The sequence below is a fragment of the Klebsiella sp. JN_Kp122 genome, from assembly GCF_040062085.1.
In the GTDB taxonomy this organism is placed as follows: domain Bacteria; phylum Pseudomonadota; class Gammaproteobacteria; order Enterobacterales; family Enterobacteriaceae; genus Klebsiella; species Klebsiella aerogenes.
The window spans coordinates 1-109,463 of the sequence record NZ_JBEAHW010000043.1 but is presented as its reverse complement, the minus strand read 5'-3'; the positions used below and the strand labels follow the sequence as shown (position 1 = coordinate 109,463).

Annotated in this window: 99 protein-coding genes, 1 tRNA gene, 2 pseudogenes and 1 riboswitch; of the genes and pseudogenes, 53 read left to right on the top strand and 49 right to left on the bottom strand. The window is 54.6% G+C overall.

Going from position 1 to position 109,463, the window contains the following annotated elements; genetic code table 11:
- Nucleotides 1-122 (top strand): hypothetical protein (locus ABLU78_RS18425; RefSeq protein ID WP_240325678.1); only part of this gene is annotated, 122 nt, incomplete at its 5' end.
- Nucleotides 123-185: 63 nt separating this feature from the next.
- On the opposite strand, the gene fbaB is transcribed toward ABLU78_RS18425, so the two are convergent.
- The 5 genes from fbaB to ABLU78_RS18400 all read right to left on the bottom strand — a co-directional run bounded on the left by fbaB (nucleotide 186) and on the right by ABLU78_RS18400 (nucleotide 3,974).
- Nucleotides 186-1,238, bottom strand: a complete 1,053-nt coding sequence (gene fbaB, locus ABLU78_RS18420; protein ID WP_015365768.1) for a class I fructose-bisphosphate aldolase — start codon at nucleotides 1,236-1,238, stop codon at nucleotides 186-188.
- A gap of 148 nt (nucleotides 1,239-1,386) precedes the next feature.
- Nucleotides 1,387-2,187 carry a bifunctional hydroxymethylpyrimidine kinase/phosphomethylpyrimidine kinase gene (gene thiD / locus ABLU78_RS18415; RefSeq protein WP_015365767.1) on the bottom strand — a complete coding sequence of 267 codons (801 nt, stop codon included), beginning with the start codon at nucleotides 2,185-2,187 and terminating at the stop codon, nucleotides 1,387-1,389.
- Nucleotides 2,184-2,957 carry a hydroxyethylthiazole kinase gene (gene thiM / locus ABLU78_RS18410; RefSeq protein WP_045389802.1) on the bottom strand — a complete coding sequence of 258 codons (774 nt, stop codon included), beginning with the start codon at nucleotides 2,955-2,957 and terminating at the stop codon, nucleotides 2,184-2,186. The genes thiD and thiM overlap by 4 nt, the downstream gene beginning before the upstream one ends.
- Before the next feature lie 34 nt (nucleotides 2,958-2,991).
- A riboswitch (TPP riboswitch) is annotated at nucleotides 2,992-3,088 on the bottom strand.
- 104 nt (nucleotides 3,089-3,192) lie between these two features.
- A complete protein-coding gene (locus tag ABLU78_RS18405; RefSeq protein WP_032714951.1) occupies nucleotides 3,193-3,522 on the bottom strand; it encodes a DUF1493 family protein in 330 nt (109 codons plus the stop codon).
- A complete protein-coding gene (locus ABLU78_RS18400; protein ID WP_045389806.1) occupies nucleotides 3,516-3,974 on the bottom strand; it encodes an STM2901 family protein in 459 nt (152 codons plus the stop codon). The genes ABLU78_RS18405 and ABLU78_RS18400 overlap by 7 nt, the downstream gene beginning before the upstream one ends.
- Before the next feature lie 309 nt (nucleotides 3,975-4,283).
- Between ABLU78_RS18400 and ABLU78_RS18395 the strand changes: the two genes are divergently transcribed.
- Together ABLU78_RS18395 and ABLU78_RS18390 are read left to right on the top strand one after the other, a co-directional pair.
- Nucleotides 4,284-4,709 (top strand): lipoprotein precursor-like protein, encoded by a 426-nt coding sequence (locus ABLU78_RS18395; protein ID WP_032706050.1) that lies wholly within the window; start codon nucleotides 4,284-4,286, stop codon nucleotides 4,707-4,709.
- A 283-nt stretch (nucleotides 4,710-4,992) separates the two neighbouring features.
- The gene (locus ABLU78_RS18390) at nucleotides 4,993-6,969 is read left to right on the top strand and encodes an alkyl sulfatase dimerization domain-containing protein (RefSeq protein WP_032712021.1); all 1,977 of its coding nucleotides are present in this window, start codon (nucleotides 4,993-4,995) and stop codon (nucleotides 6,967-6,969) included.
- 45 nt (nucleotides 6,970-7,014) lie between these two features.
- Here the strand turns inward: ABLU78_RS18390 and ABLU78_RS18385 are convergent, their stop codons facing one another.
- Nucleotides 7,015-7,650, bottom strand: a complete 636-nt coding sequence (locus ABLU78_RS18385; RefSeq protein ID WP_021464500.1) for a helix-turn-helix domain-containing protein — start codon at nucleotides 7,648-7,650, stop codon at nucleotides 7,015-7,017.
- Between the two features lie 215 nt (nucleotides 7,651-7,865).
- Between ABLU78_RS18385 and ABLU78_RS18380 the strand changes: the two genes are divergently transcribed.
- A complete protein-coding gene (locus ABLU78_RS18380; RefSeq protein WP_015365759.1) occupies nucleotides 7,866-9,842 on the top strand; it encodes an alkyl sulfatase dimerization domain-containing protein in 1,977 nt (658 codons plus the stop codon).
- A gap of 141 nt (nucleotides 9,843-9,983) precedes the next feature.
- Entirely contained in the window at nucleotides 9,984-10,406 is a 423-nt protein-coding gene (locus ABLU78_RS18375; protein WP_015365758.1) for a universal stress protein, read from the top strand.
- Here the strand turns inward: ABLU78_RS18375 and ABLU78_RS18370 are convergent.
- Nucleotides 10,403-11,314, bottom strand: coding sequence for a LysR family transcriptional regulator (locus tag ABLU78_RS18370; RefSeq protein ID WP_015365757.1), 912 nt, complete (start codon nucleotides 11,312-11,314; stop codon nucleotides 10,403-10,405). The two genes, ABLU78_RS18375 and ABLU78_RS18370, sit on opposite strands and share 4 nt — an antisense overlap.
- A 124-nt stretch (nucleotides 11,315-11,438) precedes the next feature.
- Between ABLU78_RS18370 and ABLU78_RS18365 the strand changes: the two genes are divergently transcribed.
- Nucleotides 11,439-13,250 carry an adenine deaminase C-terminal domain-containing protein gene (locus ABLU78_RS18365; RefSeq protein ID WP_048229066.1) on the top strand — a complete coding sequence of 604 codons (1,812 nt, stop codon included), beginning with the start codon at nucleotides 11,439-11,441 and terminating at the stop codon, nucleotides 13,248-13,250.
- A gap of 2 nt (nucleotides 13,251-13,252) precedes the next feature.
- Nucleotides 13,253-14,596 carry an NCS2 family permease gene (locus ABLU78_RS18360; protein ID WP_015365755.1) on the top strand — a complete coding sequence of 448 codons (1,344 nt, stop codon included), beginning with the start codon at nucleotides 13,253-13,255 and terminating at the stop codon, nucleotides 14,594-14,596.
- Here ABLU78_RS18360 and ABLU78_RS18355 read toward each other — a convergent pair.
- Complete coding sequence (locus ABLU78_RS18355; protein WP_015365754.1) at nucleotides 14,586-15,485, bottom strand: LysR family transcriptional regulator; 900 nt, start codon at nucleotides 15,483-15,485, stop codon at nucleotides 14,586-14,588. The two genes, ABLU78_RS18360 and ABLU78_RS18355, sit on opposite strands and share 11 nt — an antisense overlap.
- A 183-nt stretch (nucleotides 15,486-15,668) precedes the next feature.
- Here ABLU78_RS18355 and ABLU78_RS18350 point away from each other — a divergent pair, with 183 nt between their 5' ends.
- Nucleotides 15,669-15,986 carry an RcnB family protein gene (locus ABLU78_RS18350; RefSeq protein ID WP_015365753.1) on the top strand — a complete coding sequence of 106 codons (318 nt, stop codon included), beginning with the start codon at nucleotides 15,669-15,671 and terminating at the stop codon, nucleotides 15,984-15,986.
- Nucleotides 15,979-16,431, top strand: a complete 453-nt coding sequence (locus ABLU78_RS18345) for a GNAT family N-acetyltransferase (RefSeq protein WP_032715595.1) — start codon at nucleotides 15,979-15,981, stop codon at nucleotides 16,429-16,431. Before ABLU78_RS18350 ends, ABLU78_RS18345 begins: the two co-directional genes overlap by 8 nt.
- Here ABLU78_RS18345 and apbC read toward each other — a convergent pair.
- Nucleotides 16,428-17,537, bottom strand: coding sequence for an iron-sulfur cluster carrier protein ApbC (apbC, locus tag ABLU78_RS18340; protein WP_015365751.1), 1,110 nt, complete (start codon nucleotides 17,535-17,537; stop codon nucleotides 16,428-16,430). The genes ABLU78_RS18345 and apbC overlap by 4 nt on opposite strands.
- 151 nt (nucleotides 17,538-17,688) lie before the next feature.
- On the opposite strand from apbC, the gene metG reads away from it, so the two are divergent.
- Together metG and ABLU78_RS18330 are read left to right on the top strand one after the other, a co-directional pair.
- Nucleotides 17,689-19,722, top strand: a complete 2,034-nt coding sequence (gene metG, locus ABLU78_RS18335; protein ID WP_045386237.1) for a methionine--tRNA ligase — start codon at nucleotides 17,689-17,691, stop codon at nucleotides 19,720-19,722.
- Between the two features lie 138 nt (nucleotides 19,723-19,860).
- A complete protein-coding gene (locus tag ABLU78_RS18330) occupies nucleotides 19,861-20,325 on the top strand; it encodes a YehR family lipoprotein (RefSeq protein WP_015365748.1) in 465 nt (154 codons plus the stop codon).
- 43 nt (nucleotides 20,326-20,368) lie between these two features.
- Here the strand turns inward: ABLU78_RS18330 and ABLU78_RS18325 are convergent, their stop codons facing one another.
- From ABLU78_RS18325 to ABLU78_RS18315, 3 genes are read right to left on the bottom strand one after another with little or no spacing between them, the layout of a single operon-like run.
- Complete coding sequence (locus ABLU78_RS18325; protein ID WP_015365747.1) at nucleotides 20,369-20,836, bottom strand: DUF1456 family protein; 468 nt, start codon at nucleotides 20,834-20,836, stop codon at nucleotides 20,369-20,371.
- A gap of 53 nt (nucleotides 20,837-20,889) precedes the next feature.
- Nucleotides 20,890-21,609: a two-component system response regulator BtsR gene (gene btsR / locus ABLU78_RS18320; RefSeq protein WP_015365746.1), complete on the bottom strand. Its 720-nt coding sequence runs from the start codon at nucleotides 21,607-21,609 to the stop codon at nucleotides 20,890-20,892.
- Nucleotides 21,603-23,291: a sensor histidine kinase gene (locus tag ABLU78_RS18315; protein WP_015365745.1), complete on the bottom strand. Its 1,689-nt coding sequence runs from the start codon at nucleotides 23,289-23,291 to the stop codon at nucleotides 21,603-21,605. The genes btsR and ABLU78_RS18315 overlap by 7 nt, the downstream gene beginning before the upstream one ends.
- Nucleotides 23,292-23,490: 199 nt before the next feature.
- Between ABLU78_RS18315 and ABLU78_RS18310 the strand changes: the two genes are divergently transcribed.
- Together ABLU78_RS18310 and ABLU78_RS18305 are read left to right on the top strand one after the other, a co-directional pair.
- Complete coding sequence (locus ABLU78_RS18310; RefSeq protein WP_015365744.1) at nucleotides 23,491-24,222, top strand: MerR family transcriptional regulator; 732 nt, start codon at nucleotides 23,491-23,493, stop codon at nucleotides 24,220-24,222.
- A gap of 59 nt (nucleotides 24,223-24,281) precedes the next feature.
- Entirely contained in the window at nucleotides 24,282-24,395 is a 114-nt protein-coding gene (locus ABLU78_RS18305) for a protein YohO (RefSeq protein WP_015365743.1), read from the top strand.
- Here the strand turns inward: ABLU78_RS18305 and ABLU78_RS18300 are convergent.
- From ABLU78_RS18300 to bglX, 5 genes and pseudogenes are all read right to left on the bottom strand, one after another.
- Nucleotides 24,370-25,107 carry an ABC transporter permease gene (locus ABLU78_RS18300; RefSeq protein WP_015706090.1) on the bottom strand — a complete coding sequence of 246 codons (738 nt, stop codon included), beginning with the start codon at nucleotides 25,105-25,107 and terminating at the stop codon, nucleotides 24,370-24,372. The two genes, ABLU78_RS18305 and ABLU78_RS18300, sit on opposite strands and share 26 nt — an antisense overlap.
- A pseudogene (locus tag ABLU78_RS18295) lies at nucleotides 25,094-26,039 on the bottom strand (ABC transporter ATP-binding protein); the annotation flags it as partial. The pseudogene ABLU78_RS18295 and the gene ABLU78_RS18300, both read right to left, overlap by 14 nt.
- Nucleotides 26,032-27,189, bottom strand: coding sequence for an ABC transporter permease (locus ABLU78_RS18290; protein WP_048229069.1), 1,158 nt, complete (start codon nucleotides 27,187-27,189; stop codon nucleotides 26,032-26,034). The gene ABLU78_RS18290 and the pseudogene ABLU78_RS18295, both read right to left, overlap by 8 nt.
- A 6-nt stretch (nucleotides 27,190-27,195) precedes the next feature.
- Complete coding sequence (locus ABLU78_RS18285; RefSeq protein WP_015365739.1) at nucleotides 27,196-28,110, bottom strand: ABC transporter substrate-binding protein; 915 nt, start codon at nucleotides 28,108-28,110, stop codon at nucleotides 27,196-27,198.
- A gap of 146 nt (nucleotides 28,111-28,256) precedes the next feature.
- On the bottom strand, nucleotides 28,257-30,554 hold the full coding sequence (gene bglX / locus ABLU78_RS18280; protein WP_020078300.1) for a beta-glucosidase BglX: 2,298 nt from the start codon (nucleotides 30,552-30,554) through the stop codon (nucleotides 28,257-28,259).
- Between the two features lie 201 nt (nucleotides 30,555-30,755).
- Here bglX and dld point away from each other — a divergent pair, with 201 nt between their 5' ends.
- Both dld and ABLU78_RS18270 read left to right on the top strand, forming a co-directional pair.
- Complete coding sequence (gene dld / locus ABLU78_RS18275) at nucleotides 30,756-32,489, top strand: D-lactate dehydrogenase (RefSeq protein ID WP_020078299.1); 1,734 nt, start codon at nucleotides 30,756-30,758, stop codon at nucleotides 32,487-32,489.
- A gap of 92 nt (nucleotides 32,490-32,581) precedes the next feature.
- The gene (locus tag ABLU78_RS18270; protein ID WP_015365736.1) at nucleotides 32,582-33,136 is read left to right on the top strand and encodes a GNAT family N-acetyltransferase; all 555 of its coding nucleotides are present in this window, start codon (nucleotides 32,582-32,584) and stop codon (nucleotides 33,134-33,136) included.
- A 44-nt stretch (nucleotides 33,137-33,180) separates the two neighbouring features.
- On the opposite strand, the gene pbpG is transcribed toward ABLU78_RS18270, so the two are convergent.
- Together pbpG and ABLU78_RS18260 are read right to left on the bottom strand one after the other, a co-directional pair.
- Nucleotides 33,181-34,131: a D-alanyl-D-alanine endopeptidase gene (gene pbpG / locus ABLU78_RS18265; protein ID WP_161798740.1), complete on the bottom strand. Its 951-nt coding sequence runs from the start codon at nucleotides 34,129-34,131 to the stop codon at nucleotides 33,181-33,183.
- 174 nt (nucleotides 34,132-34,305) lie between these two features.
- Nucleotides 34,306-34,893, bottom strand: a complete 588-nt coding sequence (locus tag ABLU78_RS18260) for a Yip1 family protein (RefSeq protein ID WP_015365733.1) — start codon at nucleotides 34,891-34,893, stop codon at nucleotides 34,306-34,308.
- Between the two features lie 154 nt (nucleotides 34,894-35,047).
- Here ABLU78_RS18260 and ABLU78_RS18255 point away from each other — a divergent pair, with 154 nt between their 5' ends.
- Nucleotides 35,048-35,641 carry a DedA family protein gene (locus ABLU78_RS18255; protein WP_045376730.1) on the top strand — a complete coding sequence of 198 codons (594 nt, stop codon included), beginning with the start codon at nucleotides 35,048-35,050 and terminating at the stop codon, nucleotides 35,639-35,641.
- A gap of 27 nt (nucleotides 35,642-35,668) precedes the next feature.
- Here the strand turns inward: ABLU78_RS18255 and mdtQ are convergent, their stop codons facing one another.
- The gene (gene mdtQ, locus ABLU78_RS18250; RefSeq protein WP_032714965.1) at nucleotides 35,669-37,108 is read right to left on the bottom strand and encodes a multidrug resistance outer membrane protein MdtQ; all 1,440 of its coding nucleotides are present in this window, start codon (nucleotides 37,106-37,108) and stop codon (nucleotides 35,669-35,671) included.
- Between the two features lie 124 nt (nucleotides 37,109-37,232).
- Between mdtQ and ABLU78_RS18245 the strand changes: the two genes are divergently transcribed.
- The gene (locus ABLU78_RS18245; RefSeq protein WP_032714967.1) at nucleotides 37,233-37,967 is read left to right on the top strand and encodes a class I SAM-dependent methyltransferase; all 735 of its coding nucleotides are present in this window, start codon (nucleotides 37,233-37,235) and stop codon (nucleotides 37,965-37,967) included.
- Between the two features lie 38 nt (nucleotides 37,968-38,005).
- Here ABLU78_RS18245 and ascB read toward each other — a convergent pair whose 3' ends face one another.
- The 9 genes from ascB to ABLU78_RS18200 all read right to left on the bottom strand — a co-directional run bounded on the left by ascB (nucleotide 38,006) and on the right by ABLU78_RS18200 (nucleotide 48,448).
- Nucleotides 38,006-39,400 carry a 6-phospho-beta-glucosidase gene (gene ascB / locus ABLU78_RS18240; RefSeq protein WP_045359629.1) on the bottom strand — a complete coding sequence of 465 codons (1,395 nt, stop codon included), beginning with the start codon at nucleotides 39,398-39,400 and terminating at the stop codon, nucleotides 38,006-38,008.
- A gap of 15 nt (nucleotides 39,401-39,415) precedes the next feature.
- The gene (gene bglF / locus ABLU78_RS18235; protein WP_162866939.1) at nucleotides 39,416-41,383 is read right to left on the bottom strand and encodes a PTS beta-glucoside transporter subunit IIABC; all 1,968 of its coding nucleotides are present in this window, start codon (nucleotides 41,381-41,383) and stop codon (nucleotides 39,416-39,418) included.
- 28 nt (nucleotides 41,384-41,411) lie between these two features.
- On the bottom strand, nucleotides 41,412-42,245 hold the full coding sequence (bglG, locus tag ABLU78_RS18230; RefSeq protein ID WP_015365726.1) for a transcriptional antiterminator BglG: 834 nt from the start codon (nucleotides 42,243-42,245) through the stop codon (nucleotides 41,412-41,414).
- A gap of 210 nt (nucleotides 42,246-42,455) precedes the next feature.
- Complete coding sequence (gene dusC / locus ABLU78_RS18225) at nucleotides 42,456-43,388, bottom strand: tRNA dihydrouridine(16) synthase DusC (protein WP_032712036.1); 933 nt, start codon at nucleotides 43,386-43,388, stop codon at nucleotides 42,456-42,458.
- A 74-nt stretch (nucleotides 43,389-43,462) separates the two neighbouring features.
- Complete coding sequence (locus tag ABLU78_RS18220; protein WP_015365724.1) at nucleotides 43,463-44,656, bottom strand: 3-hydroxybenzoate 6-monooxygenase; 1,194 nt, start codon at nucleotides 44,654-44,656, stop codon at nucleotides 43,463-43,465.
- 12 nt (nucleotides 44,657-44,668) lie between these two features.
- A complete protein-coding gene (gene maiA / locus ABLU78_RS18215; protein ID WP_015706104.1) occupies nucleotides 44,669-45,313 on the bottom strand; it encodes a maleylacetoacetate isomerase in 645 nt (214 codons plus the stop codon).
- Nucleotides 45,314-45,321: 8 nt separating this feature from the next.
- Nucleotides 45,322-46,023 carry a fumarylacetoacetate hydrolase family protein gene (locus ABLU78_RS18210; RefSeq protein ID WP_048229075.1) on the bottom strand — a complete coding sequence of 234 codons (702 nt, stop codon included), beginning with the start codon at nucleotides 46,021-46,023 and terminating at the stop codon, nucleotides 45,322-45,324.
- A gap of 17 nt (nucleotides 46,024-46,040) precedes the next feature.
- Nucleotides 46,041-47,078: a gentisate 1,2-dioxygenase gene (gene gtdA, locus ABLU78_RS18205; RefSeq protein ID WP_015365721.1), complete on the bottom strand. Its 1,038-nt coding sequence runs from the start codon at nucleotides 47,076-47,078 to the stop codon at nucleotides 46,041-46,043.
- An 11-nt stretch (nucleotides 47,079-47,089) separates the two neighbouring features.
- The gene (locus tag ABLU78_RS18200) at nucleotides 47,090-48,448 is read right to left on the bottom strand and encodes an aromatic acid/H+ symport family MFS transporter (protein ID WP_020078293.1); all 1,359 of its coding nucleotides are present in this window, start codon (nucleotides 48,446-48,448) and stop codon (nucleotides 47,090-47,092) included.
- A gap of 127 nt (nucleotides 48,449-48,575) precedes the next feature.
- Here ABLU78_RS18200 and ABLU78_RS18195 point away from each other — a divergent pair, with 127 nt between their 5' ends.
- From ABLU78_RS18195 to sanA, 5 genes are all read left to right on the top strand, one after another.
- On the top strand, nucleotides 48,576-49,481 hold the full coding sequence (locus ABLU78_RS18195) for a LysR family transcriptional regulator (protein ID WP_323806363.1): 906 nt from the start codon (nucleotides 48,576-48,578) through the stop codon (nucleotides 49,479-49,481).
- 112 nt (nucleotides 49,482-49,593) lie between these two features.
- Nucleotides 49,594-49,992 (top strand): CidA/LrgA family protein, encoded by a 399-nt coding sequence (locus tag ABLU78_RS18190; RefSeq protein WP_020078292.1) that lies wholly within the window; start codon nucleotides 49,594-49,596, stop codon nucleotides 49,990-49,992.
- Complete coding sequence (locus ABLU78_RS18185; RefSeq protein WP_015365717.1) at nucleotides 49,989-50,684, top strand: CidB/LrgB family autolysis modulator; 696 nt, start codon at nucleotides 49,989-49,991, stop codon at nucleotides 50,682-50,684. Before ABLU78_RS18190 ends, ABLU78_RS18185 begins: the two co-directional genes overlap by 4 nt.
- 127 nt (nucleotides 50,685-50,811) lie before the next feature.
- Complete coding sequence (gene cdd, locus ABLU78_RS18180; protein ID WP_015365716.1) at nucleotides 50,812-51,696, top strand: cytidine deaminase; 885 nt, start codon at nucleotides 50,812-50,814, stop codon at nucleotides 51,694-51,696.
- Nucleotides 51,697-51,865: 169 nt separating this feature from the next.
- Nucleotides 51,866-52,582 (top strand): outer membrane permeability protein SanA, encoded by a 717-nt coding sequence (gene sanA, locus ABLU78_RS18175; protein WP_015365714.1) that lies wholly within the window; start codon nucleotides 51,866-51,868, stop codon nucleotides 52,580-52,582.
- 70 nt (nucleotides 52,583-52,652) lie between these two features.
- Here the strand turns inward: sanA and mglC are convergent, their stop codons facing one another.
- From mglC to folE, 6 genes are all read right to left on the bottom strand, one after another.
- Nucleotides 52,653-53,663 (bottom strand): galactose/methyl galactoside ABC transporter permease MglC, encoded by a 1,011-nt coding sequence (gene mglC / locus ABLU78_RS18170; protein ID WP_015365713.1) that lies wholly within the window; start codon nucleotides 53,661-53,663, stop codon nucleotides 52,653-52,655.
- Between the two features lie 15 nt (nucleotides 53,664-53,678).
- A complete protein-coding gene (gene mglA, locus ABLU78_RS18165) occupies nucleotides 53,679-55,199 on the bottom strand; it encodes a galactose/methyl galactoside ABC transporter ATP-binding protein MglA (RefSeq protein WP_045412265.1) in 1,521 nt (506 codons plus the stop codon).
- 115 nt (nucleotides 55,200-55,314) lie between these two features.
- On the bottom strand, nucleotides 55,315-56,313 hold the full coding sequence (gene mglB, locus ABLU78_RS18160; RefSeq protein ID WP_015365711.1) for a galactose/glucose ABC transporter substrate-binding protein MglB: 999 nt from the start codon (nucleotides 56,311-56,313) through the stop codon (nucleotides 55,315-55,317).
- Between the two features lie 298 nt (nucleotides 56,314-56,611).
- Nucleotides 56,612-57,634 (bottom strand): HTH-type transcriptional regulator GalS, encoded by a 1,023-nt coding sequence (gene galS, locus ABLU78_RS18155; protein ID WP_015365710.1) that lies wholly within the window; start codon nucleotides 57,632-57,634, stop codon nucleotides 56,612-56,614.
- A gap of 155 nt (nucleotides 57,635-57,789) precedes the next feature.
- On the bottom strand, nucleotides 57,790-58,947 hold the full coding sequence (yeiB, locus tag ABLU78_RS18150; RefSeq protein ID WP_047054144.1) for a DUF418 domain-containing protein YeiB: 1,158 nt from the start codon (nucleotides 58,945-58,947) through the stop codon (nucleotides 57,790-57,792).
- 15 nt (nucleotides 58,948-58,962) lie between these two features.
- Nucleotides 58,963-59,631, bottom strand: a complete 669-nt coding sequence (gene folE / locus ABLU78_RS18145; RefSeq protein WP_015365708.1) for a GTP cyclohydrolase I FolE — start codon at nucleotides 59,629-59,631, stop codon at nucleotides 58,963-58,965.
- A 343-nt stretch (nucleotides 59,632-59,974) separates the two neighbouring features.
- Between folE and fghA the strand changes: the two genes are divergently transcribed.
- The 4 genes from fghA to arsC all read left to right on the top strand — a co-directional run bounded on the left by fghA (nucleotide 59,975) and on the right by arsC (nucleotide 63,055).
- Nucleotides 59,975-60,811, top strand: a complete 837-nt coding sequence (gene fghA / locus ABLU78_RS18140) for an S-formylglutathione hydrolase (protein ID WP_048229080.1) — start codon at nucleotides 59,975-59,977, stop codon at nucleotides 60,809-60,811.
- Nucleotides 60,812-60,961: 150 nt separating this feature from the next.
- Entirely contained in the window at nucleotides 60,962-61,282 is a 321-nt protein-coding gene (locus tag ABLU78_RS18135) for a metalloregulator ArsR/SmtB family transcription factor (protein ID WP_045376776.1), read from the top strand.
- Nucleotides 61,283-61,318: 36 nt separating this feature from the next.
- The gene (locus tag ABLU78_RS18130) at nucleotides 61,319-62,608 is read left to right on the top strand and encodes an arsenic transporter (protein WP_047044902.1); all 1,290 of its coding nucleotides are present in this window, start codon (nucleotides 61,319-61,321) and stop codon (nucleotides 62,606-62,608) included.
- 12 nt (nucleotides 62,609-62,620) lie between these two features.
- Nucleotides 62,621-63,055: a glutaredoxin-dependent arsenate reductase gene (arsC, locus tag ABLU78_RS18125; protein ID WP_020078288.1), complete on the top strand. Its 435-nt coding sequence runs from the start codon at nucleotides 62,621-62,623 to the stop codon at nucleotides 63,053-63,055.
- Nucleotides 63,056-63,124: 69 nt separating this feature from the next.
- Here the strand turns inward: arsC and cirA are convergent, their stop codons facing one another.
- From cirA to yieE, 3 genes are all read right to left on the bottom strand, one after another.
- The gene (gene cirA / locus ABLU78_RS18120; protein WP_048229082.1) at nucleotides 63,125-65,098 is read right to left on the bottom strand and encodes a catecholate siderophore receptor CirA; all 1,974 of its coding nucleotides are present in this window, start codon (nucleotides 65,096-65,098) and stop codon (nucleotides 63,125-63,127) included.
- A gap of 303 nt (nucleotides 65,099-65,401) precedes the next feature.
- Entirely contained in the window at nucleotides 65,402-66,871 is a 1,470-nt protein-coding gene (locus ABLU78_RS18115) for an amino acid permease (protein WP_048229083.1), read from the bottom strand.
- Nucleotides 66,872-67,054: 183 nt separating this feature from the next.
- Nucleotides 67,055-67,921, bottom strand: coding sequence for a DNA-binding transcriptional regulator YeiE (yieE, locus tag ABLU78_RS18110; protein WP_015365699.1), 867 nt, complete (start codon nucleotides 67,919-67,921; stop codon nucleotides 67,055-67,057).
- A gap of 303 nt (nucleotides 67,922-68,224) precedes the next feature.
- On the opposite strand from yieE, the gene ABLU78_RS18105 reads away from it, so the two are divergent.
- Complete coding sequence (locus ABLU78_RS18105) at nucleotides 68,225-69,274, top strand: YeiH family protein (RefSeq protein ID WP_020078285.1); 1,050 nt, start codon at nucleotides 68,225-68,227, stop codon at nucleotides 69,272-69,274.
- A 97-nt stretch (nucleotides 69,275-69,371) separates the two neighbouring features.
- A complete protein-coding gene (gene nfo, locus ABLU78_RS18100) occupies nucleotides 69,372-70,226 on the top strand; it encodes a deoxyribonuclease IV (RefSeq protein WP_048229085.1) in 855 nt (284 codons plus the stop codon).
- A gap of 53 nt (nucleotides 70,227-70,279) precedes the next feature.
- On the opposite strand, the gene fruA is transcribed toward nfo, so the two are convergent.
- Genes fruA through fruB form a run of 3 tightly spaced genes read right to left on the bottom strand, consistent with a single transcriptional unit; the run spans nucleotide 70,280 to nucleotide 74,060 of the window.
- Nucleotides 70,280-71,974, bottom strand: coding sequence for a PTS fructose transporter subunit IIBC (fruA, locus tag ABLU78_RS18095; protein ID WP_015365696.1), 1,695 nt, complete (start codon nucleotides 71,972-71,974; stop codon nucleotides 70,280-70,282).
- Between the two features lie 16 nt (nucleotides 71,975-71,990).
- Nucleotides 71,991-72,929 carry a 1-phosphofructokinase gene (gene fruK, locus ABLU78_RS18090; RefSeq protein ID WP_015365695.1) on the bottom strand — a complete coding sequence of 313 codons (939 nt, stop codon included), beginning with the start codon at nucleotides 72,927-72,929 and terminating at the stop codon, nucleotides 71,991-71,993.
- On the bottom strand, nucleotides 72,930-74,060 hold the full coding sequence (gene fruB / locus ABLU78_RS18085; RefSeq protein WP_045412276.1) for a fused PTS fructose transporter subunit IIA/HPr protein: 1,131 nt from the start codon (nucleotides 74,058-74,060) through the stop codon (nucleotides 72,930-72,932).
- Between the two features lie 330 nt (nucleotides 74,061-74,390).
- On the opposite strand from fruB, the gene setB reads away from it, so the two are divergent.
- Nucleotides 74,391-75,572, top strand: coding sequence for a sugar efflux transporter SetB (gene setB / locus ABLU78_RS18080; protein WP_048229086.1), 1,182 nt, complete (start codon nucleotides 74,391-74,393; stop codon nucleotides 75,570-75,572).
- On the opposite strand, the gene ABLU78_RS18075 is transcribed toward setB, so the two are convergent.
- Nucleotides 75,569-75,823: a YkgJ family cysteine cluster protein gene (locus tag ABLU78_RS18075; protein ID WP_015365691.1), complete on the bottom strand. Its 255-nt coding sequence runs from the start codon at nucleotides 75,821-75,823 to the stop codon at nucleotides 75,569-75,571. The genes setB and ABLU78_RS18075 overlap by 4 nt on opposite strands.
- Nucleotides 75,824-76,028: 205 nt before the next feature.
- On the opposite strand from ABLU78_RS18075, the gene yeiP reads away from it, so the two are divergent.
- Nucleotides 76,029-76,601: an elongation factor P-like protein YeiP gene (yeiP, locus tag ABLU78_RS18070; RefSeq protein ID WP_015365690.1), complete on the top strand. Its 573-nt coding sequence runs from the start codon at nucleotides 76,029-76,031 to the stop codon at nucleotides 76,599-76,601.
- A 155-nt stretch (nucleotides 76,602-76,756) separates the two neighbouring features.
- On the opposite strand, the gene uxuA is transcribed toward yeiP, so the two are convergent.
- Nucleotides 76,757-77,947 (bottom strand): mannonate dehydratase, encoded by a 1,191-nt coding sequence (gene uxuA, locus ABLU78_RS18065; RefSeq protein ID WP_015365689.1) that lies wholly within the window; start codon nucleotides 77,945-77,947, stop codon nucleotides 76,757-76,759.
- Nucleotides 77,948-78,153: 206 nt separating this feature from the next.
- On the opposite strand from uxuA, the gene ABLU78_RS18060 reads away from it, so the two are divergent.
- From ABLU78_RS18060 to yejF, 9 genes are all read left to right on the top strand, one after another.
- Nucleotides 78,154-79,620 carry a fructuronate reductase gene (locus tag ABLU78_RS18060; protein ID WP_048229088.1) on the top strand — a complete coding sequence of 489 codons (1,467 nt, stop codon included), beginning with the start codon at nucleotides 78,154-78,156 and terminating at the stop codon, nucleotides 79,618-79,620.
- Nucleotides 79,621-79,741: 121 nt separating this feature from the next.
- The gene (locus ABLU78_RS18055; RefSeq protein ID WP_048229090.1) at nucleotides 79,742-80,719 is read left to right on the top strand and encodes a GTP-binding protein; all 978 of its coding nucleotides are present in this window, start codon (nucleotides 79,742-79,744) and stop codon (nucleotides 80,717-80,719) included.
- Between the two features lie 42 nt (nucleotides 80,720-80,761).
- On the top strand, nucleotides 80,762-81,469 hold the full coding sequence (locus ABLU78_RS18050; protein WP_047041596.1) for a phosphatase PAP2 family protein: 708 nt from the start codon (nucleotides 80,762-80,764) through the stop codon (nucleotides 81,467-81,469).
- A 426-nt stretch (nucleotides 81,470-81,895) separates the two neighbouring features.
- Nucleotides 81,896-82,465, top strand: a complete 570-nt coding sequence (mepS, locus tag ABLU78_RS18045) for a bifunctional murein DD-endopeptidase/murein LD-carboxypeptidase (protein WP_015706124.1) — start codon at nucleotides 81,896-81,898, stop codon at nucleotides 82,463-82,465.
- A gap of 205 nt (nucleotides 82,466-82,670) precedes the next feature.
- On the top strand, nucleotides 82,671-84,233 hold the full coding sequence (locus ABLU78_RS18040) for a cyclic di-GMP phosphodiesterase (RefSeq protein ID WP_015365683.1): 1,563 nt from the start codon (nucleotides 82,671-82,673) through the stop codon (nucleotides 84,231-84,233).
- Between the two features lie 57 nt (nucleotides 84,234-84,290).
- On the top strand, nucleotides 84,291-86,096 hold the full coding sequence (locus ABLU78_RS18035) for an extracellular solute-binding protein (protein ID WP_059444509.1): 1,806 nt from the start codon (nucleotides 84,291-84,293) through the stop codon (nucleotides 86,094-86,096).
- Nucleotides 86,097-86,105: 9 nt separating this feature from the next.
- The gene (locus ABLU78_RS18030; RefSeq protein WP_045364302.1) at nucleotides 86,106-87,200 is read left to right on the top strand and encodes a microcin C ABC transporter permease YejB; all 1,095 of its coding nucleotides are present in this window, start codon (nucleotides 86,106-86,108) and stop codon (nucleotides 87,198-87,200) included.
- The gene (locus tag ABLU78_RS18025) at nucleotides 87,200-88,225 is read left to right on the top strand and encodes a microcin C ABC transporter permease (protein WP_045364306.1); all 1,026 of its coding nucleotides are present in this window, start codon (nucleotides 87,200-87,202) and stop codon (nucleotides 88,223-88,225) included. Before ABLU78_RS18030 ends, ABLU78_RS18025 begins: the two co-directional genes overlap by 1 nt.
- A gap of 1 nt (nucleotide 88,226) precedes the next feature.
- Entirely contained in the window at nucleotides 88,227-89,816 is a 1,590-nt protein-coding gene (gene yejF / locus ABLU78_RS18020; protein WP_045364309.1) for a microcin C ABC transporter ATP-binding protein YejF, read from the top strand.
- Between the two features lie 3 nt (nucleotides 89,817-89,819).
- On the opposite strand, the gene ABLU78_RS18015 is transcribed toward yejF, so the two are convergent.
- The 3 genes from ABLU78_RS18015 to rsuA form a co-directional block, all read right to left on the bottom strand.
- Complete coding sequence (locus ABLU78_RS18015) at nucleotides 89,820-90,164, bottom strand: YejG family protein (protein ID WP_020078273.1); 345 nt, start codon at nucleotides 90,162-90,164, stop codon at nucleotides 89,820-89,822.
- A 331-nt stretch (nucleotides 90,165-90,495) separates the two neighbouring features.
- Nucleotides 90,496-91,692, bottom strand: coding sequence for a Bcr/CflA family multidrug efflux MFS transporter (locus ABLU78_RS18010; protein ID WP_015365677.1), 1,197 nt, complete (start codon nucleotides 91,690-91,692; stop codon nucleotides 90,496-90,498).
- A complete protein-coding gene (gene rsuA / locus ABLU78_RS18005; protein WP_015365676.1) occupies nucleotides 91,689-92,408 on the bottom strand; it encodes a 16S rRNA pseudouridine(516) synthase RsuA in 720 nt (239 codons plus the stop codon). The genes ABLU78_RS18010 and rsuA overlap by 4 nt, the downstream gene beginning before the upstream one ends.
- Nucleotides 92,409-92,555: 147 nt before the next feature.
- Between rsuA and ABLU78_RS18000 the strand changes: the two genes are divergently transcribed.
- Together ABLU78_RS18000 and rplY are read left to right on the top strand one after the other, a co-directional pair.
- Nucleotides 92,556-94,313, top strand: coding sequence for a DEAD/DEAH box helicase (locus ABLU78_RS18000; RefSeq protein ID WP_032712059.1), 1,758 nt, complete (start codon nucleotides 92,556-92,558; stop codon nucleotides 94,311-94,313).
- A gap of 136 nt (nucleotides 94,314-94,449) precedes the next feature.
- Complete coding sequence (rplY, locus tag ABLU78_RS17995; protein ID WP_015365674.1) at nucleotides 94,450-94,734, top strand: 50S ribosomal protein L25; 285 nt, start codon at nucleotides 94,450-94,452, stop codon at nucleotides 94,732-94,734.
- Between the two features lie 58 nt (nucleotides 94,735-94,792).
- Here rplY and ABLU78_RS17990 read toward each other — a convergent pair whose 3' ends face one another.
- Nucleotides 94,793-95,680 (bottom strand): LysR family transcriptional regulator, encoded by an 888-nt coding sequence (locus tag ABLU78_RS17990; RefSeq protein ID WP_032712060.1) that lies wholly within the window; start codon nucleotides 95,678-95,680, stop codon nucleotides 94,793-94,795.
- 103 nt (nucleotides 95,681-95,783) lie between these two features.
- Here ABLU78_RS17990 and ABLU78_RS17985 point away from each other — a divergent pair, with 103 nt between their 5' ends.
- Nucleotides 95,784-97,070, top strand: a complete 1,287-nt coding sequence (locus ABLU78_RS17985) for a serine hydrolase (protein WP_020078269.1) — start codon at nucleotides 95,784-95,786, stop codon at nucleotides 97,068-97,070.
- Nucleotides 97,071-97,090: 20 nt separating this feature from the next.
- On the opposite strand, the gene ABLU78_RS17980 is transcribed toward ABLU78_RS17985, so the two are convergent.
- A complete protein-coding gene (locus ABLU78_RS17980; RefSeq protein ID WP_015365671.1) occupies nucleotides 97,091-97,687 on the bottom strand; it encodes an NUDIX domain-containing protein in 597 nt (198 codons plus the stop codon).
- An 82-nt stretch (nucleotides 97,688-97,769) separates the two neighbouring features.
- On the opposite strand from ABLU78_RS17980, the gene ABLU78_RS17975 reads away from it, so the two are divergent.
- Entirely contained in the window at nucleotides 97,770-98,531 is a 762-nt protein-coding gene (locus ABLU78_RS17975; RefSeq protein WP_048229095.1) for a DeoR/GlpR family DNA-binding transcription regulator, read from the top strand.
- Between the two features lie 39 nt (nucleotides 98,532-98,570).
- Here ABLU78_RS17975 and yejK read toward each other — a convergent pair whose 3' ends face one another.
- The gene (gene yejK / locus ABLU78_RS17970) at nucleotides 98,571-99,578 is read right to left on the bottom strand and encodes a nucleoid-associated protein YejK (RefSeq protein WP_015365669.1); all 1,008 of its coding nucleotides are present in this window, start codon (nucleotides 99,576-99,578) and stop codon (nucleotides 98,571-98,573) included.
- Between the two features lie 188 nt (nucleotides 99,579-99,766).
- Between yejK and ABLU78_RS17965 the strand changes: the two genes are divergently transcribed.
- From ABLU78_RS17965 to ABLU78_RS17920, 10 genes and pseudogenes are all read left to right on the top strand, one after another.
- The gene (locus ABLU78_RS17965; protein ID WP_015365667.1) at nucleotides 99,767-99,994 is read left to right on the top strand and encodes a YejL family protein; all 228 of its coding nucleotides are present in this window, start codon (nucleotides 99,767-99,769) and stop codon (nucleotides 99,992-99,994) included.
- A gap of 19 nt (nucleotides 99,995-100,013) precedes the next feature.
- Entirely contained in the window at nucleotides 100,014-101,774 is a 1,761-nt protein-coding gene (gene yejM / locus ABLU78_RS17960; protein WP_048229096.1) for an LPS biosynthesis-modulating metalloenzyme YejM, read from the top strand.
- Between the two features lie 76 nt (nucleotides 101,775-101,850).
- Nucleotides 101,851-101,927: transfer RNA gene (locus tag ABLU78_RS17955), tRNA-Pro, on the top strand.
- Nucleotides 101,928-102,133: 206 nt separating this feature from the next.
- On the top strand, nucleotides 102,134-103,363 hold the full coding sequence (locus ABLU78_RS17950; protein ID WP_048229097.1) for an integrase domain-containing protein: 1,230 nt from the start codon (nucleotides 102,134-102,136) through the stop codon (nucleotides 103,361-103,363).
- A 53-nt stretch (nucleotides 103,364-103,416) separates the two neighbouring features.
- On the top strand, nucleotides 103,417-104,019 hold the full coding sequence (locus ABLU78_RS17945) for a hypothetical protein (RefSeq protein ID WP_048229100.1): 603 nt from the start codon (nucleotides 103,417-103,419) through the stop codon (nucleotides 104,017-104,019).
- Nucleotides 104,020-104,724: 705 nt separating this feature from the next.
- Entirely contained in the window at nucleotides 104,725-105,369 is a 645-nt protein-coding gene (locus tag ABLU78_RS17940; RefSeq protein ID WP_048229101.1) for a hypothetical protein, read from the top strand.
- Nucleotides 105,370-105,913: 544 nt separating this feature from the next.
- Nucleotides 105,914-107,599 (top strand): hypothetical protein, encoded by a 1,686-nt coding sequence (locus tag ABLU78_RS17935; protein WP_048229106.1) that lies wholly within the window; start codon nucleotides 105,914-105,916, stop codon nucleotides 107,597-107,599.
- 206 nt (nucleotides 107,600-107,805) lie between these two features.
- Entirely contained in the window at nucleotides 107,806-108,483 is a 678-nt protein-coding gene (locus ABLU78_RS17930; RefSeq protein ID WP_048229108.1) for a hypothetical protein, read from the top strand.
- An 86-nt stretch (nucleotides 108,484-108,569) separates the two neighbouring features.
- Nucleotides 108,570-109,010 carry a hypothetical protein gene (locus ABLU78_RS17925; protein WP_072060201.1) on the top strand — a complete coding sequence of 147 codons (441 nt, stop codon included), beginning with the start codon at nucleotides 108,570-108,572 and terminating at the stop codon, nucleotides 109,008-109,010.
- Nucleotides 108,979-109,407 (top strand): annotated as a pseudogene (locus tag ABLU78_RS17920) (relaxase/mobilization nuclease domain-containing protein); the annotation flags it as partial. The gene ABLU78_RS17925 and the pseudogene ABLU78_RS17920, both read left to right, overlap by 32 nt.
- Nucleotides 109,408-109,463: the final 56 nt, after the last annotated feature.

The following is a 109,463-nucleotide window of genomic DNA, read 5'->3' as shown; positions in this document are numbered from 1 at the left end:
TGGCCTATACCGCGCTCTATCTGCTGGCGTTTTGTCTGTGCCCGTTTATTCGCGTTGAGCAGCCCGGTTTTGCTACCAGCGAAGCGGCTGAACAGCTGAACGTCAGCACAGTAAAATCATAAAAAAACCCCGGAGACCGGGGTAAGTAAAATAGTCAATCCGGGCCTCGCGCCCGGATTTTTGCCTTACGCGATGGTGACTTTGCCGTCCAGATAGACATCCTGCACCGCGTTGATCAGCTTCACGCCTTCGCTCATCGATTTCTTAAAGGCTTTACGACCGAGGATCAGCCCCATGCCGCCGGCGCGTTTATTGATTACCGCCGTGCGCACCGCATCGGCAAGATCGGTTTCGCCGCCCGCCGCCCCGCCGGAGTTAATCAACCCGGCGCGGCCCATATAGCAGTTCGCCAGCTGATAGCGCACCAGATCGATCGGGTTATCGCTGGTCAGCTTGCTGTAGACGCGATCGTCGGTATAACCGAAGTTCACCGCCTTATAGCCGCCGTTATTCTCGGCCATTTTCTGCTTCACGATATCAGCGCCAATGGTGGCGGCCAGATGGTTGGCCTGGCCGGTCAGGTCAGCGGAAACGTGGTAATCGACGCCATCTTTTTTGAATGCCGGGTTGCGCAGATAGGCCCACAGCACGGTGACCAGGCCGAGCTCGTGCGCGCGTTCAAAGGCGGCGGATATCTCTTCAATCTGCCGACGCGACTGTTCGGAGCCGAAATAGATCGTCGCGCCAACCGCAACCGCGCCCATGTTGAACGCCTGTTCGACGCTGGCGTACAGGGTCTGGTCATACTCGGTCGGGTAGCTCAACGTTTCGTTATGGTTGAGCTTAACGAGGAATGGAATGCGGTGCGCGTAGCGGCGCGATACCGAGGCCAGTACGCCATAGGTAGAAGCCACGCAGTTACAGCCGGCTTCGATGGCGAGTTCCACGATATTCTTCGGATCGAAGTAGAGCGGGTTGGCGGCGAACGACGCGCCCGCCGAGTGCTCTACGCCCTGGTCGACCGGCAGAATGGACAGGTACCCCGTTCCCGCCAGACGCCCGGTGTTGTAGAGGGTCTGCATATTACGCAGCACCGCAGGCGGGCGGTTGTTATCCACCATCACCCGGTCGACGTAATCCGCTCCCGGTAAATAGAGTTGATCGGCTGGAATAGTCATACAACGGTGCTGTAAAAGGCTGTCGGCATCTTTGCCAAGCAACTGCGTAATATCAGTCATAGCTATCTCCCGTAAGTGCTGGCCGCAGCCAGCATGTTTTATCCCAACCCAAAAATTTTGGGCAGGTTAAGCCTGGTACCGAGTTAGCATATTTTCCAGCCGGGAGCGCGTTTTTTCAGTAGATTCTGCTGTCTCGTTTCACTGCCATTTACCACCAGGCGTGGAAATGATGTACCGGGCCGATACCGTGCCCCACTTCCAGCGAATCGGCCTGCGCCAGCGCCGCCGACAGCCAGCCTTTCGCTTCGGCGACCGTTTGTCCCCAATCGGCATAGCGCGGACGCAGCGCCGCCAGCGCGGCAGATAACGTACAGCCGGTACCGTGGGTATTTTTGGTCTGCACGCGCGGCGCGGTAAAGCGCTGTTCGCCTTCGCGGGTAAACAGCCAGTCCGGGCTTTCGGCGTCGTCCAGATGTCCGCCCTTCATTAATACCGCCCCGCAGCCTAGCGCCAACAGCGCCCTGCCCTGTTCCAGCATCTCGCGCTCGCTTTGCGCATGCGGCGCATCGAGCAGCGCCGCGGCCTCCGGCAAATTCGGGGTGATCAGTGAAACGTGCGGCAGCAGGCGCTGGCGCAGCGTCGCAATGGCGGAAGGGGATAACAGCGGATCGCCGCTTTTCGCCAGCATTACGGTATCCAGCACCACGTTGGCAATTTGATAGCGGGCAAGACGTTCCGCCACCGCTTCAACGATATCGGTTTCCGCCAGCATGCCGATTTTCGTAGTATCGATTCGCACGTCGCTAAACACCGAATCCAGCTGCGCCGCCACGAAGTCCGGCTCAATGCGGTATACCGACTGCACGCCGCGGGTATTCTGCGCCACCAGCGCGGTGATCACCGAGCAGCCGTAAGCGCCGAGTGCGGAGAATGTTTTGAGGTCGGCCTGGATCCCGGCGCCGCCGCTGGGATCGGTGCCGGCGATGGTTAAGGCGTTAATCCGCTTCATGCCGGCACCTCCGAGTATAACGCGTCGAGGAATGCCGGGATAAAACTGCCGGGGCCGCCGTGTCGCGCCGCTTCACCTCCCGCCATTTTCATCAGGCCGCAGGCGGCTGCCACGTTTTGCAGCCGATCGCCGGGCATCGCGGCGCTTGCCGCCACCACCGCGGATAACGCGCAGCCGGTCCCGACCACCCGCGTCATCAGGACATCACCGCCGCTCACGGCAAGCGTGCGCTCACCATCGCTGATGTAATCCACCTCGCCCGTCACCGCGACCACGGTATTGAGCTTGCGCGCCAGCGCCTGGGCTGCGGGTAACGCCGCAGCTACGCTATCGGTCGTGTCCACGCCGCGCCCGCCGCCGCTGCTCCCCGCCAGCGCCATGATTTCCGAGGCGTTGCCGCGAATCGCCGCAGGCCGCAGTTCCAGTAATTCGCGACAAAAATCAGTGCGTAGCGTCAGCGCGCCGATGGCAACCGGATCCAGCGTCCAGGGTTTTCCCGCCTGGCGGGCGCTCTGCGCCGCCGCTCGCATCGCGTTGGCGCGCTCAGTGGTTAAGGTCCCGACATTAATCAATAGCGCATCGGCAATGGCGGCAAACTGCGCGGCTTCCGTAGGATCAATCACCATCGCCGGCGAGGCGCCAATAGCCAGCAGGACGTTAGCGGTGAAAGTCTGGACCACATCGTTGGTCATACAGTGAACAAGCGGCGAAGAGGTGCGGAAAAGCTGTTGTAGGTGCGCGATATGCGCCGGATTTAGCGGTTGATGCATGGTTTGCTCCCGCCAGATGAGGAAGCAGCGCAGACCATGCGGTCTCTGACTTCCCTACGCTGGCATTATCCAGATCAGGTGGTACGGGTATTTCTCAGCCTTCACAAAGAAGGGCACCCCGAGTCATTTGGTACAAAATGGCGACTAACGTTCCGTTAATCTTTAATCAGGATAGTAATGCCAGCGATAAGTCTTGTAAACGGTAAAAGCGGTAGATCTACTGGCGATATGTCCCTTAATCGTACAACCATCTCCCGGCTTTGGCAGACTGGATAAACATATCAATGGTGAACTCTGGAACATCTACTGGTTCAGGCTTTTTAAATGGATTCCATGAAAAATTGACTTCGGGATAGTACGTTTCAAGATGGAAATTCGACATGTCGACGTTGAACTCTTTTGCATAGTCTTCAACCAACTCTTCAACGTCATCTTGATCTAACTGGACATCAAAATGAATACTCGAGTCTGCCGTGTATGTAGCGTATTTCTTGTTCCTGAGGATATAGGTCCCACTACGAATAGTGAACAACTTGATGACGCGTTTTTCGATATCTTCTACCATAGCTTATCGTTGCCCCGCGCGATGGTATTGTATTCAATGATCGTGTTGTAAATGATCTGCGATACATCAGCCACAATGATCACTTCACCAATGAGGGGAATAGTCCGTCCCACCCACGTTCCAATTTTCCTCACCATCCTCCTTTTTGCAGTCCATGGAGTATAACCGCCAATCCATGTAGGCATTTTTAACCCAAATGGGAACATTCTATTGCCAAATACTCGTCTGGCACCTTTCGATAGTCTGGATGTTCCAGGAATTGCCGTTCCGGGTTTAGCCCGTGTCGCCTGATCATTTATACCCGCATACAGTGCATATACAGAGGCAACATCTTTGATACCAAATTGATCAGCAGTATTGAAGACAAAGACCATGAAAAATAGTTCTGAGGCGGTAAGGTTTGAACGCCCCGCAAAAAAGTATGTTCCATTTATTTCCTCAACAGTATCCACTTCATAATCCCTTATGATCCTTGTAGAAAGCGCCATCATAATGGCTGATTTGCATACCGTCATTACGCGTCGTTGTATCATCCTTGTACGTTTGCCACAGAGACGCCACTTTTTCCTGCGCCATGTAAGCGATTACACAAAATTTTAGCTATCCGTGCGGCGGTTGATTTAGATCACAATTCACTTAATAACCATAAGACATAGTTACTACGCGTTACTAACTAAGCGAACACAGTAACCGCAGTAGTCGCCGCTGCCGTTAGTTTGCATAACATGTTAAAAATAATTTCGACACTAAGGTCGTTAATGATGAAAGTGAAACACGTTTCTATGCTGCTGCTGGCACTCAGCGCAGCCATCGCGATTGGTTGCAGTTCACCAGCGCAGCGTATGGCCGAGTGCGAAGCACAGGGGATCAGTAAAGATGCCTGTTATATTGCGGAACAAAACAAACAGGCTACGGTGAACGCCGCAGCGGAGAAACAGGCGCTGGAAAATGCACAGGCTTTATATCCCGTGCAGAAAGCGCAATCCAGCAAAAAAGTCAAGATCTTCAATGGTATGAAGCTTGTCACAAACTCAACCGGGCTGACAGTTGATGGCAAACCCGCGGCCTTAGACGAAAGCAATGCTGACGCGAAAACCTATTCGCAGGGTTTATACGTTTTTATTGTCTACCAATCCGGAAAAATTGCCGTCATGCAGGACGGTAAATTTTTAGGCTACGCCAAATAGCGTCTCTTCCTTGTTAATTTAAAAGCGGCCTAAGGGCTGCTTTTTCCCCCTTCCCCGCAGTAGCCGACACGTCAAACGCCGCGCTAAATAAGCGGCATTAATCCCATTGGATAAATCTCATTTTACCTACGAGAGAGTAGTTTTTTAATTAATGTATTTTTTTTGTAACCACAAACTTGCTCAATGTAAACAAATGGTTATAGTTCAAGAAAGCGTTACAAGTTGTAACACCACGTCAGATCGGAATTAACGAGTGAATCGCCATTAAGGTAAGAGGATTCCAATGAAATTGACCCCCATAGTGAAAGGATTAGCCATTGCCGGCTTGCTGTCATCGATCAGCTTGTCAGCATGGGCGGAAGTCGCCGCAAAAGAAGCGACCGCTGCCACCAAACAAGCCAACGACGCTCTCTATAACCAACTCCCCTTCTCTGATAACACCGATTTCACCAACGCCCATAAAGGGTTTATTGCCGCCCTGCCCACCGAGATCATTAAAGGAGAACAAGGTAACGTAGTATGGGATCCGCAACAGTACTCTTTCATCAAAGAAGGTGAAAAAGCCCCGGATTCCGTCAACCCGAGCCTGTGGCGGCAGTCGCAGCTGATTAACATCAGCGGCCTGTTTGAGGTGACCGACGGCGTCTACCAGATCCGCAATCTGGATCTTTCCAACATGACCATCATCGAAGGTAAAGAAGGCATTACCGTCGTGGATCCGCTGGTGTCGGCAGAAACCGCCAAAGTGGGCATGGATCTGTATTACAAAAACCGCGGTAAGAAACCGGTCGTCGCCGTTATCTACACCCACAGCCACGTTGACCACTACGGCGGCGTGCGCGGCGTGGTTGATGAAGCGGATGTGAAATCCGGCAAAGTAAAAATTTACGCACCGTCCGGCTTTATGGAAGCGGCGGTGGCTGAAAACATTATGGCCGGTAACGTCATGAGCCGCCGCGCCAGCTACATGTACGGCAACCTGCTGAAACCATCGGCCACCGGACAGGTCGGCGCCGGTCTGGGCACCACCACCTCGGCGGGTACCGTTACCCTGATTGCCCCAACTAATATCATTGAAAAAGACGGTCAGAAAGAAGTTATTGACGGTCTGACCTATGACTTTATGCTGGCGCCAGGTTCAGAAGCGCCATCGGAAATGCTGTGGTTCATCGAAGAGAAAAAACTGATTGAATCCGCGGAAGACGTAACACACACCCTGCACAACACCTATTCGCTGCGCGGCGCGAAAATCCGCGAACCGCTGCCGTGGTCGAAGTACATCAACGAAGCGATTGTACGCTGGGGCGACAAGGCTGAGATTATTATGGCTCAGCACCACTGGCCGACCTGGGGCAACGAAAACGTGGTCAACCTGCTGAAGAGCCAGCGTGACCTGTACCGTTACATTAACGACCAGACCCTGCGTATGGCTAACGAAGGGCTGACTCGCGATGAAATTGCCGCTAAATTCAAACTGCCGGATAGCCTTGCCAACACCTGGGCTAACCGCGGTTACTACGGCTCTGTTAGCCACGACGTGAAAGCCACCTACGTGCTGTATCTCGGCTGGTTCGACGGCAACCCGGCCACCCTCGACGAACTGCCGCCGGAAGAAGCGGCGAAGAAATTCGTCGATTACATGGGCGGCGCCGATGCCATCATGAAGAAAGCGAAAGAGGATTACGACCAGGGTAACTATCGTTGGGTAGCTCAGGTGGTCAGTAAAATCGTCTTCGCCGATCCGAAAAACCAGGATGCGCGTAATCTGGAAGCAGATGCCCTTGAACAGTTAGGCTATCAGGCGGAATCCGGCCCGTGGCGTAACTTCTACCTCACCGGCGCGCAGGAGTTGCGTAACGGCGTGGTGAAAGGACCAACCCCGAACACCGCCAGCCCGGATACCGTGCGCGCAATGACACCAGAAATGTTCTTCGACTATCTGGCGGTGCACATCAACGGCGAGAAAGCGGGTAACGCGAAATCGGTCTTTAATATCGATCTCGGCAGCGACGGCGGCAAGTATAAGCTGGAGCTGGAAAACGGCGTACTGAACCATACCGCTAATGCGGAAGCGAAAGATGCCGATACCACTATCGCCCTCAACCGCGCCACCCTGAATAAGATCATCCTCAAAGAGGAGACGCTGAAGCAGGCCGTTGATAACGGCGATGCGAAAATCACCGGTAACGCCGATAAGCTCAATGAAATGCTGGGCTATATGGACAAGTTCGAATTCTGGTTCGACATCGTTACGCCATAATGTCCTGCTCCCGCGGCGCCCGGTCGCGGGAGTTTTCCCTCTCTGCTAGTAGGCTTCCGGCAATGGTCGGTCGATAGAAACCAGTTTGCCGCGCTTCATCGTGATATAGCCCCCGGCTTTCAGATCCGCCAGCACCCGAAAAACATGCGTGCGCGACAGATTAGTGCGCTTAATAATAAACAGCGCCAGGCCTTCGTTTTCCCCCTGATGGGTACTCTGGCGATAAAGATAACGAAACAGCATCGGCCTGATGGTCTGATAGCTGGTCATCTGCCGGCGTTCGTTATGAAGATCGATAGTAAAAATCGACATATAGGTCAGAATGATCGCCAGCTCCTGCACGCGTTCAGGGCCGCCGTGTAAAAAGATTTGGTCAAAGACATCATAAGTGACTTTAACCAGCTTCACCGCCGCGCTGCTGATATATTCAAACTTCGCCAGCGGGCAGTACCTTTCCATAAGCCCTATCGGCATATACTCAATGGAATTACCAATATGAAGGCCATTATCCGGCATTAATATTGACAGCGAACCTTCAGTGCAAAAATAAATATATCCTGGCTGAATTGCTAATTTTTTATTAGCCGCAACCGTCAGGGCTTCCCCTTGCGCAATTATTTGCGGAAAAAAGGCATCAATGTTGAGTTGCTGATAATAGCTATGGATATCCTGAAAATTCACGCTATGCCCCTTGCTGCGCAGTCTGCTGTGGTATCGAGTATAGCAGCGAAGTGATAGCAGATTCGAGGGTGATTATTTCTTTGATAATGACCAGTCCCATATGGGACTATCAACGCAAAGTATTCGCTTTAAAATGGCCAGTAATTAGTCCGCATTTGAATTATCCGCTGATATTAAACATTGATAGCGGAACAAATAATCTAAGAGGCCATGCAATGAAATTAAATCAGATCGCTAAACATCTGGCTCTGGCCGGTGTTTTAACTTCGCTGTCGCTTTCCGCCTTCGCTGCCGCCCAGCAGCAGGACGCCACCCCGGCAACTCAGCAGGCAAATAACGCGCTGTACAACAAACTGCCGTTTGCCGATAAAACTGATTTCGATAACGCGCATAAAGGTTTTATCGCCGCGCTGCCGCAGACCATGATTAAAGGCGAGCAAGGCAACGTTATCTGGAACCCGGCAAAATATGACTTCGTCAAAGAAGGTGAAAAAGCCCCGGATACCGTTAACCCGAGCTTGTGGCGCCAGTCACAGCTGATTAATATCGGCGGCCTGTTTAAAGTCACCGACGGTGTTTATCAGATCCGTAATCTCGATCTCTCCAACATGACCATCATTGAAGGCGAGAAAGGGATCACCGTTATCGACCCGCTGCTGAGCGCCGAGCCGGCGAAAGAAGCGATGGATCTCTACTACGCCAACCGCGGTAAAAAGCCGGTTGTCGCCGTCCTGTTCACCCACAGCCATGTTGACCACTACGGCGGCATCCGCGGCGTGGTTGATGAAGCCGACGTGAAGGCTGGCAAAGTAAAAATCTACGCCCCGGCCGGATTCATGGAAGAAGCGGTTTCCGAGAACATTATGGCCGGTACCGCGATGAGTCGTCGCGCCAGCTATATGTACGGCAACCTGCTGAAGCCTGACGCCAAAGGCCAGGTCGGCGCTGGTCTTGGCACCACCACCTCTGCGGGTACCGTGACGCTGCTCCAGCCGACCAACTACATCACTAAAACCGGCCAGCAGGAAGTGATTGATGGCCTGACCTACGACTTCATGATGGCGCCAGGTTCCGAAGCACCGTCGGAAATGCTGTGGTATGTCAAAGAGAAGAAAATGATTGAAGCGGCAGAGGATGTTACCCATACCCTGCACAACACTTACTCGCTACGCGGCGCGAAGATCCGCGATCCGCTGGCCTGGTCAAAATATATTAACGCCGCTATCGACCGCTGGGGCAACGATGCTGAAGTCATTATCGCTCAGCACCACTGGCCAACCTGGGGTAATGACAACATTATCAAGCTGATGAAAGGTCAGCGCGACATGTATCGCTACATCAACGACCAGACCCTGCGTATGGCCAACGAAGGCCTGACCCGCGATGAAATCGCCGCTAACTTCAAGCTACCGGAATCGCTGGAAAAACAGTGGTCGAGCCGCGGTTATTACGGCTCCGTCAGCCACGATGTGAAAGCGACGTACGTTTACTACCTCGGCTGGTTCGATGGCAACCCGGCGACCCTCGACGAGCTGCCGCCGCAACAGGCTGCGAAGAAGTTCGTTGAATACATGGGCGGCGCCGATGCCATCATGCAGAAAGCCAAAGCCGACTATCAGCAGGGGAACTACCGCTGGGTGGCGCAGGTGACCAGTAAAATCGTCTTCGCCGACCCGCAGAATGCCGATGCGCGTAACCTCGAAGCGGATGCCCTGGAGCAGTTAGGCTACCAGGCGGAAGCCGGTACCTGGCGCAACTTCTACCTGACCGGCGCGCAGGAACTGCGTAACGGCGTACAGAAGCTCCCGACGCCTAACACCGCCAGCCCGGATACCGTTCGTGCAATGACTCCGGAGATGTTCTTCGACTACCTGGGCGTACATATCAACGGCCAGAAAGCCGGCGCGGCAAAAGCGGTCTTCAACATCGATCTTGGTAAAGATGGCGGTAAGTACAAGCTGGAACTGGAAAATGGCGTGCTTAACCACACCGCTAATGCGGTAGCAGACAACGCTGACGCCAGTATTACTCTGAACCGCGATACCCTGAACAAGATCATTTTGAAACAGGAAACGCTGAAGCAGGCTGAAGATAAGGGCGACGTCAAGATTAGCGGCAATGGCGCTAAGCTCGATGAAATGCTGAGCTACATGGACAAATTTGAATTCTGGTTCAACATTGTCACCCCGTAAGCGATAATCGCTGAATCTCCCTCGCGCCCTTTCTGGCCGCGGGGGATTTTTTTATCCATTCGCCTCGCATGTTCTGATTTGCGTTCCCCTCGCCGCAGGCCCAAAATGAGTTCAGGACTGTTTTATTGCGCGGAGGTATATATGACCGTTTATCACCATGCGCTGGTACTGATTAATAGCAGCCTTGATGGTGTTCCGTTGCTACAACACGCCGCCAGGATGGCGCAGGAAAACGGGATGCGGATTACCATCGCCCACATCAGCACCGACTACCGGGCGCTTAATTACGTGTCCGACAGCCTGCAGAATGATGAAGTATCGCAAGAGGTCATTCAGGCCAAAGCCCTACTCAACGAGCTGGCGACGACCGTCGCCCTGCCGGTACAGACGCTATCGCTGGTGACGACCCGCCGTTTTGCTGATGTCGAAGAGTGCGTACAACAACGCCATATCGATTTAATTATCGCCGGACACCATAACCGGCTACTGGGGGTGCTCTCCTCGCACTCGCTGGAGTACATCAACCATTTGACGGTGGACGTACTGATAAAACACCTGCCCTAGCGCAATGCGGACTGTAACAGAGAAAAACACTCTTCGATTAACGGTGCAAGCGCCTGCGGCCCACGCATCAGGGCCACCGTCCGCGTGAGCGCCGGCTGCTGCAGTTGCGCCACCTTTAACGCCGGATCGTGCAGATAGGTCGTATACAGCGCCGGGAGAATGGCCACCGCCAGCCGCGAACGTACCAGCCCATAAAGGGTTTCGATATAGTCTACCTGGTAACGCGTCGTTAAGGTCAAACGCTGGCTTTCCACCAGCGCCGCCACCAGCCGCTGAATATTCCCCTTTGAGAAAACGGCAATATCACGGCCTACCAACTGCTTCCACGGTAAATTTGGCTGCGCAGCGAGCGGATCGTCGCGGTGCAGTACCACCACGAACGGATCCTCGCGTAGCGGATAAACCAGTAGCTCAGCTGGTAGCGAACTGTCGATCGCGCCGATACCAAAATCAATCTCACCGCTTTGCAGCGCCCGCATTAACGCATCGTTGGTCTGGTCATGAAATTCGATGCGCAGACGCGGAAAGGCCTGCGCCAGGGTTTGCGGCAGCAGCGGAAACAGCAGTGAGCTCACCGACGGCACCAGCCCGATACGCACCGTGCCATCGCCGCCCGCTTCCACGATCTGTTGCATATCAAAAAAAGATGCCTGGGCCACGCTCAGTATCCGCTGGGCATGGGGTAAAATCGCCGCCCCCAGTTCCGTCAGAGTCACCGCCGAGGCGGTACGATTGACCAGCTTGCCGCCGATCACACTTTCAATCTGCCGTAGCGCACTGCTGAGCGCCGGTTGGCTAATCGCCAGCCGATTGGCGGTATCGGTAAAATGGCGCAACTGAGCCAGGGTCACAAAATACTGCAGTTGTTTCAGTGAGAGCGCGGGCAGACGTTGCCAGGGTTCGTTCATTGTCAGGTTCGCTACCAATGGTCATACAGAATAACCCGAGCTTATCGGGCGATAAATTTATTCATCTGGGCAAACGTTTGCTGTGCCCATAGAGTATCCGCATTATCCTTGTGGTGGAGTTGTTATGTCCAGCAATGCTGAAGTCCGTCGTCGCGCCGTGCAGGCCGCACGCGGCGAATCCCCGTTTGATCTGTTGCTCGTCGATGCGCAGATCGTCGATATGGCCACTGGCGAAATCCGCGACGCTGACGTCGGCATCGTTGGGGAAATGATTGCCAGCGTGCATCCGCGCGGCAGCCGCACCGACGCCCATGAAGTGCGCTCGCTGCAGGGCGGCTATCTGTCGCCTGGCTTGATGGACACCCACGTACACCTTGAAAGTTCGCATCTTCCGCCCGAGCGCTACGCCGAAATCGTCCTGACGCAGGGTACCACCGCGGTGTTCTGGGACCCACATGAACTGGCCAACGTGCTCGGCGTCGATGGCGTGCGCTACGCGGTTGATGCCAGCCGCCACCTGCCGCTACAGGTGATGGTGGCCGCGCCATCCAGCGTCCCCTCTACGCCAGGTCTCGAAATGTCCGGCGCTGATTTCGCCGGCGCTGAAATGGAAACTATGCTTGGCTGGCCGGAAGTACGCGGCGTAGCGGAAGTGATGGACATGCATGGCGTGCTGAACGGCAGCGAACGGATGCAGGAGATTGTCCAGGCCGGACTTAACAGCGGCAAACTGATTGAGGGCCATGCCCGTGGGCTCAGCGGCGCCGATTTACAGGCGTATCTCGCCGCCGGCGTCACCTCCGATCACGAACTGACTTCAGCGGCCGATGCGCTGGAAAAACTGCGCGCCGGGCTGACTATCGAAATTCGCGGCTCGCACCCCTATCTACTGCCCGATATCGTTGCGGCGTTAAAAACGCTGCCGCATCTCTCCTCGCAAATCACCGTCTGCACCGATGACGTACCGCCGGATATGCTGCTGGAGAAAGGCGGCATTATCGCCCTGCTCAACCTGCTGATTGCACACGGTTTGCCAACGGTCGATGTGCTGCGTTTCGCCACCCTCAATGCCGCTATTCGCCTGCAGCGCAACGATCTTGGGCTAATTGCCGCGGGGCGACGCGCGGATTTGGTGGTGTTTGATTCGCTGGAGAAACTCGAGGCTCAGGAGGTCTATGTCGGCGGCAAACTTATCGCTCGTAACGGCCGCCTGCTAACCCCCATTGCCGCCGCGCCCGGCGTGACGCCACCGCGTGATACCTTGCAGTTAGCCCCCCTCGATGCAGAAGATTTTGTTCTGCGAATTAAGGGCATTCGCCATGGCGTCGCCCGCCTGCGCCACATCAGCGGCGCGCGCTTCACGAAATGGGGTGAAGTAGAAGTACAGATCCGCGACGGCGAAGTACAACTGCCCGCGGGCTTTAGCCTGATTTGGGTGAAACACCGCCATGGCCGCCATCAGGCATCGCCGCAAATCGCCCTGCTCGAAGGCTGGGGCGAGCTGCGCGGCGCCATTGCCACCAGCTACTCGCATGACTCACATAACCTGGTGGTGCTCGGGCGCGCTGCGAATGATATGGCGCTGGCGGCAAATCAGTTGATCGCTTCCGGCGGCGGAATGGCGCTGGCGCAACAGGGCGAGATCCTGGCCCATGTGGCGATGCCGATTGCCGGCATGCTCTCCGATCTTCCCGCCGCCGAGCTGGCGCGGCAGTTCCGCGAGCTGCGAGATTTAAGCAGTAAAGTCGCCGACTGGGAGCCGCCATACCGGGTATTTAAAGCGATTGAAGGCACCTGCCTCGCCTGTAATGCCGGGCCGCATCTAACCGATTTGGGTCTCACCGACGGCGGCAGTCGCCAGATAGTTGACCCGTTGATAGCCTGCCGGGAGACTCCGGCGCCCACTCATCACAACAATAATCCTCAGGGAGCCTGAGCATGGCCGATAACACACTTCATACTTCTGCCCGTAGCCACTGGCTGGAGCGCCGCTTTGCGCTGCACTCACGGGGCGGTTCGCTACGCACCGAATGCCTGGCCGGGATCACCGGCTTTCTCGCCGCCGCCTATTTACTGGTGGTCATTCCAGGGCTGCTGGCGATTGGCGGAATGGATAAAGGCGCCGCCACCACCGGCACCATCCTGGTCTTTGTCGCTGGTTCGTTATTAATGGCGTTTTATGCCAACCTGCCGTTTATCGTCGGTCCGGGCATTGGCGGCTCGGTACTGGTGGGGGTGACGCTGGCGGGCAGCGAAGGTATCGGCTGGCAGATTGGCCTCGGGATTGCCTGCTGGTCGGGGATCCTCTTCTTCCTGTTGACCCAATTCGGCCTGCGCGAAGTGGTCACCCGCTCGGTACCGCAATCAATTAAGCTGGGGCTGACGGCCTCGATCGGGTTATTCGTCGCGGTTCTCGGCTTTCGCAATGCCGGGCTGGTGCTGGCGAATGCCAAAACCAACGCCCTGATGCTCGGTGATTTTCTTGCCCCCGGCGCGCTGGTGGCGCTGTGCGGCCTGTTTCTGGCAATAGCGCTACAGGCGCGTAAAGTGCCAGGCGCGATATTGTGGGCTATTCTTTTCGCCACCCTGGTGGGTATTCCATTCGGCGTGACAAAGCTACCGGACAGCTTTATTGATGTTCCTCACTCGCTGGCTCCGGTGTTCGGGCAAATCGATCTGTTGGGGGCATTAAATATCGCCTTCCTGCCGTTCCTGTTCGTCTTTTTCGCGTCCGAGTTTTTCTCGACCATGGGTACGACCCTGGCGGTCGGCGGCGAGGCGGGCTTACTGGATGAAGAAGGCAACATGCCGCAGATTAATCGCCCGTTTATGGTCGATTCGATTGCCGCCGCGCTGGGCCCGTGGGTCGGTATTCCGGCGGCTACGGCGCTGATTGAATCATCCGCGGCAGCGGAAGCCGGCGGCAAGACCGGCCTCACCGCGCTGGCGGCGGCGGTGATGTTCCTGCTGATGTTGCTGTTTACGCCGGTGGCGCTCATGATCCCTAAAGAGGCCACCGCGCCGGCGTTAATTTTGATAGGCCTGAACATGTTTAGCGGCCTGCGCAAAGTCGATCTGGGGAACTTTACCGACGGACTGCCGGTGTTAATGATGGTGATGATTACGCTAATCGCCAACAGCTTCGGCACCGGTATTGCCGGCGGACTGCTGTTTTACATTGTCATCAAAGCGATCGCCGGCAAGTGGCGTGAAATTCCGATTGGCCTGTGGGTGCTGGCGATCCCGCTAATCTATTACTTCGCGACCTTAGTTAAGCACTAAGCGCTTCACAATGTGATTTCACCTCTTGATATAACAAACGCACCGCGGCAGAGAGCTGTTTGCGGTGCGGACAAATCATGTTCAGCGGCGTTAAATCGCCCTGAAAGTCCGGCAGCAACCGCACCAGACGCCCTTCCCGCAGGTCGTCGCTGACATCAAGAAACGATTTATAAGCGATCCCCTCCCCGGCTACCGCCAGCCGACGGATCACCTCCGCATCATCGCTCATAATCGCGCCGTTCATCTCCACGGTATGCACTTCATTACCTGAAATCAGCGGCCAGCGGTCAAAAGGGCGGCCGCGTAATACGTACAACAGCGCGCTGTGCCGGGATAACTCCTCCAGACTACTGATTTGACCGTGGCGGGCAACCCACTGCGGTGAAGCCACCAACACCCGACGGTTTTCCGGCGCGACGGGCAGCGAGATAAACGAAGCGTCTTCGTGGTAGCCGTAGCGAAAAGCGACATCCACCGGATCTTTAAACACGTCGGTCAGATGATCGGAAAAGTGCAGCCGCAGGCGCAACGCCGGGTGACGTTCGCGAAAAGCGCAAAACACCTTGAGCAGCAGGTTACGTCCAAGATCGGATGGCACGGCGATTTGCAGCGTGCCGCGGACTTCATCCCCCGGCGCCTGAATTTTCTGTAACCCGGCCTGTAGGGTATCAAGCATCTGGGTGGCGTAGGGCAGCCAGGTTTCGCCCTCCGGGGTCAGGCGCAGGCTACGGGTCGAACGAGCAAAAAGGCGAATGTTGAGCGTCGTCTCCAGGCGTTTTATCGCCGCGCTGACCTGCGCTGGCTGCTGCCCCGCTTCTCGTGCCGCCTCGCTAAAACTGCCTAACGCCGCCGCGCGGACAAATAAGGTCAGATCTTCCAGCCTGAACATGCCAAGTCTCCCCTGCTTCAGAATGCTCCCAAAATAGCGATTTACCGCCTAACAACGCAAGCGGGACAAGACTTCAGCCGTGTTTTGCTTACACTTTTTAAAAAACCAGTGCTTGCCATTTCAGCAGCGCTTCAGGAATGATACGAGGCTGCTATTTTGAGTCCAGGTAATATTGAGGAAAATATGCGTAAAACAAAAATGATGCTTCTGGGCGTACTTCTTGCCAGCGCCAGCGCAAGCTGGGCGGCGCCGGCCTCCGGGATTGAACAGTATGCGATGAAAGAATTCACCGCTGATTTTACCCAATTTCATATTGGCGATACCGTGCCGGCGATGTACCTCACTCCAGAGTACAACATCAAACAGTGGCAATTGCGTAACCTGCCCGCGCCGGATGCCGGCAGTCACTGGACCTATATGGGCGGCAACTACGTTCTGATCACCGACACCGAAGGCAAGATCCTGAAAGTGTATGACGGCGAGATCTTCTATCATCGCTAAGTCCTCGACGCAGGCGCAATTGCGCATTCGCCCCGGTCGCGCCAGCGACTACCCTCGCCTGCGTCAGCTGTTTCTTGACGCGCGTCTTGCCTCATGGACATGGCTTAACGGCGATCAATGGCGGCTGGAAGATTTTGATGCCGTGGTGCAAGACGAACAGCTATGGGTCGCCGAATGCGGCGATGTGCTGGCAGGATTCGCCTCGGTGTGGGTTATCGACAACTTCCTGCATAACCTGTTTGTGGATCCGCAGTGGCAGGGAAAAGGCGTCGGTAGCCTGCTGCTGGAACAGGTTCAGCGCTCATTCAAGCGCAGTGGTACGCTGAAGTGTCTGTCGCGAAATGAAAACGCCCTGCGCTTCTACCAGCATCACGGCTGGAAACTCGAAGCACAGGGCGCGTCTCCTGACGGAGATTATTGGCTGATGCGTTACACCCAGCCTTAAACGGCGCGGAAGGCGATCTCGCTCGGGATAACCTCGCCCTGCCAGTACATCTGCGCCGCCACGCGTCCCGCCAGCTGGCGATAGATATCGGTAAACTCGCTTTCCGGACGCGCAATAACCGTCGGCGTACCTTTATCCAGATCTTCACGCAGCGTGATATGCAATGGCAACTGGCCTAGCAACTGAGTGTGGTACTTCGCCGCCAGCTTCTCGGCGCCGCCAGTGCCAAAGATAGGTTCGTGGTGGCCACAGTTGCTGCAGATATGCATGCTCATGTTTTCCACGATGCCTACGACCGGCACTTCTACTTTCTCAAACATCACGATGCCTTTTTTGGCGTCGATCAGCGCGATGTCCTGCGGCGTCGTCACCACCACCGCGCCGGTTACCGGAATGTTCTGCGCCAGGGTCAGTTGGATGTCGCCCGTTCCCGGCGGCATATCCAGCACCAGGTAATCCAGATCCGGCCACAGCGTCTCCTGCAGCATCTGCATCAGCGCCTTGCTGGCCATCGGGCCGCGCCACACCATGGCGTTGTCATCGGTCACCAGATATCCGATGGAGTTCGTCGCCAGGCCATACTTCATAATCGGCGCCATATGAGTGCCGTCCGGCGATGTCGGGCGGCTGTCTTCCGCACCAAGCATGGTCGGAATCGACGGGCCATAGATGTCGGCATCAAGGATACCCACTTTGGCCCCTTCCGCCGCCAGCGCCAGCGCGAGGTTGACGGCGGTAGAGGATTTTCCCACCCCGCCTTTACCGGAACTGACGGCGATGATGTTTTTCACGCCATTAATACCCGGCTGGTTTTTCACCCGCTTCAGGGTGGCGATACTGTGAGAGAGCTTCCAGTCGATGGCTTTCGCGCCGGTGATACGCAGCAGCTCGGCGCTGCATTGCTCCTTCAACGCCTCAAACGCGCGGGTCCAGACGAACGGCATTTGGATCTCGATATGCACGGTATCGTCAAGCCAGGCGACATGGTGCAGCGCCTTTAGCGTGGTGAGGTTATGTTTCAGGGTTGGGTGCTGGAAATTAGCCAGAGTCCCGGCGACCATCGCGCGTAGACGTTCGGGGGATTTGGCCTGGGATTGCGAACTCATCCCGACTCCTTTGTTATTGTGAGTTGATTCTTGTCCGTTAAGTTTACCTGAAAGGGAATAATTCCCCCACAATAAGCTTTGGGCTTACCAAATTATTACCTTTCAGGTAACATCAAAAGCCCTTTTTACAACAGAAGATGTAATGCCCACTATGACTCAAGTCGCGAAAAAAATTCTGGTAACGTGCGCGCTGCCGTACGCCAACGGCTCTATCCACCTCGGCCACATGCTGGAGCACATCCAGGCTGATGTCTGGGTCCGTTACCAGCGAATGCGCGGCCACGAAGTCAACTTCATCTGCGCCGACGACGCCCACGGCACCCCGATTATGCTGAAAGCGCAGCAGCTTGGCATCACCCCGGAGCAGATGATTGGCGAGATGAGTCAGGAGCATCAGACCGATTTTGCCGGTTTCGATATCAGCTACGACAACTACCACTCGACGCACAGCGACGAGAACCGCGAGCTGTCGGAGCTTATCTATACCCGTCTGAAAGAAAACGGTTTTATTAAAAACCGCACCATCTCTCAGCTCTACGATCCGGAAAAGGGCATGTTCCTGCCGGACCGCTTCGTCAAAGGCACCTGTCCGAAGTGTAAATCTCCGGACCAGTACGGCGATAACTGCGAAGTCTGCGGCGCCACCTACAGCCCAACTGAGCTCATCGATCCGAAATCTGTAGTATCCGGCGCGACGCCGGTGATGCGTGAATCTGAGCACTTCTTCTTCGACCTGCCGTCCTTTAGCGAAATGCTGCAGGCGTGGACCCGCAGCGGCGCGCTGCAGGAGCAGGTGGCGAACAAAATGCAGGAGTGGTTCGAATCCGGCCTGCAACAGTGGGATATTTCCCGTGACGCGCCGTACTTTGGCTTTGAAATTCCCAACGCGCCGGGCAAATACTTCTACGTCTGGCTGGATGCGCCGATCGGTTACATGGGTTCCTTTAAGAATCTATGCGACAAACGCGGCGACACCACCAGCTTCGATGACTACTGGAAGAAAGATTCCAGTGCCGAGCTGTATCACTTCATCGGTAAAGATATCGTGTACTTCCACAGCCTGTTCTGGCCGGCCATGCTGGAAGGCAGCAATTTCCGTAAGCCGACCAACCTGTTCGTTCACGGCTATGTCACGGTAAACGGCGCCAAGATGTCCAAATCACGCGGTACCTTTATCAAGGCCAGCACCTGGCTGAACCATTTCGACGCCGACAGCCTGCGCTACTACTACACCGCTAAGCTCTCTTCGCGCATTGATGATATCGACCTGAACCTGGAAGACTTTATCCAGCGCGTTAACGCCGATATCGTTAACAAAGTGGTGAACCTGGCTTCGCGTAACGCCGGCTTTATCAATAAGCGCTTCGACGGTATGCTCTCCGCCGAACTGGCTGACCCGGCGCTGTATAAAACCTTCACCGATGCAGCTGCAGCTATCGGCGAAGCGTGGGAAAGCCGCGAGTTCGGTAAAGCCATCCGCGAAATTATGGCGCTGGCCGACGTCGCTAACCGCTATGTTGACGAGCAGGCGCCGTGGGTGGTGGCAAAACAGGAAGGCCGCGACGCCGACCTGCAGGCAATCTGCACCATGGGGCTGAACATGTTCCGCGTGCTGATGACCTGGCTGAAGCCGGTTCTGCCGGGGCTGAGCGCGCGCGCTGAAGCATTCCTCAACACCGAGCTGAGCTGGGACGCCATCCAGCAGCCGCTGCTGGCGCACAAGGTTAACGCCTTCAAAGCGCTGTACAACCGCATTGAGATGAAACAGGTCGAAGCGCTGGTGGAAGCCTCTAAAGAAGAAGTGAAAGCCGCCGCCGCGCCGGTGACTGGCCCGCTGGCCGATGATCCGATCCAGGAAACTATCGCCTTTGACGATTTCGCCAAGGTGGATATGCGTATCGCGCTGATTGAAAACGCCGAGTTCGTCGACGGTTCCGATAAGCTGCTGCGCCTGACTCTCGATCTCGGCGGCGAGAAGCGTAACGTCTTCTCCGGCATCCGCTCCGCCTACCCGGACCCGCAGGCGCTCATTGGCCGCCTGACAGTGATGGTCGCCAACCTGGCGCCGCGTAAAATGCGCTTCGGCATCTCCGAAGGGATGGTGATGGCCGCCGGCCCTGGCGGGAAAGATATCTTCCTGTTAAGCCCTGACAGCGGCGCACAGCCGGGTCAGCAGGTTAAATAACCTCCGTAAAAGCGCTGCTCCGGCAGCGCTTTTTTATTCCCTTCACGCCTTCTGTTGCGACAACGCGCAATAGCCATAATAATCATTACTGTCTGCTCCTCTCTGGACGCGCAATACCACTCAACATAGGGAATCGTGATGAAATTTAACCGCAAGATGGCTGGCGTGCTGGCCGTATCTGTTCTGCTGGCGGCCCTCGCCGGCTGCGATAATAAAAAAGAAGAGAGTAAAACCTTTGCGCTGAATACCAACGGCGTCGAACTCAGCTTTACCTACCACTATGACGGCGACAAAGTATTGCGTCAGGATGCCGACAACACCATTCCCTATAAATCGATCGGCGCCGAAAATAAAGAACAGGCGCGGGCCATTATTGAGCCGATTAGCAGCGTGTATCGTAATCTACAGGGCGTAGAACAGACCATCGACTATAAAGATTCCTATGCGCTTGAGCATCTGACCGTGGATTTTAGCAAAGCGAAAATCAGCGAGCTGTGCAAACTGCCGGGCTCGATGTTCACCGACTGCTCACAGCAGTTTGTTTCACTATCGGTGTCAACTAAATTGCTGGAATCGCAGGGTTTTAAAGAGGTGAAGAAGTAAAGAGGTGCAGGGCCCGGGCGCAGGCCCGGGTCAAGTCAGGCGCTTAGCCTTTGGCGTGCTCGCGTTCGGTAAGACCGCGCAGGAAATAGCGCAAAAACTGATCGCCGCATTCGCGGTAGTTTTTGTGGTCCGGCGCGCGCATCATGGCGGTGATTTCCGGCATCGACACGCGGAATTTTTGCTGAGTCAGGATCGCCAGAATATCGTCGGTCTTCAGCGAGAAAGCGATACGCAATTTTTTCAGTACGATATTGTTATTCACCCGGCGCTCGACCGCCAGCGGCGGCGCCGACTCATCTTTGCCGCGTTTGTCGTAAATCAGGCCATTGAGGAAATTCGACAGCACGATATCCGGGCAGCGCACAAACCCTTCTTCGTCTTCTTTTTTCAGCCAGGGTACCAGTTGTTCCGCACTCACCGGCGCATCCGCCAGCGCAAAGATGCGTACCAGACCGTTATTATTCGTTTTCAGGGTGTAGCGCAGGCTACGTAAAATATCGTTACTGATCATAATGCCTTCATGATGAAAAATGCTGGCGCTAAGTCTACCATGATTCCGCGTTTTTACAGCCCAATCGCCTCCTTCAGGCTTTTCAGATAGCGGCGGCTGACCGGCACCGTTTGCCCGGCGCGCATTAACAATTCCGCCTGCCCATTCTCCTCAAGGCGGATCTCCTTCAAATGCGCCATGTTAACGAGATATTGACGGTGGCAGCGCAACAGCGGCGTACGGCTTTCCAGCGTACGCAAAGTCAGTTCGGTAAACCCTTCTTTGCCTTCGCTATCGGTGACGTAAATCCCGCTCATCCGGCTACTCACAAAAGCCACATCTTCCATCTGCAGCAACCAGATGCGGCTGTGACCGGTGCAGGGAATGTACTTCAGCGCCTGCCGGGCATCATCCAACAGGGATACATCCTGCAGGCTGCGCTCCTGGCGCAGGCGGCTCAGGGTTTTCTCCAGCCGGGCGTTTTCGATCGGCTTGAGCAGATAATCAAAGGCGTGCTCTTCAAAGGCCTTCACCGCATATTCATCGAAGGCGGTTAAAAAGACGATATAAGGGCGATGCTCTGGATCGAGCATACCAACCATCTCCAACCCACTGATGCGCGGCATTTGAATGTCCAGAAACAACACGTCGGGACGCAGCTTATGTACCGCGCCAATCGCCTCGACGGCGTTGCCGCATTCGCCGACGATATCAATATCGCTTTGCGCCTCCAGCAGAATGCGCAGATTTTCCCGCGCCAGCGGCTCATCATCGACGATTAAAACTTTTAGCATGCATTCTCCTCCAGAGGCAGTCGCAGCGTAATGCGGGTAAAATGTTCCGCTTCGCAAGCGACGCTAATTCCGCAGTCGGCGCCGAAGCGCGTACGCAGTCTTCTGTCCACCAGGCTCATTCCGAGCCCGCTGGCATTAGGGTTATCCCGATACAGCCCGGCGTTATCTTCCACATCCAGCTGTAACCAACGCTCATGCTGACTGGCTCGAATAGTAATTTCGCCCACGCCAAGATGCTGAGAAGTGCCGTGCTTGATCGCGTTTTCGACTATCGGCTGTAACGTAAACGCCGGTAGCTGCAGATGTTCAAGCGATGCAGGAACCTGCATACGTATCTGTAAATTATCCTGGAATCGCGCCTTCTCAATTTGCAGATAGGCATTCACATGTTCAATTTCGTCCGCCAGGGTGACGATCTCCGTTGGTCGCTTCAGATTTTTGCGAAAGAAGGTTGATAGATACTGCACCAATTGTCCGGCCTGATCGCTATCGCGGCGAATCACTGCCTTCAGCGTGTTCAGGGCGTTGAACAAAAAGTGCGGGTTGACCTGAGCATGTAGCAGCTTAATTTCCGACTGGGTCAGCAACGCCTTCTGCCGTTCATACTGACCGGCAAGGATCTGCGCCGACAGTAGCTGGGCGATCCCCTCCCCCAGCGTACGGTTAATTGAGCTGAACAAGCGGTTTTTCGCTTCATATAGCTTAATGGTGCCAATAACCCGTTGATTCTCACCGCGCAGCGGAATGACCAGCGTCGAGCCCAGTTTGCATCCAGGGTGAATTGAACAGCGGTACGGCACCTCGTTGCCGTCGGCATAAACCACTTCGCCGGTATCAATCGCCCTTTGCGTATAGGATGATGAGATCGGCTTACCTGGTAGATGGTGGTCATCGCCGATGCCGGTAAACGCCAGCAGCCGCTCGCGGTCGGTAATGGCTACAGCGCCGATATCCAGTTCCTGAATCAGCACCTGAGCCACCTTCATACTATTCTCTTCGTTGAATCCCTGACGCAGGATCCCCTCGGTAGAGGCCGCCACTTTCAGCGCGGTGGCGGAAAAAGCCGAGGTATATTTTTCAAACATCGCCCGCTTATCCAGCAGAATACGCATAAACAGCGCGGCGCCGACGGTGTTAGTGACCATCATCGGCGCGGCGATACTCTGTACCAGGTGCAGCGCATCCTGAAAGGGTCGCGCAATGAGCAGGATTATCAGCATCTGTACCAGTTCAGCGAAAAAGGTAATAGCCCCGGCGGTAAGCGGGCTGAACACTTTATCCGGGCGACCGCGCCTAATTAAGATACTGTGCACCAGGCCACCGAGCAGACCTTCGACAATGGTCGACACCATACAGCTTAACGCCGTCATACCGCCCAGCGAATAGCGATGCAGGCCCCCGGTCAGCCCCACCAGGCCGCCGACCACCGGGCCGCCGAGCAGGCCGCCCATCACTGCGCCAATAGCGCGGGTATTTGCAATAGAATCTTCGATATGCAGACCGAAATAGGTCCCCATAATGCAAAAAATCGAGAAGGTGACATAGCACAGCAATTTATGCGGCAAACGCACGGTGACCTGCATCAGGGGAATGAACAGCCGCGTTTTACTCATCAGCCAGGCGATGACCAGAAACACGCACATCTGCTGGAGCAGCAGCAATACCAGATCGAACTCGTACATACCCGCAAACCACACAACCTTTGAAAGCGCGTAACATACACTGACCGCCGATAACTTTCTTTGAAGCGATACAAGAAAATGCTAAATCACGGCGACGATCACACTTCTCACCGTCTCGTCGCGGCCAAAAAGAACAAAAAATGAACAATTGATAAACCCCTTCTACAGTTAAATCAGGAGAACACGGCGGGAGGGGAAAATGGCGCTGTATACGATAGGCGAAGTGGCTCAGCTTTGTGATATCAATCCCGTGACGCTGCGAGCCTGGCAGCGACGTTATGAACTTATTAAACCGCAGCGCACCGATGGCGGTCATCGATTATTCAATGACAATGAAATTGAGCGTATTCGCGAAATTAAGCGCTGGATTGATGCCGGCGTACAGGTCAGCAAGGTAAAAAACCTGCTACCTGACCGCGAAGAGGATGCTGAAGACGGCTGGCGCGAACAGCAGGAGATATTGCTCGGTTTTCTACAAGAAGGTCATTACCAACGCTTGCGCCTATGGCTAAAAGAGCGCAGCCACAGCTATTCCGCGCAAACGCTGGTCCATTACCTGATTAATCCGCTCCGCCACCGCCTGTTAAGCCCGCAGCCAACGCTACTGGCGCTGCGCAGCCTGCTCGACGGCATCTTGATCAATCATATCGCCCAATGTCTCGCCCATGCCTGGAAACGCCCCGGCCATCACGCGGTGGTGGTTGGCTGGAATACCGATGACACCACCCGACTGTGGCTGGAGGGCTGGAAAGCCTGCGAGCAAGGTTGGCGGGTCGACGTTGTCGCACATTCCCTGAACCAGATCCGTCCGCAACTGTTTCCTGACAGCACCCTACTGGTGTGGTGCCCCACACCGCCGGGTAGTCCACAGGCAGCACAGCTTCGCGATTGGGAACAGCGGGAAAACCTGATCTGGCTAAATAGCAATTAATGTTTCGTTAACACCAGCGCTTCACCGTATAATCCCTCCGTTAACAAAAGGAGCCTATCATGAAGCCTGCGAAAATCGCGGTCATTACCCTCTTCTTATGCATGGCCATCGGCGGGATCGGCGGCGTGATGCTAGCGGGTTACTCGTTTATTGTTCGCGGTGGTGTCGGCTGACCCACTGGTTTAGCCGTTCGAAAAAGCGATCGATGATGATCGCCGCCAGCGCCACCAGCAGCGCCCCCTGCAGCACGTAAGCGGTATTAAAGCCGCTGAGGCCGATAATAATTGGCGTGCCGAGCGTGTTGGCGCCCACCGTTGAGGCAATGGTTGCCGTACCAATATTGACGATGGCCGAAGTGCGGATCCCGGCCAGCATGACCGGGGCCGCCAGCGGCAGCTCCACTTTGCACAACCGCTGCCAGCCGCTCATCCCCATCCCCTCGGCAATGTTCAATACCCCAGGCGATATCGAACTTAATCCAGCCAACGTCCCCTGCAGCACGGGCAATATTCCGTACAGCGCCAGCGCGATAAGCGCCGGTTGCCAGCCGAAGCCCATCACCGGTACCGCAATCGCCAGTACCGCCACCGGCGGAAATGTCTGTCCCATGGCGGCAATGGTCTCCACCAGTGGACGAAACTCTCGTCCGGCGGGCCGGGTGACGATAACCCCGGCCCCGATACCGATAACCGTTGCGACAAGGCTTGATAACGCCACCAGCCAAAAATGCGCCAGCGTCAGCGCCAGAAAACTCTCCTGCTGATAAACCGGGCGCGGCAGTTCCGGAAATAGCCAGCTAAACAGCGGCGCGCTATGGGGCAACACCAGCAGCAGCGCGATAAACAGCGCCACCAACCACAGCAGCGGATCGCGAAGCGCCTTCACGCCCCACCTCCATCACGTAACAAATCAGCAAAGTGCAACGTACCGCACGCTTCGCCCTGTTCATCAACCACCGGCAAAACGTCGCGACGGTGAGCGACAAACTGCGACAACGCCTCGCGCAACGTCATTGAGACGTTTAGCGCATCGCCCGCCAGCCGCTCATCCCGGCGTAAATAATCCCCGACGCCGCGTAGCGAGAGCAGCCGCACCCCTAGTTCACTGCGGCCAAAGAAGGTTTCGACAAAGGCGTTCTTTGGCTCCAGCAACATCTGTAACGGCTCTCCCTGCTGCACCACTTCGCCGCCGTCCATCAGCACCAGATGATCCGCCAGGCGTAGCGCTTCATCGATATCATGGGTGACGAGCACAATCGTGCGCCCAAACAGACGATGAATGCGCAGCATCTCCTGCTGCAGCGCTTCGCGGGTCACCGGATCCAGCGCGCCGAACGGCTCATCCATTAACAGCACCTCCGGGTTGGCCGCCAGCGCCCGCGCCACGCCGACGCGCTGCTGCTGCCCCCCGGAAAGTTGATGCGGGTAGCGATCGCGTAGTAGAGGCTCCAGGCCTAATAACGCCATCAATTCATCAACCCGCTCGGTAATTTTTGCGCGCGGCCACTTTTGCAACTGCGGCACGGTGGCGATATTTTGCGCCACCGTCCAGTGTGGAAACAGGCCAATTGACTGAATGGCGTACCCCATACGGCGGCGCAGCGCCAGCAATGGCTGTCGACGGATATCCTCGCCGGCGAAGCGTATCACTCCGCTATCCTGTTCCACCAGTTGGTTAATCATCTTCAGGGTGGTTGATTTTCCGGAGCCGGAAGTACCAATCAGCACCGAAAACGCCCCCTCGCGCAGATGCAGGTTGAGATCTTTCACCGCGGGTTGCCCGGCAAAGGCTTTATTCACCCCGTCGAACTCAATCATGCGTTTCTCCTTTTAGTAACGCGCTCCACAGTGCAAACATGGCATCCACGACTACCGCCAACGCAATCGTCGGAATGACGCCCAGCAGCACCAAATCCAGCGCGCTGCTGAGGAGCCCCTGAAACACCAAAGCGCCGAAGCCGCCCGCGCCTATCAACGCCGCTACCACCGCCATACCGACAGTCTGTACGCTGACCACCCGCAGGCTGCGCAACAGGACCGGCAGCGCCAACGGTAACTGAACCTGGCGAAAACGCTGGGAGCCGTTCATTCCCATTGCGGTTGCGCTTTCCAGCGTCTCGCGCGGTACCTGTTGCAGCCCGGTCACCACCCCGCGTACCAGCGGCAATAACGCATACAGTACCAGTGCGATTAGCGCCGGAGCCAGGCCGGTTCCGGAAATGCCAATTTTGCCCAGTAGCGGAAAATGGCGCGTCAACCCGGCCAACGGCGCGATCAACAAACCGAAGAGCGCCACCGAAGGAATAGTTTGAATCACATTAAGGAAGGTAAATACTGGCGCCTGCCAGTGCGGTCGCCGCCAGAGGGCGAAGCCTATCGATAGACCCAATAATAATCCGGGCAGCAACGTCCCGAACAACAACCACAGGTGCTGACGCAGCGCGTCATTAAAGACATCCTCACGGTTAGCATATTCTTTCAGCAATGAGAGTTGATCGAGCGACCCATGCCACAGCAGCAGGCACGGTAGCAGCCAAAGCTGCGCATTCAGCAGCCAACGCCATAAAGCGTGCGGAGTCAGGCGGCGGATAGTATCGCTGGCGAGTAGCAGACATAGCGCCAGCGAAAGCCATAATCCGCTTCCGGGAGAGGTACGCGCCAGCGGGGAGCCCTGTTGCACCAGCTGTAGCGCGATGTCTCCGGCGCCCCACATTAGTAGTGGCGGGAGCAAATCGGCAATAAGCAGGCTACCGAGCAGCGCCAGACGGCCTGGGATCCAGCACAATAACAACAGCAGCAGCGCGCCCGCCAGCTGCGCCGCCGCCAGCCACGGCATCTGCGTCCATAGCCAGCGCGCTTCACCGGAAAGCAGACGATTAGGGGCATAAGTGACGAATGGCAGCGCCGTCACGGCCAACAGCAGTAGCGTGAGCAGCAGCGCCACGCGGTTATAACAACGAATAGTCACTCGTATTTACTTCAGCAGCCCTTTTTGTTGCAGGTAATCGGCGGCTACGCTCTTCGCGTCACGCCCTTCAACGGCAATGCTGGCGTTTAATTTCTGCAACGTTTTTTCATCGAGGCTGGCAAACACCGGTTCCAGCCACTGCGCCATCTGCGGATACGCCTTCAGCACCGCTTCACGCACAACCGGCGTCGGGGCGTAAATAGGCTGTACGCCTTTTGGATCGCTCAGGGTTTGCAGCCCCAAAGCCGCTACCGGGCCATCGGTGCCATAGGCCATCGCCGCGTTTACGCCGGAGGTTTGCTGCGCCGCCGCTTTAATGGTCACCGCGGTATCGCCGCCCGCCAGCGACAACAGCTGATTCTGATTGAGCTTAAAGCCATAGGCTTTTTCGAACGCCGGGAGAGCATCGGCGCGCTCGATAAACTCCGCGGAAGCCGCCAGTTTAAAATCGCCGCCCTTCTGTAGATAGGCGCTAAGATCGGCCAATGAAGCAAGATGATTTTGCTCCGCCACTTCCTGTCGCACCGCGATAGTCCAGGTATTATTGGCGGGAGCCGGGGTCAGCCAGATCAGCTTGTTTTTTTCCGCGTCCAGCTTTTTAACTTTTTCATAGCCCTGTTTGGCGTTTTTCCACGCTGGGTCATTTTCATCTTTAAAGAAGAAAGCCCCGTTGCCGGTGTATTCCGGATAGATATCCAGCTCACCGGCGGTAATCGCTCCGCGAACCACCGGCGTGGTGCCAAGCTGGACTTTATTGACCGTTTTCACGCCGTGGCTTTCCAGTACCTGCAAAATGATATTGCCGAGCAGCGCCCCTTCCGTATCGATTTTCGAGCCCACTTTCACCGGTTCCGCCGCCTGCAGCGGCAGGCTGACCAGCGCCACTAGCGCCAACGCGCCTGACCATTTCGTTGCCATCATCCTGCTTCCTTCTCTTCTTTTGCGCTCCGTTTACAGAAGCTTAAGAGAAAAGCGTAGTCCATTTGGCCGGCGAACGAAAAAAAAAGGCCGATTAATCGGCCTTTCAGGAGTAATACCCGGTTTATCCCCTTTGACAGGGCTATCGATTACAGCAACTCAAATTCGCTCTGCTTAACGCGGGCGGAATCCACCCCAATAAAGACGTTGAATTTGCCCGGTTCAGCAACGTATTTCATCTGCTGGTTCCAGAATTTCAGCGCTTCAACATCAATCGGGAAGCTGACGGTTTGCGTCTCACCCGGCTTGAGATTCACCTTCTTAAAGCCGCGCAGCATTTTCACCGGGCGGCTCATCGACGCGGTCACGTCCTGCAAATAAAGCTGGATCACCGTCGCCCCTTCGCGCTTGCCGGTGTTGGTCACCTGCACGCTGGCGGTCACGCTGCCGTCGCGCGGCATCGTTGGCGCCGACATTTTTACATCCGAAACGCTGAAGGTGGTGTAGCTCAGGCCATAACCAAATGGATACAGCGGGCCATTCGCTTGATCAAAATAACGCGAGGTGTATTTATTGGGCTTTTCCGGATTATACGGACGGCCGGTATTCAGATGGCTGTAGTAGGTCGGGATCTGCCCCACCGAACGCGGGAAGGACATCGGCAGCTTACCGGAAGGGTTGTAATCGCCAAACAGCACATCGGCGATGGCATGGCCGCCTTCAGTACCGGCAAACCAGGTCTCCAGCAGCGCATCCGCCTGCTGATCCTCTTTCACCAGCGCCAGCGGACGCCCGTTCATCAGCACCAGCACCAGCGGCTTACCGGTCGCTTTCAGCGCGCTAATCAGATCGCGTTGGCTTTGCGGCAGGGTGATATCGGTCCGGCTGGAAGCCTCATGCGCCATGCCCTGTGCTTCGCCCACTACCGCAACAACCACGTCGGACTGTTTCGCCGCCGCCACGGCTTCATCGATCATCTCCTGCGGCGAGCGCGGATCGACCTGCACCGCTTTCTCATACAGGTTAAGGAAATCGACAATGCCTTTATCGTCGGTAACGTTAGCGCCTTTGGCATAAATCACTTTGCCTTTATCGCCCAGCGCTTCTTTAATGCCGGTCAGCACGGTGACCGACTGATCGGCCACGCCCGCCGCCGACCAGCTGCCCATCATGTCGCGCTTGCTATCCGCCAGCGCGCCTACTACGGCGATCGTGCCGGATTTTTTCAGCGGCAGCGTATCGAGACGATTTTTCAGCAGCACCAAGCTTTCTCGCGCCACTTCACGCGCCTCTTTACGATGCAGACGGCTTTCGGCGTTGGTGTCCTGCGGGTCGGATGCTTTCGGCCCCAGATGGCTGTACGGATCGTTGAACAGCCCCATATCATACTTGACGTTGAGCACGTGGCGGGTAGCGTCATCCAGTTCGGCCATCGTCACCTTACCGGATTTCACCAGCCCCGGCAGATATTTGCTGTAGTACTCATCGCTCATGCTCATGTTGATACCGGACTTCAGCGCGACGCGCACCGCGTCTTCCGGGTCGGAGGCGACACCGTGTTTAATCAACTCCTTGATGGCGCCATGGTCGGAAACGGTGATGCCTTTAAAGCCCCACTGGTCGCGCAGGACGTCTTTCAGCAGCCAGGAATCTGAAGTCGCCGGGGTACCGTTGAGCGAGTTTAGCGCCACCATCACCGCGCCGCTGCCGGCATCGAGACCGGCTTTATATGGCGGCATGTAGTCGTTGAACAGGCGCTGCGGGCTCATATCGACGGTGTTGTACTCTTTGCCGCCTTCAACCGCGCCGTAGGCGGCGAAGTGTTTAACGCTGGTCATCACCGAATAGCGGTCTGCCGGGCTCTTACCCTGCATCGACTCCACCATCGCTTTACCCATCACGGTGGTCAGGTAAGTATCCTCGCCAAAACCTTCGGAGGCGCGGCCCCAGCGCGGGTCGCGAGAGACGTCGACCATCGGCGCCCAGGTCATATTGAGACCATCGTCAGCCGCTTCGTAGGCCGAGATACGCCCGACGGTATTCACCGCGTCGAGATTAAAAGAGGAGGCCAGGCCGAGGCTTATCGGGAAGACGGTACGCTGGCCGTGCAGCACATCGTAGGCGAAAAACAGCGGGATCTTCAGGCGGCTTAGCTGCATCACCTGATCCTGCATCACGCGGATATCAGGCCGGGTTACGGTATTAAAAATCGCCCCTACCTGACCGTCTTTAATCATTTCCCGGATCGCCTCTTTCGGGTTATCCGGACCGACGCTGATTAGGCGCAGCTGACCGATTTTTTCATCGACCGTCATTTTTTTCAGCAGTTCGCTAACAAACGCATCTCGCGCCTCCGGCGTCAGCGGATGGTTACCAAACAGTTCATCCGCCAGCGCGGGTTGCAGCGCCAGGCTCACGGCGACGCCAACAGTACACAACCATCTCATTATTATGTATCCCTCTTTGATTCGGTGCTAATAGCCCAGCGAAAACGCAGCAAAAACCGCAGTTTGCCATATATATAAACAACGCGCCCGTAGAATGCTAAGGTTCTTATCTGATTTATAGAAACATTCATACACCAAATTGTCATACAAAGCGGTATGCTAACAGCGATATAGCTTTTCTGTGCCCACAAGGAGTGAATCATGTCATCTGCAACAACAATAAATAACCCTCCCTTTTTGGCGGAACTGGCGCGGCTGGTTGGCTCCTCGCATCTGTTAACCGATCCGGCGAAAACCCAGCGTTACCGGAAAGGTTTCCGCTCCGGCCACGGCGATGCGCTGGCGGTGGTGTTCCCCGGTACCCTGCTTGAATTATGGCGAGTTCTCAGCGCCTGCGTCCAGGCTGACAAAATTATCCTGATGCAGGCGGCGAATACCGGCCTCACCGAAGGCTCCACCCCAAGCGGCAATGATTACGATCGCGAAATCGTCATTATCAGCACGCTGCGTCTGGATAAGCTGCACCTGCTGGATAAGGGTGAGCAGGTGCTGGCCTACCCTGGCACCACCCTCTATTCACTGGAAAAAGCGCTAAAACCGCTGGGCCGCGAACCGCACTCGGTGATCGGCTCTTCCTGCATCGGCGCATCCGTCATCGGCGGTATCTGTAACAACTCCGGCGGATCGCTGGTGCAACGCGGACCGGCCTATACCGAAATGTCGCTGTTCGCGCAGATTGACGCCGACGGCAAACTGAAATTAGTCAACCATCTGGGAATCGATCTTGGCTCAACGCCGGAGCAAATCCTGAGCCGCCTCGACGATGACCGTATCAACGATGCCGACGTGCAGCACGATGGCCGCCACGCCCACGATCACGATTACGTCACCCGCGTGCGCGACGTCAACGCCGATACCCCGGCTCGCTATAACGCCGACCCGGACCGCCTGTTCGAATCCTCCGGCTGCGCCGGCAAGCTGGCGGTCTTCGCCGTCCGTCTCGATACTTTTCCGGCGGAAAAGCGCCAGCAGGTGTTCTATATCGGCACCAATCAGCCGGAAGTGCTCACCGAAATCCGCCGCCACATCCTCGCTGAATTCAATAATCTGCCGGTAGCCGGTGAATATATGCACCGCGATATTTACGATATCGCCGAAAAATATGGCAAAGACACCTTCCTGATGATCGATAAGCTCGGCACCGACAAAATGCCGTTCTTCTTCACCATGAAGGGGCGCACCGACGCGATGCTGGAAAAAGTCTCCCTGTTCAAGCCGCACTTCACCGACCGCTTTATGCAGAAGCTCGGTCACGCCTTCCCGGCGCACCTGCCGGAGCGTATGAAAACCTGGCGTGATAAGTACGAACATCATCTGCTGCTGAAGATGGCCGGCGACGGCATCGAAGAAGCGCAAAAGTGGCTTACGGAGTATTTCCAGCAGGCCGAAGGCGATTTCTTTGTCTGTACCGCGGAAGAAGGCAGCAAGGCATTCCTGCACCGCTTCGCCGCCGCCGGCGCGGCGATCCGCTATCAGGCGGTACATGCCGACGAAGTGGAAGATATTCTGGCGCTGGACATCGCCCTGCGCCGCAATGACACCGAATGGTTCGAACATCTGCCGGCGGAAATCGACAGCCAGTTGGTCTACAAGCTCTACTATGGCCACTTTATGTGTCACGTCTTCCACCAGGATTACATCGTGAAGAAAGGGGTAGACGCGCACGAACTGAAGGAAAAAATGCTGGATCTGTTGAAAGCGCGCGGCGCGCAGTACCCAGCGGAGCACAACGTCGGCCATCTGTATGAAGCGGCGGAGAGTTTAAAACGCTTCTATCGCCAGAACGATCCCACCAACAGCATGAATCCGGGGATCGGCAAAACCAGCAAACAAAAATACTGGGGCGAGGTGCAGAAGCCGACGGAAGCACAATAATCGTTAACCAGGACTGTTCAGCCGCGGGGCTTCTGTATTACGCTGCATGCCGGAGAAAAAGACTCTCCGGCCAATTAGCTTGAGGAGCCCCCATGTCCGCCAAGGATAAGTTACAAGACGCCGACTTAGAGATCCGCGAAGCGTTGCCTGATGACGCGCATGCGATTGCCGCGCTGTACGTCTGGCACGTGCTTAATGGCCGCGCCTCGTTTGAAGAGATCCCGCCTACCGTCGACGAAATGCGCAAGCGAATCAAAACCGTGCGCGATAACGGGCTTCCGTGGCTGGTCGCGCTGTGGCGCGGCACCATTGTCGGCTACTGCTACGCCACCTTTTACCGCCCTCGCCCGGCCTATCGCTATACGCTGGAAGAGTCCATATACGTTGAGTCCGGCATGGGCGGGCGCGGCATCGGCAGCGCGCTGCTGACACGCCTCATCGCGCAATGTGAACAGGGGCCGTGGCGGCAGATGCTGGCGATTATCGGCGACGGACATAACAACGCAGGCTCGATTGCCATCCATAAGAAATTTGGCTTTACCGTTGCCGGACAGCTGCGCAGCGTCGGCTATAAGATGGGCGACTGGCGCGATACCCTAATCATGCAGCGCCAGCTTGGCGACGGCGACTGGACGTTACCGGAGTGATATCAAAATTCCCGGATTGCGGCGCAATCCGGGGGAAGGACAAATTAATCGTTCTGCGCGGTCTGCGTGCCGCCTTTCAGCATCGCTTCCGCCATCTGCGCTTCACGCTGCTTTTTATAGCTCAATGCGGACGCCGGAACCGGCATCACCTTACCGGTTTCAATCCAGGTCCGTAACCGGCTGGCGTCGGCAAAGTGGGTATATTTGCCAAACGCGTCCATTACCACCAGCGCCACCGGGCGTTGATTAATCACCGTACGCATAATCAGGCAGTGGCCGGCGGCGTTAGTAAAGCCGGTTTTGGTCAGCTGAATATTCCAGTTATCGCGATACACCAAGTGGTTGGTATTGCGGAACGGCAAGGTATAAGCAGGATGCGCAAAGGTGGCGGTATCTTCTTTGGTGGTGCTTAGCTGGCCGATCAGCGGATATTGTTCGCTGGCGATCAGCAGCTTAGTCAGATCACGCGCCGTGGAGACGTTATGCACCGACAGGCCGGTCGGCTCAACATAGCGTGTATGGGTCATCCCCAGCGCCTGCGCTTTGGCGTTCATCGCGCGGATAAAAGCGTTATAACCGCCAGGATAGTGGTGCGCCAGGCTGGCGGCGGCGCGGTTTTCCGAGGACATCAGCGCCAGCAGCAGCATGTTGCGGCGGCTGATTTGGCTGTTAAGACGCACGCGGGAATAGATCCCTTTCATCTCCGGCGTCTGGCTGATATCAACGGTCAGCATCTCGTCCAGCGGTAAATGCGCATCCAGCACCACCATGGCGGTCATTACTTTGGTGATCGACGCCATCGGGCGCACCAAATCGGGCTGGCTGGCGTAAATGATTTTCTTGGTCGCCAGATCGACGATCATCGCGCTACCGGAAGCGATGTCCGGCTGTGAAGCGGCGGTTACCGCAGTGGTTTTTGCTATCGCCTGGGGCGCAAAAGGCACAGCCAGCAGCAAAGTCAGGCTGAGCAAAGAAATTCGAAAATTCGGCATCATGGGCATTCTGAAAAGTATTTTTGCACGTTATAGAACGTACGCCGCGGCGTAAAGTGAGCTACGCCGCTGGCAAACGCCATCATACCGCGTCATAACGCCCTGAGGCCAATAAGAATCGTGAGTAAATGCTGCATTGCCGACATAATTATTCATTTCTGCCGGCAATGCATTTGATTAGAAGAGTCGGTACCCGTAGCCCCACAGCACGACGGTGATCGCCAGCAGCACTTCCAGCACCAGCACCCCGATAGCCAGGGTTGAGCTGGCGAAGCTGAGCCCCTCTTCCTTATTAATACTCAGGAAGGTCGGAATACCCAGATACAACAGATAACCGGTGTAAAACAGCGCGATGGTGCCTATCAGCGCGCACAGCCATACCAGCGGATAGAGCGCCACGATCCCGCTTAAAAATAGCGGCGTCGCGACGTAGCCGGCAAAGACCATACAGCGTTTGAGCGACGGCTGCTGCGGATAGCTTCTGGCCATCCACCAGATCACCCGCCCCATCACCGCCACCCCCGCTAACATCACGGCGTAAAACAGTACCGCTAATACCAACCCGGTCATCAGCGAGAGCTTAATCACCGTACCGTCGCCGAAGTTCCAGCCGAGCTGCGTCGTACCGATAAAGGCGCAGATAACCGGAACCGCCGCCATCACCAGCACATGGTGCGTGTAGTGGTGCGAAACGGTCTCATTTTCACTCTTGATCACGCTCATCTCTTGATTAGGATGAGCGAAGAGTCCCCAGACATGGTTCATAGCGTCCCCCTTGTCACGGCTTCGTACAGCACTGATCCAAGTATAATTCACTCTGTAGATTATTTTGTGTACAGCGATAAAAATCCGCTTCAGCGCGTTTTAATCATCAGGGTGTATGATTAAGGGACTGGTAAGAGTAGGAGTTTATGTTTATATGGATATCAATCACCTGATTTCCCAATACGGCTACGCGGCGCTGGTTATTGGCAGCATCGCAGAAGGTGAAACCATCACCATCCTTGGCGGCGTGGCGGCACATCAGGGTCTATTGAAGTTTCCTTTGGTGGTCATCTCCGTGGCCTTAGGCGGCATGATCGGCGATCAGCTGTTGTATTTCCTTGGACGTCAGTTCGGCGGTAAGCTACTGCGCCGCTTCTCGCGGCAGAAGGCGCGCATCCGTAAAGCGCAGCGCCTGATTCAGCGCCATCCCTATCTGTTCGTTATCGGCACCCGCTTTATGTACGGCTTTCGGGTTATCGGCCCGGTCTTGATCGGCGCCAGCCGCTTGCCGCCAAAAATATTTCTACCGCTGAATATTTTTGGCGCCATCGTTTGGGCGCTGATTTTTACTACCCTTGGCTATCTTGGCGGCGAAGCGATCGGCCCGTGGCTGCACCATCTCGATCAGCACGTTAAACACTGGATCTGGCTGATCCTCGTAGTGGCGCTGGTGGTCGGGGTTCATCTGTGGCTGAAACGCCGGGAAGCGAAAAGAAAAGAGGAAGATACAGAGGATGATAATCAATAGCGGCGCCGCGCGCCGCTATTGATGCCGTTATTTTGTCGTCTGGTGATAACCGCCGCCCAGTGCGGAAGTCAGCTGAATGCTGGCATCCAGCCATTGGCCGTGCAGACGCAGTGCGGTGATTCGCTCCTGTAGCGCAGGCAGCTTCGCCATGCTCACGCGGGAACCGGATAAGATTCCCGCATTCATCCGCGCCTGGGCGAGATTGACCACCCGCTGCGCGTCTTTCTCAACCTGCTGCTGCTGCTGGTTTTTCTCCATCAGCGTCTCTACCTGGCTTGCGGTTTTCGCTACCTGGTTCACCGCATCGACCACGGCTTTGTTGTATTTAGCGATCGACAGGCCGTTCTGCGCGCTGGCGATGTCGAGATTGGCATTCAGCCTGCCGCTATCAAAGATAGGCAGCGTCAGCCCGGCGGTGACGCCCATCTGCTGCGCCGAATGGCGGAACAGATCGCTTAAATGCAGCGCATCCTGTTGCAGGAACGCCATCAGGTTGATATCCGGATAAAACGCCGCTTTCGCCGCATCAACTTCGCTTAGCGAGGATTCAATATACCAGTGGGCTTCCTGCAGATCCGGACGGCGGGCCAGCAGTTCATAACCCAGTTCGCTCGGCATTTGCGCGCTGACTGCGGGCAGCGGCGCCGCTCGCAGATTGAGCGACTGGCTCTGGTTGTTGGTTAACGCCATCAGCCGCGCTTCAATCTCTTTCATATTACCCGCCACGTCGGCCAGCTGCTGATCGGTTTTGCTGACGTTAATGTCGTTCTCCGCCCCTTCGGCGGAGTTGGTGATGCCACGCTGATAGAGCGCGGTATCGACGCTAACAATATTATTCTGTTCGCTTTTGACCTGCTGCAGCACCGTTTTCACCGCTGCTTCGGTCTGCCACTGCCAGTACAGGCGCGCCACGCTGCTGGCCAGCAGCTCGCGGGTCTGCGCCTGCTCGGCGACCTGGGCTTTCACTTCGCCGATACGCGCTTTCACCAACGCACGGTTTTTCCCCCACAGATCCAGATCCCAACCGGCAGTCAGGCCAAAGGTACCATTGGTGTACCAGGGCCCGGTGTTGCCGTCGGTATCGGTAGCGAACGGTCCCATCAGGCCTTCCGCGGACATTTTCTGCCGTTCGATATCGGCGGAGAAATCCATCTCCGGACCAAGATTCGCCTGCGACATTCGCGCCTGCGCTTCGGCCAGTTTGATGCGCTGCGCGGCAATTTGCATGTCCGGGGCATTGGCTAACGCGCGCTGAATCAGATTATCCAGCTGGGCATCGTGGTAGTCTTTCCACCAGTCGGTGTGCGGCCAGCCATTTTTTACGGCGGCGGGAAGATCCATCGAAACATGAGATGCCGGGGTTTGCTGCTTTAAAGGGCCGCCAATGTCATGGGATGGCGCGCAGCCAGCCAGCGCGATGGCCAGTGGCAGTGCCGCCAGCACGCTTTTGCTCAGTGTAAGGTTCATTCTTCAGGTCGGGTTACTTATAAAGGTTGGTCATCATAAATTAATTGAATGACGTTCGTTAAGTAAAGCGTGTGCATTGACAATGAGTCAGCTAAAAATAAACAAAGTTATTATTGGAGTTGCAATGAGTCAGAACATTTATGACGATCCCGGTTTCTTTGCCGGTTACGCCACCCTTGATCGTTCGGTGAAGGGGCTTGACGGCGCGCCGGAGTGGCCAGCAATTCAGCGCCTGCTGCCACAGTTAGACGGCCTGCGAGTAGTCGATCTCGGCTGCGGATACGGCTGGTTTTGCCGCTGGGCGCAGCAACAGGGGGCAAAACAGATAATCGGTTTCGATCTCTCCAGCCGGATGCTAGAGCGCGCGCGGGAGATGACCACCGGCGAAACTATCGAATATCGCTGCGCCGACCTGCAAACCCTGACGCTGCCCGCCGAGAGCTGCGATCTGGTCTACAGTTCGCTGGCGCTGCACTATTTACCGGATGTCGCGCCGCTGTTCGCCACGCTCTATCAGGCGCTGGTTCCCGGCGGTACGCTGGTCTTCTCCGCCGAACATCCCATCTATACCGCGCCGCTGCAGCAGGGCTGGCAGGTAGATGAAAAGGGGCAGAAACGCTGGCCGGTCAGCCACTATCAGCAGGAAGGCGAACGTATCAGCAACTGGTTTGCCGAGGGGGTGATTAAACAGCATCGCAAACTCTCAAGCTGGATTAACGCGCTCATCGCCGCCGGTTTTGTGCTGGAGCAGCTTGATGAGTGGGGCCCGAGCGCCGAGCAAATCGCCGCCCAACCGGCGCTGGAGGAAGAGAAAGAGCGTCCGATGATCTTTTTACTGCGCGCCGGTAAACCGGCTTAAACGGCATGCGGCCCGGAGCAACCGGGCCGCCGAACAGCTTATTCCTGCAGGCTACCGCCGTTACTGGCAATCACCGCCTGATACCAGGCGAAGCTTTTCTTCTTACGCCGTTCAAGCGTCCCCTGCCCGCGATCGTCACGATCGACATAGATAAAACCGTAGCGCTTGGACATCTCGGCCTTCGACGCGCTAACCAGATCGATTGGCCCCCAACTGGTAAAGCCCATCAGTTCAACGCCGTCAGCAATGGCTTCGCGCGCCTGCACCAGATGATCGTTGAGATAGCTGATGCGATAGTCATCGTTGATGCTGCCGTCGGCTTCGATTTTATCTTTCGCCCCCAGACCATTTTCAACGATAAACAACGGCTTCTGATAGCGGTCCCACAGTACGTTCAACAGGGTACGCAGCCCCAGCGGGTCTATCTGCCAGCCCCACTCCGAGCTTGCCAGATGCGGATTCGGCACCATGCTGAGAATGTTACCGCGCGCCTGCTGGTTCAGCGCTTCATCGGCGGTGACGCAGCCGGTCATATAGTAGCTAAAGGAGATAAAATCGACGGTCTCTTTCAGCGCTTCCCGGTCGCCGTCGGTGATGGTCAGCGTAATATCGTTTTCGCGGAAATAGCGCTGCATGTATCCCGGATAGGCACCACGGCACTGCACATCGCCGAAGAACTGCCAGCTGCGGTTTTGCTGCAGCGTTTCAAAGACATCTTCCGGCTTGCAGCTCAGCGGATACATCAACCCGCCGAGCAGCATATTGCCAATTTTCCCTTGCGGTACCAGTTCATGACAGGCTTTGACCGCCAGCGCGCTGGCCACCAGTTGGTGGTGGATAGCCTGATAAACTTCGCCTTTACTGCTACCGGCCCGCAGCCCGACGCCGGTCATTGGCGCATGTAGCGACATATTAATTTCGTTAAAGGTGAGCCACAGTTTGACCTGATTTTTATAGCGGCTGAATACCGTTCTGGCGTAGCGTTCGAAAAAGCCAATCACCTTGCGACTGCCCCAGCCGCCATAGTTTTTTACCAGCGCCCACGGCATCTCATAGTGCGATAGCGTCACCAGCGGAGTGATATTATGCGCGGCCATCTCGGCAAACAGCTTGTCGTAGAAGGCCAGCCCGGCTTCGTTCGGCTCGGCGTCATCACCGTTCGGGAAGATACGCGTCCAGGCGATCGATACCCGCAGACAGTTGAAGCCCATCTCAGCGAACAGCGCGATATCCTGCGGGTAACGATGGTAAAAATCGATCGCCACATCTTTAATACCGCTGTCGCCCGCAACGCGCTCCACGACGTCGCCGAATACCCCCTGCGGCTGCACGTCGGAGGTGGATAAACCTTTGCCATCTTCCAGATACGCCCCTTCGACCTGATTTGCCGCGGTGGCGCCGCCCCATAAAAAGCCCTGTGGGAATGTTTTCATCGCTCTCTCCTGTAATTAATGGCTGACGGACAACAGCGGCTGGCCGGCATCCACGACGCTCGTGGATACAATCTCAACGCTACGGTAATCATCGCTGTTGCTGATAATAATTGGGGTCGCCAGGTCGTAACCGGCGTCCAGAATAGCCTGACGGTCGAACTCCAGCAGCAAATCGCCGGCCTGAACTCTATCCCCTTCTTTGACATGGGCGGTAAACGGTACGCCGTCGAGTTTGACGGTATCAATGCCGACATGGATCAGTAGCTCAATGCCGCTGTCGCTCAGCAGGCCGATGGCGTGTTTAGTCTGAAACAGCGAGGCGACCTCGCCAGAAAACGGGGCAATGACCTTGCCCACCGCCGGAATAATGGCCACGCCTTTACCCAGCAGACCGCTGGCGAAGGTGCTATCCGGCACCTGATCGAGGGCCAGCACGCTGCCGGACATCGGCGCCAGAATATCGTTTTCCGCCGCAGGCGCGACGACGACGGCGCCTTCCGCCTGGCTGCGCGGTAAGCCGGCGAAGAAGGTCAATACGCAGGCGAGAATGAAAGCCACCCCGGTGCCGATTAATCCGCCCCACACGCTAAAATCAATACCGCCGGGCGGGATCATCTGCGCCGGAAAGAAAATGTTCGGCACCCCAAAGGAATAGGCGTAGCTATTACTGAAGGCGGTGATCGCGCCGCCAATCGCGCCGGCGATACACCCGAAGATAAACGGGCGACGTAACGGCAGCGTCAGGCCATAAATGGCAGGCTCAGTGATGCCAAACAGCCCGGCGGAAAACGCGGAACCGGCCAGCATCCGCTGACGCGAATCGCGCGTGGCCAGCAGTATCCCCAGCACGGCGCCCACCTGGGCAATCACCGCCGGGAGGATAATGGGCAGCATGGAGTCGTGGCCGAGCACCGTCATGTTATTGATCATCAACGGCACCAGCCCCCAGTGCAGGCCGAAAATAACGCATACCTGCCATAGCGCGCCCAGCACTGCGCCTGCCAGCCATGGGGCAAAAACGTAGATAACCTGATAGCCATTGGCAATCATGTGGCTCAGCCAGGTCGCCAGCGGGCCTATCACCAGAAAGGTCAGCGGCACTACCACCGCCAGGCAGATTGCCGGGGTAAAAAAGTTCTTCATCGCTGACGGCAGCACCGCGTTACTCTTACGTTCCAGCCAGCAGCAGACCCAGGAGGCGAGGATAATCGGGATCACCGAGGAGCTATAATTGATATAGGTCACCGGTATACCGAGGAAGTGCTCCACGGGCGCCCCCGTCTGACTGGCTTCAAAGGCCTGAATCATCAGCGGGTGGGTTAATGCCCCGCCGATCACCATTGAGATGAACGGGTTGCCGCCAAACTTTTTGCCAGCGGTGTAGCCAAGAAACAGCGGGAAGAAAAAGAACAGCGCATCGCTGGCGGCAAACCAGATTTTATAGGTCCCCTGCTGCGGCGTGAGCCATCCGCAGGTTAGCGCCAGCGCCAGCAGACCTTTCAGCAGCCCCGTCGCCGCCATCACGCCAATAAAAGGGGTAAAGATGCCGGAGATGATGTCGATGAGTTGACTTAATACCGAGCTTTTTGCCGCTTTCTCCTGTGTTACCGGTTCGCTGTCGTCGCTTAACCCCGCCTGCTGGCGCACTGCCAGCCAGACATCGTGAACATGGTTACCGATGACCACCTGAAACTGGCCGCCGCTTTCTACCACCATGATCACGCCGGGGTTCGCCTTCAGCCCTTCGGCATCGGCCTTCGCATTATCCTTCAATTTGAAACGCAGACGTGTCGCGCAGTGAACCAGACTCACAATATTCTCTTTGCCGCCGACGCGGTTAAGAATATCCTGCGCGAGTGCTTTATATTCCATGCTCTTTTCCTTACTGCCGCTGCCCGCAGACAACCGGCGACTGAGTATTAAAAATAAAAAAACCCGAGAACCACGCCGGTTGGCGTCGCGCTCAGGTTTTGCCTGCATCATGCAGTAACAATCCAGTTTTGTGGGGGAATTAACGCCCCTCTTTTCTTACCCGTTCAATATGAATGGCAAGAAACATAATCTCTTCGGTGGTCAGCGCCCGTTGATAATTCTTTTGTAAGTGCTTCGCCACCGTTTCCGCGCACTTCCACGCTTTGGCGTAGTTATCTTTCACCGCGCTGTGCAGCGTGACGTCGTCATCCTGCACTACCGTTCGCGTTAACATGCGCTGGGCGAAAAACTTCAGATGGGTCACAAAGCGCTGGTAGCTGAGCGACTCTTCGTCATAGTTAAGCTGCAGCTGATACTTCACCAGTTGCAGGATCTCCTGCATCACCCGCGTCACGTGCATCACTTCCGGCATTTCGCTGTTGAGCTGCGCCGTCACCAGATGCAAAGCGATAAACCCGGCTTCATCCTCGGCAAGCTCGACGCCCAGCCGGCGAGCGATAATGGCCCTCGCCTCCTGACCCAGTTCGAACTCCTTCGGATACAGCCGTTTAATCTCCCACAGCAGCACGTTGCGAATCGCGACGCCGTTTTTCTGCCGCTCGATGGCAAAGTGGCAGTGGTCAGTTAATGTGATGTACAAACTTTCCTGTAACTTTCCCAACCGCCCGCGGGCCAGGTCGATGATACGATCGCAGGTGGTCATCACTTCTAACGGTATCTGACTGAGTAATTCGCCTAAGCGGCCAACCAGTTCATCGCTTTGTAAGGCGAAGACTTTTTCAATTTTACTTTCGTCCAACGAGTCGCCCACGCGCTTTTGAAAGGCCAGCCCTCGCCCCATCACCACCTGTTCGCGCTGCTGCTCGTTGACCACTACCACCACGTTATTATTAAGTACTTTGGCGATTAGCATATGAACCCCAGAAACAAAAAAACCTGACCCCCGACAAATGCCAGGTAATCAGGTTTCGCCTGCCGAAGCAGTAGCAATCCAACTATTGCACTGTATCAACTTCTTGTGACGACTCAAGCGCGAGGGAATAAAAACGTGATACAGCTCGCGTCGTATCGTGCAGGAATAAGTGCTAATTAATAAAGTGCGTACGGAATAACATCGCCTTATCTAATAACGTGCAATGGCGTTCGCTATCTCTGCTGAGGTTTGCAAGGTACGAATTTCATTAAAGACGCCAAGCGCTTCACTATATTCTTTGCGTAAATAGCCCAGCCACTGCTTAATGCGCGCCACGTGATATAAACCGGTATCCCCCTGTTTTTCCAGCTGGGTATATTTTTTGAGTAACTCAACCACCTGCGGCCACGGCATACGCGGTTCATTGTATTTAATTACCCGGCTGAGATTCGGCACGTTGAGCGCGCCGCGGCCAATCATCACTGAATCGCAGCCGGTGACGGCCATGCACTCCTGCGCGCTTTGCCAGTCCCAGATTTCGCCGTTGGCAACCACCGGAATAGTCAGACGCTGGCGGATTTCGCCGATGGCCTGCCAGTTGATGCGTTCAGCTTTGTAACCATCTTCTTTCGTGCGGCCATGCACCACCAGCTCGCTGGCGCCCGCCTGCTGTACCGCGTCGGCGATTTCAAAGCGCCGTTCGCCGCTGTCCCAGCCGAGGCGAACTTTCACCGTCACCGGCAGGTGATCGGGAACCGCTTCGCGCATGGCTTTCGCCCCGCGATAGATAAGCTCGGGATCTTTCAGTAACGTCGCGCCGCCGCCGCTGCCGTTCACCAGTTTCGATGGACAGCCGCAGTTTAAATCCACGCCCCAAGAGCCAAGCTCCACCGCGCGGGCGGCGTTTTCCGCCAGCCATTGCGGGTATTGCCCCAACAATTGCACGCGCACGCGGGTGCCGGACGGAGTACGGCTTTGATGGTGCAGTTCCGGGCACAGTCTATAGAACGATTTAACCGGCAGCAGTTGGTCCACCACGCGCAGAAATTCGGTGATGCACAGATCGTAATCGTTAACCTCGGTCAGCAGCTCGCGCACCAGCGAATCGAGCACGCCTTCCATTGGCGCCAGTAATACACGCATATCGTTACCCGGAAAAAAAAGAGGCGCTATGGTAGCGCCTCTGTGCGTCGGTTGAAAGACCTCAATACCAGACCTTAGCGTGGTTCGAGGCAGTTATCCTCTTTCCAGCCGTAAAGCCACTCGATACCCCGGTAAAATTCATCCTGCGCTTTACCCTTCCAGAGAAGATTACGTACCTGACGTTCGACCCCCGCCGCGTGATAAATCCGCCCCATTTCACGGGTTGACCAGACAATTCGCGCGGTACGCGGAATACGCACCGACTCGTATAGCGCGAAGGCGCGAGCGGCGTCGCCGTCGCACTGCTGCAGCGCTTTACCTATCGTTACCGCATCCTCCAGCGCCATGCAGGCGCCCTGCGCCATATATTGCGCTACCGGATGGGCGGCATCGCCGACCAGGGTAATGCGATCGTTGCCCCACTTTGCAACCGGCTCGCGGTCGGCGGTGGACCAGCGGCGCCAGGAAGTCGGCTTGTCGAGCATCTGCCGCGGGCGCGGATGAATCCCTTTAAAGTAAGAGAGCACCTCTTCTTTACTACCGTCGCGCACGCCCCACTCTTCGCTTTCGCGGCTATGGAAGGTGACCACCAGGTTGTACTGTTTGCCGCCGCGCAGCGGATAATGCACCAGATGGCAATGCGGCCCGGCCCACAGTACTGGCGCGTTAATACGCAGGTCTTCCGGCATGTCGGCGGCCTCGATCACCGCGCGGTACACCACGTGGCCGGTGACCCGCGGCGCATCGCCGAGCAGACTCTGGCGCACCACTGACTTCACGCCGTCGCAGCCCAGCAGAATATCGGCGGTCCAGCTGTTGCCTTTGTCATCAAAGACCGTCACGTCATCGGCGGTCTGGCGGATATCCACCACCTGAGTTGAAGTCCGGTATTCCACGCCGGGATGGGTCAGCGCGGCTTCCCAGACGGTGGCGTGAATGTCCACCCGATGGATCACCGCATACGGGCCGCCGAAATGGTCACGGAAGGCCTGCCCGGTCTCGATACGCACTACCTCTTCCCCATTCACCGCATCCATCATCGTGATATGGTCAGTAAACACCGCGCGCTGGCGCGCCACTTCGCCGACGCCGAGGCTATCCAGCGCTGAAAACGCATTCGGCCCCAGTTGAATACCGGCGCCGATTTCACCGATTTCATGCGCCTTTTCCAGCAGCATCACTTTGATCCCCTGGCGCGCCAGAGAGAGCGCCGTCGCCGCGCCGCCAATGCCGCCGCCAACGATAATTGCTCGCGTCACTTTCGCCATTTTCCCTCCTCCCTAGGCCGGAATTTTGTCTTGTTGATTTTCCGGCGCGGCGGCAATAAAGGCCGGTAGCCGGGTACAGGCGTCGTAAACCGCCTGGCAGCGCGGATAATGGCTCAAATCACACCCCATCCGCTGCGCGTTGGCCCATTGCGGCACCAGACAACAGTCGGCGAGCGTTGGTCTATCGCCGACGCAGAAAGCGCCGGATTTCGATTGTCGCAGCAGTTGCTCCAGCGCGCTCAGCCCCTGCTGGATCCAGTGGGCGTACCAGCGTTTTTTGTCCGCTTCGCTGACCTTCAACTCATCGCTAAGGTAGCGCAAGACCCGCATGTTATTAATCGGATGAATATCGCAGGCGATGGCGTAGACCATCTCCAGCACCCGCATCCGCGCGGGATCCTCCTGCGGCAGCAGCGGCATTTGTGGGTAGTGGCGGTCAAGCCAGTCAACAATCGCCAGCGACTGACCCAGCGATTCACCGTCATCGGTGATAAGCGTCGGCACCAGCCCAACCGGATTGAGCCGCCGGTACTCCAGCGCATTCTGCGCCCCGATGCGGATATTCACCCCAACGCTCTGATAATCGATGCCCTTGAGGGCCAGCGCGATGCGCACCCGATATGAGGCAGAGCTATTAAAAAAACTGTACAGCTTCATTGTTCACCTCACACCACGCGCACGGCGATAGGCGTCAGTCCGTCTACGTTGCCGGTAATCACATCACCCTTCACCACCGCGCCGACGCCCTCCGGCGTGCCGGTGAAAATCAGATCGCCGGGCTGTAGTTCAAAAAAGCCCGAGAGATAGCTGATGGTTTCATTTACCGACCAGATGAGGTGGCGTATATCGCTACGCTGATGATCTTCACCATTCACCTGCAGCCAGATCCCGGCCTGATTCACCTCGCGCGCCTCGGCGGCTTTATGCAGCGGCGCGACAGGAGCGGAAAGATCGAACGCTTTACCTATCTCCCACGGGCGCCCCATCTGGCGCATCTCCATCTGGCGGTCGCGGCGGGTCATATCGAGTCCGGTGGCATAGCCCCAGATATATTCCTGCGCCTGCTCCAGCGGGATGTCGCGTCCCGCTTTGCCGATGGCAACCACCAGCTCAATCTCGTAGTGATAGTTGTCGGTCTGCGCCGGATACGGCAGACCCAGCGTTTCGCCAGCCGCCACCGGCACAACCGCATCCGCCGGTTTACAAAAGAAGAAAGGTGGTTCGCGATCCGGATCGAAGCCCATTTCACGAGCGTGGGCGGCATAGTTACGGCCAACGCAGTAAACGCGGCGTACCGGGAACTGCTCATCGCTGCCAACAACCGGGATGCTAATCGGCGCCTGGGGTGCAAAAACGTATTGAGTCATCATTGTTTTCCTTCTTATTAATAACGCGCTTCGCGGAACAGGCCTAAGGCCTCCTGTACCGGACGGTCCGAGAAGCTAAATAGCACGCACTCTTCGCTGGCGTTGAACGATACGCCGTGCCAGGTTGGCGCCACGAAGATGTCTTTCGCCTGGAATGCAAAGGTTTGTTCACCAATCGTCACCTGGCCGCTACCTTCTACTACGTGGTAGATGGTGCTATCGGTGGTTTTCGCCACCCGCGACCGGAACCCTTTCGGCAACAGTTGCAGGAAAGCGCCCATCGAGGGCATCGGATAGCCGCCGGTGACCGGGTTGACGTAGCGCATCTTGTAGCCGTCCCATTCGTCGGCCTCGCCAAGATGGGTCAGGTCGTGCAGCGCCTCACGGCTACGGTCGTAGCGGTAGTTAAAAATCGGCGAGGAATTTCCCACCTGATGGCGCAGCGGCAGCATATTGGCAGCATAGCGCGGCAAGTAATCGCCCTCTTTACGCGTCACCGGCTGCTGCTCCTGCGGATAATCTTCAGCAAATCCGCAGCCGAGATAGTTGACCAGCGGTAAATCGAGACCATCGAGCCAGACCACCGGTTCATCGCCAGGATTGCCGTGATCGTGCCAGCGCCACTGCGGAGTCAGAATAAAATCGCCGGGGCGCATTGGCGTGCGCTCGCCGTCGACGGCGGTGAACGCGCCGTGGCCTTCCACGATAAAGCGCAGCGCCGACTGATTGTGACGGTGGCTCGGCGCCACCTCGCCCGGCATGATGAGCTGCAGGCCGGCATACAGCGACGCGGTAATGGACGACTGGCCGCGCAGCTGCGGGTTCTCCAGCACCAGTACCCGACGCACCGCCTCTTTAGCGCCGATTAACTGCCCGCTTTCCAGCAGCAGCGGGCGAATTTCCTGATAGTTCCAGTACGCCGGGGCGCAGTTGGCATTCGGTGTTTGCGGGACCAGGTGGTGCAAGGATTCCCACAGCGGCGTCAGATTCTGCCCGGCAATATGCTGGTAGAACTGCTGGCGTTCGCGGTTCGATTGCGGAGTAGATAGGGTCATTATTGTTCTCCTTATTTATTCGCGACACCCGCAGAGGGCAGCGCGTCGGGTACAGATCCAGGACGGCGAACCGCCAGCATCAGCATGATGAGCATCACCGCGCCGATCGCCGCCGGTACCGCTATAACGTAAAACAGCGTGTCGAAAGAGAGATTCATCGCCATCATCATGCCGCCGGAGAGCGAACCAACGATGGCGCCGCAGCGGCCAATGGCGTTGGACCAGCTGACCCCGGTCGCGCGGCTCTGGGTTGGGTAAAGGGTGGCGGTCAGCGCATTCAGGCCCACCTGCGAACCACTCACGCCAATTCCGGTGCCGAAAATCGCCAGCGCCATCAGCCACAATCCGTTTTCGCTTAAACCGATCATCACGATGCACAACGCGCCCAGGCAATAACTTAGCGCCAGTACAAAGAAGGGATTGAAACGGTCCATCAGGATGCCGAGCAACAGTGCGCCGAGCGTGCCGCCCACCTGAAACGCGGCGGTCACCCACGAAGCGTGCTGTAAATCGATACCACGATGGTTAAGCAGCGTCGGCATCCAGCTGGAGAGCAAATAGATAATCAGCAGGCTCATAAAGAACACCACCCAGAGCATCAAGGTGATCGCCAGTTGTCGGCCGGCAAACAGCTGGCTAATGCTGCCTTTCGGCCCGGCTGCCGGTTCGTCGAGCCAGAAATGGGTCTCGGGATAGCGCTCGCCGGTGATAGCGCTGACGGTTCTGGCGATGGTCGCCTGCGGCAGCCCGCGACGAACCTGCCAGCGCGGCGATTCCGGCAGCGCCCACAGCAGCGCGACGGCCAGCAGCAGCGGCAGGATCCCGCCTAAGGCCAGAATGCCGTGCCAGCCGATATGCGCCACCAGTTGGGCGCTCACCACGCCGCCCAGCGCCGAACCGAGCGTGAAGCCGCAGAACATCAGGGTAACTAACGCGCCGCGGCGGCGGGCGGGCAGATATTCCGAAGTCATGGTGATGGTGTTGGGCATCGCCCCGCCTAATCCCAGACCGGTGAGGAAACGCAGAAAAACCAGCATCTCTAGATTCGTCGAGAATGCGGAGAGCAGACTAAACAGGCCAAACAGCGCCACGCAAAACTCAATCACCCGTTTACGACCGAAACGGTCGGAAAGCGGGCCGCAGAGCAGCGCCCCGGCGGTCAATCCCAATAGTCCGGCGCCAAACAGCGGCGCGAGGTCGCTGGCGCTCAATTGCCAATGAACACGGATATCGGGAGCGATAAAGCCAATGGCGGCGGTGTCAAATCCATCAAGCATCACCACCAGAAAACAGCAGATAATCACACGCCACTGCAGGGCGCCAACCGGCGCTGCGTTAAGTAACGTCTGTAGTTCACGTCGTTGAGCCATAATGATGCCTCAGTGCAGGTCAGGGTAGATGTTGTATTTATTTCTTTTATGTTGCGATTTTGTAACCATGGCGATGAAATGTACAATGGCTTTTCGGGCATAGACATAACCTGGAGGTTATCGGCTGATGGCGAACTGGACGCAAAAGTTGAAGCTGCAGCATTTGAAAATGCTGGTGGCGCTGGGTGAGCAAGGCAATCTCACGCAGGTCGCGAAAATGATGAATATTACCCAGCCCGCACTCTCTAAGTGGCTGACGCAATTTGAAGAAGAAGTCGGCATGCCGCTCTTTGAGCGCCACAGTAAGGGCCTGCGCCCTTCGGAAGGCGGCAAACTGCTGCTTCAGCACGCCCAGCGGCTAATCAACGATATGTCGCGCTCGCAGTACGAGATCGAGCGCTTTAAGCAAGGCGGACTGGTCGGCAGCCTGATGATCGGCTGCTCTCCCGTGGCGACAGACTGCGTGGCGCAGGCGATCCTCTCCCTGCTTAAAGAGATGCCGACCCTGCATCTGAATATCGAAGAAAAAGTGATGACCCCGCTGCTGCACGACCTGCTCTCCGGCGTGGTCGATGTGGTCGTCGGACGTGTTGGCGGCCGCGCGCTGGAACTGCCGCTCAACTATCGTGTGCTCTATACCGAACCGGTGTGCTTCGTCGCCCGTCCCGACCATCCGCTGGCTAGCATGCCGCGTCTGAGCTGGGCAGATCTCGCAGCCTGGCGCTGGATAGTCTGGCCTACCGGCACGCCCATTCGTCAGAGCATTGATAACGCGCTGGTCGATAACGGCGTCATGCTGCCGGAGAATACTATCGAGTCAGCCTCGATGAATGTCACCAGCAATTTGCTGCAAAGCAGCGATATGCTCTCTATTCTTTCTTTGCGGCTGGCGCAGCATTACGCCGAACATCGGCAGCTGACGATTCTGAATTTGCCGCGTATTGAACAAAAAGGTAGCGTTGGGGTGTTCTGGCGCAAAAGCGAAGTACCATCGCTGGCGCTCACTCGTTTTCTGCACTACCTCGCAGAATAAGGCCGCTGTTCCCATTTTCTATGCTGACGATGCGTAGAATTCATGATGTGATCGGTAGCACATTTCAGGGTTTAATTGTATGATGAATGGCAGTTCATCAAGGGTTATTACCATGAGTAAGTCGCTGAATATTATCTGGCAGTACGTGCGAGCTTTCGTCCTGATTTACGCCTGCTTGTATGCAGGCATTTTTATCGCCGGGCTACTGCCCATCACGATCCCCGGCAGCATTATCGGCATGCTGATTTTGTTCGTGCTGCTGGCGCTGCAAATTATGCCGCCGCAGTGGGTCAACCCCGGCTGCAACATTCTGATTCGCTACATGGCGCTGCTGTTCGTGCCTATCGGCGTTGGCGTAATGCAGTACTGGGATTTACTGCGCGCGCAGCTGGGCCCGGTGGCGGTGTCCTGCGCCGTCAGTACTTTATTAGTCTTTTTGGTGGTGAGCTGGAGCTCGCATCTGGTCCACGGTGAACGCAAAATCATCGGGCAAAAAGGAAGTAAAAAATGATCCATGAAATGTGGTGGTCGCTACCGTTAACGCTGATTGTCTTTTTCCTTGCCCGCAAGCTGGCGGCGCGGTTTAAATTTCCGCTGCTCAACCCGCTGCTGGTCGCCATGGTGGTCATTATTCCTTTCCTGCTGGTCACCGGTATTTCTTATGAACGCTATTTTGCCGGCAGCAAAATCCTTAACGATCTGCTGCAGCCGGCGGTGGTTGCGCTGGCCTTTCCGCTATATGAACAACTGCACCAGATCCGCGCGCGTTGGAAATCCATCATCACCATCTGCTTTATCGGTAGCTGCGTGGCGATGATCACCGGTACCACCGTCGCTCTGCTGATGGGCGCCACCCCGCAAATAGCCGCTTCCATCATGCCAAAATCCGTCACCACGCCAATTGCCATGGCGGTCAGCGGCAGTATTGGCGGTATTCCAGCGATTAGCGCCGTGTGCGTCATTTTCGTTGGGATCCTCGGCGCAGTGTTCGGCCATACGCTGCTTAACGCCATGCGTATTCATACTAAAGCATCCCGCGGCCTGTCGATGGGTACCGCCTCGCACGCCCTCGGCACCGCGCGTTGCGCCGAACTGGACTACCAGGAAGGGGCGTTTAGCTCGCTGGCGCTGGTACTGTGCGGAATTATTACCTCGCTGGTCGCGCCTTTTCTGTTCCCGGTGATCGTCGCTGTTGTCGGATAATTGTGATTTGAATCACATTTATAAATGCAACAAATTAGCGTTGCATAAACAATGAGATCTATGTCACATATAGGTCCCGTGCGGGCCCGTACACTAGCTTCCCATTACATTGTTATGAGGCAACGCTATGCACTCTCGTTTTCAAGCTGCTTTGACTAATCTGGCGGCAGACCTGCAGGCGGCCATCGCCCCGATGCTCGCAGACCCGCACTTCCCGGCGCTGCTCGAAGCCGATCAGGTGGCGACGCTACAACAAGCAACAGGTTTGGATGAAGACGCGCTGGCCTTTGCGCTACTGCCGCTTGCCGCCGCCTGCGCCCGCGCCGATCTTTCTCACTTTAACGTTGGCGCTATCGCCCGCGGCGTGAGCGGTCGCTGGTACTTCGGCGGCAACATGGAATTCCTCGGCGCCACCATGCAACAGACCGTCCACGCGGAACAGAGCGCCATCAGCCACGCCTGGCTACGCGGCGAAAAATCCCTGCGCGCCATTACCGTCAACTACACGCCTTGCGGCCACTGCCGCCAGTTTATGAATGAACTGAACAGCGGTCTGGCGCTGCGCATTCATCTGCCGGGTCGCGAAGCGCACTCCCTGCAGCACTATCTGCCGGACGCCTTTGGCCCGAAAGACCTGGAAATCAAAACTCTGTTGATGGATGAGCAGGATCACGGCTTCCCCCTCAGCGGCGATGCGCTCACGCAGGCGGCTATTCAGGCGGCGAACCGCTGCCACGCGCCGTACAGCAACTCCCCTTCCGGCGTGGCGCTGGAGCTGAAAGACGGCACCATTTTCTGCGGCAGTTATGCGGAAAACGCGGCGTTCAATCCAACACTACCGCCGCTACAGGGCGCGCTGAACCTGCTGAGCCTTAACGGTTACGACTATCCGGATATCCAGCGCGCGCTGTTGGCCGAGAAAGCCGATGCATCGCTTATCCAGTGGGATGCGACCGTCGCGACCCTGAAAGCGTTGGGCTGTCAGAATATCGACCGCGTGCTGTTAGGTTAATTAGCCTGATAGCCTGAGCAGATTGCCGGATGTGCCTTTGGCTTCTCCGGCCTGGATTCGGTAATCTGCCATATTGCTGAAAATCCCCGCAATTAAACGATGGTTTCTTGCGCTTACCCGGCGGGTAAAGTAGCCTGAAGCTTCCCTCGTCCACCATTGAGTCAAGTTCATGTTAAAGCGTGTGTTATACAGCCTGTTAGTCCTGCTCGGCCTGCTGCTGTTGACCGTGCTGGGTCTTGACCGCTGGATGAGCTGGAAAACCGCGCCCTATATTTACGATGAGCTGCAGGATCTCCCCTACCGCCAGGTGGGCGTGGTGTTGGGCACTGCCAAATATTATCGCACCGGCGTGATCAATCAGTATTATCGTTATCGGATCCAGGGCGCGCTCAACGCCTACAATAGCGGTAAGGTTAATTATCTGCTGTTAAGCGGTGACAACGCCTTGCAAAGCTATAACGAACCGATGACCATGCGCCGCGATCTCATCAAAGCCGGCGTCGATCCGGCGGATATCGTGCTGGACTACGCCGGTTTCCGCACCCTCGATTCGATCGTGCGCACCCGCAAAGTGTTCGATACCAATGATTTTATTATTATCACCCAGCGCTTCCATTGCGAGCGCGCGCTGTTTATCGCCCTGCATATGGGGATTCAGGCACAGTGCTATGCGGTGCCTTCGCCGAAGGATATGTGGACCGTACGTCTTCGCGAGTTTGGCGCCCGATTTGGCGCGCTGGCGGATCTCTATATCTTCAAACGCGAACCGCGTTTCCTCGGGCCGCTGATCCCCATTCCGGCGCAGCAGCATGAAGTTCCGGAGGATGCGCAATCCTACCCGGCGGTCACGCCCGAGCAGTTACTGGAGCTACAGAAAGAAAAATAGCCGCCGTCGTTTTATCGAATTTCAGGCATAAAAAACCCGCGCCAGGCGCGGGTTTTTTATATGTTCAATCTTATTTCTTACGCGCGTACTTCAGTGAATCCAGCGCCACGGCGAAGATGATAATCGCCCCTTTAATAATGTACTGCCAGTATGGATTGACGCCAATGTAGGTCAGACCATAGTTGATGACGGTAAAGATAATGACCCCGGTCACCACGCCGAAAACCGTACCCACGCCGCCGCTGAAGGAAACGCCCCCCACCACGCAGGCGGCAATCGCATCCAGTTCGTACATAAAGCCGAGGTTGTTGGTCGCCGAACCGATACGTCCGGCTTCCAGCAGCCCGCCGAAGGCGTAAAACACCCCGGACAGGGCATAAATCATCAGCAGGTTCAGCGCCACGTTAACGCCGGAGACACGCGCCGCTTCCGGGTTGCCGCCGATAGCGAAGATGTTTTTACCGAAACGGGTTTTATTCCACAGGATCCACACGAAGAAGATAGCGATCAGCGCGTAGAATGTAATGTACGACAGGCGGAATGAACCTAAAGCGACAAAGCCCTGGGCAAACTGCGAGAAGTGGCTGTCGAAACCGGAAATCGGCGACGCGCCGACAAAGTCGTAGTACAGGGAGTTGATACCGTAAACGATAATCATCGTCCCCAGGGTAGTGATAAACGGCGTCACGTTGAGATAGGCAATGACGATACCGTTAATCAAGCCAATCACCGCGCCGATCGCGCAGACCAGCAGAATCACCAACGGAATCGGCATGGTCGCCATCTCCGGGAACACCTTGTTGGCGTTATCCACCGCCTGCAGCATGGTAGCCGCTACCACCGCCGCCAGACCCACCTGACGTCCGGCGGAAAGGTCGGTCCCCTGGGTGACAATCAGCCCGGCGACGCCGAGCGCGATGATAATACGTACCGAGGATTGCGTCAGGATGTTACTTAAGTTCAACAGACTTAAGAAGGTCGGGTCCTGGAAAATAATAATGGCCAGTAAGACCAAAAGTACAACGTAAATCCCACCCTCTTTCAGGTAAGTGAGGAAACTCTTTTTATTTAACGCACTCATGGAAAGCCCCTGATCTCAAAGGTGCAATGATGCAAGACGCAGAATTTCATTTTGCGTCGTGGTTTTGGTCTCAACAATTCCGGCAACCAGCCCGTTGCTCATAACCAGTATACGGTCGGTAATTCCCAGCAGCTCCGGCATTTCAGAAGAGATAATAATGATGCCCTTATCTTTTTTGGCCAGTTCGGCAATCAGCTGATAAATTTCGAATTTGGCCCCGACGTCAATCCCGCGGGTCGGTTCATCAAGCATTAATATTTCCGGTTGGGTTAATAACCAACGACCGATAATAACCTTCTGCTGATTCCCGCCGGACAGCGAACCGATTTGCGTTTGATGGCCTGGGGTTTTAACCCGCATGGAATCGATAACCCATTGGGTGTCGCTTTTCATCCGCGAATTATCCAGCAGACCGACCTTGTTTTTATACTTCTTGATATTTGATATCAGCGAGTTAAAACCAATATCGAGGTAAGCATAAATTCCCGTCGAGCGACGCTCTTCGGTCACCAGCGCAAAGCCGTGGTTTATCGCCTCGTTAGCGCTATGGTTATTAATTTTTTTGCCATGCAGGGTAATTGTGCCGCTGGCCTTTTCGCGGATGCCAAACAGCGTTTCAACGATATCGGTACGTTTAGCGCCCACCAGTCCGGCAATGCCGAGGATTTCACCTTTATGCAGATCGAATGAGACATCGCGAATTGACGGCTGGCGCAGCGAGGTCAGGTTACGAACTTCAAGGATTACTTCGCCCGGTTTGTTTTGTTTATCCGGAAAACGCTGGTTCAGCGAACGGCCAACCATCATCGCGATGATCTTATCCATATCCAGCCCCTCCAGCGGCTGGGTGGCAATCCACTGACCATCGCGCAGGATCGTAATCTCATCGCAGAGCTGAAATATCTCCTCCATTTTATGGGAGATATAAACAATACCGCAGCCACGCTCTTTCAGCTTGCGGATTATTTTAAACAGGTGATTGACCTCTTTTTCTGTCAGCGATGAGGTAGGCTCATCCATAATGACGATTTTCGCGTCATAGGAGAATGCTTTCGCAATTTCAATCATCTGCATCTGCGATACCGATAAAGTCCCCACGCGAGCGCGCGGATCAATATCAATATCGAGTTCATCAAATATCGCTTTGGTATCGCGATACATTTTATCCTGATCGACAAACATGCCTTTGATGGGGTAACGTCCCAGCCACATGTTGTCCATGACCGAACGTTGAAGTACCAGGTTTAATTCCTGGTGCACCATAGAAATACCGTTTTCCAACGCTTCTTTCGCCGAATGGAAATCGATCTCTTTTCCCTGAAAAAGAATACTGCCGGAATCTTTTTGATAGATTCCAAATAAGCATTTTAATAATGTCGATTTACCCGCGCCATTCTCCCCCATTAATGCATGGATAGAGTGCGGACGAACCTTCAGGTTGACATTATCAAGAGCTTTAACGCCGGGGAAAGATTTGTTGATGTCACTCATTTCCAACAAATATTCGCCCGACTGTACGCTATTATTGCTGACCATAGTTATACCTGGCTGCGTTCGTGCCGATCCGCGACGATAAGTTATATCGCAGCAAAATCGGCTTCGGTATCAGGAATAATCGGGCGCGCGAGCGCGCCCGCAATGCATGAAGAACTTATTTACCGATAAACTGGCTGAGGTTGTCTTTATCTACGCCTACGTACGGTACGCGGACAATCTTATTCTCAATTTTCCAGTTGGTGCCAGCAGCGGGCTCTTTGCCGTCAGCCAGGTTCTTCGCCAGATCGAAGGTCGCTTTGGCCTGGTTGTTGGCGTCGTTCAGCACGGTACCGGCCATCGCGCCGGATTTCACCAGCGCCAGCGCTTCAGGCAGGGCATCGACGCCGAACACCGGAATGCTGCTCTTGTTATGCGCTTTCAGCGCTTCTACCGCGCCCATCGCCATCGCATCGTTGTTCGCGATGACCACTTCGATTTTGTTGGCGTTCGGGCCGGAGAGCCAGGCGTCCATTTTATCTTTCGCTTGCGCGGTATCCCACATGGCGGTATCTAACGCCAGTTGCTGAGTTTTAAGACCTTTTTCATTCAGCTCTTTGATAACGTAGGAAGTACGCGCTTCGGCATCCGGGTGGCCCGGCTCGCCTTTCAACAGAACAAACTGAATCTGACCATCTTTGTTCAGATCCCAGTTTGGATTCGCTTTCCAGTGTTTGGCGATAAGATCGCCCTGGATAATCCCGGATTCTTTGGAGTCGGTACCCACATAATAGGCTTTATCGTAGCTATCCAGCGCCTTGCGCGACGGCTCTTTGTTAAAGAACACCACCGGCACATTTTGCCCACGCGCTTTGTCGATAACCGTACCCGCCGCCGCCGGGTCAACCAGGTTGATGGCCAGCGCCTTCACCCCTTTCGCCAGCAGCACGTCGATCTGATCGTTCTGTTTGGACTGATCGTTCTGCGAGTCATTCATCAGCAGTTGCACGTCCGGCGCAGATTTGCCGTCTTTTTCGATCGCTTTACGCACAACGGACATGAAGTTGTCGTCATACTTGTAGATCGTAACGCCGATACGGGTATCCGCGGCATGCGCTGCGGCGCCAAAAAGCATGCCAGCCATGACGGCGGACAGAGCTAAGACCTTCTTATTCATGGAATCTCCGGTTTTATTATTTTGCATCGTTTTTTTTGGCGTGAAGATAGCTGGCGGGAGTTGTTACATTAGGGTTACCGCACAACGATATTCACAACGTTAATTCTGTCTTCCGTGTAGGGTAACGCTCCAGAAAAACGGCTTCATCAAGTGCCTAACCTATTGTTTAAGATGATATTTTAAAACATCACCTGTACAGTCTGGTTCGGACTGGTCAACGCTGCCATCATAAACAGCTGAATGTTAATATACTGTGAATTTACTCACAGATTGAAAGCGGTTACATCAGCTAATAGATTCAGTTAGTGATCGGCCCCACACTTTGCTTTTGCGTCACCGAATGGCGCCGCACCAGCGTGGGCATAAAGCAGTGGCTGGCCTCGCTATCGAGTTTCCCTGCCGCCCCTTGTAGCGCCAGTTCGGTAGCCAATTTCGCCATCGACATAATGGGATAGCGCACGGTAGTCAACTGCGGATCGGTGTAACGGGAAATGGGAATGTCATCAAAACCAATCAGCGAGAGATGCTGCGGCACGGCAATACCGTTATCCTTGAGAGTGGTTAACGCCCCGGCAGCCATACTGTCGTTATAGGCAAACACCGCGGTCAGGCCTAAATTACGCCCCAGCAGTTCTACCATCGCCGCTTCACCGCCCTGCATATCCGGCGAACCCGAGCCCACCCAGCTATCCGGCGCGATAATGCCCTGCTCCTGCAGCGCTTTACTCCACCCTTCGCGGCGCAGTTCATCATCTTCAATGCCGTGGTTGGAAGAGAGATAGCCAATCCGTTGATGGCCGTGATTGAGCAGCATCCGCGTAGCCATTAGCGCGCCGCTGACGTTATCGAGACCCACGCAGCGGTGCGCGAAGCCCGGCACAATGCGGTTTATCAGCACCATGCCTGGAATATGCTGCATAAAGTCGCCAAGTTCGGCATCGCTTAACGCTTTCGAATGCACGATAAGCGCCGAACAGCGCTGGCGAATCAGCACCTCAATGGCGTTACGCTCTTTTTCAGCTTCATGGTAGCTGTTGCCGATTAGCACATATTTCTGATGCTGCTGCGCGACGGTATCCACCGCTTTCACCAGCGCGCCGAAAAAGGCGTCTGACACATCCATCACCACCACGCCAATGGTATCGCTAACCTGGGTCGCCAGCGCCTGGGCATTGGCATTCGGCCGATAGCCCAGTTGCGCGACCGCCTTCATCACTGCCTCCCGGGTATCCGGGCTCACCAGCGCGCTGTTGTTCAGAACCCGTGAAACCGTCGCCACGGAAACCCCCGCCTGACGGGCGACATCACGAATGGTGATCATACATACCCGCCTTTATCGCATTGCAATACGTCACACCCACCTCCTGTGTTCAGCAAGGTGGCTATTCTGGCAGCGACGCGCACCGCGCTACGTGAGTGAGGTCACACGGCTGGAAACGGTTACATCCATTTTGTTAATGATTGTGATCGAGATCGTTATACAGATGTATCTTTGGATGATGTCCCTGAGGCTCTCAGGGTTAACTGACGCCATAGCCACTCAACGGGCCCCTGGCGGAAATGACGCAGCCAAAACTGCGAGAAGAGGAGATTAACGGCCCACACCGCCGGCACAAAGGCCAACAGCTGTAAACGGTCAAATTTCATAAACAGGCCCAGATGATAGAACAGCGTGGTGCAGATCAGGGTTTGCAGTAAATAGTTACTGAGCGCCATCCGCCCAACGCAGGCAATCGCCCCAACCAGACGAAAGCGGCATAATTGCGGCCAGAATCCCCACGCCAGCGCGGCATAGCCGATGGTTTGTAGCGGCGCGCCAAGTTCACGCGGCGCCTGCAGCAGAAAACCGCACCAGCGGTAGTCCCATTGCAAATACCACTGCGCGGCGATGGCCGGCACATTTACCATCATTCCGGCAATAATCAGCACAGCCCCGACGCGGCGATAATGGCTAAGGCTAAACTGCCCTTTCAACCAGCCGCAGCGCATTAGCGCCGCGCCCATTAGCATCATCCCCGCCAGCTGCCAGCCATACTGCACGCCAAGCGCCACCAGGTTATCGGACAGCATATCCGCGCGATTGCTCACCGCCTCCAGACCGCCTTTGAGCTTCCAGAACTGCTCATACTGCACATTCGCGGCATCGGGCACCCATGACCGGCTGGCGCCGTTGGCGGAAATTAATCCCAACAATACCAGCACCGCAATACCGATGAGATAAAGCACGACGCCGGTATTAAATAGCGATTTGACATGATGGGCATCGCGCACCATGCGCCAGGCAATCAGCCCCACCAACGCATAGGCCAGCAGAATATCGCCGTCCCAGAAAAAGAGACCGTGAATAAAACCAAGCAGGGCAAGCAGCGTTAGCCGCGACTGGATCCAGCGTTTACCGCGTACCAGCAGCATTTGCAATCCGGCGCCGAACAGCAGAGCAAACAGGGTGAGGAATTTTACCTGCGCAAACAGGTCGAGGATTGCCCAGCTCCAGGCGTCGCTCAGCGAAATACTCCCGGCCCAGGCCGGATTCAGATAGGCCGCCTTCGGCAAGCCGAAGGCGGTGATATTCAGTAGCAGAATGCCGAGGATGGCGACGCCGCGAACGAAGTCCAGCGTGACGTTTCTCTCCATGCACCCTGCTCCGAATTAATTATGGTGACGTACGGCGCGCAGGAACTCCTGGCGGGTATTCTGGCTGGATTTAAACAGACCGCCAAGCGAAGTGGTGGTCGTGGCGCTGGTCGCATCGCGGATGCCGCGCGCTTTCACGCAGTAATGCACCGCGTCAATGGATACCGCGACGTTGCTGGTACCGAGCAAAGTCTGCAGCGCGGTAAGAATCTGCTGCGTCAGGCGCTCCTGCACCTGCGGACGCTGGGCAAAGAACTGCACGATGCGGTTAATTTTCGACAGGCCGATTACCGAATCTTTCGGGATATAAGCAACGGTCGCTTTGCCGTCAATCGTCACAAAGTGATGTTCACAGGTACTGGTCAGCGTGATATCTCGGACCGTCACCATCTCGTCAACTTTCATTTTGTTTTCAATAACGGTGATTTTCGGGAATCTGGCGTAATCCAGACCGGAGAAAATCTCATCAACGTACATTTTTGCGATGCGATGCGGAGTTTCCATCAGGCTGTCGTCACTGAGATCAAGATTCAGCAGTTGCATAATCTCAGTCATGTGCCCGGCGATCAGACGCTTGCGCGTTTCATTATCAATTTCTTGTACTGGCGGACGCAGCGGCGTCTCCAGCCCACGAGCGACCAGCGCTTCATGAACGAGTATGGCTTCTTTACTCAATGATGACATTTAGGTTCTCCTGCAGGTGTGGCGCTCTTTGCTCTTCTGAGGGCAAAGTTTGCACTCATTGTGCGTGAGGTGGCGCACATAATCCAGTAGCCGTCACGATAATTATTGAAATTGGCGCAACCTTTCATTTTTACCGCTGCGGTTGGACGTTGTCGATGCGCCACGCCAGCGAGCCCCGCCGCTACCGCGCGCAATCATAAGTACTGTAGATGTTCTGAGATGTTCTTTATAACTCGTATTAATGATGCAATAGCTTTGCGCGACGGGAAAGTGAAAGTTGCTCACCGGTTAATGAAATATCTGTATTATTAAGCATTACACATAGATACCCGAGGAGCCCTGCATGGAACTGCTTGAAGAGCATCGCTGTTACGAGGGTCGACAGCAACGCTGGCGTCATCACTCCAGTACCCTGAACTGCGCCATGACGTTTAGCATCTTTTTACCGCCGGCGACGGAAACCGCCCCGCCGCCGGTGCTGTACTGGCTATCCGGTTTGACCTGCAATGACGAAAACTTTACCACTAAGGCCGGCGCTCAGCGGATAGCCGCCGAACTTGGCATTGCGCTGGTGATGCCCGACACCAGCCCGCGCGGCGATGACGTCGCCGATGATGCCGGTTACGATCTCGGTAAAGGCGCAGGTTTTTACCTCAACGCCACTCAGGCGCCGTGGGCGGCGCATTTTCGCATGTACGACTACCTGCGCGATGAGCTGCCGCAGTTAATTAACAACCAGTTTCAGGTCGCCGACCGTTGCGCCATCAGCGGCCACTCGATGGGCGGCCACGGCGCGCTCATCGTGGCGCTGAAAAACCCAGGGCGCTTTACCAGCGTCTCGGCCTTCGCGCCGATCGTCAACCCATGCAAAGTTCCGTGGGGACAAAAAGCGTTCAGCGCCTATCTCGGCGATGATGAGGCGACCTGGCAGGAGTGGGACAGCTGCGCGCTGATGCAGGCAAGCCAGGCCGGGGATGCCATTCCGACTTTAATTGATCAGGGTGACGCCGACCAGTTTCTTGGTACCCAGCTGCAGCCCGCGGTCCTTGCAGAGGTGGCGCGACAGAAACAGTGGCCGCTGAGCCTGCGTATCCAGCCCGGCTACGACCACAGCTACTATTTCATTGCCACCTTTATAGAAGATCATCTGCGCTTCCACGCGGAGCATCTGTTTAAGTAACCCTCTATTTCCCTCCGCCGGGCATGCTCCGCTTGCCCGGCTTTATATCTTCGTCAGGAACTATCTTGTCGCTACGGGCGATAATTTGTTATTTAAAACACAACATATATGATTTAGCATATATGTACCTCCATGATAATCTGGTCAACCATGATAAAGCCTATCCAGCTGTTTAAAATCCTGGCGGATGAAACCCGTTTAGCCATCATCATGTTGCTGCGTGAGTCCGGCGAACTGTGCGTCTGCGATCTGTGTGCCGCCACCGGGCAATCCCAGCCGAAAATATCTCGCCATATGGCGATATTACGTGAATCTGAACTGGTACTCGACCGCCGGCAAGGGAAATGGGTGCACTATCGCCTCTCGCCCCATATGCCGGCCTGGGCGGCGGAGATCATTGCCACGACCAGGCAGAGCATGAGGGAAGATATTGACGAATGGCGCAAGAAAACAGCGTGCGCCACCTGTTGATACATATATATAGAAACGCATATATCGGAGTAGAGAATGTTGTTGGCCGGTAGTCTCTTTTTATTCACGCTGGTGTTGGTTATCTGGCAGCCCAGGGGCCTCAGCATCGGCTGGAGCGCGAGTATTGGCGCAATACTGGCGCTGGCCAGCGGCGTTATTCATCTCAGTGATATTCCCGTTGTCTGGAATATCGTCTGGAACGCAACAGCGACTTTTATCGCGGTGATTATCATCAGCCTGCTGCTCGATGAGTCGGGCTTTTTTGAATGGGCTGCGCTGCATGTCTCCCGCTGGGGCAACGGGCGCGGTCGTCTGCTGTTCACCTGGATTATCCTGTTAGGCGCGACCGTTGCGGCGCTGTTTGCTAACGATGGCGCAGCGCTCATTCTGACGCCCATCGTCATTGCCATGCTGCTCGCTCTGGGGTTCAGCAAAAGGACAACATTAGCCTTTGTCATGGCTGCCGGGTTTATTGCCGATACCGCCAGCCTGCCGCTTATCGTTTCCAATCTGGTCAATATTGTCTCAGCTGATTTCTTCCGGCTTGGTTTTACGCAATACGCCTCTGTGATGGTTCCTGTTGATATTGCTGCCATCGCGGCTACGCTGGGCATGCTGCATCTGTTTTTCCGCCGGGATATTCCAGCAACTTACAACGTCACTTTGCTGAAAACACCTGCCAGCGCGATTAAAGATCCCGCAACCTTCAAAGCCGGCTGGGTTGTTTTGCTTTTGTTGCTGGTTGGTTTCTTTGTTCTTGAACCGCTGGGGCTGCCCGTTAGCGCCATCGCCGCTGTCGGTGCCGCTGTTCTGTTTGCCGTTGCGAAAAAAGGTCACGCCATCAATACCGGTAAAGTATTGCGCGGCGCGCCCTGGCAGATCGTTATTTTCTCGCTGGGTATGTACCTCGTGGTCTACGGTCTGCGCAATGCGGGCTTAACGGAATATCTATCGGGTGTGCTGAATATGCTGGCGGATAACGGACTGCTGGCGGCAACGTTTGGCACGGGCTTACTGACCGCTTTCCTGTCGTCGGTAATGAACAATATGCCAACGGTCCTGGTGGGCGCACTGTCGATTGAAGGAAGCACCGCTTCTGGCGTTATCAAAGAAGCGATGATCTACGCCAACGTGATCGGGTGCGATTTAGGCCCCAAAATCACGCCAATAGGCAGTCTGGCGACCCTGCTGTGGCTGCACGTACTGTCGCAGAAAAGCATGACCATCAGTTGGGGATATTACTTCCGCACAGGCATCATCATGACGCTACCTGTGCTGTTTGTCACTCTGGCCGCGCTGGCGCTGCGGCTCTCTCTCACTCTATAACGAGATACTCATATGAGTAATATCACCATCTATCACAACCCGGCCTGCGGCACGTCACGTAATACACTGGAGATGATCCGTAACAGCGGTAATGAGCCCACCGTTATTCACTACCTTGAAACACCGCCGACTCACGATGAGCTGGTTAAGCTTATCGCAGAGATGGGGATCGCCGTGCGTACTCTGCTACGCGAGAATGTTGAACCTTATGCCCAGTTGGGACTCGCAGAGGACAAGTTCACCGACGAGCAGTTAATAGAATTTATGCTCGCTCATCCCATCCTGATTAATCGCCCTATTGTGGTCACTGAACGGGGAACCCGCTTATGTCGGCCATCTGAAGTGGTACTGGATATCCTGCCCGATCCGCAGCAAGGCGCTTTTAGCAAAGAGGATGGAGAAAAGGTGGTGGATGAAAGGGGCAAGCGGCTGATACCTGGCGGATAGCGGCGTACACGTGTTATCGGGGCTGCCGCCACTGAAGTCACTTCAGCGGCGGCAGACAGTTTATCGCTATCAGAAGCGGTAATCAACGGCCATAAAGTAGCGACGCCCATCTTCGGTGTAGCTGTAATCGTCGCGGTTCAGATCTTTGTCGCCAACGTTAAGCACGCCGGAGCGCAGTTTCACGTTTTTACTGACCTGCCACGCGGCGCCGATATCAAACATGGTATAGCCGCCCGGGGTTTTACCCGTCGCGCTTACCGCACGCTGCTCGCCGGTATAGTTGGCCGTGACATAGAAAGACCAATCCTCCAGCGGTTTCCAGTCGAGGGTACCGTTAGCGGTATGGAACGGCAGCGTCTGCAGCGGTTTATTGCCGCCATTGCTCAGATCGCGACCATCGTTATAGGTGTAGTTAACCGTCAGTTTCCACTCTTCGCCGAACGGAACCTTCACTTCGGTCTCCACGCCTTTAATTCGCGCTTTGTTGACGTTGAAGTAGCGGAATACCGGCACGCGCTTACCGTTCACGGTCTTCCAGCCGACGAAGTTCGGGTAACCCGGCGCTTCGCTGGCGCTGGAGGTACGCAGGATGTCGATCATATCGTCAACGTTGTTCTGGAAGGCGGTCACGCTGCCTTCAACCCCTTCCAGCCAGCCCTCTTCACCGCTGTAATACAGACCAAGCTCAAAGCTTTCGCTGGTTTCCGGCTTCAAATCCGGGTTACCGATAATGCTGCAGCTACCGCGACAGGAGTTAGTGGTCCAGTCCGGGTTCAATTGCAGCAGCGACGGCGCTTTAAAGGCCGTTGCCCAACCGCCTTTCACGGTCACGGTATCGGTGGCGTTATAGACCAGATACGCACGCGGGCTCCAGTGATCGCCGTAGGTTTGGTGATCGTCCATACGGATGCCGGTGGTCAGCGCCAGCGGTTCAAAGATCCGCCACTCGTCTTCGAGGAACAGCGCGTACTGGCTGGCGGAAGTCGATTTGCCGCCGCTGCTCAGGTTCACCGGATCTTTGAGTTTATCGTGGCGCCATTCGCCGCCGAGGGTGACGATCTGGTTGATCATCCCCAACGGCATCACATATTTACCATCCACCGCATTGCTTTCAGAGGTAATGGTCCCAGCCTGCCCTGGATTTTTGTTATCCACTTTCTCGCCGTAGAATTTCACTTCGCTATTACCAACGTCCCAGCGCCCGTTATGGGTCAAAGAGTAGTTTTGGCGTTCAAGGCGGTTTTTATCAAGCGAGTCTGAGTCGCGATCCTGGCGATCGAAACCGTAGCCGGCGGTAATGTCCTGATTCTCCGTTGGCGTCCAGGCGAACTCAACGTTACCGTCGCGGCTGGTAAAACCTTCAATGCGCGGCGTTTCACCCGCAGCGTTGCTGGAAGGTTGCTGATCGTCTTTACTACGTTTCGCCAGGCTGCCGTAGGCTTTCATCCCCAGCACGCCGTCAATCAGCGGGCCGCTGGTGAAGAACTGGCCGTTATAAGTGTCACCGCGATCGCGGTGTTCCTGAATGGTGGCATCGCTGCTGAGGGTACCGGTCCATTTCTGGCCGATTTTTTTGGTAATGATATTGACCACGCCGCCGAGCGCATCGGAACCGTACAGGGAAGACATCGGGCCGCGCACTACTTCAATCCGTTCGATGGAGTCCACCGGGATCCAGTTCAGATCGAAATCGTTATGGCGGAAGACGGCGTTACGCGAGTTGACGCGTTTGCCATCGATCAGGATCAGCGTATAGCTGCTATCCAGACCGCGGATGCTGACACCCTTGCGGTTATCCCCTTCGTTGGTGAGCTGAACGCCAGGCACATCGCGCAGCACGTCCTTCAGGTTCTGCACCGGCTTACGCTGCAAGTCCTGTTGGGTGATCACGCTGATACTGGCGGGGGCATCTTTGACGCTCTGTTCAGTCGCCGCGGCGGTGACAACCAGCGTTTCGTCATCATTTGCGGCCAGCGCCGGAAATGCCAATGCTACGACGGACGCGCACAGTCCCGCCCGGGCAAAAGGGTTTAACCTGAACATACCAAATCTCCATGAGGTCAACTACAAATCAAACAAAGGGTGCTGCTTGCACATCCTGTCGACACGCGGCTCTGGCGGCCGCGCGCAATTTTTTTACAGTCGATGTGGCTGGTCACCCCTTGCCTTTCGTAGTTGAGCGGCAAGATATGGAGATTGGCTTCATCCTGAATTTGCCGAAATGATAAGGATAATGATTACAATTATCAATACAATTATGAAGAAGTGTGTCCGTTTGTAAGCCTTGCTGGCATAAAAAAAGCCCTCTTTAAAAGAGGGCTTTATCGAAAGCGGTAGAGTGTGGAATTAGCCTTTAAAGCGTTCCGGGAACTTCATTTCGCTGTAGCGCACGAAGCGGGTACCTTTCACCAGCTTGTAACCAAACCAGATAACCAGGAACAGCGGAATGCCGATGTAGGTCGCCGCCACGCCGCCCCAATCAATGGTGTCCTTGAGGAAGGCTTCATAGTTCTGGCCAAGGGTGATGATAAGGCACAGTACGAAGGCGAAGATCGGCCCCAGCGGGAAGAACCCGGAACGGTACGGCAGGTTATTAATATCGTTACCTTGCAACACGTAACCACGACGGAAACGGTAGTGGCTGATCGCAATACCCAACCAGGCGATAAAGCCAGTCATCCCGGAGGTATTCAGCAGCCACAGGTAAACCGTCTGGTTGCCGAACATCGAGGTCAGGAAGCACAGCGCCGCAATCACGGTAGTCGCATACAGCGCGTTGCGCGGTACGCCGCCTCTCGACAGCTTCGAGAAAATGCGCGGCGCTTTGCCGTCGCACGCCAGGGTATACAACATACGCGTAGAGGCGTACATCCCGGAGTTACCCGCCGACAGCACCGCCGTCAGGATAACCGCGTTCATGATCGCCGCCGCAGAGAGCAGACCGGCGTGCTCGAACACCAGGGTGAACGGGCTAACGGAAATGTCTTTAACGTCGTTGCGCAGCAGGCTCGGATCGGTATACGGGATGATCAGGCTGATAATCAAAATCGCGAAGACATAGAACAGCAGGATACGCCAGAACACCTGACGCACCGCGCGCGGAATGTTCTTCTCCGGATTTTCCGATTCGCCCGCGGCAATACCGATGAGCTCGGTACCCTGGAAGGAGAAGCCGACAATCATCGCCACGCCGATCATCGCCGCAAAACCGCCGGCAAACGGCGCATCATCAATGCCCCAGTTGCTCCAGCCCGCCGGCGTGGCGCCTTCGAAGATGCCGAAAATCATCATAATGCCGACGATGATAAAGATAATCACGGTGGCAACTTTAATCAGCGAGAACCAGTACTCCGCTTCGCCGAAGCCGCGTACCGAGATCCAGTTCAGCAGGAACATGATGCCGAGGAATAAGGCGCTCCAGATCCAGCCGGGTGTATCCGGGAACCAGTAGCTCATCACCAGCTGCGAAGCAACGAGGTCAACGGCGATAGTCACCGCCCAGTTGTACCAGTAGTTCCAGCCCAGCGCGAAACCAAAGCCTTCTTCTACATAGTTCTGACCGTAGGTCGCAAAAGAGCCTGAAACCGGCATAAACGCCGCCAGCTCGCCGAGACTGGTCATCAGGAAATACACCATCAGACCGATCAGAATGTAGGAAAGCAGCGCGCCGCCGGGGCCTGCCTGAGAAATTGTTGCGCCAGAGGCAACGAAAAGACCTGTACCGATGGAACCGCCAATAGCGATCATGGTCAAGTGGCGCGCTTTTAGCTCGCGGCGGAGCGTGGGCGCTTCTGTGGTTTTAGTTTCCGAAACCATGTGAAAATGCTATCCATCCAAAAAATGAGGCGCGATTGTAGCAGACGATCGTCCATCCATCCGGTACAAATGCAAAGTTATAAGAGAGCTTCATGATCTGACACAAATTATTAGTAAAGCAGTAATCCTGCATTGGCGCATAAAAAAACAGACAAAAAATCGCGGCTTACGTCGTTGCTAGCGCTACACCTCGCAGTAACGGATAAAGCGCTGCAGCGCCTTGGAAACGTGTTTTTGCCGATGGCGAATACGCCATAACGTGCGCGTCAGGCGCGGCAGCGGCAGCTTGAGCTCCACCAGCGTTCCGGCCTCCAGCTGCTCGGCAATGACTCGCCGCGACAGGCAGCTGATGCCTAGTCCGTGGCGGACCGCATGTTTAATCGCCTCCGAGTTGCCAAGCTCCATGCCCAGTTGAAATGCGGGCAGATGCGACAACAGCACGTAGTCGACGATCTCCCGCGTGCCAGAGCCATGCTCGCGCAGGATCCACTGCGCTTCCGCCAGCCGTTGCAGCGTCAATTCGCCTTCCAGGAATGGCGAATCAGGGGCGGCGAACACCACCAGTTCATCTTCAATCCACGGCTCGGCGATAATATCCGCCGCGTGGCACGGCCCTTCAATCAGGCCAATATCGACGCGCAAATCGCTGACCGCATTAATCACATCCTGGCTGTTGCCGACACTCAGCTCCAGCGGCAGTTCGGGGAAGTCGCGGCGGTAGCGGGCGATGATTTCCGGCAGAATATAGTTGCCGATGGTGCTACTGGCATAAACGCGGATCGCGCCATTATCGCCGCGAAACAGCTGTTCTATCTCTCCGGCGCGCTCCAGCAGCGCCAGCGCCCGCGGGTAGAGCAAGCGGCCATGCTCGTTGACCACCAGCCGTTTACCGACGCGGTCAAACAGCTGAACGCCGAGTTGCCCCTCCAGGTCGGTTAGTGCCGCGCTCACCGCCGACTGCGACAGCGCCAGCATCTGTGACGCCTGAGTCGTCGACCCGCTTTTCAAAACCTCAGCAAAAACTTCCAGTTGCCGTAGCGTGATATGCATAACTCACCTGTGTATTAGCCCAAGCTGGATAACCGTCAACGCTATGGTGACATAAATCAGCAGGGCTGTGGCCTGAAGGATGAAGGGTATAACCCAAAATCATTCGTGCTGCAGAAAGGCGGCAAGTGAGCGAGTCCCCAAGAGCTTACATCAGTAAGTGACTGGGGTGAGTAAACGCAGCCAACACATCTGCAGCGCGAAGGATGAAGGGTTTATCACTTATTCCGATAGATTATAAATATATAATCAATTTTATTTTTAAACCAGCCAGTCGTATTCTTTGCCCAGACAAAGGAGAAGGTTATGACAGCACTCACTTTACCCACTAAACATCGCACCCTGTGGCATTTCGTCCCAGGCCTGGCGCTGACCGCCGCGTTGACCGGCGCCGCCCTGTGGGCAGGCAGTTTCCCTGCTATCGCCGGCGCGGGCTTCAGCGCGCTGACGCTGGCTATTTTGTTCGGCATGGTGGTCGGTAACACCGTTTATCCCAAAATTTGGCAGTCCTGCGACGGCGGGGTGATTTTCGCCAAGCAGTATCTGCTGCGCCTGGGGATCATTCTTTATGGTTTTCGTCTGACGTTTGCCCAGATTGCTGACGTCGGCGTCAGCGGGATCCTGATTGACGTACTGACGCTGTCCAGCACTTTCTTTATCGCCTGTTTCCTCGGGCAGAAGGTTTTCGGGCTCGATAAACATACCAGCTGGCTTATCGGCGCCGGTAGCAGCATCTGCGGCGCCGCGGCGGTCCTGGCCACCGAGCCGGTCGTCAAAGCCGAAGCCAGTAAAGTGACGGTCGCCGTGGCGACAGTGGTTATCTTCGGTACTATCGCTATCTTCCTCTACCCGGCGATGTACCCGCTGCTGGCGCACTGGTTCACTCCGGAAGCCTACGGCATCTATATGGGCTCCACCATGCATGAAGTCGCTCAGGTGGTCGCCGCCGGTCATGCGGTTAGCCCGGACGCCGAAAATGCGGCGGTTATCGCCAAAATGCTGCGCGTGATGATGCTGGCTCCGTTCCTGCTGTTCATTGCTGCTCGTGTGAAACAACTGGCGCCAGCCGGTAACGGCGAAAAGAGCAAAATCACCATTCCGTGGTTTGCCATCCTGTTTATTCTGGTGGCGGTATTTAACTCCTTCCACCTGCTGCCGAAAGCCGTCGTCGATATGCTGGTCACCCTCGATACCGTACTGCTGGCGATGGCGATGGCCGCGCTGGGCTTAACCACCCACGTCAGCGCACTGAAAAAAGCCGGTGCGAAGCCGCTGCTGATGGCGCTGATGCTGTTCGTCTGGCTGATTGTTGGCGGCGGCGCGATTAACTTCGCTATCCACCACCTGATTGGCTAAGCAGTAAGTTTTCTCGTCGATATTCATTCATTGCTGTAACTCTCCGGTTAAGCCGCTATCATTACCCTCCCCCCAGCGGCTTAACTGGAGTTTTTTTATGAAATATATTGGAGCGCACGTTAGCGCCTCCGGCGGGCTGGCCAATGCCGCCATCCGCGCCGCCGAAATCGAAGCGACCGCCTTCGCCCTGTTCACCAAAAATCAGCGTCAATGGCGCGCCGCGCCGCTCACCGACGAAGCGATTGCCGAATTCAAAGCCGCCTGCGAAAAATATCACTTCGGCCCGGGGCAGATCCTGCCGCACGACAGCTACCTGATTAACCTCGGTCACCCGGTCGAAGAAGCGCTGGAGAAATCCCGCGAGGCGTTTATCGATGAATTAACCCGCTGCCAGCAGTTGGGATTAACGCTGCTCAACTTCCATCCGGGCAGCCACCTGCAGCAGATCCCGGAAGATGAATGCCTGACGCGTATCGCTGAATCCATCAACATCGCGCTGGCGAAAACCGAAGGCGTAACCGCGGTTATCGAAAATACCGCCGGTCAGGGCAGCAATCTCGGTTTTAAATTTGAACATCTTGCCGCCATCATTGACGGCGTTGAAGACAAATCCCGCGTTGGCGTCTGCGTTGATACCTGCCACGCTTTCGCCGCCGGCTATGACCTACGCAGCGCGGAGGAGTGTGAAAAGACCTTCGCCGAATTCGAACGGATCGTCGGCTTCCAGTATCTGCGCGGCATGCACCTGAATGATGCCAAAAGCGCTTTTGGCAGCCGCGTCGACCGTCACCATAGCCTGGGTGAAGGCAATATCGGCCATGATGCTTTTCGTTGGATCATGCAGGATAACCGTTTCGATGGTATCCCGCTGATTCTGGAAACCATTAACCCGGATATCTGGGCGGAAGAAATTGCCTGGCTGCGGGCGCAGCAGACCGCCGAAGTGGCCTGAATCCAGACACAAAAAAAGGGCCGACAAATCGGCCCTTTTTTATTGCGCTTATATTACGCCGCTTTTTCAGCTTCCGCCGCCGGCGCTTCCGGGCGCTTCAGCACCGCGTAAGAGAGACCCGCAACCAGCGTACCGGCAATAATCGCCAGCAGATAACCCAGCACCGGAGTGATGGCGCCTGGGATCAGCAGAACGAACAGACCGCCATGCGGCGCCATCAGTTTCGCGCCAACCGCCATCGAGATAGCGCCGGTCACCGCGCCGCCAACGATACAGCAAGGCAGTACGCGCATCGGGTCACGTGCGGCGAATGGAATCGCCCCTTCGGTAATAAAGCACAGACCCAGAACCAGCGCCGCTTTACCGCCTTCACGCTGTGATTTGTCGAACTTGTTGCGGGCAATCAGCGTCGCCAGGCCAAGCGCCAACGGTGGCACCATACCGGCCGCCATAATCGCCGCCATCGGCGCGTAGGTTTGAGTACTCAACAGACCCACACCGAAAGCATAAGCCGCTTTGTTCACCGGGCCGCCCATATCGGTACACATCATGCCGCCAAGGATCGCGCCGAGCAGCACCGCGTTCGCCGTGCCCATGGTTTGCAGCCAGTGGGTGAGCCAGGCCAGGATACCCGCCACCGGTTTACCGATCAGGTAGATCATCGCCAGACCAACAATCAGGCTGGAAATCAGTGGAATGATCAGAATCGGCTTCAACGCTTCCATACTCTGCGGCAGTTTCAGCTTAGTACTGATTAACTTCGCCACATAACCGGCAAGGAAACCGGCGATAATACCGCCGATGAAGCCGGAACCACCGCTCACGGCCAGCATACCGCCGATAAGACCAGGCGTCAGACCCGGACGGTCAGCGATGGAGAACGCGATAAAGCCTGCCAGTACCGGCACCATCAGCGCAAAGGCTGACCCGCCGCCGATTTGCATCAACGCCGCCGCCATGGTGTCTTTCACTTCAAACGCTTTAATACCGAACGCGAACGACAGCGCGATACACAGACCGCCCGCGACCACCATCGGCAGCATGTAGGAGACGCCGGTCAGCAGGTGACGATAGGCGCCAGCCGACTCTTTTTTACCGTCACCGGAGGCCTGCGGTTTGCCGGATGGCTGGTACGGCTTCGCTTCCGCAACGGCTTTATCCAGCTCCTGCGCGGTTTTCTTCAGCGCCAGTCCGGTGGTGGTGCGATACATCGGTTTACCGGCGAACTTCGCCAGATCGACTTCGATATCGGCGGCGACGATCACCAGATCCGCCTGCTCCACCTCTTCCGGGGTAATAGCATTACCGGCCCCCACGGAGCCGCGGGTTTCCACTTTCACCCACCAGCCGCGTTTTTTAGCCTCGGTTTCAATGGCTTCCGCCGCCATAAAGGTATGAGCTACACCGGTCGGACAAGCGGTAACGGCGACAATGCGTTTCTGCCCCTGGGCGGCGGCCGGAACGGCTACCGCCGCTGGCGCAACGTACGGCTTAGCGTGATCTTTCGCTTCACCCAGGAACAGCTCCGGATGGGCGACAGCACGGTTAATATCGCCCAGAAAGACGTTTTTACCATTCAGCGCGCTATCGGCCGGCAGCGCGGTCCCCAGTACGATGGCCAGTTCGGCATCGTTCGGGTTATCAATCAGCTCAAGGTGCGCTTTCTGCGCCGCGGCGCTGAGCAGGGTCTTCGCCATGTAGGCGCGAGCCTGGCCAAGCCCGGCATCAATAATCAGCAGCGTTTTCATTATGCCTCTCCTGCTGTCAATTAAAGGGTTGTAAGTCGACGCGCGCCATCATTGCGGCCAACTGGGTACGATCGGTAATGCCAACGTTGCTCTGGCTGACGGCCAGGGCGGCGACGGCGGTCGCCAGGCGCAGGGTATGCTCGCTGGATTCACGCATCAGCAGGCCGTAAATCAGGCCACCGACCATCGAATCACCGGCGCCGACGGTGCTGACAACCTCGACTGAAGGCGGTTTGGCAATCCATTCGCCGGAGGCGTTAACCCACAGCGCGCCCTCTTCGCCTAACGAAATCACCACGTGGGCGATACCTTGCTCGCGCAGCGCATGGGCGGCGTCGATAACATCTTTCATCTCCGGCAACTTGCGGCCAGCCCAGATTTCCAGCTCGCGGCGGTTTGGTTTTACCAGCCACGGCGCGGCTTTCAGCCCTGCAACCAGCGCTTCGCGGCTGCTATCGAAAATAATGCACGGGCACTGGCTGCGCAGGCGCGTCATCCAGTCGGTAAAGGCTTCCGGACTCACGCCGGACGGCAGGCTGCCGCTGACGCAAACCATATCGAACTGCCCCAGCCAGCTCAGAGAATCATTAACGAAACGCTCCCAGTCCGCCGGGGTCACTTCGAAACCGGAGAAGTTGAAATCGGTCACTTCGCCATCTTTTTCCGTCAGCTTAACGTTGATACGGGTACGCCCCTGCACCACCTGGAAGCGGTTGGCGATACCCAGCTCGCTAAACAGCTGCTGGAAGCCATCCTGGTTATCTTTACCGAGGAAGCCGCCGACGGTGACGTCGATGCCAAGATCTTTCAGCACCTTCGCCACGTTGATACCTTTGCCTGCCGCATGCAGGCCAGTGGTGCGCACCAGGTTCACTTCGCCACGTTCGATTTCCGGGGTGAAGCCCACCAGGTCGTATGCCGGATTTAATGTAATCGTTGCTACACGTCTGCTCATTTATGCGCCCTCCCCAAGGCCTGCGGCGATCGCTTCGCCAATCGCATCCAGCGCTTGTTGCGCATCTTCACCCTGCGCGGTAAAACGCAGACGGTGACCTTTTTTCACACCCAGCGCCACGACCTTCATCAGGCTGCGGCCATTGGCCGGCTTGCCGGAACCATCGAGGTTGGTAACGGTAATGTCGCTGGAGAATTGTTTAATCGTATTAACCAACATCGTGCCCGGACGTGCGTGCAGCCCGTGCTCGTTGCGTACCACAAACTCGGCGTTCAGCACGTCTTCAGCAATGGCGTCGTCGCTGGTCAGCAGCGCCAGCAGCGTGGCGGCGTCGGCTTTCAGCAGATGCTCCGCTTTTTTATCAATAAGCAGATTGCTCAGGCGATTAAGCACCGCGGTCGGCTGCTCATCGGCCATCGCGACGGTGATCAGCAGCGCCACCGGCTGCCCGTCAGCGGTAAACGCATTGGCGGCGCGACTCACGGCGATAGCGCTGCGCAGGTTGCCTTCCGCACAGTCGTTCAACCAGATCCCCTGGCCCAGGTTGAGCGGCGCATCATTAATAGTGCGGCTGACGAAATCGGCGTTTACCGCCCCCGCCTCTTTCAGCCGCGCGGCGTTCAGCGCCTGCAGCGTCAGCAGATCGTTGGCGACCACGTCGAGGCTCAACGTTTCGTTGTCGAGCTTCAGCGCTTCGCTTTGCTTTTCGCCCATCAGCAGAGCGCGCAGTTCTTCTGCGGTGGTGACGGTTCTCAACTGTTCAGCCACCGAATCGTCGCTCAGGACGTGCGTCAACTGACGCAGCAGACCGAGGTGCTCGTCGGAGCTGGCGGCAATACCGATCGCCACATAAGCGGTTTGTCCTTCTCCCCAGGTCACGCCCTGCGGGAACTGATACACCTGTACGCCCGTTTTCAGAACCTGGTCGCGGGTATCGGTGGTGCCGTGCGGGATAGCGATGCCATTGCCGAGGAAAGTGGAGGTCTGCTGCTCGCGGGCAAGCATACCGTTAACGTAGCCGTCAGCCACATTACCCGCGCTAACCAGCGCGCCAGCAATCTGACGTATTGCCTCTTCTTTATTCGCGGCCTGCTGGCCGGGATGGATATCCTGTACAGATAACTGGAACATAGTTCTCCTCTCCGCTGAATTGAATCGTTTCAGCTAACATGAGAAAAAATACGCCACCCGATGACTGGATAATACTCTGATGACGCTGAAACGTTTCAATGAGTCTGTACCTTTCTTGCGCACTGCGCAAGTAAACTCCGAAGGTTGATAACAGAATTTAGAGATACCGCACATTTTTGCTGAAGCTAATGGTGAAACGCGCCATTGGCTTCAGCATTTTGCTGAACAACATAATTTGAAACGCCTTTTTAATTTTTCGTGCCATACCACTATTCATTTTATGGGTGTCGGCGTAAACTTCGCCTCTCCTGAAACCAATGATATTCCAGCATGCAAAACAGTAGCGCCGCCCTTCCCCGCCGCGGGTTCGACTTAACCTCCTCCGCTTTTCTTATCGTCGCCTTTCTGACGGGGATCGCCGGGGCCTTACAGACCCCGACCCTGAGCCTGTTTCTAACCAATGAGGTGCACGTTCGCCCGGCAATGGTCGGCTTTTTTTTTACCGGCAGCGCGGTCATCGGCATTCTGGTAAGTCAGTTTCTTGCCGGGCGTTCCGATCGTAAAGGCGATCGCAAGCAGCTGATTGTCGCCTGCTGCCTGCTGGGGGTGCTGGCCTGCGTGCTGTTCGCCTGGAACCGCAACTACTTTATTCTGCTGTTCGTCGGCGTCTTTCTCAGTAGTTTTGGCTCCACCGCCAACCCACAAATGTTCGCCCTCGCCCGCGAGCACGCGGACAAAACCGGGCGCGAGGCGGTGATGTTCAGCTCCATTCTGCGCGCGCAGGTCTCGCTGGCGTGGGTGATCGGCCCGCCGCTGGCCTACGCGCTGGCGATGGGTTTTGGTTTTACCGTGATGTATCTCAGCGCCGCCGTGGCGTTTATCGTCTGCGCGCTGATGGTCTGGTTCTTCCTGCCCAGCATGCGTAAAGAGAGCAAAACCGCCGGTGGTCATCTTGAAGCGCCGCGTACCAACCGCCGCGATGCGCTGCTGCTGTTCAGCATCTGTACGTTAATGTGGGGCACCAACAGCCTCTATATCATTAATATGCCGCTGTTTATCATTAATGAACTGCATCTGCCGGAGAAACTAGCCGGGCTGATGATGGGGACCGCCGCCGGCCTGGAAATCCCCACCATGCTGATTGCCGGTTATTACGCGAAACGCTTTGGAAAGCGCTTGCTGATGCGCATTGCCGCGCTTGCCGGACTGCTGTTTTATGTCGGTATGCTGACTGTCCATACCCCGGCCCTGTTGCTGGCGATGCAGGCGCTGAACGCAATTTACATCGGGATCCTCGCCGGTATCGGTATGCTCTATTTTCAAGATCTGATGCCGGGCCAGGCGGGCGCGGCGACCACGCTGTATACCAATACCACGCGCGTCGGCTGGATCATCGCCGGTTCGCTGGCGGGCGTTGTCGCGGAAATCTGGAACTATCACGCGGTGTTCTGGATTGCGCTAATGATGGGAATTATCGCTCAGAGCTGCCTGTGGCGAATTAAAGACGTTTAAGGCGCGGTTAGCGCTTCGAGATGAATGAGATAAGCCATCGCCTGCTGACGCGTGCTGCCGCACATTTCCGCGGCCGGTTGTAAACCCGCGCAGACTTTAGGGCGCAGCGGCGAGGCAAAAATCTTGCAGCGCAGATGTTCATCCAGCTGCACGCATGGGGTGTTAGCCGGCTTGCCGTCAGGCATTCCGGGAATGGGGCTTGAGATGGACGGCGCGGTGCAACAGGCTCCGCAGTCCGGGCGACATTCCATACCTGACTCCTTAATGAGTGGGAGGCGGACAGTAGCAAAATATCGCCCGTCAGGAAAGCTGAAGCTGGCGACACGGCTTTTTCAGCAGCGCCGCTCGAAGATTTGCCAGGAGATAGCAAAAGTCGCGAATTCCGCTTGCCTGAAAGGCCCGGCGCGAGTAGTTTTACGCGATATTTTTGACCCTTTAAGTGACAGGATTACTGCAATGCCAAGAGCGAATGAAATTAAAAAAGGTATGGTGCTGAATTACAACGGCAAACTGCTGATTGTTAAAAATATTGATATTCAGTCGCCAAGCGCCCGTGGCGCAGCAACGCTGTATAAAATGCGTTTTTCCGACGTGCGTACCGGCCTGAAAGTAGAAGAACGTTTTAAGGGCGACGACATCGTCGATACCGTTACCCTGACCCGTCGTTTCGTTGACTTCTCCTACGTCGATGGCAACGAATACGTGTTCATGGATAAAGAAGACTATACCCCGTATACCTTCACCAAAGAGCAGATCGAAGAAGAGCTGCAGTTTATCCCGGAAGGCGGCATGCCGGATATGCAGGTTCTGACCTGGGATGGCCAGCTGCTGGCGCTGGAGCTGCCGCAGACCGTTGACCTGGAAATCGTAGAAACCGCGCCGGGAATCAAAGGCGCTTCCGCCAGCTCGCGCACCAAACCGGCCACCATGAGCACCGGGCTGGTGATTCAGGTTCCGGAATACCTGACCAGCGGCGAGAAAATCCGCATTCATATCGAAGAGTGCCGCTATATGGGCCGCGCGGACTAACCTCCCGCCTCTGACGGTTGCCCGGCCCAGCGTCGCGCAGGCCGGACTCTTCCCGGATAGCGGCGCTGCGCGCCTTATCCGGGCTACTCGCTGCCGATATCAGGCACAAAAAAGGACAGCCGCTGGCTGTCCTTTTGCTTTCCCTCACGCCACGATTACAGCAGCTCAGGGTATTTGGTCATCTTCAGCGCCAGCTCAACGCCGCGCACTTCCGCCATGCCTTTCAGACGGCCAATCGCCGAATAACCGGGGTTGGTTTTCTTACGCAGATCGTCAAGCATTTGATGCCCATGATCCGGACGGAACGGGATGGGACGCAGATCGCCTGCTTTCTTACGACGCAGCTCTTCGCTCAGAATCGCATCAACCACCGCCACCATATTGACGTCGCCGTTCAGGTGCGCCGCCTCGTGGAAGGTTTTAGGATTCTCTTCACGGCAGGTAGAGCGCAAATGGGTAAAGTGGATACGATCGCCGAAGGTTTCCACCATCTTCACCAGATCGTTATCGGCACGCACGCCGTAGGATCCGGTACACATGGTAAAGCCGTTATAAATGCTGTCCACCGTCTCTTTCAACCACTGCATATCTTCGATAGTCGACACGATACGCGGCAGGCCGAGGATCGGACGCGGCGGATCGTCCGGGTGAACCGCCAGGCGCACGCCGACTTCTTCGCACACCGGCACAATCGCCCGCAGGAAGTAAGCCATGTTCTCACGCAATTGCGCTTTATCGATATGGTCATACTCCGCCAGACGTGCGCGGAACTGATCGAGGGTATAGCCCTCTTCCGCTCCCGGCAGACCAGCGATGATATTGCGGGTCAGCTTGTCGATATCCGCCGCGCTCATCGCCTTAAAGTAAACGTCAGCCTGCTGCTGTTCTTCAGCGCTGTAGTCAGCTTCGGCGCCCGGGCGTTTAAGGATGTGCAGTTCAAAAGCGGCGAAAGCAATCTGGTCAAAACGCAGCGCTTTGGAGCCATCAGCCAGCTGATATTCCAGATCGGTACGCGTCCAGTCCAGAATCGGCATGAAGTTATAGCACACGGTATCAATACCGCAGGCCGCCAGATTGCGGATGCTCTGCTGATAGTTGGCAATCCACTTCTCATATTGTCCGCTGTGGGTTTTGATATCCTCGTGCACCGGGATACTCTCAACAACCGACCAGCTCAGGCCTTTTTCCGCCAGTAGCGCTAAACGCTGTTGGATCTCTTCTACCGGCCAGACCTGGCCATTCGGAATATGATGCAACGCGGTCACGACACCCGTGGCGCCCGCCTGGCGCACATCATCAAGCGATACCGGATCGTTCGGTCCATACCAACGCCAGGTTTGCTCCATCGCAATGCCCTCTTTAAGTTGTTATACCAATAATGTGAAACATCATGACGACTACCATACATGCTTCTGCTGAATGGTCAATTTCCCCCGTAGCATTGATTGATCCAGCTCACACTAAGCGGATAAATTCGGCTTACCAATTTAAATTGTTGTCATATAACTTTACACTGCCTCATGTTAATCATTGGTTAATCAGGTGTATAAAAATGACAACTATCGCTACCGCCGCGCTGCCAGCAGGCGTGCAACTTCCGCAATACGATCGCCGCCAATTGCGCTCGCGTATCGTGCACCTTGGTTTTGGCGCGTTTCACCGTGCGCATCAGGCGCTGCTAACCGACCGGGTGCTTAACACCAGCGGCGGCGACTGGGGAATTTGTGAAATCAGCCTGTTCAGCGGCGATAAGCTGATGAGCCAACTGCGTGCGCAAGACCACCTGTTTACGGTGCTGGAAAAAGGCGCTGAGGGTAACCAACCGATCGTGGTTGGCGCAGTACATGAATGCCTGAACGCCAAACTTGATTCGCTGGCAGCAATTATCGAAAAATTTTGCGAACCGCAGGTGGCTATCGTTTCGCTGACGATTACTGAGAAAGGTTATTGCATCGATCCGGCCACCGGTAAACTGGATCCAACCCAGCCGCGCATCGTTCACGATCTGGAAAACCCGACGCTGCCGCAGTCGGCTCCCGGTATTTTAGTTGAAGCGCTCAATCGCCGCCGCGAACGCGGACTCGCTCCCTTTACCGTACTCTCCTGCGACAATATTCCCGACAATGGTCACGTCGTGAAAAACGCCGTCCTCGGCATGGCTGAGAAACGTAGTCAGGAGTTGGCAAGCTGGATTGCTGAACATGTCAGCTTCCCCGGCACCATGGTTGACCGCATCGTGCCAGCCGCCACCGAAGAATCTCTGGCTGAGATTGCCTCCGTGCTGGGCGTTGACGATCCCTGCGCTATCAGTTGCGAACCGTTTATTCAATGGGTAGTGGAAGACAATTTTGTCGCCGGGCGCCCGGCCTGGGAAACGGCAGGCGTACAGATGACCCGCGACGTCCTGCCGTGGGAACAAATGAAACTGCGCATGCTCAACGGTAGCCACTCCTTCCTCGCCTGGCTGGGCTACCTGGCGGGGCATGCGCACGTTAGCGACTGCATGAAGGACGATGTTTTCCGCCATGCCGCCCGTCGCCTGATGCTTGATGAACAAGCGCCAACGCTATCTATCACCGGTGTGGATTTAGTTGCCTATGCCGACAGCCTGATAACGCGCTTCGCCAATCCGGCGTTAAAACATCGCACCTGGCAAATAGCCATGGACGGCAGCCAAAAGCTGCCGCAGCGGATGCTCGATAGTATACGCGTTCATCTGGCAAACGACAGCCGCTGGCCACTGCTGGCGCTGGGCGTGGCGGGCTGGATGCGTTACGTAAGCGGCGTCGACGACGCCGGGCAAGCCATTGACGTGCGCGACCCGCTAGTCGACAAAATCAAACGGTTGGTTGACGCCAGCCAGCAAGAGGAACGCGTCAGCGCCCTGCTTGGCCTGGAAGAGATATTTGGCAAAGATCTGCCGGGCAACCCGCAGTTTGTTGCTAAAATCACTTCAGCCTGGCAGCAACTGACAACATTCGGCTCCCGCCAGGCCGTGGCTAACGCTCTGCATAGTTAACAATTTCTGCTGTTTAGCGGACAGAATGTTTTTCTGTCCGCAGTAACCCTTCTCTTTTTCCCCTTTTTTCGTCAGGATAGTCTCAACTGTTACAACATTACATTTCTATGCTGGAGGGGATGTGACCAAAACTAACCTGATCACGGGCTTTCTCGGCAGCGGCAAAACAACCTCGATTCTTCATTTACTGGCCCACAAGCCTGCAAATGAAAAATGGGCCGTGCTGGTCAACGAGTTCGGCGAAGTCGGCATCGACGGCGCCCTGCTGGCGGAAAGCGGCGCGTTGCTAAAAGAGATCCCCGGCGGCTGCATGTGCTGCGTCAACGGTCTGCCAATGCAGGTTGGGCTCAATACGCTGTTGCGCCAGGGAAAGCCCGATCGTCTGCTGATTGAACCAACCGGACTGGGTCATCCCAGGCAGATCCTTGATATCCTCACCGCTGCGGTCTACGAGCCGTGGATCGATCTGCGCGCGACGCTGTGCATTCTCGATCCGCGCCAGCTGTTGGAGGAAAAGATCGTGGCCAATGATAATTTCCGCGATCAGCTGGCCGCAGCCGATATCATCGTCGCCAATAAAAGCGATCGGGCGACGCCGGAAAGCGAGGCCGCTTTTGCCAACTGGTGGCAACAGTACGGGGGCGAGCGCCTGCAGGTGAACGCCACCCAGGGTAACATCGAGCTCGCGCTGCTGGATCTCCCGCGCCGTAACACCGCCCCGCTGCCGGCAAGCCCGGACCACGTGCATAGTCACGGGCAAAAGCAGGGTCTGGCGGCGTTAAATTTGCCGGCACATCAACGCTGGCGTCGCAGCGTTAACAGTGGTCAGGGATACCATGCCTGCGGCTGGATTTTTGATGCTGATACCCAATTTGACACCGTTGGGTTGCTGGAATGGGCGCGTCTGGCGCCGGTTGGCCGGGTGAAAGGCGTGATGCGAATTGCCGAGGGTCTGGTGCGTATCAACCGCCAGGGACTCGATCTGCATATCGAAACCCAAAACGCGCCGCCGCCGGATAGCCGCATCGAACTGATTTGTGAATCAGACGTTGACTGGAATGCCCTGCAGTCCTCGCTGTTGAAGCTTCGTTTAAGTTAATGCGGCTATGTTTGGCCGCTGTTTAAAAAAATCGCATCTGTTATGACTAAAAACCGTATTCCCCTTATCTTGCTGCTGAACGTCGCGGGCGTAGCCTTATTTTGTTCCTGGTATCTACCGGCAAATCACGGTTTCTGGTTCCCGCTTGACTCGGCTATTTTTCACTTCTTTAACCAGGGCGTCAGCACCAATCGCGCGTATGCCTGGCTGTTAGCCATTATCAACAATCGCGCGTTCGACGCCTGCTCGCTGCTGGCGATGGGCTGCCTGATGCTCAGTTTCTGGATCAAAGCGCAGAGCGCTGAGCGCCGCCGCATAATCATTATGGGGCTGGTGATGTTGCTCGCAGCGGTAATTATCAATCAACTTGCCCAGCATCTGATGCCGGTAAAACGCGCTAGCCCTTCGCTGTTCTTTACGGATATTACGAAAGTCAGCGACGTGGTCTCACTGCCCACCAAAGACGCTTCAAAAGATAGCTTCCCGGGCGACCATGGCATGATGCTGCTCATTTTCGCCTCGTTTATGTGGCGATATTTCGGCCGCCGGGCATTTACCATTTCACTGATTATTTTTGTGGTTTTTGCTTTCCCGCGAGTGATGATCGGCGCCCATTGGTTCACCGATATTGCCGTAGGTTCACTCAGCGCGGTGCTGATTGGCGCGCCATGGGTATTAATGACCTCGCTTTCCGATAAGGCCATCGCCTGGTTTGACCGTTCGCTTCCGGGTGGAATAGCAAAAAATTAAGATCATTTTTACATTTTATTAATATTATCCATAAGGGGTCGTTCTGACCCCTTTTTTTATATTTGCTGATGATTTATTCGCGACATCATCTTCCTGTCACATTAATCATCATTGAAATGAAGATATTGCATATTTTTCAGCCAAAAAAGGCGCTATTTTCCCCTTTGCCGATGATTCACTTTTGGTCGCAAAAATACTTATAAGAAATCGCGCAAAACCGCTCGCCATCCCACGTTTGATAGGGTAATCTCTTTCTCGTTTTGCCTTCCCAAGCAACACAATTCATCATCCAAATAAATTTGTGCGGTACTCCACATTTTTAGGCTTAAGGAATTGTCTCATTGCTTTCTGGAATCTAGGCTCTACCACGTTTGGCATTTTTTATAACGACATTGTCGTTAAGGACAACAAGGGAAAATAAACATAATGGTCAAATCTCAGCCGATTTTGAGATATATCTTGCGGGTCGCCCCCGCGATTGCAGTTGCGGTTCTGCTTTCCGCGTGTAGTTCAACAAGTACCGCCAAGAATATGCATTCTGAGACGCATGCTGTGGGTAGTGGAGATTTATCATCACTGCAAGCTTCTCAGGATGAATTTGAAAAAATGGTCAGCAACCTGGACGTGAAGTCCCGTTTGATGGACCAGTATGCTAGCTGGAAAGGCGTGCGTTACCGCCTTGGCGGCAGCACCCGGAAAGGGATCGATTGCTCGGCATTCGTGCAGCGTACTTTCCGTGAACAATTTGGCCTGGAGCTGCCACGCTCAACTTCCGAGCAACAGGATTCCGGCAAATCGATTTCGCGCACTCAACTGCGTACCGGCGATTTAGTGCTGTTCCGCGCTGGCTCTACGGGTCGTCATGTTGGTATCTATATCGGCAACAACCAGTTTGTTCATGCCTCTACCAGCAGCGGCGTCACCATCTCAAGCCTGGATGAGCCATACTGGAAAAAGCGCTATAACGAAGCGCGTCGCGTTCTGAGTCGTTCCTGATTGTTCTTCTTACCGTGAGTTATCCCTTGGCTGACGGTAAGAAATGAAAAGAACACTGCCTCGGCAGTGTTTTTTTTTGCTTCTCCGCCGATGAACCCCGCAAAATAGGTTATGTCTTTATAAGCTATGTCTTTTAAAGGAAATGGAACCATACTCTTCAGGCATCCCATTGGCGTGATTCAATAATACGGACAGATTCTGGCCTATGCTAACCCGCTACTTTTCACCCCGACGTAAAATCTGGCTTACCAGTATTTGTATCGGCGTTGCCGTCGCACTACTGGCCGGCAGCATCCAGTTTATGGTTATCTACCACAACCGCTCTGAGCGTTTCGATCAGATAATCAATAACGTCAGCCACTACCTTAATAGCTATTTCGCTGATTTAAGCAAAACCATTGATGGCCTGCAGCCGCTGCTCGATCAGCCCTGCGAACATATTGACTCCGGCCTCGCCGCCAGCGCCGCCTTTAGTCCCAACGTGCGCGCCTTCCTGCTGGTGAAAAACGGCAAAGCGTTCTGCTCATCCGCCACCGGCGCAATGGACACACCGTTTAAACAATTGATACCGCAGCTTGATACCAATAAACCTCTGGATATGGCCATCCTCCAGGGCACGCCGATGATGCCGAACACCGCCGCGCTGGCAATGTGGGTACAACGTCCTGGCGATCGAGACAGCGGCATTTTTGTATCCATCAATGCCAATCTGACGCCTTATATCCTCTATACCGCACGACAGAATGATTTCAGCGGCATTGCGCTGGCCATCGGCCATACGGCAATTTCGACCTTCAGCAGTAAAATTATCGACCCGCTATCATTGCCCAATGAGCCGATACGTCAGATTCAGGTTCCGGGGCTACCGCTAAAAGTGTATCTCTTTTCCAACAGTTGGCTTGGCGAGAATACCCAGTTCGCCCTGTTGCTCGGCGTGGTATGCGGCATGCTTGCCGGCTTACTCAGCTACTACATCCTGACGATCAAATCCGATCCGCGGAAATCGATCCAACTGGGGATCAAAAACAACCAGTTCTACGTGGTCTACCAGCCGGTGGTAAAGGCCGATACCCTGCAGATTAGCGGCGTTGAAGTGCTGATGCGCTGGCGGCATCCGGTGGTAGGTGAAATCCCGCCAGACGTCTTTATTAATCTGGCGGAGACGCAGCAGATGATCGTGCCGCTTACCCATCACCTGTTAATGTTGATTGCCCGCGACGCGCCGACTCTGCAGCGTATTTTGCCGCGCGGTACCAAGCTCGGTCTGAATATCTCGCCTGCCCACCTGCATGCCGCCGGATTTCAGCAAGATATGCAACGTTTTGCCGCCGCGTTACCCGCAAACTACTTCGACGTCGTGCTGGAGATAACCGAACGTTCGATGATCGATAAAAACCAGTCGATGGCCATTTTTGAGTGGCTCCATCAGCAGGGCTTCGAAATTGCTATCGATGATTTTGGTACCGGCCATAGCGCGCTGATTTATCTGGAGCGCTATAACTTTGATTATCTGAAGATCGATCGTGGTTTTGTGCAGGCGATCGGTACCGAAACCGTCACCTCTCCCGTGCTGGATGCGGTGTTAACGCTAAGCCGCCGTCTGCAGCTGAAAACCGTGGCTGAAGGTGTAGAAACGCCTGAACAGGCGGAATGGCTGCGCGCTCACGGCGTGAAGTATCTGCAAGGTTACTGCTTCAGCCGCCCGCTGCCGCTGGATAAACTGGTCGCCGCCCATGATGAACCGGCAAATTATTTCACAAGCCGCTGAGGGTCGCTTATGATGCGAAACCACCGGGGTTAATGGTCAGAGGATGATATTCCAACTATGTTTGCGCGCATCGGCCTGCTGCTGCTGGCTTTATTTAGCCTGAGTAGCCAGGCGCAAACCATTAAAGAGAGCGAAGCGTTCGCTATTATCGGCGAGCCAAAGTATGCCGTTGACTTTCATCACTTCGATTACGTCAATCCGGACGCGCCTAAAGGCGGCAGTATAACGCTTGCCGCCATTGGCACCTTTGACAATTTCAACCGCTACGCCCTGCGCGGTAACCCCGGCGTACGCACCGATGCGCTGTATGACACCCTGTTTACCACCTCGGACGATGAACCGGGCAGCTACTACCCGCTGATAGCCGATCGCGCGCGCTTTGCCGATGATTTCTCGTGGATGGAAATTACCATCAACCCGCGTGCCCGCTTTCATGACGGTAGCCCGATTACCGCCAGCGACGTTGCTTTCACCTTCCACAAATTTATGACCGAAGGGGTACCGCAGTTCCGTCTTATCTATAAAGGGACGACCGTCAAAGCCATAGCCCCGCTGACGGTGCGCATCGAACTGGCCAAGCCGGGCAAAGAAAATATGCTCAGCCTGCTGTCGCTGCCGGTAATGCCTGAGTCATTCTGGCGCCATCATAAACTGAGTGACCCGCTTTCAACGCCGCCGCTCGCCAGTGGCCCCTATCGTATCAGCCGCTGGCGGATGGGGCAGTATATTGTCTATTCGCGAGTCGAGAACTACTGGGCCGCCGACCTGCCGGTAAACCGCGGGCGCTGGAACTTCGACACGATTCGCTACGACTACTATCTTGACGATAACGTCGCTTTCGAAGCCTTCAAGGCCGGAGCGGTAGATATGCGCGAGGAGAGTTCAACAAAAAACTGGGCCACGCGCTATATCGGGCGCAACTTTAGCAACGGTTATATTGTGAAAGACGATCGAACGAATACCTCGGCAAAGGATACCCGCTGGCTGGCTTTTAATATTCAGCGCCCGGTCTTTGCCGACCGTCAGGTACGTGAGGCCATCACCCTTGCATTTGATTTCGAATGGATGAATAAGGCGCTGTTTTACGGCGCCTACAGTCGGCCAAACAGCTACTTTCAGAACACAGAATATGCCGCTCGTGATTACCCGAAGGCCGATGAGCTCGCCCTGCTGGCGCCGATGAAAAAAGAATTGCCGCCTGAGGTCTTTACCCGGATTTATCAGCCGCCAGTTTCCAGCGGCGATGGTTTTGACCGCGCCAATTTACTCAAAGGAGATGCCCTATTGAACCAGGCGGGATGGGTGCTAAAAAACCGTCAGCGCGTTAATGCCAAAACCGGCAAACCGCTGCGCTTTGAGCTGCTGCTCGCCTCCGGCGGCAACGTCAGTTGGGTTCTACCGTTCCAGCATAATTTACAGCGTTTAGGCGTGACGATGGATATCCGTCAGGTGGATAACTCCCAGGCCAACAGCCGACTGCGGAGCCGCGATTACGACATGATGCCCTCACTGTGGCGCGCCACCGCCTGGCCAGATACGGGCTTACAGGTTTCGTGGGCCTCGGACTATATTAACTCCAGCTATAACGCGCCGGGAGTGCAGAACCCGGCGGTCGACGCGTTGATTGCGCAGATCGTGCGCTGGCAGGGCAACAAACAGAAGCTTCTGCCGCTGGGCCGCGCGCTCGACCGGGTGCTGACATGGAACTATTACATGCTGCCGATGTGGTATATGGCGCAGGACCGGACGGCCTACTGGAATAAATTTTCCTTCCCGCAAACACGCCCGACCTACTCCTCCGGTTTTGATGGCTGGTGGTACGATGTTAACAAAGCCGCCAGGCTTCCCGCGGACCGACGTTAAGGATTAAAGATGGGCGCCTACCTGCTCCGCCGACTATTACTGGTGATCCCGACGCTCTGGGCCATCATCACCATCAATTTTTTTATCGTGCAGATTGCGCCAGGCGGTCCGGTCGATCAGGCGATCGCCGCCGTGGAGTTCGGCGACCGCGGCGGGTTGCCCGGCGCAGGAGATAGCGGTATGGGCGCCAGCCATGCGCGTACCGGCGTTGGCAATATCAGTGAAGGCCATTATCGCGGCGGGCGCGGGCTCGATCCGGAAGTGATTGCCGAAATCACCCACCGCTACGGCTTCGATAAACCGATCCACGAACGCTACTTTAAGATGCTTGGCGACTATCTGCGTTTTGATTTTGGCGATAGCCTGTTTCGCAGCGCTTCGGTGCTGCAGTTGATTAAAGACAGCCTGCCGGTATCTATTACCCTCGGCCTGTGGAGCACGCTGATTATCTACCTGGTGTCGATACCGCTGGGGATCCGTAAAGCCGTCAGTAACGGCAGCCATTTCGACGTCTGGAGCAGCACATTTATCATCATCGGTTACGCCATCCCGGCGTTTCTGTTCGCGATATTACTGATCGTGATCTTCGCCGGCGGCAGCTATTTCGATCTTTTTCCGCTGCGCGGCCTGGTCTCCGCTAATTTTGATAGCCTGCCGTGGTACCAGAAGATCGTCGACTATCTCTGGCATATCACCTTACCGGTGCTGGCGACGGTGATCGGCGGTTTCGCCGCCCTGACGATGCTGACTAAAAACAGTTTCCTTGATGAGATCCGCAAGCAATATGTGGTAACGGCCCGCGCCAAAGGCGTCGGTGAAAAACAGATCTTGTGGAAACATGTTTTCCGCAACGCCATGCTGCTGGTGATTGCCGGTTTTCCCGCCACCTTTATCAGCATGTTCTTTACCGGTTCGCTGCTGATTGAGGTGATGTTCTCGCTCAATGGTCTTGGGCTGCTCGGCTACGAAGCCACCGTGTCGCGCGATTACCCGGTGATGTTCGGCACTCTGTATATCTTCACGTTAATCGGCCTGTTATTAAACATTGTCAGCGACATCAGCTATACGCTGGTCGATCCGCGTATCGATTTCGAGGGCCGCTAATGTCATTTCTCTCCCCCGTTAATCAGGCCCGCTGGGCGCGTTTTCGCCACAACCGCCGCGGCTACTGGTCGCTGTGGATCTTCCTTGCGCTATTTATTTGCAGCCTGTGCGCCGAGCTTATCGCCAACGATAAACCACTGCTGGTGCAGTATCGCGGTAGTCTCTACGTACCGGTGCTGAAAACCTATAGCGAAACAACCTTTGGCGGTGATTTTGCCACCGCCGCCGACTATCAGGATCCCTGGCTGCAAAAACGGCTGACGGAAAACGGCTGGGTGCTGTGGGCGCCGGTACGTTTCGGCGCCACCAGCATCAATTTCGCCACCGACAGCCCCTTCCCTTCGCCGCCGTCCCGGCACAACTGGCTGGGTACCGACGCTAACGGCGGCGATGTATTCGCGCGGATCCTCTATGGCGCACGGATCTCATTATTATTCGGCCTACTGCTGACGTTCTTCTCCAGCGTGCTTGGCGTGCTTGCCGGGGCGCTGCAGGGCTACTACGGCGGTAAGCTCGACCTGTGGGGGCAGCGTTTTATTGAAGTATGGTCCGGCATGCCGACGCTATTTTTAATTATTCTGCTCTCAAGCGTGGTGCAACCTGATTTCTGGTGGCTGCTGGCGATTACCGTTTTATTTGGCTGGATGACGCTGGTCGGGGTGGTTCGCGCCGAGTTCCTGCGCACCCGTAACTACGATTATATTCGCGCCGCACAGGCGCTGGGGGTCAGCGATCGCCATATAATCCTGCGCCATATGCTGCCGAATGCGATGGTCGCTACCCTCACCTTCCTGCCGTTTATTTTGTGCAGTTCGATAACCACCCTGACCTCGCTCGACTTTCTCGGCTTTGGCCTGCCGATAGGCTCGCCATCGCTGGGCGAACTGCTACTGCAGGGGAAAAATAACCTGCAGGCGCCGTGGCTGGGGATGGCGGCATTTTTGTCGGTGGCGGTGCTGCTGACGCTGCTAATTTTCATTGGCGAAGCGGTCCGCGACGCCTTCGATCCGGGTAAGGCGGTATAACATGGGCCAGCCGTTATTAGACATTGACGACCTCTCTATCGCCTTCCGCCAGCAAGGGGCAAGCCAAACGGTCGTCAGCAACCTGACGCTGCGGATTGCCGCAGGTGAAACGCTGGCGTTGGTCGGCGAATCAGGCTCCGGCAAGAGCGTCTCCGCGCTGTCGGTACTGCGCCTCCTGCCCTCTCCGCCGGTCAGCTACCCCAGCGGCGATATTCGCTTTCACGGTCAATCATTGCTGCACGCCGATGAACGAACCCTGCGCGGGATCCGCGGCAACCGCATCGCGATGATTTTCCAGGAGCCGATGGTGTCGCTCAATCCGCTGCATAATCTGGAGAAACAACTGTACGAGGTGCTTTCGCTGCACCGCGGCATGCGCAAAGAGGCGGCGCGCGGCGAAATCCTCGACTGTCTGGATCGGGTTGGCATCCGCAACGCCTCACGACGGCTTGCCGACTATCCGCACCAGCTTTCCGGCGGCGAACGCCAACGGGTGATGATCGCCATGGCGCTGCTGACGCGCCCGGAGCTGCTCATTGCCGATGAACCGACCACCGCGCTGGACGTCTCGGTACAGGCGCAGATTCTGCAACTGCTGCGCGAACTGAAGCGTGAGCTCAACATGGGGATGTTGTTCATCACCCACAATCTGAGCATCGTCCGCCAGCTTGCCGACCGGGTGGCGGTGATGCAAAACGGCCGCTGCGTCGAACAAAACGGCTGCCGGGAGCTGTTTCAGGCGCCAACGCACCCGTATACCCGCCGCCTGCTGGATAGCGAACCGGCCGGCAAACCGGTGCCGCTCCCCGCCGACGCGCCCATCCTACTGCAGGCCCGCGATCTTAATGTCGCCTTCCCAATCCGCAAAGGGATCCTGCGCCGGGTGGTCGATCACAATCGAGTGGTCAACCATCTGACTTTTACCCTGCGGGCCGGAGAAACGCTGGGGCTGGTGGGAGAATCCGGCTCTGGCAAAAGCACTACCGGGCTGGCGCTGCTGCGGCTGATTAACTCCAGCGGAGAAATGCAGTTTGCCGGCGAGTCGATTCAGGGGCGAAATCGCCGCCAGATGCTGCCGCTTCGCCGACGCATTCAGGTCGTTTTTCAGGATCCGAATTCATCGCTCAACCCGCGCCTGAGCGTCCTGCAGATTATCGAGGAAGGATTACGCGTACATCAGCCAACGCTGACGCCCGCGGAACGTGAACAGGCGGTGATTCAGGTGATGCAGGAAGTGGGGCTCGACCCCGCGACGCGACAGCGCTATCCGGCGGAATTCTCCGGCGGCCAGCGCCAGCGTATCGCCATTGCCCGGGCGCTGATCGTCAAACCGCAGCTGATTGTGTTAGATGAACCGACTTCATCACTGGATAAAACCGTGCAGGCGCAGATCCTGGCGCTGCTGAAGACGCTACAGCAAAAGCATCAGCTGGCCTATCTGTTTATCAGCCACGATTTACGTGTTGTACGGACGCTCTGTCATCAGGTGATAGTGCTGCGGCAGGGAGAAGTCGTCGAGCAGGGTGAATGCGAGCGCGTATTTACGGCACCGCTTCAGGAGTACACCCGCCAGCTGCTGGCGTTAAGCTGACGGTCAGAAGGGGTTGTTGCCAGAGAAAGGCTCGGCAATGGCCACGCCGAAATTTTTCAGTCGGCAGGTAGCGGCAAACTCATCCTGCATATTAACGAACAGGCACGGCTCGCCTTCACACTCGAGAATGGAACAATCCACTTCGATGTCGCTCAGCGCCTGGCTCAGTGTGCGCATCACCGGCCACGCTTTCTCGCCGTCCGGGCTGAGCAGTTTTAATGCCACAAGGCTATTTTCGCCATCAGCGCCGTTTTGCGGAATCGGTTCAACTCTTGAACCCGCAAAACCGGCCAGCCAGCGATAGCTCTGCGGCAGTCGGTGTACGATAGAGAGTTGCTGTGTATTCACTTGGTTTCCCCGGAAGCAAAAGGCTTCACAATAAATTTACATCAATATTAACACATTGTTGACAAATAGTCCTGCAACAGCTTAGAAAACGCTTACACCCGCATGGGGTCAGGGCTAACAGCTTATTATCCAGAACTTTATAGTTGCCTTGCGGAAACAGTTCGCGGCTATATGTACCCGTTTCTGTGATCCAAAACAACTTTTTTATCGCAACATTGCGACTTTTTACACTAATTGATTTTACATAAAAGAAACATATAGCTAAACAGGGAAGCCGATTTCGGTTGACATGTATCAAAAAAGGGGCGGAAATCGCCCCTGAAAATGTGACTTAATGTGCGACTTTTCGTCGCCGGCTGGCGTACAGATAGAAGAGAATGGAGCTAACGGCGCAAAATGCGATAGAAATCAGCATCGGCCAGGCGGTGGTAAAGGTGGCCATCGACAGCAATGCGCCGATAATCGCGCCAATCCCAAAGCGAAATGTTCCGGCCAGCGACGATGCGGTTCCCGCCATATGCGGAAACTCGTCGAGGATCACCGCCATGGCGTTAGAGGAGACCATCGATACGCAGCCGACGAACGCCGCCACGCCCACCACCAGCGACCAGAAACCAACATCAAGCAGCGCGCACACCACCATCCACACCGCCATCGCCAGCTGGATCCACAGCCCGGCTCTGAACATGTTCAATGCGCCGACCCGGCGGACAAAGCGGCTGTTAATGATGGTCATGATGAACAGGAACACGATATTCAGCGCAAAATAGTAGCCAAAGTGCTGCGGCGACACGTGATTAATGTTGATGTAGACGAATGGACCCGCGCTGAGAAATGAAAACATGCCGGCAAAACTGAAGCCGCTGGCCAACATATAGCTAAGTACCCGCTTGTGGCGGAACAGGGTGGCGAAGTTGCCAAGCGTGGTGCGAATATGAAATTTCTGCCGCCGTTCTACCGGCAGCGTCTCGCTAATAAAGAAAGCGATCATCGCCGATGCCAGCAGCGCCGCCAGCGCCAGGATCCAGAAAATCGCGTGCCAGCTGAACCATACCAGCACCGCGCCGCCGACCATCGGCGCCACCAGCGGCGCAATGGTGGTGACCAGCATGACAAACGACATCATGCGCGAGAACTCCTCTTTCGGGTAGATATCGCGCATCAGGGCGTTGATCACCACGCTGGCCGCCGCGGCCGCCAGGCCGTGGAAGAAACGCATAGTAATCAGCATCTCGATGGTCTGCGACAACGCGCAGGCCACCGCCGCCGCGGCGAATATCAGCGTCCCGCCGAGGATCACCGGTTTACGGCCAATGCTGTCGGCCATCGGCCCGTACAGCAACTGCCCCAGCGCAAAGCCCAGAATATAGGTACTGAGCGTCATTTGCGCGCTGCCGTCCGGCACGTTGAACTGCGACGAGATGACCGGCAGCGCCGGCAGATACATATCAATCGACAGCGGCATTAACATGGCCAACAGGCCAAGAATAAACACAATCCCAAATGAAGAATTCTGCTTTGTCGTCACGTTTTACTCCGTGCTTGTGGGGCGCCAACGCTGGCGATTTCATCTTCCGTCAGCGGGCGGTATTCGCCGGGCTCCAGCGACGCATCGAGGGTAATGTCGCCGATACGCTCGCGATGTAATCCCACGACGTGGTTACCCACCGCCGCGAACATGCGTTTTACCTGGTGGTAGCGGCCTTCGCTGATGGTCAGGCGCACTTCTGTCGGAGTGATAACTTCGAGGACTGCAGGTTTGGTGAGATCTTTTTCATTATGCAGCTGCACGCCTTTGGCAAACTGCTCTGCGACGCCCTCTTCCAGCGGATTTTCCAGCTCCACCAGATAGGTTTTTTCGCAGTGATGACGCGGCGAAGTGATGCGGTGCGACCACTGACCGTCATCGGTCATCAGTACCAGACCGGTGGTGTCGATATCCAGACGCCCGGCGGCGTGCAGCTTATGGGCAACCGGCTCATCGAGAAAATAAAGCACCGTTGGATGATCGGGATCGTCTGTTGAACAGACATAACCCTGCGGCTTGTTGAGCATAAAGTAACGGGGGCCGTGCTGCTGGGTCAGCGTATTGCCGTCATATTCCACCTCGTGCTCTGGCTGGAGCTTAAAGGAGGCATCTTTCACAATGTCGCCGTCCACGGTAACGCGGCTGCCGCGGATTTCACGCCCGGCAATAGCACGGCTGACGCCAAGCTGCTGAGCGATAAACTTATCAAGTCGCATGAGATTTTTTAGCCTGTAATAATGCTGGAGCGGGCATCTCGCCCGAAAAAGAAGAATTCCATTGGTTAGTATAACGGGCTCTTAACACCACTCAAGGGAAAAGATTCATGGCATACTATTTGCGAGTTAATTAACCCCCGAGAATTGATGACTTTTACACTACGTCCCTACCAAAAAGAGGCCGTTGACGCCACGCTCGCCTGGTTCCGCCGTCACCATGAGCCCGCCGCCATCGTACTGCCGACCGGCGCCGGCAAAAGCCTGGTGATCGCCGAACTGGCGCGGCTGGCGCGCGGACGCGTACTGGTTCTGGCCCACGTTAAAGAACTGGTGGCGCAGAATCACAGTAAATACTGTGCGCTTGGGCTGGAAGCGGATATTTTCGCCGCCGGTCTGCAGCGTAAGGAGAGCCAGGGCAAGGTGGTCTTCGGCAGCGTGCAGTCGGTGGCGCGTAATCTTGAGCAGTTTCAAAGCGAATTCTCCTTACTGATCGTCGATGAGTGCCACCGTATCAGCGACGATGACGACAGCCAGTATCAGCAAATCATCAGCCACCTGCGGCAGGTGAATCCGCATCTCAGACTGCTTGGCCTGACCGCCACCCCTTTCCGCCTGGGCAAGGGTTGGATCTATCAGTTCCACTATCACGGTATGGTACGCGGCGACGAGAAAGCGCTGTTCCGCGACTGCATCTATGAACTGCCGCTGCGTTATATGATTAAGCACGGCTACCTGACGCCGCCTGAGCGCCTCGATATGCCGGTGGTACAGTACGATTTCAGCCGCCTGCAGGCGCAGAGCAATGGCCTGTTTAGCGAAGCTGACCTTAACCACGAGCTGAAAAAACAGCAGCGCATCACGCCGCATATCGTCAGCCAAATCGTTGAGTTTGCCGAAAACCGTAAAGGCGTGATGATCTTCGCCGCGACCGTCGAACACGCGCGGGAAATTACCGGCCTGCTGCCGCCCGCGCAGGCGGCGCTGATTACCGGCGAAACGCCGGGGCCGGAGCGCGATCGCATCATCGAAGCCTTTAAGGCGCAGCAGTATCGCTATCTGGTGAACGTCGCGGTACTGACCACCGGCTTTGACGCGCCGCACGTCGATCTTATCGCGATTCTTCGGCCAACCGAGTCGGTAAGCCTTTACCAACAAATTGTAGGCCGCGGCCTGCGTCTGGCGCCGGGCAAAACCGACTGTCTGATCCTCGACTATGCCGGCAACCCTCACGACCTGTATGCGCCGGAAGTCGGCACGCCAAAAGGCAAAAGCGATAATGTCCCGGTGCAGGTCTTCTGCCCGGCCTGCGGTTTCGCCAATACTTTTTGGGGGAAAACCACCGCCGACGGCACGCTGATTGAGCATTTTGGCCGCCGCTGCCAGGGCTGGTTCGAAGACGACGACGGCCACCGCGAACAGTGCGACTTCCGCTTTCGTTTTAAAAACTGCCCGCAGTGCAACGCCGAGAATGACATTGCCGCCCGCCGCTGTCGCGAGTGCGATACGGTGCTGGTCGACCCGGACGACATGCTGAAGGCGGCGCTGAAGCTTAAAGACGCGCTGGTATTGCGCTGCAGCGGCATGGCGCTGCAGCATGGCGGCGACGAAAAAGGCCCGTGGCTAAAAATCACCTATTACGATGAGGACGGCGCCGATGTGAGTGAGCGCTTCCGTTTGCAAACGCCCGCGCAGCGTACCGCCTTTGAGCAGTTGTTTATCCGCCCGCATACCCGTACGCCGGGCGTGCCGCTGCGCTGGATAACCCCGGCGGATATCATTGCCCAGCAGGCGCTACTGCGCCATCCGGACTTTGTCGTCGCCCGTATGAAGGGGCAATACTGGCAGGTGCGGGAAAAAGTGTTCGATTATCAGGGCCGTTTCCGTCGCGCCAATGAGCTACGTTAATCCGTCAAAAACTGAGGTTTTGATTGCCGCTGTGCCGATAGGCGGCTATAATGCCGCCCGCTTTTGCATTCGCAAAGCAGATAATCTGCCTGCTGCTGGGTCGCCTGTTGCAGGCTTTATATATAGAGAGACATCAATGTTTACTATCAACGCAGAAGTACGTAAAGAGCAGGGTAAGGGTGCGAGCCGCCGCCTGCGCGCAGCTAACAAGTTCCCGGCAATCATCTACGGTGGCGAAGCTGCTCCGGTTGCTATCGAACTGGACCACGACAAACTGTGGAACATGCAGGACAAAGCTGAGTTCTACGGCGAAGTTCTGACCCTGGTTGTCGATGGCAAAGAAGAAAAAGTTAAAGTTCAGGCTGTTCAGCGTCACGCGTTCAAGCCGAAACTGACCCACATCGACTTCGTTCGCGCTTAATCGCCGATAGCAAGTTGTATGGCAAACGCCCTGGTGTCTTCTGACCCGGGGCGTTTTGTTATCTGCGCCGCCATAACCCTGGCGCGTCGTCAACAATCTCTCCCAACGCGCGGTGTTTATTCATTCCCGGCAACCACAGCATCACCATGGTAACGTTAAGCCCCTGATTACCGACCTCGGTGGCAATTTCAGCAACCCCCTGCCACTCGTCGGGCCGTAAATGATCGGGTAAAAAACCCCAGCCCTGCCCCTGCTCCATTGCGTGGCGCAACATAGTGATTTCATTCATATACAGCGTATGGCCGGATATCTGCAGCCGGCGGGCGATTTGATCGTCGCTGCGCCGGTGCATGACTAACTGCGGGGTGAGCGATAAATTCAGCAACGTCAGCGGCCTTGCGGTATCAGCGAACAACCGCTGCGCGGCGTAAAAGCGTAAATCAACGGTACCCAGCGCCCGCCACTCCATTTCGCTACCCAGCGTACGATTGTTCGCCTGGCAAATGGCCATATCCGCGACGCCATCGCTCAACGCCTGCTCGGCTTCGCGACGCGAAGCGCTCCAGCAGCTTAAACGGATCTGCCGCCGGGCAAGCGTATCGGCCAGCAAACAGAGAAATTCACGCGGCACGAAGGGATCGTACACCAGGCGTAATTCCTGCCAGGCCGTTTGCGGCAGCGTTTGCGCAAAAGACTCGAAAGCCTGCGCCTGACGCAACAACAGGTGCGCCTGGCGAAAAAGCTGCTCGCCCTCGGCGGTTAAGGTCAGGCTACGCCCTGCACGGCTGAATAGCCGGTAGCCCAACGCATCTTCCAGGTAATCCAGCAGATCGCGAAGCGTCGTACGGTCTTTCCCTAAACGGATCGCCGCCCGCGACAGACTACCGGTCTCAGCAATCGTCGCGAAGGCTTCAATCTGTGCAAATGAATACTGCAGGGTTTTCATCCTTCCCTCCCTTTCGGGGGAAAATCCCCCATGTAGTGATTTTAGCCGCCGCGCGCCGATTTATATACTGCGATGCGAATCTATGGCAAACGAGGAAATGAAAATGATAAGAAAACCACTGGCCCTGGCGTTAATTTTGGCGGCGCTGCCGGCGGCGGCAATGGCGCAAAACTGCGGCGGCCTGACGCTGGATGTCTGCCCCACGCCTTACGATCAAACGCTACCCGCGGCCAAAGACATGCTCACCTGGGATCAGACTTCACGCGTGATTGGCTTTCGTAATGACTATCGCAACTATGCTGGCGATGTATTCCGCCACGGCGCCTCGGTCCCGCTGGAGCGCGCTGAAAAGCAACTGACCGATGCCCGCTATACGCTCAACGGCCACACCTGGAATTTGCAGGATTACCTGAAGCGCGAAAACGTCAGCGGTATGCTGGTGCTGAAAGACGGTAAAGTCGCCTGGAAATATCTCGCCGAAGGTAATACCGACACCACGTTGTGGACCTCGCGCTCGGTGGGCAAATCGGTCGTCTCGACGCTGGTCGGCATCGCTATTCAACAGGGTAAAATCCACTCCCTCGACGACCTGATTACCGTTTATGAACCCGAACTGAAAGGCACCGCCTGGGACGGCGTAACGCTCAAACAGCTCATTCAACATACCAGCGGCGTAGAATGGAATGAAGATTACACCAACCCACAGTCGCACTTCGCCCGCCTGACCCAGTGTGAAGCTCAGCCCGGCGCCTATGATTGCGTGCGTAAAATTGTGTCGACGCTGTCGCGCAAATATCCGGCAGGCGAGCAGTGGTCCTACTCTTCCGGCGGCGCCTGGCTGCTGGGCGATGTGCTGGAACGCGCGACCGGTATGTCGCTGGCCGCCTGGCTTGAGCAATCACTGTGGCAACCTGCGGGTATGGCCCACGATGGCGTCTGGCACGCCTACAAAAAAGGACAACATGATGTCGGCGCTCACGGCTTTAACGCCACCCTCGAAGACTGGGGACGCTTTGGCGAGTTTGTCGCCCGCGATGGCCGCCTGAGCAACGGTAAACAGCTGGTGCCCGCTGGCTGGTTCGATCAAGCCGCAAGCTGGACAAAAGCGCTGAACTCGGTTTCAGCCGCGCATCCGGAAGGTATCTATGGCTATCAATGGTGGAATAACGCCATTCCGGCCAATGCGCAAAACGTACAGCCGACGCCGCAGGAAGGGCTGAAAGGCTCGCTGTGGGCGCTGGGGATCTACGGCCAGGTGATTATGGTCAACCGTGCGGAACATCTGGTGATCGTGCAGTGGTCAACCTGGCCACAAGCGGAACCGTCCTTTAACGCACAGCCGCTGGAAGCGGCGCTGATGTACAGCGCCATTGCCCGCGAATTGCGCTAATCTCCCCTGCTCCTTGCCGCTTAACCGGCAAGGAGCGTATCGGCATTTAACGCCAGGTGCTGCAGAAGCATAATGGTTTTCGCATCCACGATTTCACCCTCGCGAATGGCCTGTAACGCCCGCGCCAGCGGCCACTCCAGCACTTCAATATCCTCTCCTTCCGCCGCCAGCCCGCCGCCATCGCCACGGCGATCGTCCGCGGAGTATTCGGCAATAAAGAAGTACAGCTTCTCGGTAACCGACCCCGGGCTCATAAACGCGGTGAATACCGGCTCAATGCGGGTAACGCGAAATCCGGTCTCCTCTTCCGCTTCGGCGATAATGCGCTCTTCCGGCGAGGCGTTATCCAGTAATCCCGCGGCGGCTTCGATCAGAAAGCCGTCGTGACCGTTGATCCACACCGGAAAACGAAACTGCCGGATGAGCACCACGCTCTGCTTGTGGCGGTTATAGAGCAGAATAACCGCGCCGTTGCCGCGGTCGTAGGCTTCCCGGCTCTGCTCCTGCCAGCGCCCATCCCGGCGCAACAGCTCAAAGGTATATTTTTTCAGCGTGTACCAGTTATCGGACAAGAGCGTTTCGCGAACGTGGCGAACGCGCGGTGCGTCTTCATGCATGATTTTTCCCCTTCCAAGGTGACAGCGGGCAACATATCATGCATAATCGTGCGCAAACAAGATCAATCGTGAAGTAAACAAAATGCTCGCCAGCCAGAGAAAACAGCACATCCTGCAGATCCTTGCCGCAGAAAAACAGGTGATGTCGGGGGAGTTGAGTCAGCGCTTTCAGGTCTCAGAAGACTCCATTCGTCGCGATCTGCGCGAACTGGCGGCGGAAGGTAAACTGCAACGGGTCCACGGCGGCGCGCTGCCGGTATCCGCCGCTATCGCGCCAATCGAAAGCAGAAAAAACGTGCAGATGGCTTCCAAACAGGCGATAGCTTGCCGGGCAGCGGCGCTTATCCAGCCAGGGCAGGTGGTCATCGTCGACGGCGGTACCACCACCACGGCGATGATCGCCGCGCTACCTGCCGACCTTGCTTGTACCGTGGTGACGCACAGTCCGGGGATCGCCGTGGCGCTGGTCGAGCATCCGCGGATCGAAGTGATCCTGCTCGGCGGTACATTGTTTAAACATTCCGTAGTTACGGTCGGCACCGGGACGCTGGCGGCGATGGCGCGGATTCATGCCGATCTGTTCTTTATGGGGGTTACCGGCGTGCACCCGCAGGCGGGCTTTACCACCGGTGATTATGAAGAGGCGGGCATTAAGCGCGCGCTGGCGGCCAGAGCCGCAGAAACCGTGGTGATGGCCTCTGCCGAAAAAATTAATTCCGCCTCCGCGTTTGCCATCGGCGAGCTTAATCTTGCCAGCACAGTGGTTATCGATAGCGAACTGGATGACAGGTTACGTCAGAAGCTTAAGCAAAGCGGCGTCGGGATTATTCAGGTAACAGGTTAACCCGGCGGCATCATGTTCCGCCGGGATAATCAGCAGGGATTAATTACCGCCTGAGGTACGGCGCTGCAGCTGATCGCGCAGGTTCGGCGGCGTACCTTTAATGGTCAACGTATCCGTTGCCGGATCCCAGAATACGCGCTCGCCGAGCAGCATCGCATCAAAGTTAATGGTCAAGCCGCCGCCGCTACCGGCAAATTTGGTCAGCTGGCGCAGCGTACTGCGATCCGCCGGGAAGCTCTCTTCGAGCTCATAACCCTGCTCGGCGGTAAACTCCTGGAAACTCTTTTCGCTGACGCCGGAGAGCTCTTTCGACAACGACTCCAGCTCGATCTCTTCGCCCGCCTGCAGCTGTTCGTTACAGTAGGCGTACACCTGCTGGCGCACGTTCTGGCGCTCGGATTTATCCAGCTGCGCGTCAGCGGCGAAATCATCCACCGCCTGCAACAGACCGCGGTTCTGCGCTTTGGCATTGAGCCCTTCGCTGGCGCCGAGGAAGTCCATGAAGAAATCGGCGACTTTACGCCCCACCCGCCCTTTCAGGAAGGTCAGATAACGGGTCGATTCGGGATTGGTTTCCCACTCGGTCAGATCGATGCGCGCCACGATGTCGGCATGGTTGATGTCCAGGTAATGGGTGGAACTGATATCCAGCTCTTCGTTAACGCGCATGCTGCTCAGATTATTGAGCACCGCCACCAGCAGATACTCGACCGCCAGGTAACGATACTGACAGAACAGCACAATGCCGCCTTCGGCAAACGGATACTTCGCCAGCTCATCGCGCAGGCGGCCGGTGGCCGCACGGCTGAAAGGAAGAAATTCTTCTTCACCCTGACGCTGTAAACGCAACGCTTGCGCCAGCTCGCTCTCTTCATTAAAGAGGCCGTAGGCTTTGCTTTTTGCGCTGTAGACACGATGCAGTTCGGCCATCATCTCCACGACAGTGGCATTTGGTTCCAGCAGCGACTCGCGTAGCACCAGTTCCAGATTCTGTTCATCACGTTTGATCAACTGATGCAGGGCAATCTGGTCGATATCCAGACTCATGTTAAACTCTCCTTTTAGACCGGGCGGTATTCAACCACCACCGGGACGACGACGCAACCGGCAGACGCCTCTTTTATGCTTGAGACTCGCGTGGCCGGGCGCTTTTGCGCCGTGGCGAAAAAATGCGGAAAAAAAGCTGCTGCTACGGTAATATGTTGCCCTTTCACGAACAAACAGATTTTGAGTTTATGCCACAAATATCCCGCTATAGCGATGAACAGGTCGAGCAGCTGCTCAGCGAGCTAACGAACGTCCTGGAAACACACAAAGCGCCGGTTGACCTGTCACTGATGGTGCTGGGCAATATGGTGACCAATCTGCTCAACAGTAGCGTCGCGCCGGCGCAGCGTCAGGCAATCGCCCGTTCTTTCGCCCAGGCGCTGCAATCGTCCATTAACGACGATCCCGCGCACTAAGGATAACGAACAACAGTATATGGTGACTCTTCGTCAGCCCTACCGAGAAAAAGTCTCCCAGATGGTCAGCTGGGGACACTGGTTCGCCCTGTTCAACATGTTGTTGGCAATGGCGCTCGGCAGCCGCTATCTTTTTGTCGCCGACTGGCCAACGACGCTTGCCGGACGAGTATTCTCGTATGTCAGCCTCGTTGGTCATTTCAGTTTTCTGGTTTTCACCAGCTATGTACTGATTCTCTTTCCGCTGACCTTTATTGTCGGCTCGCAGCGGCTTATGCGCTTCCTGTCGGTTATCTTCGCCACCGCGGGGATGACGCTGCTGCTAATCGATAGCGAAGTTTTCACTCGCTTCCACCTGCACTTAAATCCCGTCGTCTGGGAACTGGTGATTAACCCCGATCAGAACGAGATGGCTCGCGACTGGCAGCTGATGTTTATCAGCGTACCGATCATCTTCCTGATTGAGATGCTCTTCGCCACCTGGAGCTGGCAAAAGCTGCGCAGCCTGACGCGCCGCCGCCACTACGCGCGCCCCGTCGCCTGGTTTTTCTTTATTTCGTTTATCAGCAGCCACCTGATTTATATCTGGGCGGATGCCAATTTTTATCGCCCGATCACCATGCAGCGGGCCAACTTGCCGCTCTCTTATCCGATGACCGCCCGCCGCTTCCTTGAGAAGCATGGCCTGCTCGATGCGCAAGACTATCAGCGCCGTCTGGTTGAGCAAGGCGCGCCGGAAGCGGTTTCGGTGCAATATCCGCTGAGCGATCTGCGCTATCGCGACCTCGGTACGGGTTACAACGTACTGCTCATTACCGTGGATAACCTTAACTATTCACGTTTCGAGAAGAACATGCCGCAGCTGGCTGCTTTTGCGAAAGAGAGCGTCAACTTTAGCCAGCATATGAGCTCCGGTAATAGCACCGACAGCGGGATGTTCGGCCTGTTCTACGGCATATCGCCGGGTTATATGGATGGCGTGCTCTCGGCGCGTATTCCGGCGGCGCTGATTACCGCCCTCAACCAACAGGGTTACCAGTTGGGCCTGTTCTCATCAGACGGTTTCAGCAGCCCGCTTTATCGCCAGGCGCTGCTGTCAGACTTCTCGCTGCCGGCGGCTAAAACGCAGAGCGATGAACAAACGGCCGACCAATGGATCGGCTGGCTGGATCGCTACGCCCTGGACGAGAACCGCTGGTTCTCGTGGGTATCGCTGAACGGCACTAATATTGATAACAGCCAGCAGCAGAATTTTGCGCGCACCTATGGCCGCGCCGCAGGCAACGTCGATACACAAATTGGCCGCGTGCTGGACGCGCTGCGTAAAGCGGGCAAACTGGATAATACGGTGGTGATAATTACCGCCGGGCACGGTATGCCGCTGGATAACAAGCAGGGTAAATTCGACTGGTCGCGTGGCAATCTGCAGGTACCGTTGGTTATCCACTGGCCGGGAACCCCAGCGCAGGAGATCTCAACGCTCACGGATAACAAAGACGTGATGACGACGCTGATGCAGCGCCTGCTGCACGTGTCGACGCCAGCGAATGAATATTCGCAGGGCGAAGACCTGTTTAGCCCGGCACGCCGCCGCAGCTGGGTCACTGCGGCCAATAGCGATACTCTGGCGATAACCACGCCAACGATGACCGTGGTGCTCGACCACAACGGCACCTACCACACGTGGAACAGCGATGGTGAGAAGATTAAAGACCAAAAACCGCAGCTCAGCCTGCTGCTGCAGGTGCTGACTGATGAAAAACGCTTTATCGCTAACTGATTGATTAATTTTAAATCAATCAGTTGTCGGTCGCTTGCATTCGATGGGGGAACGGGTAATATTATCCTCCACGCGTCGGCACGTAGCGCAGCCTGGTAGCGCACCGTCATGGGGTGTCGGGGGTCGGAGGTTCAAATCCTCTCGTGCCGACCAAATTATCCCCAACGTTTTGTCTACTGAAGTCCAGACAAGACTATAAAAAACAGAATTAACAGTGGGTTGCGTAGACCTGCTGTTTTTCTGTTGTCTAGTAAAGTCCACGCTGATACAGTGAAATCCAACATTTTTAGGCATATCTTTAGGCATACAATCCATCGTGTCGTCTGAGCCATATGCCTAACCAGTGATTGGAGAATAATATGGCGCGTCAGACAAAGCCCCTTAACAACACCGAAGTCAAAAATGCCAAAGCGACTGAACGTGCCACTATCCTGTACGACGGGGATGGCTTAGAGCTACTGGTTAAGCCCGGAGGCTCAAAACTCTGGCGATTCCGCTATTACAAACCTTTCACTCGCAAACGCGCCATGATTAGCTTTGGTGCTTACCCTGCTGTATCTCTCTCTGAGGCTCGTCAACTTCGTGAAGATGCCCGTCTTCTATTGAGCAAAGATATTGATCCGCAGGAGCATAAAAAAACCGAACAGTTGCGGCAAAAAAGTGCCACTGAGAGCACCTTTGAAAAAGTTGCAGGAGACTGGTTTAAAACCAAAGAATCAGCGGGGCTGGCAACTCATACATTAAACGATATCTGGCGTTCAATGAGTAAATATGTTTTCCCACATATTGGCTCTATGCCCATTGCTAACATCACGGCTCAGCAGTTCATCGGAGCATTAGAGCCAACACACGCTGCCGGAAGACTCGAAACGGTTAAACGTCTGAGCCAGCGTATCAATGAAGTTATGGATTATGCGCTCAATTCCGGTCTGGTATCTGTAAACCCCGCCGCACGAATCGGACGAACATTCCATAAACCAAAAGTAAAGCACCGCCCTGCCTTACCTCCAAAGCAACTCCCTCTTTTAATGAAAACTCTGGCATTTGCCAGTATTGGACGTCAAACCCGATGTCTTATCGAATGGCAATTGCTTACGATGATTCGTCCAGCAGAAGCATCAACGACTCGCTGGGATGAGATCGACTTTGATGCAAAAGAATGGCGTATCCCTGCTGGCCGTATGAAGATGAAGCGTGAACACATCGTTCCGCTTTCTGAACAGGCTCTGGCAATTCTGGAAGTGATGAAGCCCATCAGTAAGCACAGAGATTATGTTTTCCCTGGCTACCGTAATCCACTTGAACCGATGAATAGTCAGACAGCGAACATGGCGCTTAAACGAATGGGCTTCAAAGATCTTCTTGTCGCTCATGGGATGAGAGCGATTGCCTCAACAGTGCTTAACGAGAAAGGTTTTCCTCCTGATGTGATCGAAGCTGCGTTAGCACATATCGATACTAACGAAGTCAGGAGAGCTTACAATCGCGCTCAATACCTTGAACAACGTAGAGAGATGATGAACTGGTGGGGAGAACATGTGGAAGCGGCTTCTTTTGGGGCAACGAGTATTACTTCTGTGGCTGGATAAATTAATGGAAAATACTGTGCTGAATTATAGCAATACGTATCTTTGGAGATAATGTGAAGAAATCAGATATTAGTATAATTTTCGATAAAAATATTCCCGATGAATTTTTCAAAGATTTTGAAAACGATGTAGAAGTACAAGGTTTAAATCTTGTTATTGAGTCCAGAGAACCAACAGGTCCAATGGCCTGTGCTGAATGGTTCATCCTTCCAGTTGTTTTTGCATTCATCGGTAAAAGCTACTTTGATGGCTTCCTGAAAGAAATGGGGAAAGATCACTACCAATCCATGAAGGAAAGTCTATCAAACTTAACAACAAAAGTAATGAAGACCCCCAGAATTGAGCCAACACTATTTAGCACCAAGGGGAAAATTAGTAGCCGCAATCCATTTTCTCTTGCATTCTCAATTCTGGCAGAAGCAGAAGATGGTTATACATTCAAACTACTAATACCTAAAGCAACAAATGAAGCTGATTATGGTTTAATCGCTAAGAAATTTATGGAGTTTCTTTCTGACTATCATTTAGGGATTGCGACCCTGGAATCCATAGGCTATATATCTGAAGGATGCAGACTTACCTCTGGATTAATCTTCGTGCATTACAATTCTGACAATAACTCTATTGAATGGTTAAATCAAAAAGACTATCGTTAAAAACCATCCCATTAAATTAAAATGCAATCGCACCGAATATCTTGCAGAGAGGAAAAAACTAATACAGTGGTAAAGTAATTATGTCCAGACTCAAAAATGCAAGTATCTTGCTACCTAATCGCAAGAATATTTAAAGTTGAAATGATTTTGGAGGAAAATATGGATGCTTTATTAAAAATCGTTGAAAGGTTTAACTCCAGACCATTATTTTAATCTTTTTTGGATTATCACTATGCGAGTTTTTCCAAGAAAAACCCGCATTAGTTAATCCGTCAGCAGATAATATTGCAATACTGCTTGCTGCTATGATGGTAGTAGTTTTCATAACCTGGGGGTTTGAATGGCTAATCTTCAAGTTTAATGTAAATCTTGAACCTCATGATCAAGCCGACATTGGACCAACAATCGGAACGGCTGCATTAGCTATATATTTAGTTTATGCTTTCCATTTTCTTAGTGATAATCCTGAAAAATTAAGTTTAAAATTATTAACAATCCCTAATTTTATATACAGCACAACTTTATTACTATTTTCTCTTGAAAGCATGAAACTTAGGAGGCTAAAGCAAAGATGAAAATCAACATTCCTAAACTTTCCTTTTCCGTGTATAATACTCTGATTTATAAAGATTATTCATTTATTCCCAAAATCAAAAATTTAGAGTAAAATAAATTTTTTGGGAAATCATGAGGATTCGATTAGAAATGAATATTTTAACTGAAGAACTAAAGAAAAGGGGGATTTCATTTTTCGGAAAGTATTCGGTTAATATAGACATTGATAAAATCAGGATCAAAGATGAAACTATATATGGGAGATCATTCAAGATTTTAGATTTACCACTAAAAAACAAAGAGCGATCTTACAAGTTAGTATTAAATAAAGAAACCAATATTATTCTTGGGCAAAAATCCATTTTTAAGAAAAAATTACTCAATGCGATGCTATGGCGTGTGTTTTTTATCCCATATCTATTACTCTGTATATTATATTGTGTCTCTTTCTCTTACCCAATTACGGGCATTGCCATTATGCTCTTATTACCTGTAGCTTTCGGATTCATTATTTATTCAATGTGCTACACTGAATTAAATAACTATTTAGATAAAATGGCTGACACTGTATCTTTTTTTAGCGGCACAATTACTGCTTGCATCGCAATAATAAAATTTTCATTATCGGAAGATAATCAGTTATTTTCATTAAAAAGTAATTTTTTAAATATTCCCATATTAGTTTTCCTGATCGTCTTTGCTTTTTTTTGCAAGCATAAAATTTTTTATTTCCATGAACCAAATGTTAAAGGCAAGAAAGGTATATTTATCTCAAGCATCAAACCATCAAGATAGAAAAAACAGACCAAGAGTAATTCGAGCACTCAATTTTTTATTAACGAAAAAACTATGTAATTTCATTAATACTAAAATCAAATTATTTTGAGAAATACAATATCCTCAAATTTCTGATAAAGAGGAATGAAAAAATACATTAGAAAAAAAGGAAACAATGCTATCAGAGCAGAGACAACAAATGGGATAATCACATTCATATAGCGTATATTTTCATCATAGTTAACTACCCCCAATATGATCCCCCCTATATATGCGATAGTTATTAATAGTCTAAAAAACTCTTTCTTAATAAAGACAAGTATATATATCATGATTTCCCCACAAAAATAAAAATTAGCTATTACATGTAAATACTTCTATTTTATTTTTCTGTCAAGATTCCGTATATAAGGGACAGAAAAATCTATAACAGATCACAGTATCATAGAAAATTAAGGGGTATAATAAACTGGTGAATAGAGTATCTAAGGTGCTTCTTTTGGGAAAAAAACACCTATAGCAGGTTAATCCTAACTTACCGAAATAAAAGAGGGTATTATAAGTGTTATCATATAAGCAACAAGTAAAGGAAGAAAGTCGAAATAAAATATGGTCAAGAGCCATAAAAAAACTGACAAAAGAAAGGAAGAACCAATATATAATAAAAAAAGAATATATCAAAAACCTTTGGAATTACTCTTTTAATGAAATTCTCAAAAACACTATCTACGACAAAAAAACCATAACCTCTTGGGTTGATTTTTCAGATACGCTAAATATCAAAAAGAACCCAAACCAATTAAAAATTGCTTATTTTTGCGGCCCTGAACCAGAAAATGACTTAGATATACTGATCAAGTTAGGTGTAAAAGTTGAGAATGTTTGGGCCATTGAAGCTGATAAAAAAACTTACCAAAAAGCAATTGAAAGCGTAAGGATAAAATATCCAACCTTAAAAATTTTCAATGGTGATATATCAGACTTAGTTAAGGCAATATCTTTCAAATTTGACATAATATATCTTGATTTTACAGCTCCACTTATTAGTAGTAAATCCAAGCCATTATTAAAAATAAACTCAATATTTGAGCATCATGCTTTAGAAGACCTAGGGATTTTAATTATAAATGGTGCTCTTCCTGAAAATAATTCTGATAATGTTGATTTTTTAGCATCTTACTTCCGCAGCCAAACATTTCTTGAGTCTCCAATTATTACCGGCGATGATACTGATGTATATTATACCGAAGGTAGCGATGCTCAAGGGTTGTTTACGGATGAAGAGATTGCAGAGATAACTAAGTCGGGAGAATGCGATTGGATTGATGAAAATGACTCATTCAATAAAAAAATAAAGGAAAACTTTGCGTCAACATATAGTGCATTTTGCACACATTACCCTGCAATGGTAGCAAGCTACGCACAACCAATACATAACGTATCAACTATACCCTCTTTAAAAAGAATGTTTTTCAAAACGGATATAAAAACCATAAAAAACTGTCTTGAAAGAATAGCCACTCCATCTGATAAATTATTCAAAAATATTGACTATGATAAATTACTATCCGATGATGAGTATGCTAAAAAAGTTGATTTAACTGGTTCTGAGTTATATGAACAACATCAGGAATTCCCTATATGGAGTTTTATTTCTAGACTTTCTCGTTCTAAAAATTCATTAAGTAGTTACTGGAATCAACAGTTTAATAAAAAAAATGATGGCTGCCTATCTTTAGAAAGCATCCAACTATATGATTTACTAAAGACAGCACACTATTCATACAAGAGTATTCTTTCAGATACGCTGTCTAATTCAATAGAAGAAATCATGGAAAAAATCCCTGACAGACATGGCGGCATTTTTTGTGATGTACCAATGCCTCACTTGTGGATGGAATTAGCTTTAAACCACTTAGGCGGTACATATCATATAAACACAAAACAACATTGGCGTGCAAAGTATAAGGCAAAAGAGCATGAAATGTATTTAGATATGTTTGTTTTTGATAAATGTAGAGCATTATATGATTGGTTACCCATGCTCGACTTGTATGGCACTTATATATCAGCCATAGAAAGACAAATAATAGTTAGATCTTGTATGGATGCCATTAAAAAACAGTGTCACTATTCCTTTTTCGACTTATATTTCGGTTCACATTTAATAGGGATACATACAAAAGAGTGGTCAGGTTGCCCAAACCTAAAGATTCGCCACAACCTGAACAATCCAAATGAAAAGTAATATACAAAGCATTCATGGCAAATAATATTTAAATAATTCACTGTAAAAAAGTAAGCAAGGGCTAACTCTGCGAAGCGTAGCTTCTCAAGTTGCCTTGCTTTTTCTTCCTTTCAGTTGAAAAAGATAAAAGCCTTTACTGATACCCAAATAACATTATAAAATATATAGTAATCTTATACGAAGCTCCTCTTAAAATGGATGTAAAAATGAATATGTTCGAATCTTTCATTAGTTATATTAAAGATAGCAAAAATATAAAGCCGATAATAATTAGCTTATTAACAATACTACCCTTAACTGCTTTATGTACTTATGTAATCATAGATAATATTATAATTAAAGAAAAAGTCTCTCGGATAAACGAATTGACCTACGACAAAAATTATCTTACTAATCAATTGGCAACACTCCAAGCACGATTAGAAAAACAAGTTAATAATGAGGAGTCAAGACTTGAGAAGCGATCCACTGCTATCAAAGCGTTATATGATGGAGTCATCGCTGAAAATAACATTAAATTCAGAGAGTTAAATAATAAGCGCGATGAATTAGCACTCCAGTTAGCCAAGTGTAATAGTAGTGAGGAATTAGAATTATATAAGATCAATAAAGAAAGCGTCATACAACTCAAGCAAGAGTTGATCTCTGTGCAAAAGAATATAAATAATCTTTACTTGGTTCACTCACAATTAAGTTCAGAGTATGGCTATTCGCTTAAAGAATGTGAGAAACGTGGGGAAAGTTTTCACAGTAATATATGTGAACACTCATCAAGTTCAAAAGCGAAGCTTGACTCATTAGTTGAACAAATTAAGTCCCAAGAACAAAGAAGACAATTTATACATAACGAAATATTGTTACTTCAGGGAGAGAAAAAGCAATAACATAGGCTTTTTAAAAGGTTCATAGTTGACTTTTACTCAAAATGATTTACCTAATATGAGTAAGTATAATATGAAAAGGAGTTCATATGAGCACAAATAATACTTTTAATAAAATCAATGAAAGCAGGCATTACCGTAATGGAAGCGTTAGCGAAACGAAGCTCTCGCACGATCAGCTTCGTTCACATTGCGTCAGTGTCAGACTTAATAATGAAGAGCTTACTCTTCTGAATGCGAAACGTGGTCGTCATCGTAAAGGCGAATGGCTTCGTATGGCGTTTCTGCATAACCTCCCCTCAGTTATTCCATCGATCAATCTCGAAACATGGAAAACCCTTGGTGAGATTTCACATAAGTTAAACAGGCTTGTCACTCATCTGGATAGCAAGAGCAATGATAGTTCTCTCTCACAAACTGAACTCTTTGCAGTGAAGCGTCAGATCTCAGAGCTTCGTTTGAACCTGATCACAGCCGACCTATGGAGATCACCTTCTGATGAAGGGAATGCAAAAAATCAGCAGGGGTAAAAACTTCTCTGGTGTCGTTCTCTACGCATTAAAGCCAGGCTCTCACCATAAATGCACACCTTATGTCATTGGTGGGAATATGGATGGAAGTGATGGTGGAGATCTGATAGCTGAATTTGATGCAACAAAAACGCTTCGCCCGGATGTTGCTAAACCCGTCTGGCACAATTCGCTTCGCTTGCCGAAAAACGAAGCGCTGACAGATGCTCAGTGGTCAGGGATTGCTGATGATTACATGTCCCGAATGGGCTTCTCTGAAACGCACCTCAGATGCTATGTCCTTCATGATGATGCGGCCGGCCAGCACATCCACATTATTGCCAGTCGTATAGATCTATCCAATAGAAGCCTTTACTTGGGCAAAAATGAAAACCTCATCAGCACCCGTATCATCCAACTGATCCTACCCATGAATAGTGGACACGGGACTAAGTGAGTAAACTCTCAATCGGA

Bases quoted from the DNA above. Each gene is read 5' to 3' on its own strand.
- fbaB (WP_015365768.1), bottom strand. From the start codon at position 1,238: ATGACTGATATTACGCAGTTGCTTGGCAAAGATGCCGACAGCCTTTTA.
- thiD (WP_015365767.1), bottom strand. From the start codon at position 2,187: ATGAAGCGGATTAACGCCTTAACCATCGCCGGCACCGATCCCAGCGGC.
- thiM (WP_045389802.1), bottom strand. From the start codon at position 2,957: ATGCATCAACCGCTAAATCCGGCGCATATCGCGCACCTACAACAGCTT.
- ABLU78_RS18405 (WP_032714951.1), bottom strand. From the start codon at position 3,522: ATGGTAGAAGATATCGAAAAACGCGTCATCAAGTTGTTCACTATTCGT.
- ABLU78_RS18395 (WP_032706050.1), top strand. From the start codon at position 4,284: ATGAAAGTGAAACACGTTTCTATGCTGCTGCTGGCACTCAGCGCAGCC.
- ABLU78_RS18390 (WP_032712021.1), top strand. From the start codon at position 4,993: ATGAAATTGACCCCCATAGTGAAAGGATTAGCCATTGCCGGCTTGCTG.
- ABLU78_RS18380 (WP_015365759.1), top strand. From the start codon at position 7,866: ATGAAATTAAATCAGATCGCTAAACATCTGGCTCTGGCCGGTGTTTTA.
- ABLU78_RS18375 (WP_015365758.1), top strand. From the start codon at position 9,984: ATGACCGTTTATCACCATGCGCTGGTACTGATTAATAGCAGCCTTGAT.
- ABLU78_RS18370 (WP_015365757.1), bottom strand. From the start codon at position 11,314: ATGAACGAACCCTGGCAACGTCTGCCCGCGCTCTCACTGAAACAACTG.
- ABLU78_RS18365 (WP_048229066.1), top strand. From the start codon at position 11,439: ATGTCCAGCAATGCTGAAGTCCGTCGTCGCGCCGTGCAGGCCGCACGC.
- ABLU78_RS18360 (WP_015365755.1), top strand. From the start codon at position 13,253: ATGGCCGATAACACACTTCATACTTCTGCCCGTAGCCACTGGCTGGAG.
- ABLU78_RS18355 (WP_015365754.1), bottom strand. From the start codon at position 15,485: ATGTTCAGGCTGGAAGATCTGACCTTATTTGTCCGCGCGGCGGCGTTA.
- ABLU78_RS18350 (WP_015365753.1), top strand. From the start codon at position 15,669: ATGCGTAAAACAAAAATGATGCTTCTGGGCGTACTTCTTGCCAGCGCC.
- apbC (WP_015365751.1), bottom strand. From the start codon at position 17,537: ATGAGTTCGCAATCCCAGGCCAAATCCCCCGAACGTCTACGCGCGATG.
- metG (WP_045386237.1), top strand. From the start codon at position 17,689: ATGACTCAAGTCGCGAAAAAAATTCTGGTAACGTGCGCGCTGCCGTAC.
- ABLU78_RS18330 (WP_015365748.1), top strand. From the start codon at position 19,861: ATGAAATTTAACCGCAAGATGGCTGGCGTGCTGGCCGTATCTGTTCTG.
- ABLU78_RS18325 (WP_015365747.1), bottom strand. From the start codon at position 20,836: ATGATCAGTAACGATATTTTACGTAGCCTGCGCTACACCCTGAAAACG.
- btsR (WP_015365746.1), bottom strand. From the start codon at position 21,609: ATGCTAAAAGTTTTAATCGTCGATGATGAGCCGCTGGCGCGGGAAAAT.
- ABLU78_RS18315 (WP_015365745.1), bottom strand. From the start codon at position 23,291: ATGTACGAGTTCGATCTGGTATTGCTGCTGCTCCAGCAGATGTGCGTG.
- ABLU78_RS18310 (WP_015365744.1), top strand. From the start codon at position 23,491: ATGGCGCTGTATACGATAGGCGAAGTGGCTCAGCTTTGTGATATCAAT.
- ABLU78_RS18305 (WP_015365743.1), top strand. From the start codon at position 24,282: ATGAAGCCTGCGAAAATCGCGGTCATTACCCTCTTCTTATGCATGGCC.
- ABLU78_RS18285 (WP_015365739.1), bottom strand. From the start codon at position 28,110: ATGATGGCAACGAAATGGTCAGGCGCGTTGGCGCTAGTGGCGCTGGTC.
- bglX (WP_020078300.1), bottom strand. From the start codon at position 30,554: ATGAGATGGTTGTGTACTGTTGGCGTCGCCGTGAGCCTGGCGCTGCAA.
- dld (WP_020078299.1), top strand. From the start codon at position 30,756: ATGTCATCTGCAACAACAATAAATAACCCTCCCTTTTTGGCGGAACTG.
- ABLU78_RS18270 (WP_015365736.1), top strand. From the start codon at position 32,582: ATGTCCGCCAAGGATAAGTTACAAGACGCCGACTTAGAGATCCGCGAA.
- pbpG (WP_161798740.1), bottom strand. From the start codon at position 34,131: ATGATGCCGAATTTTCGAATTTCTTTGCTCAGCCTGACTTTGCTGCTG.
- ABLU78_RS18260 (WP_015365733.1), bottom strand. From the start codon at position 34,893: ATGAACCATGTCTGGGGACTCTTCGCTCATCCTAATCAAGAGATGAGC.
- ABLU78_RS18255 (WP_045376730.1), top strand. From the start codon at position 35,048: ATGGATATCAATCACCTGATTTCCCAATACGGCTACGCGGCGCTGGTT.
- mdtQ (WP_032714965.1), bottom strand. From the start codon at position 37,108: ATGAACCTTACACTGAGCAAAAGCGTGCTGGCGGCACTGCCACTGGCC.
- ABLU78_RS18245 (WP_032714967.1), top strand. From the start codon at position 37,233: ATGAGTCAGAACATTTATGACGATCCCGGTTTCTTTGCCGGTTACGCC.
- ascB (WP_045359629.1), bottom strand. From the start codon at position 39,400: ATGAAAACATTCCCACAGGGCTTTTTATGGGGCGGCGCCACCGCGGCA.
- bglF (WP_162866939.1), bottom strand. From the start codon at position 41,383: ATGATGCAGGCAAAACCTGAGCGCGACGCCAACCGGCGTGGTTCTCGG.
- bglG (WP_015365726.1), bottom strand. From the start codon at position 42,245: ATGCTAATCGCCAAAGTACTTAATAATAACGTGGTGGTAGTGGTCAAC.
- dusC (WP_032712036.1), bottom strand. From the start codon at position 43,388: ATGCGTGTATTACTGGCGCCAATGGAAGGCGTGCTCGATTCGCTGGTG.
- ABLU78_RS18220 (WP_015365724.1), bottom strand. From the start codon at position 44,656: ATGGCGAAAGTGACGCGAGCAATTATCGTTGGCGGCGGCATTGGCGGC.
- maiA (WP_015706104.1), bottom strand. From the start codon at position 45,313: ATGAAGCTGTACAGTTTTTTTAATAGCTCTGCCTCATATCGGGTGCGC.
- ABLU78_RS18210 (WP_048229075.1), bottom strand. From the start codon at position 46,023: ATGACTCAATACGTTTTTGCACCCCAGGCGCCGATTAGCATCCCGGTT.
- gtdA (WP_015365721.1), bottom strand. From the start codon at position 47,078: ATGACCCTATCTACTCCGCAATCGAACCGCGAACGCCAGCAGTTCTAC.
- ABLU78_RS18200 (WP_020078293.1), bottom strand. From the start codon at position 48,448: ATGGCTCAACGACGTGAACTACAGACGTTACTTAACGCAGCGCCGGTT.
- ABLU78_RS18195 (WP_323806363.1), top strand. From the start codon at position 48,576: ATGGCGAACTGGACGCAAAAGTTGAAGCTGCAGCATTTGAAAATGCTG.
- ABLU78_RS18190 (WP_020078292.1), top strand. From the start codon at position 49,594: ATGAGTAAGTCGCTGAATATTATCTGGCAGTACGTGCGAGCTTTCGTC.
- ABLU78_RS18185 (WP_015365717.1), top strand. From the start codon at position 49,989: ATGATCCATGAAATGTGGTGGTCGCTACCGTTAACGCTGATTGTCTTT.
- cdd (WP_015365716.1), top strand. From the start codon at position 50,812: ATGCACTCTCGTTTTCAAGCTGCTTTGACTAATCTGGCGGCAGACCTG.
- sanA (WP_015365714.1), top strand. From the start codon at position 51,866: ATGTTAAAGCGTGTGTTATACAGCCTGTTAGTCCTGCTCGGCCTGCTG.
- mglC (WP_015365713.1), bottom strand. From the start codon at position 53,663: ATGAGTGCGTTAAATAAAAAGAGTTTCCTCACTTACCTGAAAGAGGGT.
- mglA (WP_045412265.1), bottom strand. From the start codon at position 55,199: ATGGTCAGCAATAATAGCGTACAGTCGGGCGAATATTTGTTGGAAATG.
- mglB (WP_015365711.1), bottom strand. From the start codon at position 56,313: ATGAATAAGAAGGTCTTAGCTCTGTCCGCCGTCATGGCTGGCATGCTT.
- galS (WP_015365710.1), bottom strand. From the start codon at position 57,634: ATGATCACCATTCGTGATGTCGCCCGTCAGGCGGGGGTTTCCGTGGCG.
- yeiB (WP_047054144.1), bottom strand. From the start codon at position 58,947: ATGGAGAGAAACGTCACGCTGGACTTCGTTCGCGGCGTCGCCATCCTC.
- folE (WP_015365708.1), bottom strand. From the start codon at position 59,631: ATGTCATCATTGAGTAAAGAAGCCATACTCGTTCATGAAGCGCTGGTC.
- fghA (WP_048229080.1), top strand. From the start codon at position 59,975: ATGGAACTGCTTGAAGAGCATCGCTGTTACGAGGGTCGACAGCAACGC.
- ABLU78_RS18135 (WP_045376776.1), top strand. From the start codon at position 60,962: ATGATAAAGCCTATCCAGCTGTTTAAAATCCTGGCGGATGAAACCCGT.
- ABLU78_RS18130 (WP_047044902.1), top strand. From the start codon at position 61,319: ATGTTGTTGGCCGGTAGTCTCTTTTTATTCACGCTGGTGTTGGTTATC.
- arsC (WP_020078288.1), top strand. From the start codon at position 62,621: ATGAGTAATATCACCATCTATCACAACCCGGCCTGCGGCACGTCACGT.
- cirA (WP_048229082.1), bottom strand. From the start codon at position 65,098: ATGTTCAGGTTAAACCCTTTTGCCCGGGCGGGACTGTGCGCGTCCGTC.
- ABLU78_RS18115 (WP_048229083.1), bottom strand. From the start codon at position 66,871: ATGGTTTCGGAAACTAAAACCACAGAAGCGCCCACGCTCCGCCGCGAG.
- yieE (WP_015365699.1), bottom strand. From the start codon at position 67,921: ATGCATATCACGCTACGGCAACTGGAAGTTTTTGCTGAGGTTTTGAAA.
- ABLU78_RS18105 (WP_020078285.1), top strand. From the start codon at position 68,225: ATGACAGCACTCACTTTACCCACTAAACATCGCACCCTGTGGCATTTC.
- nfo (WP_048229085.1), top strand. From the start codon at position 69,372: ATGAAATATATTGGAGCGCACGTTAGCGCCTCCGGCGGGCTGGCCAAT.
- fruA (WP_015365696.1), bottom strand. From the start codon at position 71,974: ATGAAAACGCTGCTGATTATTGATGCCGGGCTTGGCCAGGCTCGCGCC.
- fruK (WP_015365695.1), bottom strand. From the start codon at position 72,929: ATGAGCAGACGTGTAGCAACGATTACATTAAATCCGGCATACGACCTG.
- fruB (WP_045412276.1), bottom strand. From the start codon at position 74,060: ATGTTCCAGTTATCTGTACAGGATATCCATCCCGGCCAGCAGGCCGCG.
- setB (WP_048229086.1), top strand. From the start codon at position 74,391: ATGCAAAACAGTAGCGCCGCCCTTCCCCGCCGCGGGTTCGACTTAACC.
- ABLU78_RS18075 (WP_015365691.1), bottom strand. From the start codon at position 75,823: ATGGAATGTCGCCCGGACTGCGGAGCCTGTTGCACCGCGCCGTCCATC.
- yeiP (WP_015365690.1), top strand. From the start codon at position 76,029: ATGCCAAGAGCGAATGAAATTAAAAAAGGTATGGTGCTGAATTACAAC.
- uxuA (WP_015365689.1), bottom strand. From the start codon at position 77,947: ATGGAGCAAACCTGGCGTTGGTATGGACCGAACGATCCGGTATCGCTT.
- ABLU78_RS18060 (WP_048229088.1), top strand. From the start codon at position 78,154: ATGACAACTATCGCTACCGCCGCGCTGCCAGCAGGCGTGCAACTTCCG.
- ABLU78_RS18050 (WP_047041596.1), top strand. From the start codon at position 80,762: ATGACTAAAAACCGTATTCCCCTTATCTTGCTGCTGAACGTCGCGGGC.
- mepS (WP_015706124.1), top strand. From the start codon at position 81,896: ATGGTCAAATCTCAGCCGATTTTGAGATATATCTTGCGGGTCGCCCCC.
- ABLU78_RS18040 (WP_015365683.1), top strand. From the start codon at position 82,671: ATGCTAACCCGCTACTTTTCACCCCGACGTAAAATCTGGCTTACCAGT.
- ABLU78_RS18035 (WP_059444509.1), top strand. From the start codon at position 84,291: ATGTTTGCGCGCATCGGCCTGCTGCTGCTGGCTTTATTTAGCCTGAGT.
- ABLU78_RS18030 (WP_045364302.1), top strand. From the start codon at position 86,106: ATGGGCGCCTACCTGCTCCGCCGACTATTACTGGTGATCCCGACGCTC.
- ABLU78_RS18025 (WP_045364306.1), top strand. From the start codon at position 87,200: ATGTCATTTCTCTCCCCCGTTAATCAGGCCCGCTGGGCGCGTTTTCGC.
- yejF (WP_045364309.1), top strand. From the start codon at position 88,227: ATGGGCCAGCCGTTATTAGACATTGACGACCTCTCTATCGCCTTCCGC.
- rsuA (WP_015365676.1), bottom strand. From the start codon at position 92,408: ATGCGACTTGATAAGTTTATCGCTCAGCAGCTTGGCGTCAGCCGTGCT.
- ABLU78_RS18000 (WP_032712059.1), top strand. From the start codon at position 92,556: ATGACTTTTACACTACGTCCCTACCAAAAAGAGGCCGTTGACGCCACG.
- rplY (WP_015365674.1), top strand. From the start codon at position 94,450: ATGTTTACTATCAACGCAGAAGTACGTAAAGAGCAGGGTAAGGGTGCG.
- ABLU78_RS17990 (WP_032712060.1), bottom strand. From the start codon at position 95,680: ATGAAAACCCTGCAGTATTCATTTGCACAGATTGAAGCCTTCGCGACG.
- ABLU78_RS17985 (WP_020078269.1), top strand. From the start codon at position 95,784: ATGATAAGAAAACCACTGGCCCTGGCGTTAATTTTGGCGGCGCTGCCG.
- ABLU78_RS17980 (WP_015365671.1), bottom strand. From the start codon at position 97,687: ATGCATGAAGACGCACCGCGCGTTCGCCACGTTCGCGAAACGCTCTTG.
- ABLU78_RS17975 (WP_048229095.1), top strand. From the start codon at position 97,770: ATGCTCGCCAGCCAGAGAAAACAGCACATCCTGCAGATCCTTGCCGCA.
- yejK (WP_015365669.1), bottom strand. From the start codon at position 99,578: ATGAGTCTGGATATCGACCAGATTGCCCTGCATCAGTTGATCAAACGT.
- ABLU78_RS17965 (WP_015365667.1), top strand. From the start codon at position 99,767: ATGCCACAAATATCCCGCTATAGCGATGAACAGGTCGAGCAGCTGCTC.
- yejM (WP_048229096.1), top strand. From the start codon at position 100,014: ATGGTGACTCTTCGTCAGCCCTACCGAGAAAAAGTCTCCCAGATGGTC.
- ABLU78_RS17950 (WP_048229097.1), top strand. From the start codon at position 102,134: ATGGCGCGTCAGACAAAGCCCCTTAACAACACCGAAGTCAAAAATGCC.
- ABLU78_RS17940 (WP_048229101.1), top strand. From the start codon at position 104,725: ATGAATATTTTAACTGAAGAACTAAAGAAAAGGGGGATTTCATTTTTC.
- ABLU78_RS17930 (WP_048229108.1), top strand. From the start codon at position 107,806: ATGAATATGTTCGAATCTTTCATTAGTTATATTAAAGATAGCAAAAAT.
- ABLU78_RS17925 (WP_072060201.1), top strand. From the start codon at position 108,570: ATGAGCACAAATAATACTTTTAATAAAATCAATGAAAGCAGGCATTAC.